This window comes from Exercitatus varius, from assembly GCF_029577735.1.
Taxonomy (GTDB): domain Bacteria; phylum Pseudomonadota; class Gammaproteobacteria; order Enterobacterales; family Pasteurellaceae; genus Exercitatus; species Exercitatus varius.
This window is the reverse complement of the sequence record NZ_JARQTO010000001.1, coordinates 460748-565312: the sequence shown is the minus strand read 5'-3', so window position 1 is coordinate 565312 and position 104565 is coordinate 460748. Positions and strand designations below refer to the sequence as shown.

The 104565-nt window shown below is 45.7% G+C and carries 84 protein-coding genes, 1 other RNA gene, 3 pseudogenes and 1 riboswitch (1 of these 89 running past the window's edge); of the genes and pseudogenes, 47 read left to right on the top strand and 41 right to left on the bottom strand.

The genetic code is table 11. The features are described 5' to 3' along the window. The 4 genes and pseudogenes from P7M01_RS02580 to ggt form a co-directional block, all read left to right on the top strand. Positions 1-2529: YadA family autotransporter adhesin (locus P7M01_RS02580; protein WP_317486321.1), on the top strand; the 2529-nt coding region annotated here is incomplete at its 5' end. Between the two features lie 106 nt (positions 2530-2635). Continuing rightward, positions 2636-3589: a bile acid:sodium symporter family protein gene (locus P7M01_RS02575; protein WP_317482922.1), complete on the top strand. Its 954-nt coding sequence runs from the start codon at positions 2636-2638 to the stop codon at positions 3587-3589. A 149-nt stretch (positions 3590-3738) separates the two neighbouring features. Continuing rightward, positions 3739-5124 carry a DegQ family serine endoprotease gene (locus P7M01_RS02570; protein WP_317482934.1) on the top strand — a complete coding sequence of 462 codons (1386 nt, stop codon included), beginning with the start codon at positions 3739-3741 and terminating at the stop codon, positions 5122-5124. Between the two features lie 181 nt (positions 5125-5305). Further along, positions 5306-7081 (top strand): annotated as a pseudogene (gene ggt, locus P7M01_RS02565) (gamma-glutamyltransferase). Positions 7082-7489: 408 nt separating this feature from the next. Here the strand turns inward: ggt and P7M01_RS02560 are convergent. Both P7M01_RS02560 and P7M01_RS02555 read right to left on the bottom strand, forming a co-directional pair. Beyond that, entirely contained in the window at positions 7490-8845 is a 1356-nt protein-coding gene (locus tag P7M01_RS02560) for a PFL family protein (protein WP_202937719.1), read from the bottom strand. A gap of 9 nt (positions 8846-8854) precedes the next feature. Beyond that, the gene (locus tag P7M01_RS02555; protein ID WP_202937718.1) at positions 8855-9127 is read right to left on the bottom strand and encodes an ACT domain-containing protein; all 273 of its coding nucleotides are present in this window, start codon (positions 9125-9127) and stop codon (positions 8855-8857) included. 228 nt (positions 9128-9355) lie between these two features. Here P7M01_RS02555 and pyk point away from each other — a divergent pair, with 228 nt between their 5' ends. Next, on the top strand, positions 9356-10792 hold the full coding sequence (pyk, locus tag P7M01_RS02550; protein ID WP_317476294.1) for a pyruvate kinase: 1437 nt from the start codon (positions 9356-9358) through the stop codon (positions 10790-10792). Between the two features lie 158 nt (positions 10793-10950). Here the strand turns inward: pyk and P7M01_RS02545 are convergent, their stop codons facing one another. From P7M01_RS02545 to P7M01_RS02535, 3 genes are all read right to left on the bottom strand, one after another. Beyond that, positions 10951-12717 (bottom strand): ABC transporter ATP-binding protein/permease, encoded by a 1767-nt coding sequence (locus tag P7M01_RS02545; RefSeq protein WP_317482921.1) that lies wholly within the window; start codon positions 12715-12717, stop codon positions 10951-10953. Between the two features lie 76 nt (positions 12718-12793). Continuing rightward, entirely contained in the window at positions 12794-14917 is a 2124-nt protein-coding gene (locus tag P7M01_RS02540) for a TonB-dependent siderophore receptor (RefSeq protein ID WP_317482920.1), read from the bottom strand. 283 nt (positions 14918-15200) lie between these two features. After that, a complete protein-coding gene (locus tag P7M01_RS02535; RefSeq protein ID WP_317482919.1) occupies positions 15201-16598 on the bottom strand; it encodes an MATE family efflux transporter in 1398 nt (465 codons plus the stop codon). 40 nt (positions 16599-16638) lie between these two features. Here P7M01_RS02535 and P7M01_RS02530 point away from each other — a divergent pair, with 40 nt between their 5' ends. Continuing rightward, positions 16639-17253 (top strand): riboflavin synthase subunit alpha, encoded by a 615-nt coding sequence (locus P7M01_RS02530; protein WP_317476298.1) that lies wholly within the window; start codon positions 16639-16641, stop codon positions 17251-17253. 149 nt (positions 17254-17402) lie between these two features. Here the strand turns inward: P7M01_RS02530 and dolP are convergent, their stop codons facing one another. After that, a complete protein-coding gene (dolP, locus tag P7M01_RS02525; RefSeq protein WP_202937712.1) occupies positions 17403-17990 on the bottom strand; it encodes a division/outer membrane stress-associated lipid-binding lipoprotein in 588 nt (195 codons plus the stop codon). A 317-nt stretch (positions 17991-18307) separates the two neighbouring features. On the opposite strand from dolP, the gene P7M01_RS02520 reads away from it, so the two are divergent. The 7 genes from P7M01_RS02520 (at position 18308) to recD (ending at position 29097) form a co-directional block, all read left to right on the top strand. After that, the gene (locus P7M01_RS02520) at positions 18308-19372 is read left to right on the top strand and encodes a DNA cytosine methyltransferase (RefSeq protein WP_317482918.1); all 1065 of its coding nucleotides are present in this window, start codon (positions 18308-18310) and stop codon (positions 19370-19372) included. Positions 19373-19387: 15 nt separating this feature from the next. Beyond that, positions 19388-21028: a TIGR02391 family protein gene (locus P7M01_RS02515; protein ID WP_317482917.1), complete on the top strand. Its 1641-nt coding sequence runs from the start codon at positions 19388-19390 to the stop codon at positions 21026-21028. Positions 21029-21037: 9 nt separating this feature from the next. Continuing rightward, positions 21038-21460, top strand: a complete 423-nt coding sequence (locus P7M01_RS02510) for a very short patch repair endonuclease (RefSeq protein WP_317482916.1) — start codon at positions 21038-21040, stop codon at positions 21458-21460. 191 nt (positions 21461-21651) lie between these two features. Next, positions 21652-22962: an NCS2 family permease gene (locus P7M01_RS02505; RefSeq protein ID WP_317482933.1), complete on the top strand. Its 1311-nt coding sequence runs from the start codon at positions 21652-21654 to the stop codon at positions 22960-22962. An 18-nt stretch (positions 22963-22980) separates the two neighbouring features. Further along, positions 22981-23337 carry a DsrE/DsrF/TusD sulfur relay family protein gene (locus P7M01_RS02500; protein ID WP_202937711.1) on the top strand — a complete coding sequence of 119 codons (357 nt, stop codon included), beginning with the start codon at positions 22981-22983 and terminating at the stop codon, positions 23335-23337. A gap of 56 nt (positions 23338-23393) precedes the next feature. After that, positions 23394-27074: an exodeoxyribonuclease V subunit beta gene (gene recB, locus P7M01_RS02495; RefSeq protein ID WP_317482915.1), complete on the top strand. Its 3681-nt coding sequence runs from the start codon at positions 23394-23396 to the stop codon at positions 27072-27074. Beyond that, positions 27067-29097 carry an exodeoxyribonuclease V subunit alpha gene (recD, locus tag P7M01_RS02490; protein ID WP_317482914.1) on the top strand — a complete coding sequence of 677 codons (2031 nt, stop codon included), beginning with the start codon at positions 27067-27069 and terminating at the stop codon, positions 29095-29097. Before recB ends, recD begins: the two co-directional genes overlap by 8 nt. Positions 29098-29150: 53 nt before the next feature. On the opposite strand, the gene P7M01_RS02485 is transcribed toward recD, so the two are convergent. The 3 genes from P7M01_RS02485 to P7M01_RS02475 all read right to left on the bottom strand — a co-directional run bounded on the left by P7M01_RS02485 (position 29151) and on the right by P7M01_RS02475 (position 32615). Further along, positions 29151-30032 (bottom strand): DUF808 domain-containing protein, encoded by an 882-nt coding sequence (locus P7M01_RS02485; RefSeq protein WP_317482913.1) that lies wholly within the window; start codon positions 30030-30032, stop codon positions 29151-29153. A 71-nt stretch (positions 30033-30103) separates the two neighbouring features. Further along, a complete protein-coding gene (gene ycaO / locus P7M01_RS02480) occupies positions 30104-31864 on the bottom strand; it encodes a 30S ribosomal protein S12 methylthiotransferase accessory factor YcaO (protein WP_317482912.1) in 1761 nt (586 codons plus the stop codon). Between the two features lie 55 nt (positions 31865-31919). Then, positions 31920-32615, bottom strand: a complete 696-nt coding sequence (locus tag P7M01_RS02475) for a class I SAM-dependent methyltransferase (protein ID WP_202937707.1) — start codon at positions 32613-32615, stop codon at positions 31920-31922. An 11-nt stretch (positions 32616-32626) separates the two neighbouring features. Here P7M01_RS02475 and gloB point away from each other — a divergent pair, with 11 nt between their 5' ends. Continuing rightward, positions 32627-33328, top strand: coding sequence for a hydroxyacylglutathione hydrolase (gene gloB, locus P7M01_RS02470; RefSeq protein WP_317482911.1), 702 nt, complete (start codon positions 32627-32629; stop codon positions 33326-33328). 41 nt (positions 33329-33369) lie between these two features. Here the strand turns inward: gloB and P7M01_RS02465 are convergent, their stop codons facing one another. Then, entirely contained in the window at positions 33370-34185 is an 816-nt protein-coding gene (locus tag P7M01_RS02465; protein WP_317482096.1) for a DNA ligase, read from the bottom strand. Between the two features lie 326 nt (positions 34186-34511). Between P7M01_RS02465 and P7M01_RS02460 the strand changes: the two genes are divergently transcribed. Then, positions 34512-35660, top strand: coding sequence for a 5-methyltetrahydropteroyltriglutamate--homocysteine S-methyltransferase (locus P7M01_RS02460; protein WP_317482910.1), 1149 nt, complete (start codon positions 34512-34514; stop codon positions 35658-35660). A 115-nt stretch (positions 35661-35775) separates the two neighbouring features. On the opposite strand, the gene P7M01_RS02455 is transcribed toward P7M01_RS02460, so the two are convergent. The 3 genes from P7M01_RS02455 to P7M01_RS02445 form a co-directional block, all read right to left on the bottom strand. Then, the gene (locus P7M01_RS02455; RefSeq protein ID WP_317482909.1) at positions 35776-36405 is read right to left on the bottom strand and encodes an OmpW family outer membrane protein; all 630 of its coding nucleotides are present in this window, start codon (positions 36403-36405) and stop codon (positions 35776-35778) included. A 351-nt stretch (positions 36406-36756) separates the two neighbouring features. Further along, entirely contained in the window at positions 36757-37710 is a 954-nt protein-coding gene (gene trxB / locus P7M01_RS02450; RefSeq protein WP_317482908.1) for a thioredoxin-disulfide reductase, read from the bottom strand. A 100-nt stretch (positions 37711-37810) separates the two neighbouring features. After that, complete coding sequence (locus P7M01_RS02445; protein ID WP_317482932.1) at positions 37811-38659, bottom strand: co-chaperone YbbN; 849 nt, start codon at positions 38657-38659, stop codon at positions 37811-37813. 280 nt (positions 38660-38939) lie between these two features. On the opposite strand from P7M01_RS02445, the gene prlC reads away from it, so the two are divergent. Continuing rightward, positions 38940-40979, top strand: coding sequence for an oligopeptidase A (gene prlC / locus P7M01_RS02440; RefSeq protein ID WP_317482907.1), 2040 nt, complete (start codon positions 38940-38942; stop codon positions 40977-40979). A gap of 72 nt (positions 40980-41051) precedes the next feature. On the opposite strand, the gene P7M01_RS02435 is transcribed toward prlC, so the two are convergent. From P7M01_RS02435 to purE, 3 genes are all read right to left on the bottom strand, one after another. Next, complete coding sequence (locus P7M01_RS02435; protein ID WP_317480894.1) at positions 41052-42242, bottom strand: amino acid aminotransferase; 1191 nt, start codon at positions 42240-42242, stop codon at positions 41052-41054. 133 nt (positions 42243-42375) lie between these two features. Beyond that, the gene (gene purK / locus P7M01_RS02430; RefSeq protein ID WP_317482906.1) at positions 42376-43461 is read right to left on the bottom strand and encodes a 5-(carboxyamino)imidazole ribonucleotide synthase; all 1086 of its coding nucleotides are present in this window, start codon (positions 43459-43461) and stop codon (positions 42376-42378) included. A 102-nt stretch (positions 43462-43563) separates the two neighbouring features. After that, on the bottom strand, positions 43564-44061 hold the full coding sequence (gene purE / locus P7M01_RS02425; protein WP_317482905.1) for a 5-(carboxyamino)imidazole ribonucleotide mutase: 498 nt from the start codon (positions 44059-44061) through the stop codon (positions 43564-43566). Positions 44062-44391: 330 nt separating this feature from the next. Here purE and sppA point away from each other — a divergent pair, with 330 nt between their 5' ends. The 3 genes from sppA (at position 44392) to tyrA (ending at position 48774) form a co-directional block, all read left to right on the top strand. Then, positions 44392-46266, top strand: coding sequence for a signal peptide peptidase SppA (gene sppA, locus P7M01_RS02420; RefSeq protein WP_317482904.1), 1875 nt, complete (start codon positions 44392-44394; stop codon positions 46264-46266). 193 nt (positions 46267-46459) lie between these two features. Beyond that, positions 46460-47509, top strand: a complete 1050-nt coding sequence (locus P7M01_RS02415; RefSeq protein WP_202937683.1) for a 3-deoxy-7-phosphoheptulonate synthase — start codon at positions 46460-46462, stop codon at positions 47507-47509. A 137-nt stretch (positions 47510-47646) separates the two neighbouring features. Further along, positions 47647-48774 (top strand): bifunctional chorismate mutase/prephenate dehydrogenase, encoded by a 1128-nt coding sequence (gene tyrA, locus P7M01_RS02410; RefSeq protein WP_202937682.1) that lies wholly within the window; start codon positions 47647-47649, stop codon positions 48772-48774. Between the two features lie 134 nt (positions 48775-48908). Here the strand turns inward: tyrA and glpK are convergent, their stop codons facing one another. Then, positions 48909-50420: a glycerol kinase GlpK gene (gene glpK / locus P7M01_RS02405; protein ID WP_202937834.1), complete on the bottom strand. Its 1512-nt coding sequence runs from the start codon at positions 50418-50420 to the stop codon at positions 48909-48911. A gap of 385 nt (positions 50421-50805) precedes the next feature. On the opposite strand from glpK, the gene P7M01_RS02400 reads away from it, so the two are divergent. After that, positions 50806-51546, top strand: coding sequence for an MIP/aquaporin family protein (locus P7M01_RS02400; protein ID WP_202937681.1), 741 nt, complete (start codon positions 50806-50808; stop codon positions 51544-51546). Positions 51547-51636: 90 nt separating this feature from the next. Here P7M01_RS02400 and P7M01_RS02395 read toward each other — a convergent pair whose 3' ends face one another. After that, positions 51637-53877 carry a nitric-oxide reductase large subunit gene (locus P7M01_RS02395; RefSeq protein ID WP_317482903.1) on the bottom strand — a complete coding sequence of 747 codons (2241 nt, stop codon included), beginning with the start codon at positions 53875-53877 and terminating at the stop codon, positions 51637-51639. Between the two features lie 214 nt (positions 53878-54091). Then, positions 54092-54327 (bottom strand): annotated as a pseudogene (locus tag P7M01_RS02390) (triose-phosphate isomerase); the annotation flags it as partial. A 22-nt stretch (positions 54328-54349) separates the two neighbouring features. On the opposite strand from P7M01_RS02390, the gene P7M01_RS02385 reads away from it, so the two are divergent. Beyond that, the gene (locus P7M01_RS02385) at positions 54350-54520 is read left to right on the top strand and encodes a hypothetical protein (protein ID WP_317482902.1); all 171 of its coding nucleotides are present in this window, start codon (positions 54350-54352) and stop codon (positions 54518-54520) included. A gap of 256 nt (positions 54521-54776) precedes the next feature. Continuing rightward, on the top strand, positions 54777-55739 hold the full coding sequence (locus tag P7M01_RS02380) for an oxidoreductase (RefSeq protein WP_317482931.1): 963 nt from the start codon (positions 54777-54779) through the stop codon (positions 55737-55739). 51 nt (positions 55740-55790) lie between these two features. Here P7M01_RS02380 and purR read toward each other — a convergent pair whose 3' ends face one another. Continuing rightward, entirely contained in the window at positions 55791-56801 is a 1011-nt protein-coding gene (purR, locus tag P7M01_RS02375; protein WP_317476313.1) for an HTH-type transcriptional repressor PurR, read from the bottom strand. 188 nt (positions 56802-56989) lie between these two features. On the opposite strand from purR, the gene citD reads away from it, so the two are divergent. From citD to citG, 5 genes are all read left to right on the top strand, one after another. Next, positions 56990-57277 (top strand): citrate lyase acyl carrier protein, encoded by a 288-nt coding sequence (citD, locus tag P7M01_RS02370; RefSeq protein ID WP_202937671.1) that lies wholly within the window; start codon positions 56990-56992, stop codon positions 57275-57277. Between the two features lie 14 nt (positions 57278-57291). Continuing rightward, positions 57292-58167: a citrate (pro-3S)-lyase subunit beta gene (citE, locus tag P7M01_RS02365; protein WP_202937833.1), complete on the top strand. Its 876-nt coding sequence runs from the start codon at positions 57292-57294 to the stop codon at positions 58165-58167. A gap of 14 nt (positions 58168-58181) precedes the next feature. Further along, positions 58182-59684, top strand: a complete 1503-nt coding sequence (citF, locus tag P7M01_RS02360; RefSeq protein WP_202937670.1) for a citrate lyase subunit alpha — start codon at positions 58182-58184, stop codon at positions 59682-59684. A gap of 70 nt (positions 59685-59754) precedes the next feature. Beyond that, a complete protein-coding gene (rraA, locus tag P7M01_RS02355) occupies positions 59755-60234 on the top strand; it encodes a ribonuclease E activity regulator RraA (RefSeq protein WP_317484815.1) in 480 nt (159 codons plus the stop codon). A 19-nt stretch (positions 60235-60253) separates the two neighbouring features. Continuing rightward, positions 60254-61642 carry a triphosphoribosyl-dephospho-CoA synthase CitG gene (gene citG, locus P7M01_RS02350; protein WP_317482901.1) on the top strand — a complete coding sequence of 463 codons (1389 nt, stop codon included), beginning with the start codon at positions 60254-60256 and terminating at the stop codon, positions 61640-61642. Positions 61643-61887: 245 nt separating this feature from the next. Here citG and can read toward each other — a convergent pair whose 3' ends face one another. The 4 genes from can to P7M01_RS02330 are packed head-to-tail and all read right to left on the bottom strand — an operon-like array spanning position 61888 to position 65588. Further along, complete coding sequence (gene can, locus P7M01_RS02345; RefSeq protein ID WP_202937667.1) at positions 61888-62577, bottom strand: carbonate dehydratase; 690 nt, start codon at positions 62575-62577, stop codon at positions 61888-61890. Between the two features lie 20 nt (positions 62578-62597). After that, positions 62598-63965, bottom strand: a complete 1368-nt coding sequence (gene ppnN / locus P7M01_RS02340) for a nucleotide 5'-monophosphate nucleosidase PpnN (RefSeq protein WP_317475215.1) — start codon at positions 63963-63965, stop codon at positions 62598-62600. Positions 63966-63967: 2 nt separating this feature from the next. Next, positions 63968-64807: an NADPH-dependent 7-cyano-7-deazaguanine reductase QueF gene (queF, locus tag P7M01_RS02335; RefSeq protein WP_317482900.1), complete on the bottom strand. Its 840-nt coding sequence runs from the start codon at positions 64805-64807 to the stop codon at positions 63968-63970. After that, positions 64797-65588 carry a Zn-ribbon-containing protein gene (locus P7M01_RS02330; protein WP_317482899.1) on the bottom strand — a complete coding sequence of 264 codons (792 nt, stop codon included), beginning with the start codon at positions 65586-65588 and terminating at the stop codon, positions 64797-64799. Before P7M01_RS02330 ends, queF begins: the two co-directional genes overlap by 11 nt. Positions 65589-65647: 59 nt before the next feature. Here P7M01_RS02330 and P7M01_RS02325 point away from each other — a divergent pair, with 59 nt between their 5' ends. Both P7M01_RS02325 and truC read left to right on the top strand, forming a co-directional pair. Then, the gene (locus P7M01_RS02325; RefSeq protein WP_317475542.1) at positions 65648-65962 is read left to right on the top strand and encodes a YqcC family protein; all 315 of its coding nucleotides are present in this window, start codon (positions 65648-65650) and stop codon (positions 65960-65962) included. Continuing rightward, positions 65962-66678: a tRNA pseudouridine(65) synthase TruC gene (truC, locus tag P7M01_RS02320; protein ID WP_317482898.1), complete on the top strand. Its 717-nt coding sequence runs from the start codon at positions 65962-65964 to the stop codon at positions 66676-66678. Before P7M01_RS02325 ends, truC begins: the two co-directional genes overlap by 1 nt. Positions 66679-66776: 98 nt before the next feature. Here truC and P7M01_RS02315 read toward each other — a convergent pair whose 3' ends face one another. After that, on the bottom strand, positions 66777-66920 hold the full coding sequence (locus P7M01_RS02315; RefSeq protein WP_202937662.1) for a hypothetical protein: 144 nt from the start codon (positions 66918-66920) through the stop codon (positions 66777-66779). Positions 66921-67349: 429 nt separating this feature from the next. Between P7M01_RS02315 and P7M01_RS02310 the strand changes: the two genes are divergently transcribed. The 3 genes from P7M01_RS02310 to P7M01_RS02300 are packed head-to-tail and all read left to right on the top strand — an operon-like array spanning position 67350 to position 70980. Next, positions 67350-68561, top strand: a complete 1212-nt coding sequence (locus tag P7M01_RS02310; protein ID WP_317482930.1) for an ATP-binding protein — start codon at positions 67350-67352, stop codon at positions 68559-68561. A gap of 11 nt (positions 68562-68572) precedes the next feature. Next, a complete protein-coding gene (locus tag P7M01_RS02305; RefSeq protein WP_317482897.1) occupies positions 68573-70120 on the top strand; it encodes an AAA family ATPase in 1548 nt (515 codons plus the stop codon). Beyond that, complete coding sequence (locus P7M01_RS02300) at positions 70117-70980, top strand: HNH endonuclease (protein ID WP_317475222.1); 864 nt, start codon at positions 70117-70119, stop codon at positions 70978-70980. The genes P7M01_RS02305 and P7M01_RS02300 overlap by 4 nt, the downstream gene beginning before the upstream one ends. Before the next feature lie 162 nt (positions 70981-71142). Here P7M01_RS02300 and P7M01_RS02295 read toward each other — a convergent pair. From P7M01_RS02295 to P7M01_RS02280, 4 genes and pseudogenes are all read right to left on the bottom strand, one after another. After that, positions 71143-71479, bottom strand: a pseudogene (locus P7M01_RS02295) (aldo/keto reductase); the annotation flags it as partial. Between the two features lie 193 nt (positions 71480-71672). Continuing rightward, positions 71673-72323, bottom strand: a complete 651-nt coding sequence (locus tag P7M01_RS02290) for a bifunctional 4-hydroxy-2-oxoglutarate aldolase/2-dehydro-3-deoxy-phosphogluconate aldolase (RefSeq protein WP_317482896.1) — start codon at positions 72321-72323, stop codon at positions 71673-71675. Positions 72324-72338: 15 nt separating this feature from the next. Then, positions 72339-74132: a phosphogluconate dehydratase gene (gene edd / locus P7M01_RS02285; protein WP_317482895.1), complete on the bottom strand. Its 1794-nt coding sequence runs from the start codon at positions 74130-74132 to the stop codon at positions 72339-72341. A gap of 9 nt (positions 74133-74141) precedes the next feature. Then, positions 74142-74663: a gluconokinase gene (locus P7M01_RS02280; protein ID WP_317482894.1), complete on the bottom strand. Its 522-nt coding sequence runs from the start codon at positions 74661-74663 to the stop codon at positions 74142-74144. Between the two features lie 342 nt (positions 74664-75005). Between P7M01_RS02280 and P7M01_RS02275 the strand changes: the two genes are divergently transcribed. After that, on the top strand, positions 75006-76349 hold the full coding sequence (locus tag P7M01_RS02275; RefSeq protein WP_394853424.1) for a GntP family permease: 1344 nt from the start codon (positions 75006-75008) through the stop codon (positions 76347-76349). A gap of 245 nt (positions 76350-76594) precedes the next feature. Here P7M01_RS02275 and ssrA read toward each other — a convergent pair. From ssrA to fdnG, 7 genes are all read right to left on the bottom strand, one after another. Next, positions 76595-76961, bottom strand: a transfer-messenger RNA (tmRNA) gene (gene ssrA / locus P7M01_RS02270). Positions 76962-77022: 61 nt separating this feature from the next. After that, complete coding sequence (locus P7M01_RS02265) at positions 77023-77346, bottom strand: HI1450 family dsDNA-mimic protein (RefSeq protein ID WP_202937656.1); 324 nt, start codon at positions 77344-77346, stop codon at positions 77023-77025. An 8-nt stretch (positions 77347-77354) separates the two neighbouring features. Further along, positions 77355-78170, bottom strand: a complete 816-nt coding sequence (locus P7M01_RS02260) for a pyridoxal phosphatase (RefSeq protein ID WP_317480110.1) — start codon at positions 78168-78170, stop codon at positions 77355-77357. Between the two features lie 117 nt (positions 78171-78287). Next, positions 78288-79187 carry a formate dehydrogenase accessory protein FdhE gene (gene fdhE / locus P7M01_RS02255; RefSeq protein WP_317482892.1) on the bottom strand — a complete coding sequence of 300 codons (900 nt, stop codon included), beginning with the start codon at positions 79185-79187 and terminating at the stop codon, positions 78288-78290. A 228-nt stretch (positions 79188-79415) separates the two neighbouring features. After that, complete coding sequence (locus tag P7M01_RS02250) at positions 79416-80102, bottom strand: formate dehydrogenase subunit gamma (RefSeq protein WP_317476331.1); 687 nt, start codon at positions 80100-80102, stop codon at positions 79416-79418. Then, a complete protein-coding gene (fdxH, locus tag P7M01_RS02245) occupies positions 80095-81039 on the bottom strand; it encodes a formate dehydrogenase subunit beta (protein ID WP_202937652.1) in 945 nt (314 codons plus the stop codon). The genes P7M01_RS02250 and fdxH overlap by 8 nt, the downstream gene beginning before the upstream one ends. Further along, positions 81039-84101 (bottom strand): formate dehydrogenase-N subunit alpha, encoded by a 3063-nt coding sequence (gene fdnG, locus P7M01_RS02240; RefSeq protein ID WP_317480112.1) that lies wholly within the window; start codon positions 84099-84101, stop codon positions 81039-81041. Before fdnG ends, fdxH begins: the two co-directional genes overlap by 1 nt. Before the next feature lie 364 nt (positions 84102-84465). Here fdnG and fdhD point away from each other — a divergent pair, with 364 nt between their 5' ends. Further along, positions 84466-85224, top strand: a complete 759-nt coding sequence (fdhD, locus tag P7M01_RS02235) for a formate dehydrogenase accessory sulfurtransferase FdhD (protein ID WP_394853423.1) — start codon at positions 84466-84468, stop codon at positions 85222-85224. A gap of 85 nt (positions 85225-85309) precedes the next feature. Here the strand turns inward: fdhD and P7M01_RS02230 are convergent, their stop codons facing one another. Then, positions 85310-86356, bottom strand: a complete 1047-nt coding sequence (locus P7M01_RS02230) for an ABC transporter substrate-binding protein (protein ID WP_317475230.1) — start codon at positions 86354-86356, stop codon at positions 85310-85312. Between the two features lie 53 nt (positions 86357-86409). Beyond that, positions 86410-86502: riboswitch (TPP riboswitch) on the bottom strand. Between the two features lie 115 nt (positions 86503-86617). On the opposite strand from P7M01_RS02230, the gene uvrD reads away from it, so the two are divergent. Beyond that, the gene (gene uvrD / locus P7M01_RS02225) at positions 86618-88813 is read left to right on the top strand and encodes a DNA helicase II (RefSeq protein WP_317482891.1); all 2196 of its coding nucleotides are present in this window, start codon (positions 86618-86620) and stop codon (positions 88811-88813) included. Between the two features lie 64 nt (positions 88814-88877). Here the strand turns inward: uvrD and trpCF are convergent, their stop codons facing one another. The 4 genes from trpCF to trpE all read right to left on the bottom strand — a co-directional run bounded on the left by trpCF (position 88878) and on the right by trpE (position 93645). After that, entirely contained in the window at positions 88878-90338 is a 1461-nt protein-coding gene (gene trpCF / locus P7M01_RS02220; RefSeq protein ID WP_317482890.1) for a bifunctional indole-3-glycerol-phosphate synthase TrpC/phosphoribosylanthranilate isomerase TrpF, read from the bottom strand. 51 nt (positions 90339-90389) lie between these two features. Further along, on the bottom strand, positions 90390-91391 hold the full coding sequence (gene trpD, locus P7M01_RS02215; RefSeq protein ID WP_317482889.1) for an anthranilate phosphoribosyltransferase: 1002 nt from the start codon (positions 91389-91391) through the stop codon (positions 90390-90392). A gap of 114 nt (positions 91392-91505) precedes the next feature. Next, positions 91506-92093 (bottom strand): aminodeoxychorismate/anthranilate synthase component II, encoded by a 588-nt coding sequence (locus P7M01_RS02210; RefSeq protein WP_317482888.1) that lies wholly within the window; start codon positions 92091-92093, stop codon positions 91506-91508. Positions 92094-92103: 10 nt separating this feature from the next. Further along, positions 92104-93645, bottom strand: coding sequence for an anthranilate synthase component I (gene trpE, locus P7M01_RS02205; protein ID WP_317482051.1), 1542 nt, complete (start codon positions 93643-93645; stop codon positions 92104-92106). A gap of 220 nt (positions 93646-93865) precedes the next feature. On the opposite strand from trpE, the gene P7M01_RS02200 reads away from it, so the two are divergent. The 12 genes from P7M01_RS02200 to cas3 all read left to right on the top strand — a co-directional run. Continuing rightward, complete coding sequence (locus P7M01_RS02200; protein ID WP_317476339.1) at positions 93866-94792, top strand: ABC transporter ATP-binding protein; 927 nt, start codon at positions 93866-93868, stop codon at positions 94790-94792. Then, a complete protein-coding gene (locus tag P7M01_RS02195) occupies positions 94789-95556 on the top strand; it encodes an ABC transporter permease (RefSeq protein ID WP_317482887.1) in 768 nt (255 codons plus the stop codon). The genes P7M01_RS02200 and P7M01_RS02195 overlap by 4 nt, the downstream gene beginning before the upstream one ends. A gap of 50 nt (positions 95557-95606) precedes the next feature. Continuing rightward, entirely contained in the window at positions 95607-96647 is a 1041-nt protein-coding gene (sohB, locus tag P7M01_RS02190) for a protease SohB (protein ID WP_317482886.1), read from the top strand. A gap of 179 nt (positions 96648-96826) precedes the next feature. Next, on the top strand, positions 96827-97675 hold the full coding sequence (locus P7M01_RS02185) for an OmpA family protein (protein ID WP_317476342.1): 849 nt from the start codon (positions 96827-96829) through the stop codon (positions 97673-97675). Between the two features lie 241 nt (positions 97676-97916). Further along, positions 97917-99056 (top strand): hydrogenase 2 small subunit, encoded by a 1140-nt coding sequence (gene hybO, locus P7M01_RS02180; RefSeq protein ID WP_202937638.1) that lies wholly within the window; start codon positions 97917-97919, stop codon positions 99054-99056. 19 nt (positions 99057-99075) lie between these two features. Continuing rightward, positions 99076-100068 carry a hydrogenase 2 operon protein HybA gene (gene hybA, locus P7M01_RS02175; RefSeq protein ID WP_317482885.1) on the top strand — a complete coding sequence of 331 codons (993 nt, stop codon included), beginning with the start codon at positions 99076-99078 and terminating at the stop codon, positions 100066-100068. Further along, the gene (gene hybB / locus P7M01_RS02170; RefSeq protein ID WP_202937637.1) at positions 100061-101272 is read left to right on the top strand and encodes a Ni/Fe-hydrogenase cytochrome b subunit; all 1212 of its coding nucleotides are present in this window, start codon (positions 100061-100063) and stop codon (positions 101270-101272) included. The genes hybA and hybB overlap by 8 nt, the downstream gene beginning before the upstream one ends. Before the next feature lie 16 nt (positions 101273-101288). Beyond that, the gene (hybC, locus tag P7M01_RS02165; protein ID WP_317476344.1) at positions 101289-102998 is read left to right on the top strand and encodes a hydrogenase 2 large subunit; all 1710 of its coding nucleotides are present in this window, start codon (positions 101289-101291) and stop codon (positions 102996-102998) included. Continuing rightward, positions 102998-103486 (top strand): HyaD/HybD family hydrogenase maturation endopeptidase, encoded by a 489-nt coding sequence (locus P7M01_RS02160; RefSeq protein WP_317476345.1) that lies wholly within the window; start codon positions 102998-103000, stop codon positions 103484-103486. Before hybC ends, P7M01_RS02160 begins: the two co-directional genes overlap by 1 nt. An 8-nt stretch (positions 103487-103494) precedes the next feature. Next, positions 103495-104001, top strand: a complete 507-nt coding sequence (gene hybE, locus P7M01_RS02155; RefSeq protein ID WP_317476346.1) for a hydrogenase-2 assembly chaperone — start codon at positions 103495-103497, stop codon at positions 103999-104001. A 25-nt stretch (positions 104002-104026) separates the two neighbouring features. After that, complete coding sequence (gene hybG / locus P7M01_RS02150) at positions 104027-104302, top strand: hydrogenase maturation factor HybG (RefSeq protein WP_202937633.1); 276 nt, start codon at positions 104027-104029, stop codon at positions 104300-104302. Between the two features lie 197 nt (positions 104303-104499). Continuing rightward, positions 104500-104565 carry the 5' portion of a CRISPR-associated helicase Cas3' gene (gene cas3 / locus P7M01_RS02145; protein WP_317482884.1) on the top strand. Its footprint extends 2433 nt past the window's final position, so only the first 66 of its 2499 coding nucleotides appear in the window; the start codon lies at positions 104500-104502; its stop codon lies off the right edge, out of view.

Below are 104565 nucleotides of genomic sequence, written 5' to 3'. Positions count from 1 at the left end.
GGTCAAAACGGTACCGATGCGGTGAACGTAGATCAGTTAAATGCTGTAAATGCGACAGCGAATGCCGGTTGGAACTTAACGACAAACGGTCAAAACAGTTCGAACGTAGCGCCGAATGCAACCGTAGATTTAGCGAATACGGATGGCAACATCAATATCGCTCATAATGGCACCAACGTGACCTTTGATCTGAACAGCAACTTAACGGTTGGCGGTAAAGACGGCAAAGACGGTCAAATCGGCGCAATGGGTGCGAACGGTACCGGCGTGGTATTAAACGGAAAAGACGGCACAATCGGCATCAACGGAACAGACGGTACCAACGGCACCGTAACCTTAGCACAAGGACCAGCCGGCGTAGACGGTGTAAACGGAACGGATCGTATCGTATACGAAACGCCGAACGGCACCTCAACGGTGGCAACCTTGGATGACGGTTTAATCTTTACCGGTAACAACGAAGTGTTGAATAAACACAAATTGAATAGCACCGTGAATATTATCGGCGAAGGCGTAGATAAAGATATGTCGGCGAACTTTACGGGCGCAGCGGGCAATATCAACGTGAAAGCGGACGGTAACAGCACGTTAGTGGTTCAATTGGCGCAAGACTTGGTGAACTTAACCAGTGCGACCTTTACCAACGGCACCACCAACACGGTAGTGAATGGTAACGGTGTCACCATTAACGGCGGTACAAACGGTGTAGTCAGCTTGACTGATACCGGCTTAAATAACGGTAACAACACGATTACCAATGTGTCGGCAGGTCAAAACGGTACCGATGCGGTGAACGTAGATCAGTTGAAAGAAGTTAATGCGACAGCGAATGCCGGTTGGAATCTTGCTGCCAACGGTAATAACGTAAGCAATGTTAAGCCTAATGCAACAGTGAGCTTGAATAATATTGATGGCAACATTGTGATTACGAAGTCTACAGACGATAACAACGTTACTTTTGGGTTGAATAGTACATTGAACATCGGTAGCGGTGCCAATACTGTCGTGATTGACGGAACAACCGGTAAAGTTAGTACCGGTAGCGTGTCTATCAGCAAAGATGGTTTAGACAATGGTAACCAAACAATGACCAACGTAGCGAATGGTGTGAATGCAACTGATGCGGTTAACGTAAGTCAATTGAATGCAAGTACTGCTGCTAACGCATGGAAGATCACTGGCAATCATGATGACGCTAATGCGAAAACTGTTGGTCATCAAACCGTAAGCTTCAACAACGGTACAAACACTGTTGCAGTGGTAAGCGACACGAATGTGACTTTCGACTTGGCTGATAACATTAAGCTAACTAAAGATGGTTCTATGACCATCGGAACAACGGTAATTACCAATGGTAATATCAAAGTCGGTAATAATGTCGCTGTAACCGAAACCGGATTCACAGCAGGTAATGTATCTGTGACTACCAGCGGTATTAATGCAGGCGGTAAAACAATTACCAACGTGGCGCGGGGTGTTGCAGATGACGATGCGGTTAACGTTAGCCAATTAAACGAAGTGAAAGAAACGGCAAATGCCGGTTGGGACTTAACGGTTAACGGTACTGACGGTTCAAAAGTTAAACCGAAAGATACCGTTGATTTAGCGAATAAAGATGGCAACATCAATATCACTAAATCCGGCAATAACGTGACCTTTGATTTAAGTGATAAGCTGAACATCGGTAGCGGTGCCAATACTGTGGTGATTGACGGTACAACCGGTAAAGTCAGTGCAGGCAACGTATCGATCGGCAAAGACGGTATCAGTGCGGGCGGCCAAACTATTACCAATGTGGCGCCGGGCGTGAACGGTACGGATGCGGTTAACGTCGACCAATTACGCAATTTCACTTCCTCGGTTGTGGAAAAACCGTTAACTTTTGCGGGCGATACAGGTACGCCTTCAGAAAGAAAACTGGGATCTACCGTAACGGTTAAAGGCGGCGTGTCCGATACTGCGAAATTAACCGATAACAATATCGGCGTGGTGTCTGACGGTCAAGGTTCGTTGAACGTGAAACTGGCTAAAGATTTAACCGGTCTGAACAGCGTAACCATCAGTAACGGTTCGGCTTCAACCAAGTTAACGACGGTAACGAAAAAGAATGTTGAAGGTAAAGAAGCTTCGGCGTTGGATGTCGGCGGTAATCAAATTACCAATGTAGCGCCGGGCGAAGTATCGAAAGATTCTACCGATGCGGTTAACGGCAGCCAGTTACACGCGACCAACCAACAGGTTATTCGTAACGCAAATGCGATTAACCAGGTTGCCGGTCAGGTTCACAGCGTGGATCGTAAGTTGCGCGCAGGGGTTGCGGGTGCATTGGCATCAGGCGGCTTATATCACGCAACGATGCCGGGTAAATCCATGGTTGCGGCCGGTGCGGGGACATACCGCGGCGAAAGCGCGATTGCAGTGGGTTACTCCCGTTTGTCAGACAACGGCAAACTCGGCGTGAAATTCTCTGTGAACAGCAACACCCGCGGCGATACCGGTGCGGCGGCAAGCGTAGGCTACCAATGGTAGTGTGACACTGAAGTCTTAAGTAAAGTGCGGTCAAATTTGACCGCACTTTTTCTATTTACGGTTTTGTGATAATGTACAACTCTTTTTTTCAGCCTAAGGATGAATTATGCAAACCTTACTTAAAATTACTCGTTTCTTCAGCAAAACTTTCGCCTTGTGGGTGCTGGTTTTCGCTTATCTGGCTTTTCAGTTTCCCGATATCTTCAAACCGCTGAAAGACGCCATTCCGTATTTGCTCGGTTTAGTGATGTTCGGCATGGGCATTACGCTGACTTTCAATGATTTCGGCGAAGTGTTCAGACATCCGAAATCCGTGATTATCGGCGTGGTCGGACAGTTTCTGATTATGCCGTCCATTGCATTTTGTCTGGCAAAAGGCTTTAATTTGCCGCCGGATTTAGCCATCGGCGTGATTTTGGTCGGCGCTTGCCCGGGCGGCACGTCCTCGAATGTGATGACCTATCTGGCGAAAGGCAATACGGCGTTATCCGTCGCCTGCACGACCATTTCCACTTTACTGGCACCGCTGCTGACGCCGATTATTTTCTATGTTCTGGCGAGTCAATGGTTGGAAATCGATGCGGCGGCGATGTTCGTTTCCGTGCTGAAAATGGTATTATTCCCGATTTTCCTGGGCTTAATCGTGCGCGCGTTGTTCAAGAAGCAAATCAGCCAAATGAGCCAAACCATGCCGTTGGTTTCCGTGATTTCTATTGTGCTGATTCTGTCGGCTGTCGTGGCGGTGAGTAAAGACAAAATTGTGGAATCCGGCTTGTTGATTTTCGGCGTAGTGGTACTACATAACTGCTTGGGTTATTTGGTGGGATTCGGTGCCGCGAAATTACTCGGTCTGAATGTCGCAGACAGCAAAGCCGTTTCCATTGAAGTCGGTATGCAGAATTCAGGTTTGGGCGCCGCTTTGGCTGCCGCGCATTTCAATCCGGTTGCCGCCGTGCCGAGCGCTGTGTTCAGCTTCTGGCACAACGTATCCGGTCCGATTCTCGCCAATATTTTTTCGAATATGAAAAATAACGACGGTAAAGACGACGAAGCCAAGTAACCCCGCGTAAAAGTGCGGTCAAAAAATTGCTTAAATTTTGCCCGCACTTTCCTTCTTCTCTTGAATTTCCTAGAACATTCCCCCATATTTTTTGTCGAATCAGGTGATTAATTTCTTATTTTTATTTAGGAAGGAACGTAATGAAAAAAATCAAAAGCATGAAATTTACTTTAACGGCATTAGTGTTGGGTTTAACCTCAACTTTCAGCATGGCGGATTTACCGCCGTTGGTGGAAAACGCTGCGCTACCGGCACCGGGTATGACGAACAGCCTGGCGCCGATGCTGGAACGCGTGTTGCCGGCGGTGGTGTCCATTTCGGTGGAAGGAACGCAAAAAGCCAATCGACGTAAATTCGATATTCCGGAAGAATTTCGTTTTTTCTTCGGCGATGACTTTTTTGGCGACGGCCGATCTTCGTCACGCAAATTCAGAGGCATGGGTTCCGGCGTGATTATTAATGCGGAAAAAGGCTATGTGATCACCAATAACCACGTAATAGACGGCGCCGATAAAATCACCGTGGCATTGAATGACGGTCGCGAATTCAAAGCCAAAGTGCTGGGCAAGGATTCCCAATCCGATGTGGCGTTGGTGCAGATTGAAAATCCGAGCAAACTGACCGCTATTAAATTGGCGGATAGCGATAAATTGCGAGTAGGGGATTTTGCCGTGGCGATTGGTAATCCGTTTGGTGTCGGACAAACGGCGACATCGGGCATTATTTCCGCTTTGGGACGTTCCACCGGTTCGGACAGCGGGGCTTATGAAAACTATATTCAAACCGACGCGGCGGTGAATCAGGGAAATTCGGGCGGTCCGTTGGTCAATCTGAACGGGGAATTAATCGGTATCAATACCGCCATTATTTCGCCGAGCGGCAGTAATGCGGGCATCGCCTTTGCCATTCCGTCCAACATGGCGAATAATCTGGTGCAGCAAATTATTGAATTCGGTGAAGTCAGACGCGGTCAGCTTGGCATTAAAGGCGGCGAACTTAATGCGGATTTAGCGAAAGCCTTTAATGTGGATGCGCAACGCGGCGCTTTTGTCAGCGAAGTAATGCCGGGTTCGGCGGCGGAAAAAGCCGGGATTAAAGCGGGCGATGTCATCACCGAATTAAACGGTCAACGCATTTCCAGCTTTGCCGAATTACGCGCTAAAATCGCCACTTCCGGCGCCGGTAAACAGTTGGAATTGACCTTGTTACGCGAAGGCAAAACGGAAAAAGTGAAGGTGACGTTACAGGCGGAAGACGGCAAACTGGCACAAAGTGATGATTCCGAAAACACAGCGATTGCGGCGTTGGAAGGTGCGGAGTTGCACAACGGCAAAGACGGCATAGAAATTAAAGAGGTGAAAGCCAATTCGCCGGCGGCCGCGCGCGGCTTAAAAGCCGGTGACGTGATTATCGGCGTAAACCGTCAATCCGTAACGACCATCGCGGATTTACGCAAAATTCTGGAAGGCGAACCGTCCGCTGTCGCTTTAAATATTGTACGCGGCGACAGCAATTTCTATTTATTGATTCAATAAAAATTCGTTTTGCAACAAGCTGATCGAAATAAAAGTGCGGTAAAAAATGTGAATGTTTTTGACCGCACTTTTTGTATTTTCCGAATATCGCTTTTGATAAAGCGGGCTTGCATTTCACAAATTGATCGCATAATCTCAGGGAGATTGTCAAATTCGGACAATCACACCAGAAGGAAAAATTATGCACAAACACTTCATTAAACCTTTCTTATTAAGTACGTTAGCCGTGGCGGTTTCTCTGGCCTCGTTGCCGGTTTCGGCGCAGACAGTTCAACCGGCGGCGCAACCTGATGCGGCGGTTGCCGCCGGTCAGCGTTATGACAGCGCAAACGATATTTTTCATCCGATTTACGGCAAACACGGCATGGTCGCCTCCGAACAGGAACTTGCCACCCGAGTGGGACTGGATATCCTGAAACAGGGCGGTAATGCGGTGGATGCGGCGGTCGGTGTCGGTTTTGCGCTGGCGGTGGTATTGCCGAATGCGGGCAATATCGGCGGAGGCGGCTTTATGGTGCTGCATGACGCCAAATCCGGACAGGATTTTACCGTGGATTTCCGCGAAATGGCGCCGGTTAAAGCCTCCAAAGATATGTATTTGGACGACAAAGGCAACGTAGTCGACGGCAAATCCCTTTATACCCACTTGGCCGTAGGCGTGCCGGGCACCGTGGCGGGCATGGAATATGCACTGAAAAAATGGGGTTCGCTACCGCTGAAAAAAGTGTTGGCGCCCGCTATAAAATTGGCGGAATAGGGCATTCCCGTCAGTTTGACTTTAGCAAAAACCTTACAGACTGAAAAAGACACTCTCGGCAAATGGGAAAGCAGCAAAAAGATCTTCTTTAAAAACGGTGAACCGCTTGCCGCCGGTGAATTACTGGTGCAAAAGGATCTGGCGAAATCGTTGAAACAGATTGCTCAACAGGGCGCCGAAGCCTTTTATCGCGGGGACATTGCCGCTAAGATCGTCGCGGAAATGGAAAAACACGGCGGCTTAATCAGCCTTGAAGATATGAAAAATTATCAAGCGGTGGAACGTCAACCGATTGTGGGAACCTATCGCGGTTATAAAGTCGTCACCATGCCGCCGCCAAGTTCGGGCGGCGTGCACTTGGTGCAGATTCTGAACATGCTGGAAAATTATCCGTTGTCGGAATACGGCGTCAACAGCGCGAAAGCGATTCATACCTTAGCGGAAACCATGAAACTGGCTTATGCCGATCGCTCGGAATATTTGGGCGATCCGGATTTCGTCAAGGTGCCGGTGAAAGGATTGGTGTCGAAAGATTATGCCAAATCCTTAATCGGCGGTATTAAAGATAATGTCGCCAAACCGGCTTCCGACATCAAACCGGGTAAACCGCAGCCTTATGAAAGCGATCAGACCACTCATTATTCCGTGATGGACGAGAAAGGCAACGCCGTGGCGGTAACTTACACGCTGAACACCAATTTCGGCACCGGCATTGTGGCGGAAGGCACGGGAATTTTACTGAATAACGAAATGGACGATTTTTCCTCTAAACCGGGCGTTGCCAACGCGTACGGCTTAATCGGCGGCGAATCTAATGCGATTGCCGCGAAAAAACGTCCGTTATCTTCGATGACGCCGACTATTGTGGTGAAAGACGCTAAACCTTGGCTGGTCACCGGCAGTCCGGGCGGTGCGCGCATTATTACTACCGTATTGCAAAGTATCTTGAATACGGTGGATCACGGCATGAATCCGGCGGAAGCCATCGTCACGCCTCGTGTGCATCATCAATGGTTGCCGGACGAACTGCGGGTAGAGGAAGGGCTAAGTCCGGATACTTTAACTTTGCTGAAAGGCATGGGTTATAGCATTAAAGAAAAAGCGCCGATGGGGCGAATTCAGATTATTCAGGCGGATGCCGACGGCTTTTACGGCTATTCCGATCCCCGTAATCCGGACGGCAAAACCTTAGGGTATTAACTTATCATTATAAAAGTGTGGTTAAAAACACTCACATTTTTGACCGCACTTATTTCAAGATAGCGCACGTCTCCCGACGAGTGCCTTTTCTTTTATTTAAGCACGCGTCAGGAGACGCGCACTATCAAGGGGAGCGGTTAAAAATTCGGATGTTTTTATTAGATTGGCGGAAATCCCCGTCTAAGACGCCTGAGTGACTTGAAATTTTTAGGAAAATAAGTTTGTTTGAGCGAAGCGAGTTTACTTATTTTCCGTGGAGAAAATTTCAACCAAACGAAGAAAAGCGTCGAAGTCGGGGTGTGTTTCTTTTGGTTCGTTTTCTTTGCACAAGCAAAGAAAATGAACGGAGCAAAAATGCGGTCAAAAAACTCAATGATTTTCGACCGCACTTTTGTGGGTTAACGACAATCAGTTTTTCATAGATTGTACCGGCGCGGGAATGCGTCCGCCGCGGTTGACAAACACTTCGCAGGAGCCTTCCTTCACGGGCATAATCGGTGCGTAACCGAGCAAACCGCCGAATTCTACGCTTTCCCCCACATCTTTCCCAGTGACCGGAATAATACGTACGGCGGTGGTTTTGCCGTTGATCATGCCGATTGCCGCCTCATCGGCGATAATGCCGGAAATTGTGTGGGCCGGCGTGCTGCCCGGCACGGCAATCATGTCCAGACCGACGGAACAAACCGCCGTCATGGCTTCCAGTTTGTCCAGCGTGAGGATGCCGCTTTCCGCCGCGGCGATCATGCCTTCGTCTTCGGAAACCGGAATAAACGCACCGCTTAAACCGCCGACGGCACTGGATGCCATCATGCCGCCTTTTTTCACGGCGTCATTTAACAGCGCAAGGGCGGCTGTGGTGCCGTGGGTACCGCAAACGGTTAAGCCCATGGTTTCTAAAATGCGCGCCACGGAATCGCCGATAGCCGGCGTAGGGGCGAGTGATAAATCCAGGATGCCGAACGGAATATTCAGCATTTTAGCCGCTTCCTGACCGATTAATTCGCCCACGCGGGTAATTTTAAAAGCGGTTTTTTTGACCACTTCCGCCACTTCCGTTAATGTGGTGGCGCGGGAATTTGCCAACGCTTCTTTTACCACGCCCGGGCCCGAGACTCCCACGTTAATCACCGCATCCGCTTCGCCGGAACCGTGGAAAGCGCCCGCCATAAAAGGATTGTCTTCTACGGCATTACAGAACACCACGATTTTGGCACAGCCGAAGCCTTCCGGCGTGATGTTTGCCGTGCGTTTGATGGTTTCGCCCGCCAGTTTCACCGCATCCATGTTAATTCCTGCGCGGGTGGAACCGATATTGATGGAGCTGCAGACGATATCCGTGGTTTTCATGGCTTCCGGAATGGAGCGAATCAGCACTTCGTCCGAAGGCGACATCCCTTTTTGCACCAGAGCGGAAAAGCCGCCGATAAAAGATACGCCGATGGTTTTTGCCGCGCGATCTAAAGTTTGCGCAACGGATACGTAAGAATCCGATTTGGTCGCCGCCGCAATTTGGGCGATAGGCGTGACGGAAATTCGCTGGTTTACAATAGGTACGCCGTATTTGGCGGAAAGAATTTGAGCGGTTTTAACCAGATCTTTGCCGACGCTGGTGATTTTTTGATAAATATTTCGGTTTAATTGGTCCATATCGCGGCTGATACAGTCATGCAAATCGATACCGATAGTAATGGTCCTTACATCGAAATTTTGATCCGCCACCATGCGGATGGTTTCGAGAATTTCATTGGATTGAATGCTCATTTTTCACCTCTAAATCCGGTGCATGGCTTTGAAGATTTCTTCGTTTTGCAAACGAATGTCAAGGGCGAGATTGCAACTTTCTCGGGCAAAGGTTTCCGCCAGTTCGGGAAAGGATTTCGGACATTTTGTGGTATCCACCAGAATAATCATGGTGAAATAATCGTCCATTAGCTGCTGGCTGATATTCATGATGTTGATTTGGTTGTCCGCCAGAATTTTAGCGACATCGTAAACGATCCCGATGCGATCTTTGCCGATAACCGTAATCACTGAATTTGACATGATAATATCCTTATTGAGTAACTGAATTCGGGAAGAGAGTATAGCAAATTTTCGTTTTTATAAGAAAGCCGGACGGACGCGAAAGTGCGGTAAAAATTTTGTATGTTTTCGATCTCGATTTTACCCGCGATTCGGCGTATAATATGCGCCAGTTTTTCCGCGGCGAAAAAGCTGTATGTCCGGAATCAAATCGAGAATAATCACTGAAAATAACTGACGGAGTAATCAATGTCTAGAAGATTAAGAAGAACCAAAATCGTATGTACGATGGGTCCTGCGACCGATAAAGGCAATAACCTTGAAAAAATTATTGCCGCGGGTGCGAACGTTGTACGTATGAATTTCTCCCACGGCACACCGGAAGATCATATCGGTCGTGCTAATAAAGTTCGTGAAATTGCGAAAAAATTAGGCAAACATGTTGCGATTTTAGGCGACTTGCAAGGTCCTAAAATTCGCGTTTCCACGTTTAAAGAAGGCAAAATTTTCTTAAGCATTGGTGATAAATTTATTTTAGACGCTGATTTACCGAAAGGCGAAGGTAATCAGGAAGCGGTCGGTTTAGACTACAAAACCTTACCGCAAGATGTGGTGCCGGGCGATATTCTGTTATTGGACGACGGTCGCGTTCAGTTAAAAGTGTTGTCTACCGAAGGGGCGAAAGTGTTCACTGAAGTGACGGTGGGCGGTCCTTTATCAAATAACAAAGGTATCAACAAATTGGGCGGCGGTTTGTCGGCGGACGCATTAACCGAAAAAGATAAAGCGGACATCATTACCGCGGCACGTATCGGCGTCGATTACCTGGCGGTGTCATTCCCGCGTTCAAGTGCGGATTTAAACTATGCCCGCGAATTGGCGGAAGCGGCCGGTTTGAAAGCGAAAATCGTGGCGAAAGTGGAACGTGCGGAAACCGTTGCCAGCGACGAAGCGATGGATGATATTATCCTGGCTTCGGACGTGATTATGGTTGCCCGCGGTGACTTGGGCGTGGAAATCGGCGATCCCGAATTGGTCGGCGTTCAGAAAAAATTGATCCGTCGTTCGCGTCAGTTAAATCGCGTGGTTATCACCGCGACCCAAATGATGGAATCGATGATTAGCAACCCAATGCCGACCCGTGCGGAAGTAATGGACGTAGCGAATGCCGTGTTGGACGGTACTGATGCCGTAATGCTTTCGGCGGAAACCGCAGCGGGACAATATCCTTCCGAAACGGTGGCGGCCATGGCGAAAGTGGCGCTGGGTGCGGAAAAAATGCCAAGTATCAACGTGTCTAAACACCGTATGGATGTTCAATTTTCCACTATCGAGGAATCGGTGGCGATGTCCGCTATGTATGCGGCAAACCACATGAAAGGCGTTGCGGCGATTATTACGTTGACCAACAGCGGTCGCACGGCGCGTTTAATGTCACGTATCAGTTCCGGTTTACCGATTTTTGCGTTGTCACGTCACGAATCGACCCTGAATTTATGCGCACTGTACCGTGGTGTCACGCCGATTCTGTTCGAACACGAATCCCGCACCGTACACAGCGCGAAGGAAGCGGTTAACCTGTTGAAAGAGAAAGGTTTCTTGGTTTCAGGCGATTTGGTGTTGTTAACTCAAGGTGACGCATTAGGCACGTCAACCAACGTATGCCGTACTTTAATTGTTGAATAATTGAGCAATAAAATATGCAAAGGGAGCGGATTAAACCGGCTCCCTTTTTCTTTGGTCAAATAAAGATCACCGGCGAAAAAATCGTGAAAAAATTGCCCGCACTTTTCCCAAATAGAAGCTTAACAGTTAAAAGTGCGGTCGATTTTTTCATTGTTTTTTTACGCCGTCCGACAAGCGGAAAGATGAAATTCCCGATTGTGGAACTGATGTAAGGTGCCGCGATGCCCGATGCTCAGCACAATCATATTCGGCAGTTTTTTACGGATTTTATCATACAAAATGAATTCCGTCGGTTCGTCCAATGCCGAAGTGGTTTCATCCAGGAAAACAATATCGGGCTTAGTCAGAAAAATCCGGATAAAGGCGACCCGTTGCAATTCGCCCGGAGACAGAATCGCCTGCCAGTCGTTTTCCTGATCAAGCGCCGTAATATAATGCTCTAAACGGCATTTTTGCATGTAGCGTTCCAGCTCGGGGTGATGCGGATCGATATTGGGATAGCAAATGGCCTCCCGCAACGAGCCTTGCGGCATATAAGGACGTTGCGGTAAAAACAGAATATTGGCGTTGCACGGACGTTCGCAATGACCGAAAGTGGCAAACGGATAAATTCCCGCAATTGCTTTCAGCAGGGTTGTTTTGCCGGCGCCGGACGGGCCTTGAATCAGTAAGGCGTCGCCCGCTTTTAAGCTGAGATTAATGTGTTGTAACAAGGGTTCGCCCCGCTGATCGCACAAACCGAAATCCGTTAAACGAATACCCGAACCGCATTCGACGGGGGAAAAAATTTGGTTGTCGTCGAGATAATCCAACTTGCTCATAAACCCGTGCAGACGGTTTAGCCGCGCCTGATACAGGGTGAATTCTTCGTAAAACAGACGGAAAAATGACAGCGAACGCATCAGCCGATTAAACGCCTGCACGGTTTGATGCATGTCGCCCAAGGTGACTTTATTGGCGAAAAAACGCGGTGCCTGCAACATTAACGGTAAAATCATCGCAATTTGAGTAACGCCGGTGTTAAATCCGTCCAATCCCAGCATTTGCCGCACAATCGCCCAACGGTTTTGAATAACGGCGCGAAATTTTTCCTGAAGGTGCGCGTGTTCTTTATTTTCACCGTCGTAAAACGCAATACTTTCCGCGTTATCGCGTACTCGAATTAGCGAGTATCGGTAATCGCCGTTGAATTTTTCTTTATTAAAATTGAGCTTGATTAGCGGATGGCCGATCCATACGGAAAGAGCGGTGGCTAAAAGGATAAATCCGTAAATGAAGAATACCGCCGCTTTCGGAATTTCGAGGCCGAGCAATGTCAGCATGCCCGACAGCCCCCACAGAATAACGGTGAATTCGATAATGGACAGAACGGCGCCCACCACGCCGTCCATTAAATCCACGGTGCCGGTAATGAATTCCCGCGCGTCTTGTTCGATACGCTGATCGATATTATCGGGCAGATCTTTTTCGTATTTCATGCGGTAGTAATTTTTATTCTGCAGCCAGCGGTTCAGCATTTGTTCGTTCAGTTTTTCCAGCCAACGGATTTCAAACACCTGACGGACAAAGTAATGCAAAATGGCATGAATGATTTTGAAGCCGACCAGTAAGGCGTTGATCATTGCGAAAAACCAAAAAGCGTCCGCCGCTTTGTTTTGCATGGAACTGTACAATCCGTTGTAAAAAAAGGTGTTTAACACGCTGATTCGCACTTCAAGCAGAATAAACACCAGCAGTAAAAGGATTAAACCCAGGCTTTTCCAACGGTTTTGGGGAGTTAAGCATGGTCGGGTGATTAGCCAAAACTTATGTCCGAATTCGGTTCGACGCAGCAAAAGTGCGGTCAAAATTAGGCCTGAAATTAACCAAAATAGCGATTTCAAAAGCCAAGGAAAACTGTTGTGTAATTCGGTTTGCCAGTTCATAAAAAGATTTCCAAAAACGACAAAAGAGCGGAGAACCGCTCTTAAGGTAGGGTGGGCTTGCCAGCCCACCAAATGATTAGAATGAATATTCCACATTCGCCCAGTAAGTGCGCGGCATACCCACTACGGCGAAGCTACGATCATAGCGTCCGCGCTGCACTTGCCAGTAGGCCTTGTCGAATAGATTTTCAACGCCTACACGGAAGGTTAAGGTTTGTTTAGCGTCCAGTTGCGCCACATATTTCGCGCCTAAATCCACCGTGGTATAAGACGGAAATTCATAGTTCTCCGCGTAATCCTGATAGGATTTGCCGTAATATTGAAGCGCTGCGTTTAAGGTTAAATTGTCGATAAACGGCGTGTCCCATTCCACCGCCGCTTTAGCGATCCAGCGCGGGCTGGATACTTGAGATCCGTTGATAATCGCGCCGTCCGAATATCTTGAGTAATCGATCAATTCTCCGCGGTTATAAGTCACGCCTAAGCTTGGGCGTAATGTTTTGTTGAACAGGTTAGCGTAGATATTGAATTCAACGCCGCGATTACGTTCTTTTCCCTGCTCTTCGCCCGTGATGCGATGAATGCCCGGACGAGACAACTGATATACGCTTGTGGTGGTGGTAAGTAAATCATTCCAGTTTTTACGCACACCCAGTTCAATTTGTCTGCTTACAATAGGTTTAGCCATTACGCCGGTATCTTCGTCCACCGCACCGGGTTCTAAATCTTCCAAATAGTTACCGTAGAAAACTAAGTCGGGATTCGGTACATAGGCAAGTGTCACCATTGGACTGAAGCGATTTTCATGCGCTTTAATGTCGGTGCTGTAATCATGCTGTTTAATCCATTGGAAGCGACCGCCGAGAGTAAGTCGAACGGTATTATTCGCAAAGCCTGCCGTATCTGCGAGAGCCAGGCTGTAACTGCCTAATTTTTCGTTGGTACTTTGTACTAACGCACCGTAAGTCGGTTGGCCTCGACTGAATACAGGATTATAGATATTGGCGGTAAAGTTTTTAGCGGTCGGACTTTGATCGAAGTCTCGTTGACGTTTTACGGCGTCGAACGCTAAACTCCAGTTGTGATAAACGGAACCGGTTTCGAATTCGCCCTGTAATTTTAAGTTACCGCTGGTTGTACGAGTGTGATAATCCATAGCGCGCATAGAGCGAACGGAATAATCTCCGTCGGTATTTGTCATGCGGATTTGCCCGAAGGAACCGTAATAACGGGAATCCATATAACCCAAACCGCCGGATAACATCATGTTGTAAGGCAAATCATATTCAAACGTTCCCATAATAGTTTGATCTTCGGTGGTTTGCCCGCTCCAATACGGAATTAAGTTAGTCTCTCCATCCGGCGCATCCGGTAAACGGAATGTCAGATCCTGAATATCCTGTACCCGCGCTCGTCCGCCGTGGGTAGCTCGTTTGCTGTACATATAATCGATACCGGCCCGGAATTTATCACCGCGGTAATCGGCACCCAAGGCAAATTCTTTATTGCGCTCGTCATAGTTATTGCGCGCCGTATCACCGTCCCGGTATTTACCGTTTAAACGGACACCCCATTCTTTATTTGCACCGAAACGACGACCAAAATCAAAGGTCTCCTGTAAGCGGTTATTGCTGAACCAGCCGAATCCGATTTTATTAATGTCTTCATCGGTGGCGCGTTTGGTTTCGATATTCATAGACGAGCCCGCCGCGCCTTCGGGATCCATTCCGCCGATGGCGGTAGAAGCGCCTTTGATTAATTGCGCGGAGCTGACGGCGGCCGTCGGGGAATTATAGGTGGAATAAAGACCGGGTAAGCCGTTTACCATGATTTGGCGGGCGTCTAATTGTAAACCACGTACATATACACCGGAAATCGTATTAGTTTCACCGCCGAAATTCATAACGGAAGAATCCACTTTGGAAATCGCGTCGACAACATTGCGTTGTTGAGAATTCTCAAAGGCTTTTTCATCATAATTTACTACGGAAATAGGTGAGGTAAAGGCAGTTTGACGGCCGAGTAAACTGAGATTAACGATATCTTTTTGTTTGTCTCCCGCGGCTTTGGCTTTTTCCAATTCCGTGACAACATTGATTTGGTCCAAATCATCGTTAGCAGTCTGGCTCGTTTCAGCTACGGCGGCAAAAGAGACACCGGCAAAAAGTGCGGTAGAAATCAGGCTTAATTTAAATTTCATGAAAGCGTTCCTAAAGTAAGAAGGGAAGGATTGCCCGGACAGTAAAATTGCCGCCCGAGCGGGTCACAATGAAAATTTTTGGCGAGTATAGCGAAAAGAATTGAGTTAATCAATCTCTAATAGGAATTATTTTCATTTGAGTGAATGATAAAAAATTTCGCTTTTTTATTTGCAATCCTTAAAAAGAATTGCTCCCTCAAGGCGCCGTTGGCAAAGCCAATGTTCAAAAAACTTCGCGTTTTTTGACCGCACTTTTATTTTTATTCGCGGCGGCAAAGCGCAATTATTTCAGTTTATCCAGCTGCGCCAGCAATATTTCGTCGGAACGGGCCTGAATTTTCCGCATTCGGATACTTAAACAAATTGCGGCGATTGTGAGGCTGACCACAAAACCGATCCAGAATCCTTTCGCGCCCAAATGAGGCAGGAAAAAATCGGTCATTGCCAACGTATAACCCACCGGCATACCGATAACCCAATAACAGAAAACGGTAATGTACAAAATGGCTTTGGTGTCTTTGTAACCGCGCAGGGCGCCGCCGATAACCACTTGCACGGTATCGGAAAACTGATAAAGCGCTGCGATCAGCAATAACGAACTTGCCATGCCGATGACTTTGCCGTCGTTGACGAAAATGGAAGCGATTTGTTCACGGAAGACAACGGTGACGAATGCCGTCAGAACGGTGATATTTAGCCCTACCATTAAAGCGGCGTAAGACACTTTCTTCGCATTTTGCGGCGATCCTTCGCCAAGACGTTGGCCCACTAAAATGGTGGTCGCCATGCCCAGCGACATCGGCAGCATAAAAATGAACGAACTGGTATTCAGCGTGATCTGATGACTTGCCACCATATCCGTTCCGAGCGGCGATAAAAACAGGGAAGTCAGCGCAAATAACGCTACTTCGCACCACAATGCCACGGCAATAGGAAAACCAAGGCGTAGTAACTTACCGAGCGTGGCGAAATTCGGTTTTTCGATGATGTGTTCGAACACTTTGAGATCCCGTTGATTTTTAGCCCGCTTGTTGTAGAGAATCATCATAATGCACATCGCCCAGTTCACCAGCGAAGTGGCGATACCGCAGCCTACCGCCCCGAACGCCGGAATGCCGAGTTTGCCGTAAATAAAAATATAATTAAGCGGAATATTCAACAGCAATCCGCAAAAGGTAATCACCATTGCCGGTTTGGTTTTGGCGATGCCGTCGTTCAAACAGCGAAAATTGATCAGCAGCAAATACCCCGGCAAGCCCCAGACCATGGCGTGCAGATAACCTATTGTAATCTCAGCGAGTTTGGGTTCCATCTTCATGTTTTGAATAATAAAGTCGCTGTGATAAATCAAAGCGGCGATGGGAACGGCGGCGAGTAAAACGATCCATAATCCCTGACGCACATGATGGGCAATACGATCGCGCTTGCCCGAACCGTTTAAATAGGAAATGGTCGGCGGCAGAGCAAGCAATAAGCCTTGTCCGAATAACACCAACGGAAACCAAATGGATGCGCCTACGGAAATTGCCGCCATATCCGCCGCGCTGACACGTCCCGCCATGATGGTATCCACCAACGCCATGGAATTCTGTGCGATTTGCGCCAAAAGAATCGGAAAAGCAAGCAGAACCAAGCGTTTGGCTTGTTCCTGATAGGCGGCAATATTTAGAAATTTTTTCATATCAAGTATAATGTGGGAAATTTTTTTGTGGAGATTTCTTATGTTTACAGGCATCGTGCAAGGCACGGCACAAATTCAATCTATTGTTGAGAAAGCGAATTTTAGAACACATACCGTTAAAATGCCACAGGAATTGCTGGCGGATCTGGAAATTGGCGCCTCCGTAGCCAATAACGGCGTTTGTTTAACCGTAACCAAAATCGACGGTGATTCGGTCAGTTTCGATTTAATGACCGAAACCTTGCGCATTACCAATCTCGGCGGCTTGAAGCCGGGCGATTGGGTGAATATCGAACGGGCGATGAAGTTCGGCGCGGAAGTGGGCGGACATATTTTATCCGGACACGTTTATTGCACTGCGAAAGTGGCGCAGCGCATTCCGTCGGAAAATAATCTGCAGATTTGGTTCGAACTGCCGACGCCGGAAGTGATGAAATACATTCTCACCAAAGGCTTCATCGCTGTCGACGGCATTAGTTTGACGGTCGGCGAAGTGAAAGACAATCGGTTTAGCGTGAACCTGATTCCGGAAACCGTTCAGCGCACGCTGATTGCAAAACGGGAAGTCGGCGATTTAGTGAATATTGAGATCGATCCGCAAACTCAGGCTATTGTGGATACGGTTGAGCGTTATTTGACGAATCGTTCGGCCTGATTGAATTCCGGCATAAACAAAAAAGTGCGGTCAAAAAAACGTTAATTTTTTATGTTCGCCTCTTCGGCGCCGTTGGCTGACCAACGTTTAAAAAACTTCGTATTTTTTGACCGCACTTTTGCTTTTATTTATGCGCGGAATTCGTTCGTTTAATCAAGATATTTGAACACTTTTACCACCCGCGTCACACCTGAAATGTTCCGGGCAATTTCGGCTGCGGTGTTACCCTGTTGCTGAGTAACATTCCCCATCAGGAACACCTGGTTGTTTTCCGTGATGACTTTAACATCGGTGGTTTTCACGGCAGAATCCACTAACATTTTGGATTTCACCTGGCTGGTAATCCAGCTGTCTTTTGAACGTTGAGTCAAATCGATGACCGGGCCGACGCTCATTTCATTGAAAATGGTTTCCGCGTTAACGCCTTCCACGCCTTTGGCTAAATTGGTGGCGGTTTCTTTGGCAATATCCGTCGGAACTTGACCGATTAATAATAAGCGGTTGCTGTAAGATACGACCACGACACGGCCTTCCGCTTTAATTTGTTCGTCTTTGGTAATCGCGTCGTAGACTTTGAATTCCAGGGTTTCATCGTCTATCTGCGTGCCGGTGGAACGGGGATCCGTCGCCACTTTCGTACCTACAGCCGCGCCGCCTAGCAATGCGGCGGTACAACCTTGAAGCATTAATGCCGAAAGTCCGATAAAAGCAAATTTTTTAAGTTGTTTCATAGTCATAAATGATCATCTCCGATAAAACATTGGTTGCTAGTTTGCTGCCAAAGGGAAAACTTGTCAACTTTTTACTGTGTTGTCGGAGGAACAAACATACGTTAAATTTTGCTATCAGTACCATTCTATCGTGAAAAATGTCATAATTTTAATCGCGTTTTGGAATTTTTGGGGTATCAGTCAGAATAATCTGAAAGGTCTTGAACTCATCTCATAAAGATTCATTTAACGTATACGAAATTTTTTAAATTCTATGCTAGAATTTGACCTACAAGATTTCTATTAAATAGCGTTTTATTCGTTTAGTGTATTTGAGTAACGGAATGAAAAATAAGCAATTAAAAGCGATTGATTTTTTCTGCGGCGGCGGCGGAATGAGTTACGGCTTGCAACAAGCCGGCATCCGAATCCTCGCAGGGATCGATTATGAAATCAGTTGCAAAGAAACCTATGAAGCGAATATCGAAAACGCAAAATTTATTCACGCTAATGTTTTCGAATTGGGTGAAAAAGAATTGGAAAGTACGCTTAATCTTTCCCGAAACGACGACGATTTGATTTTAGTCGGTTGCAGTCCCTGCCAATATTGGAGTGTGATTCGAACCAGCAAAGAGAAATCCGAAAAATCCAAAAGCCTCTTATCCGAATTTCAACGCTTCGTCGAATATTTTGTTCCCGGTTATGTCGTCGTAGAAAACGTGCCGGGAATTTTTAGCCGCCAAAAAGAAAGCGGGCTGGACATTTTTGTGGATAAATTGGAATTTTTGGGTTATACCGTTCATTTCGGCATACATAATACGCAGCACTATAACGTCCCGCAAAGCCGTAAACGTTTTACTTTAATCGCTAATCGAGTAAGTGAAGACAAGCTGGAACCCTTAAAATCAGAAGACAGAATTTTAACGGTTAGAGACGTATTGGGCGAAAACAACGACTTTCCGAAAATTACGGCGGGACATCAGGACGATACCGATTATATGCACAGTTGTGCGGGTCTCTCCGAAATCAATTTGCAACGGTTGAAGCTGATACCGAAAGACGGCGGAGACCGTTTTGCTTTCTCCGATCGTCCGAATTTGCAACTGAAATGTTTCGTCGGCAAAGACGATAGTTTCAGAGACACTTTCGGACGATTATGGTGGGATAAGCCTTCGCCGACCATTACGACAAAGTTTTTTAGCGTTTCCAACGGGCGTTTCGTCCATCCTGAAGAAGATCGTGCCTTATCCTTACGAGAAGGTGCGACACTGCAATCGTTCCCGAAAACTTATATTTTCAAAGCAAATAGTAGGGAAAAAATCGCTCGTTTAATCGGCAACGCAGTACCGCCTAAGTACGCCGAACAAATCGGGAAAGCGATTATTAACAACGGTTTAAAAAGACAATAAAAAACGGAGATTAAAATGTCTGATCCAGAATTGAAAATGAGTTTTCAACCGACGGTAATCGAGCATCTAGGTGTAAAAATGTATAAGAATACCGTCCCTGCTATTGCGGAATTGGTGGCGAATGCTTACGATGCGGGTGCAACGGTAGCGGAAGTTTTTCTTTACGATAAACCCGAACATAAAATTGTGATACGGGATAACGGAATAGGGATGAGTTTCGATGAAATTAACGATTTTTATTTGAGAATCGGTCGTAACCGTCGTAAAGAAGGGCAGCCTTCCATTAATAATAGGAAACCGACCGGAAAGAAAGGGTTGGGTAAGTTAGCTTTGTTCGGTTTAGGAAATAAAATCGAAATATCTACAGTAAAAAACGGTGAAAAGGTTATCTTTGCTTTAAATTATAAAGAAATCTTGAATAGCGAAGGCGATTATCGTCCTCAATTTAATACTTCCGTTGACTCGTCCGCTCCCGATGGAACGACGATAACGCTTACGGAATTAACCAAGAAACAAGGCTATCCTTTGGATAATTATGTCGAACATCTTGCAAGATTGTTCAATTTTCCCGACCCTAATTTCAGTATTCAGATGAGTTTAAATGGCGGCGAAGTAAAAGTTATCGACAGCCATCTGAAATATAAATCCGTTACGCCGCAATTTGAATGGAACTATGAAGAATTGATTCAAACGGACGCATTAGCGGAGAAAGCTGAAAAATATACCTCTTCCGGATTAATCAACGGTAAATTCATCACTACGGAAAAACCGTTAAAGAATAATATGAAAGGTATTACGCTTTTTGCTAACGGTCGCATGGTTAATGCACCGGAGTTCTTCCGAAGCAGCGAGTCCAGCTATTTTTATTCTTATCTAACGGGATGGCTTAATGTTGATTTTATTGACGACGATAACGAAGATTTAATTTCTACTGATAGAACTTCTTTAGATTGGAAGCAGCCGGTTACTACGATGTTAAGGAACTTCTTAGAAGAAGTCGTTGCCGTTATAGCTTCCGATTGGAGGAAAAAAAGAAAAGAAGAAAAAGAGAAGAAAATAAAAAATGAACATAATATTGATCTTAGCGATTGGCAAAACAAATTACCGAGTGACGTAAAAAAGCCTGTTCAAGAAATTCTGAAAGGTGTTGACGACTCGGAATTAACCGAATCCGAGCAAGCGAAAGTTATTAAGGCATTGCATATTTTAATTCCTGAATATCCTTATTATCATTGGCGCCACTTACATCCAGACCTTCATGCCGCTTGCAACGATTATTACAATAATCGCAAAGATTATTTAAGTGCCGCTATTGAGGCGGTAAAGATTTTCGAAGATAAAGTACAAGATAAAACCGGGATTCGTAATTCAGACGGATATAAACTCTTAGAAAAGGCTTTTGGTAGTAATAATTCAATTCTTTTATTAACTGACAACAGCAATCAATCAGAAAAAAATTTAGAAGACGGCTTAGAGAAAATGGCGTGTGGTGTATGGACAGGCTTTAGAAATCCGGTACAACATGATTTAAGAAACAAACTATACCCTGATGTTTTTAATGATAAAGACGCTTTGGATCTATTAAGCTTAATTTCTTATTTACTACGCAAAGTAGAACAAACGCATAAACGTTCTAAAAAATCGGATAATTCTTGAAACCAACTCATGACTGACATCTTTCCCCCGAAAAAACGTTCTGAAATTATGTCGAAGGTTAAAAGTAAAAATACCAAACCTGAGATATTGGTCGGGACGTTTTTGTTTTCAAAGGGGTTTCGCTATCGAAAAAACGATAAACGATATGTCGGAATTCCCGATATTGTCTTGCCTAAATACAAAACCGTCGTCTTTATACACGGCTGCTTCTGGCACGGACACGTCTGTCCTAAAGGATCGCTTCCAAGTAGTAATTTTGAGTTCTGGAAAGAAAAAATAACGAAAAATAAAGAACGGGATATAAAAAACCGTAAAACGCTTGAAGATTTAGGGTTTAAAGTTATCGTTATTTGGGAATGCGAGTTAAAAAATAAGACCTTACGAGAAGACCGTTTGTTACGTTTAGTAGAAGAAATAAAACAAGGTATTTAGTTTTAAAACATCGAGACTTTTGCTCAAAATTATATATTCGAGTTTTGGTAACCCAATCTTCCCATGGTTATTACCAAGCTTCAAAATACTTCACTTTTCCCGACCGCACTTTTTAGAAAAATACATCGCAGTTTAGCTGGGAATTTGTTAGAATTTTGGCCTGATTTTTTTATTTTAAAAGTGAACCAATGATGCAAAATCAATCTTTTATTTCCCGTTTTTTTCAATTTAATAAAAAACGCACGACCACCAAAACGGAAATTGTGGCGGGTATCACCACTTTTTTCACCATGGTGTATATTGTCTTTGTCAATCCGTCCATTTTGGGCGATGCCGGCATGGATAAACAGGTGGTATTCGTCACCACTTGCCTGATTGCCGGTTTCGGTACTTTGGCCATGGGCTTATTCAGTAATTTGCCGATTGCGTTGGCGCCCGCCATGGGGCTGAATGCGTTCTTTGCTTATGTGGTGGTGGCGAAATTGGGTTATTCCTGGGAAATCGGCATGGGAGCGATTTTCTGGGGATCTGTCGGGTTGTTTTTGTTAACTTTATTTCAGATTCGTTATTGGCTGATGGCGTCCATTCCGCTGGGGTTGCGTGTGGGAATCGGCGCGGGAATCGGATTTTTTATCGCTTTAATCGGGTTCAAAAATATGGGGCTGGTTGTGGCCAATCCGGCAACTTTGGTCGCATTGGGCGAACTGCATGATCCGAAAGTGTTGCTGGGCATTTTGGGCTTTTTCATCATTACCGTGTTAGCGGCGCGGAATATCTATTCCGGCGTATTGATTTCTATTGTAGTGGTGACCGGATTGGCGTTATTTTTAGATCCGGACGTACAGTTCCACGGTGTGGTATCTATGCCGCCGAGTTTGGATGCCGTGGTGGGCAAAGTAGATGTTGCCGGCGCTCTGGACAGCGCGTTGCTCGGCATTATTTTTTCATTTCTGTTGGTGAATTTATTTGACTCGTCCGGTACTTTGCTGGGGGTCACCGATAAAGCGGGGATCAGCGACGAAAAAGGTCGCTTCCCGAAAATGCGTCAGGCGTTGTTTGTGGACAGTTTAAGCGGCGTCGTAGGATCTTATGTGGGCACTTCCGCCATCAGTACTTACGTGGAAAGCGGCGCGGGCGTATCCGTGGGCGGCAGAACGGGCTTGACCGCGGTCGTCGTGGGGTTATTATTTCTGTTAACCATTTTCTTCTCACCGCTGGCGGGGTTGGTGCCGGCTTATGCTACTGCCGGGGCATTGGTTTATGTGGGTATTTTAATGGCGTCCAGTCTGATTAAAGTGCAGTGGGAAGATTTAACCGAAGCCACGCCGGCGTTTATTACCGCCGCTATGATGCCTTTTACTTATTCTATAACGGAAGGAATTGCATTCGGCTTTATCAGCTATTGTGCGATGAAAACCTGCACGGGACGTATTCGCGAAGTGAATGCACCGGTTTGGGTGGTGGCGATTCTGTTTTTAATCAAATTTATTTGGGTAGGATAATTCTTTCGGGAGGAGCATATGCAAAAGTTATTGTTCATTATTCATGCCGCCCCTTACGGTAATGAAAGTTTTTTCAGCGGGTTGCGTTTGGCGTTACAAATTCAGGAACAATATAAAAGTGCGGTCGAATTGAAGCTATTTTTAATGTCTGATGCGGTTGCGGGCGGATTGGCGAAACAAAATCCGGCGGAAGGTTATCATATTCAACAAATGCTGGAAATTCTGACCGCGCAGGGTGCCGCCGTTAAACTGTGCAAAACCTGTACCAATGCGCGCGGTATGACCGATCTCCCGCTGGCCGAAGGCGTGCAAATCGGTACGTTGGCGGAACTTGCCGATTGGTCGATAGAAGCGGACAAAGTTTTTAATTTTTAACTGACGAATTAAATAAAAGGGGAATAAAATCCCCTTTATTTGTATAAGTAAAATTTATGGCGATTCAACACTTAAATCCTATCAGTACGCCGTTGCAAACGACGACTTTGATTGAAGCTTCCGCCGGCACCGGTAAAACCTTCACCATGGCGTCTTTGTATCTGCGTTTGCTGTTGCAAGCGGGAGACAACGCTTTTTCTGCGCCGTTGACAGTGGAACAAATTCTGGTGGTAACCTTTACTGATGCGTCAACGCAAGAATTGAAAGAGCGTATTCGTTCCCGTATTCATCTGGCGAAAGCGCAGTTCTCCGCTTATCGGGAAAATCAGGATTTAAGTCTGTTTCTGAATACGGAGAATGAATTTCTGGTGAAGGAAAACGGGGAATTGACCGCTCGTTTTCTGGAAAGACTGGATCCGAATGAGGCCCTCCGCCGGCTGACTTTTGCCGAACAGAATATGGATCTTGCCGCGATTTACACCATCCACGGTTTTTGTCGCCGCATGCTGATGCAATATGCGGTGAATTCCGGTATTCATTTTAATTTGGAACTGGTGACGGACGAAACGGAATTGCTGAATCAGCTGGCAAATGATTTCTGGCGGCAACAGTTTTACGGACAATCCTTTGCCGTGAGCGAATTTATTCACCGAAAATTAGTTTCGCCGCAAAACGTGTTAAAAAAGATTCGCGCTTATTTAAAAGGCGAAACCTTAAAAGTGTCGATAAATCGCCCGCACTTACTGACCATTCCCACCGATGAATTTCTGCAACGGGAATTGGCGTCTCATTTAGCCGCGACGACGGATAAAGTCGATGAATTAAAATCCGCCTGGATAAAGCATTTTGCCGAGATTTCCGCCTTATTCGAAGCGAATTATGCCGGTACTTCGGTGTTTAACGGCAACAAGTTCAAACAGGATTATTTTATCGCCCGCACGGCAAAAATTCAGGATTGGGTGAACAGCGAACGCCGCGACATTCCCAACGAGCTTTGGTATTTCACGCAGAATTATCTGAACGGCGCGGTATTAAAAGGTAAAACGGCGTTTACTCATCGGTTTTTCCATTATTTGGACGAACAAAAAGCACAAATTGAAGCGGCGCAAAGTCAGTTGGATTTAGACGAAAAGATCCTGCTTTTCCATTATCTGCGGGTGCTGAATAGCCAGTTAGTGGCTTACAAACAGCATCATCCGGAAAAAAGCTTCGACGATTTATTGCGCTTGTTAAAAAATGCGTTGCAATCGGAACGGGGCGAACAGCTGGCAACCTTTATTCGCCATCAATATCCTTTCGCCATGATTGATGAGTTTCAGGATACGGATGAACAACAATATCAAATTTTTTCAAGTATTTACGTAAATCAGCCGGATTGCGGATTCATGATGATAGGCGATCCGAAGCAGGCGATTTATCAATTCCGTGGCGCCGATATTTTCACTTATCTGAAAGCGGCGGAAGACGCCGGGCGGGATCGTTTTACGCTAAGTAAAAATTATCGTTCCGACAGCCGTTTGATTCGAGCGGTGAACGGTTTGTTCGATTTTCCCGCCGCCTTTATATACGACAACATTCGGTTTGAACCGGTAAAACCGGGCAAAAATCAACCGCACTTTGTCTGGCGGGGCAAACAACAGGCGCCGATGGCATTTTATTCGGGCACGCGCGAACAGGCGGCGGAATATTGCGCCGACAATATTCGGCAATGGCTCACAAGTGCGGGCGAAAATCAGGCAGAATTTATCGCCGATACGCCGCAAGACGGCATGCGAAACGCTCGGTTGCGTCCCGAAAATATCGCGGTGTTGGTACGCAAAAGCAGCGACGCGGACAAAATCAAATCCGCCCTGCAACGACGCGGCATTGCGTCCGTCTATTTGTCGGATCGCACCAATGTGTTTGATTGCACGGAAGCGAGGGAATTGGCGTTCATTCTGGCGGCCTGTCTGAATCCCTTCAGCGAACGCCATATTATGAATGCGCTGGCGACGGGCATTTTTGCCTTTTCCGTGGTGCAATTACAGCAAATTAAACGGCAGGCCGAATTGCTGGACGGCTGGATGACGCGTTTTGAAAACTATCAGCGCATCTGGCACCGACAAGGCGTGTTGCCGATGTTGCACCGGATTTTTCTGGATAAAGGCGAAGGCGATGAAGTCAATATTATCGAGCGCATTTCCGCTCGACCGAATGCGGAACGCCGTTTAACGGATTTATTGCATTTAGCCGAATTGCTGCAGGAAGCTGCCGCGTTGAACGAAAGCGAATCCGCTTTATTGAGCTGGTTTGAACGTCAAATTCAGGGCAACGATCGTCAGGCCGAACAACAAGTGCGGTTGGAAAGCGAACAGAATTTGGTGAAAATCGTCACCGTTCATAAATCCAAAGGATTGGAATATGATTTGGTCTGGCTGCCGTTTTTAGCCTTTGACGATGTGAAAAGCCGGGACGAAATCGCTATTTTTCATGATAAAAACGCCGAACCGCAATGGGATATGAATGCGCTTCATCAGGATAAATCGATGCAAGAAAAACTGGCGGAGGAAATGCGCCTGCTGTATGTGGCGCTGACGCGAGCAAAATATCAGGTTGCCATGGCGTTGCCGACGGAATTCGGCGGCAAACGGGAAGCCTGCTGGAATCCGGTTTGGTATGCGTTAAGCCGCGGTGAAATCGGCGATGATATAAAAATTACCGGCAAACCGGAAAAACAAGCGGCGGCTTTATTATCTGCCTGTTTGAACGCTGAAAATTATACTTTGGAAACCATGCCGGAAACCGTTTCCGACGAAAAATGGCAACCGCCGACGAACGCCGAGGCGCCTCTTGCGGCGGCAACCTTTACGGGCAAGATCGAACAAAACTGGGGCGTCACCAGTTTTACCGCGTTAGCCCAAATGCACGAGAGAAATCAACGTTTTCACGGAGAAGAAAGTGCGGTCAAATTTTCCGAGATTTTTGATGACGCCCTGGATTATGACGAACAACCGGACGAGTTTTTGTCGCTCAATGAAGAAACCGCCGTTTTGTGGCGGGATTTTCCGCAGGAATACAGTCCGTTGGCATTAAAAGGCGGCACAAAATTTGGCGTAATTTTGCACCGTTTTTTTGAAAAACATAACTTCGACCAACCTATTGAGGACGCGGAGCTTCTTGCGCTTTGCCAAGGGTTACAGCTGGACGAATCCTGGCTGCCGCCGTTAAGAATGTGGCTTGAGGCGGTGTTACGCACGCCGTTATCCGCCGGTGTGAAATTAACGGAGATAAACCCGAAAAATTGCCTGAAAGAAATGCAATTCTACCTGAATTTGAACCGCACTTTTGATGTGAAAGCCTTTAATCGGCTGTTGCGACAATATCATCCGCCGTATCAACAGCCTTATTTATTGGATCAGATCCAGGGCATGCTGCGCGGGTTTATCGATTTGGTTTATCGCCATGAAGACAAATATTATTTGCTGGATTATAAAACCAATTTGCTGTCCGCTTATAACGAGGAAAGCATTCGGGCGAATATGCGACAGCATCATTATGATTTACAGTATTTGTTGTACAGCCTGGCGTTACATTGTTTTCTGCAACGGCGTTTACCCGCTTACGATTACGAAACTCATTTCGGCGGCGTCACTTACGCTTATGTACGCGGAATGAACGGCACGGGCGGGACGGGCGTTTTTACCACTCGCCCCGATGTACGCTTGATTCGCGGCTTGGAGGAATTAGTGCATGCTTAATTTATTAGCCCGCTTGAAGGCGCTTAATGTGCTGACGGACGCCGATTTTTATTTCGCCAAACTGATTGACGAAAAACAGCAGGGCATGGCGTACGACGCTGCGCAACAGGCGCTGGCGGTGCTGTTGGCGGCGTTGGTTCATACCGCGCATTTACAGGGCAATACCTGTCTGTTTTTGGATCAGGATTTGGAACGTAATCCCTTCGGTTTAGCTTATGGAACCGTTGCGGAGGAAAGGGATTATCTGCTTGAAATCAAACAAAAAATCAATTTCTTACCGGTGGAGAAATGGCAATCGGCATTGGCGGAACATATAGCATTCACCGGCACACCGCAGCAACAAGCTCGTCCTTTCGTTTTTCAGCATAACGCGTTGTATTTATATCGAGTGTGGCAGGATGAGCAAACCGTAGCGGATTATCTGAAAAGTGCGGTCAAAAAAAACGATGTTTTTTTAGCTCGCGGTGCCGAAGGTGAGAACAATCGCCGGCAGACGATGGAGAGCCGAAATCCGCCGTTTTTTGTTCCGGTGGAAAAAGCGCGCAATCTGTTGTCCCGTTTTTTTGCGGAAAAAAAACCGGAAACGGATTGGCAGAAAATTGCCGTTGCTACGGCCTTAATTCAGCCCTTTACCTTGATTTCCGGCGGGCCGGGTACCGGGAAAACCTATTCCGTAGCGCGTTTAGTAGCGACGATTCAAACGCTGCAATACGAACAACATTTACCGCCGTTGCGTATTCGTTTGGCGGCGCCGACGGGGAAAGCGGCGGCGCGTCTGAAAGAAAGCCTGGAAGCCAGTTTAGTGCGGTTGGATTTGCCGCCGGCGGTGCGGGAAACCATTTCCACGGAAAGTGACACTTTGCACCGTTTGCTAGGCGTGCGACCGTTCGAAGACAGCGTAAGATTTCATGCGTATAACCCACTGCCGCTGGATATGCTGATTGTGGACGAAGCCTCGATGATTGATTTATCGATGATGGCGAAATTGCTGCGCGCTTTGCCGTCTCATGCGCGCCTGATTCTGTTGGGCGATAAGGATCAGCTGGCTTCGGTAGAAGCAGGAGCGATTCTGGGCGAAATCGGGCAATTCTTGCGTTACGATTATTCGCCGGAATTTGCCGCGGTGTTGCACGAATTAACCGGAGAACGGATTAACGGATCGTCAAATTACCATAATCTTCGCCACCATTTGGCTTTTTTAACCCGTAGTACGCGTTTTAATTTGGATTCTTCCGTGGGTAAACTGGCGGCGGCCATTAATAATATGCAGGCGAAGGAAAGTTGGCGGTTATTGAAAGACAGCACGGACATTCCGCTGGCGGAATTCGTGGCGCCGTCGAATGAGGTTAACGTCCGACAGGCTTATCGTCATCGTTATTTGCGTCAATTATTGCAAAGTGCGGTAGAAAATTATCAAGATTATTTGAAGCTGATTCCGAAAAACAATATGCCTACCGCTGCGCAATTGCGGCAGATTTTCCGTGCGTTTAATTCGGTACGAATTCTGACCGCACTCCGTGCCGGCGAATTCGGCGTGGAAAACCTTAATCGACAGATTGCCGAAGCGTTGCGTCAGAAAGAATTAGTCCGGTTCAAGCATAGTCGTGATTGGTTCGTCGGCAAACCGATTATGGTGACGCAAAATGATAACAACGTGAAATTATTCAACGGCGATATTGGTTTGTATTTAGGCGATAATCGGGTGTATTTCGAGACGGGCGACGGTTATAAAAGCGTGTCGGTGAACCGTATTCCGGCGCATGAAACCGCCTTTGCCATGACGATCCATAAATCTCAGGGATCGGAGTTTGAACATACCATCGTCGTACTGCCGCCGGATTATTCCCCGATTTTGTCGAAGGAGTTACTCTATACCGCCGTCACCAGAGCCAAACCGCGACTTTCAGTGTTCGCTTCTGAAGAAATCTGGCTAACCGCAGTCAAAAAAACAATCAAACGGCAAAGCGGGTTGGGAATATTATTGGGCAAAGTTGATGAGCAAATTGAGAACACAAGTAATTAATAGGCGATAAAAGCGGAATTATTTCCGCTTTTATTACGAGATGAACAACAAAATTAATGTGTCTGTTCTTTCTCAAAGAGTTTCATTATCGGTAATAATACGGCGCATAAAACAAAGCCTGTTGTTAGACCGACAACGAAATTGGCAAGGAAGCTGAGGTCGCTGTGAATATTTAATCCTTCAATAAAATGATGAATAGCCGGTAAATAATGCACGAAAATGCTGCCGCCCACTAAGAACATTGCGATGGTACCGATGATGGACAGGGATTTCATAAACCACGGCATGATGAACAGCAGAAATTGCCCGATTTTCTGGGAAACAACACTTTTCTTTTGCAGCATCCATAAACCGATATCGTCCAGCTTGACGATCAATCCCACCAAGCCGTACACGAAAAGCGTAATTCCAATGCCCAGCGCGCACAATGATAATACTTTGGTCAGGGTGTCCGTTTCCTGCAACGCGCCCAAGGCGATAATAATGATTTCGGCGGACAGAATAAAATCGGTGCGAATGGCGCCTTTGATTTTGTCTTTTTCCGATTCCGTTAACGGAGCCACCGCTTCCGCCGGTAAGTGCGGTCGATTTTTATGCAGAAATTTATGCAATAATTTTTCCGCACCTTCAAAACATAAATAGCCGCCGCCGATCAGTAATAACCAGTTGATGGCGGAAGGTAAATAGATAGACAGCAATAAGGCCAGGGGAATCAGAATGACTTTGTTAATAAATGATCCTTTTGCTACCGCCCATACGATCGGTAATTCGCGTTGCGGCGTGATGTCTTTACCGCTGACCTGATTGGCGTTTAATGCTAAATCATCACTGAGTACGCCGACGGTTTTTTTAGCCGCCACTTTGGTCATGACCGAGACATCGTCCAGTACGGAGGCAATGTCGTCTAATAATGTAAATAAAGAGCTAAAAGCCATATTTTTCCTTAAAAATCAAATGAATATATTTTACAAAAAAACGCATGGCGTTGTGCGTTTTCGATTATAGCTTAGTGCCAATTTTCACGTTTCGCTTTTTGCAGTTTTGCATAAGCGGCCAGTAATTTTTGGTGTGCTTCAAATTTTTGCAAACGTTCGTCATCAGCAATCAGATCGTAGAACGGATTGTCCCCCTGAATCGCTCGCCAGGCAAAATCCACTGCCGATGTGCCGTACATTTTTTCGAATACGGCGCGGTATTGCTGCGGATCGCGATTGTCGTCCAGGAATAATTCCATGGAGCTAATTAGACAACGGTAATAGTTAGCGCGTTCGGCGGTAAATACGGAACCATTCATATTATAAGTCCAATTCGCCCAGTCAAGCGCCGCGTCTAGGTCGCCCAGCGCCAAATACAGCATGGATTTCAATTCGCCCACGCGTAAGGTACTCCAACCGGATTTCGGCGGCGGCACAATGCCGATAAATTCGCGTACGCGAGTAGCGTCGTCAATGCCATCCTCGTCAAATTGGTCGAGCAATTCCCGATAAGTGTCTTTATCATGATGAAAATGAGGGAGATCCAGCAGGATTTCGCGCCAATCCATGCCCATGTTATTGTTGGCGTAAATCAAGTCGTCCGCAGGATAAATATCCGACATGGACGGTACGATAATGCGGCAGGCGTATACGTCCAGATGGTTGTAATCCATAATGTACACCTCTTTGCCTTCCGCAGCGAAAATATCCATTAAATTATCGTATTCTTCATGGGTATTTCCTGAAAAATCCCAGTGCACGAAGTCATAATCGGCGTTTTCTTTGAATAAATCCCAGGAAATCAAACCGCTGGAATCGATGAAATGGGTTTCCAGATTAGCATGTTCCGCCACATCGTCGTTATTAAATGACGGCGGCGTAAAGACATCCAGATCTTTCAGACTGCGACCTTGCAATAATTCCGTCACCGTACGTTCGAACGCCACTTGGAAATTCGGGTGTGCACCGAACGAAGCGAAACAGGTTCCATTGTTCGGATTGAGCAAAATCACACAAATTACCGGATATTTGCCGCCTAATGAAGCATCGTAAGACAAAATCGGAAAGCCTTCCTGTTCCAGTTTTTGAATGGATGCCCGAATACTCGGATATTGGGCGATGACCTGGTCTGGAATACGCGGCAGGCTGATGGCTTCGGCGATAATTTTGTTTTTCACGTAACGTTCGAATACTTCGGACAAACCCTGCACGCGCGCTTCGTATTGGGTGTTGCCGGCGGACATGCCGTTGGAAACGTACAAATTGGCGATGATGCTTTGCGGAATGTAAACCGTTTTTTGATCGGATTGCCGTACGTAAGGCATGGCCACGATTCCTCGCTCATCATTACCGGATTGCAAATCCACCAATAATTCCGGCGTAAGTTCGCCTTCGGGATCGAAATAAGCCAACAAAAAGTCGTCTAAAATACCTTCCGGTAAGTTGTCTTCATCTTCAATGGGAAACCATTTTTCCGACGGATAATGCACGAAATCGCCGTTGGCGATATCCTGCCCCAAATAGTAATCGGCGAAGAAATAATTGGTGGAAAGTCGTTCGAAATATTCCCCTAACGCAGAAGCGAGCGCCGCTTTTTTACTGCCGCCTTTGCCGTTGGCAAAACATTGCGGGCAATCTTTGTCGCGCACGTGAACCGACCACACGTTCGGCACGGGATTCAGCCACGAAGCCTCTTCAATATTAAAACCAAGTGCGGTCAGTTTTTGCTGAAATTTTGCGATACTGTCTTCCAGCGCCGCGTCTTTGCCGGGAATAAATGTCTGTTCTGTCATGCCGTTTCCTTTGCTCAAAAAATTGTGCGCATAATAGGGGAAAAAGGCTGTTTTCTCAAGTATTTATTTTTTCCTTGAAAGCACTGACGGGATTTAAAATCTCTTGATTTTCGTACCGCACTTTTTGCGGCTGCAGGGTGAGCGGTAGCGTTCGTTTTTGTGCGACGATAAGACACAACGAACCGAATATTTTTGGTTCATGCCCGAAAGAAACGGTTTGCTGCAGCAGAATTTCAAAGTTCAGTAATTCCAGCCAATCGATTACCCGAAACGGGAAGAAAAGACGAAAGTTGAACTTGCCCAGTTTGCGTTTGAACAGTAATTTACTACAGGGATTGAACAGCGAGATCAGCACGTAGCCATCATCGCTCAGAATACGTTCCGTTTCTCGTAAAAGCTGATGAGGATCCTGGGTGAAATTCAGGGTATTGGCGAGCAGGCAAGCATCGACGGTGTCTTCACCGAAGGGCAGTTCCTGCAAGCTGCCTTCGATAAAAATCGTTTGCCGGCGTTGGCAAAGTGCGGTCAAATTTTCGCAAGTTTTATCATTCAGCACGACTTGCTGGAGCTGCTCGTGACAAGGCACTTCCGCACTCAGACCGCTGATTTTTAACAGTCGGCGCCCTTGTATGCGGGCGAACCATTTTTCAAAATGGGCACCGATTAAGGTAGAATAAGCATCACCGAAAGGCAGTTGCGACCAACTTGTCGGCGGCGTTAAACTGTAAGGCGATTTTGCTTTCCACTTCATAGGACTGACTTATGTTAAAACCGATTCCTGCATTAAAGGATAACTACATTTGGGTTTACGGACGGGAAAATTGTCCCGTTATTGTGGTTGATATTACCGAAATTGACCGGCTATTGCCATTTTTACGGGAAAATAAATTTGGCGTAGAGGCCGTGTTGTTAACCCATAAACATGATGATCATGTAGGCGGTGTTGCGGCGTTTAAACGATATTTTCCCGACGTGCCGGTTTACGGTCCGCAAGAATGCGCGGACAAAGGCGCGACTCATATTATAAATGAGGGTGAAATTGTGACGCCGCATTATCGTATTCGGGTTATACCGACCGGCGGACACACGCCGCAACACGTCAGTTATGTGACAGACGGGCATTTGTTCTGCGGCGATACCTTATTTTCCGCCGGCTGCGGGCGAGTGTTTACGGGGAATTATGCGCAAATGTACGATTCCGTCCAACGGCTGAAAAATCTGCCCGATGATACGTTGGTTTGTCCCGCTCACGAATATACGTTGAGTAATTTGGCCTTTGCCGAAAGCGTGCTGGGCGACAAAAGTGCGGTCAAAAATCAGCAAGTTTTTGTGGCTCGATTTCGGGCGCAAAATCGTCCGAGTTTACCTACAACTTTGGCCTTGGAAAAACAAATTAATCCGTTTTTAATCGCTGAAAATTTGGCGCAATTTGAAGCATGGCGTAAAGCAAAAGATCAATTCTGATTTTTCTGTTCGGGCAGTAAAGTTCACGCCGGACGCGCCGTCTATTTTTTCTCGCGCCAGTACGTGGCAAAGCGCGGTTTTCCCGCGTTGGTCAGGCCGCGGTATTTATAGGTGATGACCGAGCCTACCGGCGGCGGATTAATGCGTTCCTGCAGATTAAAACCCGAGCCGATTTTGAACCGCCCGCGGTGGTTTTCACAGGTCAAGGAGCCGAGCGCGTTCTCAAATTGCCCCTTACCTTTATGATGTTCGATCACCGTACATTCTTCGTCCTGTGCGGTTTTAAATTTCAGAATTTGCGTACTGCGTTTGCCGAATTCGTAAGGTGCGTCGGGATTGCGAATGACGACGCCTTCACCGTTCAATTTTTCGATTTCATGCAGAAAATCAATAACATGCTGACGGTTTCGCACAGGAATCTGAGGAATAATTTTAATATGAGGCGAAGGGTGATCTTTCAGATAATTTTCCAGCACGGTCAAACGTTCGAATAAATTTCCCGATGCGTTGGGCACGTCGAACACATGCAGCGACAGGTTTTCCCAACCTTTATCCTTTTGCGAACGGACGACGGCGGAAATTTTGTCGAACTGATTGCGTTGGGAAAACAGTTCGCCGTCGATGGCAAAAGGCGGAAAATCTCGCAGGAAATAGGCGGGCGGCGTGAGAATCTGATTCTGCCGGGTATAAAGTTGTTTGCCGTCCCAGTAACCGCGCACGCCGTCCAGTTTTTCGCTCATCACCCAACCGCTGACATCCTGCTTGTCATAACTTTGCAATAACATTAAATCCGGCGGATTTCCGACCGCACTTTGTGCGCTAAATAGCAATAATAAAGTCACAAATATTTTTTTCATGATGATTTCTCCGTCGCAATTTTCCGGTATTTTGAATATCGCCGTTTACTTGGCAAGCAATCGATTACGTTTTTTGAATAAGGATCACAAATTTTGTAAAAGTGCGGGCGAAAATTCAGATGTTTTTTTATGTAACGAAACGGGTTAATACCTTAGAAACCTTCTTATCAAAGGAACCGATAAAATTGGCGCTATTCGGGAAGGCTTTTCTATCGCTTCGATATGAATCGATTTCATATTCGGGCAAAATATTTTTCATTCAATTCCGCAGTTAATTTTTGCTAGAATCGTTTCAACATTAAGCCTGTTCATTGAAGGAAAAAATAATGACAACATTATTCCCAAACGCAACACCCCGCACTTCGGCGCCTTACCGATTTGACATCGTGGGCAGTTTTTTACGTTCCGACGCGATTAAATCGGCCCGTTCCGCCTGTTCTTGCGGTGATATTTCCTGTGCGGATTTAACTCGCGTGGAAGATGAGGAAATCGCCAAGTTAGTGGCGCGGCAAAAAGCGGTGGGGCTGCACGCGGTCACGGACGGTGAATTCCGACGTACTTTCTGGCATTTGGATTTTTTAGCCGGTTTGGACGGCGTAGAAGAAGTGGATGCGGAAAAATTTTCGGTGCAATTCAAGCATCATAACGTTCGCCCGAAAACCTTGAAAATTGTGGATAAAATCGATTTTTCCGAAAATCATCCGTTTGTCGAACATTTCCGCTTGGTGCAGAAAATTGCCGACGGCACGGAAGTGAAATTTACCGTTCCGTCGCCTTCCATGCTGCATTTAATCACCAATGTGCGCGCTACGGATTATCAACCGATTCCGCGTTACGAAAACAACAATCGGTTATTGTTGGATGACATTGCCGACGCTTATATTAAAGCGATGAATATTTTTTATAAATTGGGTTGCCGGAATTTGCAATTAGACGATACCAGCTGGGGCGAATTCTGTGCGGAAGATAAACGCAAAGCCTATCAGGAACGCGGTTTCGATTTAGACCAAATCGCCAAAGATTATGTGTATATGCTGAATAAAATCGTGGATGCCAAACCGGCCGATGACATTGCCGTTACCATGCACATTTGCCGCGGTAATTTCCGTTCAACCTGGTTTTCCGCCGGCGGTTATGAACCGGTAGCGGAAACTTTATTCGGCACTTGTCGTGTGGACGGCTTCTTTTGGGAATACGATTCCGATCGCGCCGGCGATTTCAAACCGTTGCGTTTCATCAAAGATCAGCAAGTGGTGTTAGGTTTGGTGACCTCAAAAGACGGCACGTTGGAAAAGCGCGAAGACATCATCAATCGGATCAAAGAAGCCGCACAATATGTGGATATCAACCAACTTTGCTTAAGCCCGCAATGCGGTTTTGCTTCAACGGAAGAAGGCAATATTCTGACGGAAAAACAACAATGGGCAAAACTCAATTTTATTCGTGAAATTGCGGAAGAAGTTTGGGGAAAATAGTCTTTAACTAAAAAGCAACCTGCACCTGAAAATCGGCTAAACCGCCGACGGCCTGAGGTGCAGGTTTTTTTATGTTTAAAGAGGATCGAAATTTCAGACCAAACGCATGTTTAAATTAAAAACGATAACCGATGCCCATGAAAAAGACTAACGGATCTAAACGAACGTCTTGTGATAATTGGGTACCCGCCACTTTGAAATCCGCTTTGGTTTTGATTTTAGCGTAATAAACGGCCGTGTTAAAAAGCAGATTATCGGTCAGATTAATATCTAAACCGCCGTTTAGCACCAATCCCCATGAATCGTGAAGTTTAAGATCGGTCACACCGGTCATTTTTTCGGTTTCATTAAAGAAATTGGTGTAATTGATCCCCGCACCGAGATATGGACGCGCTTTAGCCTCTTTGTTTAAGAAATAATATTGAGCATACAGGCTAGGTGGCAGGTGTTTAGTTTTACCTACCAATTGACTGCCTAAAGTAATTTCATGGCTGAATGGCGAAGCCGCTAATAATTCGACGCCGATATTGTCGGTAATCATGTACGTGCCCGTTAAGCCTAATTGCGTGTTTGCATTCACATCTAAACCCAATGCCGGCGCAGCGGTATTTGAGGTATTTTCTACATGGGTCGGCATCACATGCGCCGCACCGGCGCGCACAATCCAGCTGCCCGCTTCATGTGCGCTTGCCGCCGAACTTATTAACGTTGCGGCGATTCCTAATGCTAACATTGATTTTTTCATAATCGGCTCCCTAAGTTTGTTTTTTGAGTGAATAAAACCTTATAAAAAATATGCGTTTAACGCGGACGTAAATATACCTACATTGAGTGATTAAATCTGTGATCAAGATCATATTTTTGAAAATTGATGATATATTCGTTTTTATTTTTTCGCATTTTTCTCGTGTTTGCTAAATATGGTGAATTTGATTTATATCAAATTTAAGGTTTTGGGATTATCGTAAATAAAGCGGAAATCATGCGGTTTATAATTTGGAATCAGTGCGCAAGAAGTTGGAAAAAAGAAAAGTGCGGTAAAAAACTTTAAGATTTTTTACCGCACTTTTGTTATTTATGGGGAAGATTTGTCCGGTTATTCCTGCGCATCCAGAAAACGTTCGGCGTCTAATGCCGCCATGCAGCCGGTTCCGGCGGAGGTGATGGCTTGACGGTAATTGTGATCCATCACATCGCCGGCGGCGAAAACGCCTTCCACGGAAGTGGCGGTGGCATTGCCTTCCAAGCCGGATTTCACCACGATGTAACCGTTGTTCAATTCAAGCTGACCTTGGAAAATTTCGGTGTTCGGCGCATGTCCGATGGCGATGAATACGCCGTCCAGTTTCAATTCTTCCGTGGCGTCGGATTGCGTGTCTTTCAAGCGCACGCCGGTTACGCCCATGTTATCGCCTAAAACTTCGTGCAAGGTGCGGTTGGTGTGCAGAATGATTTTGCCTTCTTCCACTTTTTTCTGTAAGCGTCCGAGCAGAATTTTTTCCGCGCGGAAGCCGTCCCGGCGGTGGATTAAATGCACTTCGCCGGCGATATTTGCCAAATATAAGGCTTCTTCCACGGCGGTGTTGCCGCCGCCGACGACGGCAACGGGTTTATTGCGATAAAAGAAACCGTCACAGGTGGCACAGGCGGACACGCCGCGGCCTTTGAAGTTATCTTCCGATTCCAGTCCGAGGTAGCGAGCGGAAGCGCCGGTGGCGATAATTAATGCGTCGCAGCTGAAAGTTTGTACGTCGCCGTAAAGTTTGAACGGACGTGAAGATAAATCCACGCGGTTGATGTGATCGAACACGATTTCCGTATCAAATTTTTCCGCGTGTTGTAACATGCGTTGCATCAGTTCGGGGCCGGTGGTATCGCCGAAATCACCGGGCCAGTTTTCGATTTCCGTGGTGGTGGTTAATTGACCGCCTTGTTGCAAGCCGGTAACCAAAACGGGTTTTAAGTTGGCGCGGGCGGCGTAAATGGCGGCGGTGTAACCCGCAGGTCCCGAGCCTAAAATAAGAAGTTTGCTGTGTTTGATGTCTGACATAATGAATCCTTTTATCTAAAAGTGCGGTCACAAAAAGCGACGTTTTTTGATCAATTTCCGTTAATGATTTTTAGCTTAACTGATTATAAAGAAAACCCGTTTAATAGAGTAGCGAATAAAGCAATCGGCGATACTTATTAGTTAAAGGATCGTTTCCCAATGCGGATAAAATAGACAAAAACTGCTGTTTCACTTCACCGTTTTGCACGGCTAAATCCTGTTTTAACAGACCAAACAGCAAATTTAACGCTTCTTCGTTACGGTTTGCCTGATGAAGTTGAACCGCCAGTTTTAAGGCGATTTCAGGGCTCGGATTTTTGTCGTAATCCGCCTGCAGCTGCTGAATTTCCGGAGTGTCCGCCGCTTTAATCAACAATTCGATTTGCGCCTGTAAACCGTGCCAGCGGCTATCGCGATCCTGCAACGGAATTTTCGCCAGAATATCGGCGGCGGGTTCGGTTTTTTTCAAGGCAATGTAAGTTTCGGCGTAAAGCAGCGCAATATCGCTGTTTTTCTTATCCGACAATTCCCAGGCTTCTTTCAGCAACGGCAGTGCGGCGTTGTAATCGTTCGCCTGTAAATAATCCAGCGCCAGATTAAATTTGATTTCTTCTTCCTTCGGCAGAATCAGGCTTAACCGTTGTTTCAGCTGATCTTCCGGCAAATCGCCCTGAAAGGCGTCCACCGCTTGCGCGTCTTTGAACAAATAGGTGCTCGGTAACGCCTGAATGCGGAATTGCATGGCAATATTTTGTTCCGTTTCACAGTTCACTTTAGCCAACAGGAATTGTCCTTGATATTGTTCGGCGTAACGCTCCAAAAGTGCGGTAAATTTTACCGACGTTTCGTGGCTTGGCGCGTAAAATACGATGGCCAGCGGCGTTTGTTGCGATTGTTGCAGGATTTCCGTAAGATTTTGTTCGTTAAGTTCAATCACGAATTTTGACATGGTTTTTCTCATTTTATTAAAAGGAATAAACAGAATATGCGGATAAACTCATAAAAATTCAACCGCACTTTATTAATTAATCGCGGCACAATGGGCACAAAGTTTGAGCTTTAAGCGTGCGACATCGTACATAAGCGGAAAAGAACGGCGGTTTTGCGCTTTTTTCAGCGATTATGCGCTAGCTGTCTTTCAGGTTCAATCAATAAATTTTTGTATTCGTCTTGATTTTGTTAGAATTCCGCACCATCTAAAAGAAGATTTTGTTAACAAAGGAAGAGTTATGTCAAATCCATTACTTGAAAATTCGGTGTTGCCGCAATTTTCTAAAATTAAGCCGGAACACGTTCGGCCGGCGATTGAAAAGTTAATCAATGATTGTCGAAATGTGACGGAACAAGTGCTGAAACAATCGCATTTTACCTGGGATAGTTTTTACCAGCCGCTTGCCGAGGTCAATGATCGTTTAAGCAAAGCCTGGTCGCCGGTGGCGCATTTGAATTCGGTGAAAAACAGCCCCGAATTACGCGAAGCTTATCAGGCTTGTTTGCCGATGTTGTCCGAATACGGCACTTGGGTCGGTCAGCATCAAGGTTTATATAATGCTTATGTGGCGCTGAAAAACGGTGCGGAATATGAAAATTACGACGTGGCGCAAAAGAAAGCCATTGAAAACAGTTTGCGCGATTTCAAACTTTCGGGCATTTCGTTACCGCCGGAACAGCAAAAACGTTATGGTGAAATCGCTTCTCGTTTGTCCGAATTGAGTTCGCAATTCAGCAATAATGTGTTGGATGCCACCATGGGTTGGGAAAAAATCATCACCGATGAAACGCAGCTTCAGGGGTTGCCGGAAAGCGCTTTGCAAGCGGCGCGGCAATCTGCGCAGAGTAAAGGTGTGGACGGTTATCGCTTCACGCTTGAATTTCCAAGCTATCTGCCGGTGATGACTTACTGTGAAAATCGCGAATTGCGTGAAGAAATGTATCGCGCATTCGTTACGCGCGCTTCGGAACAAGGCCCGAATGCGGGCAAATGGGATAATACGCCGATTATGGAAGAAATTCTGACTTTGCGCGTGGAATTGGCGAAATTGCTGGGCTTCGAACGCTATACGGATCGTTCCCTTGCCACCAAAATGGCGGAAAATCCGCGGCAGGTGTTGGATTTTCTGGAAAATCTGGCCGCGCGTTCTAAATCTCAAGGGGAAAAAGAATTAGCGGAGTTACAGGAATTCTGTAAAACTCACGAAAATCTGACCGCACTTGAGCCCTGGGATATTTCGTTTTACAGCGAAAAACAAAAACAGGCGCTGTATGCCATCAACGACGAAGAATTACGTCCGTATTTTCCCGAAAACCGCGTTCTTTCAGGCTTGTTCGAACTGGTTAAACGGATTTTCAATATTCGCGCGGTAGAACGTTTCGGCGTGGATACTTATCACAAAGACGTGCGATTCTTTGATTTAATCGATGAAACCGATGAAGTGCGCGGCAGTTTTTATTTGGATTTATACGCCCGCGAAAACAAACGCGGCGGCGCCTGGATGGACGATTGCGTCGGCCGTAGACGCAAAGCGGACGGCAACATTCAGAAACCGGTGGCTTACTTAACCTGCAACTTTAACGCGCCGGTGGGCGATAAACCCGCGTTATTTACGCACGATGAAGTGACAACCTTGTTCCACGAATTCGGACACGGTATTCATCACATGCTCACGAAAATTGATGTGGGTGATGTGTCGGGCATTAACGGTGTACCTTGGGATGCGGTGGAGTTACCGAGCCAGTTCATGGAAAACTGGTGTTGGGAAGAGGCGGCGCTTGCCTTTATTTCCGGGCATTTTGAAACGGGCGAACCATTGCCGAAAGAAAAACTGACACAGCTAATTAAAGCGAAAAATTTCCAGGCCGCGATGTTTGTGTTGCGCCAATTGGAATTTGGTTTGTTCGATTTTCGTTTACACCACAATTATGAAGCCGGCAAGCCGAATCAAATTTTGGATACCTTGCAGGCGGTGAAAAAACAAGTCGCCGTAATCAAAGGTGTGGATTGGGCGAGAACGCCGCACAGCTTCAGTCATATTTTTGCCGGCGGTTATGCAGCGGGCTATTATAGTTATCTGTGGGCGGAAGTGCTTTCGGCGGACGCGTTTTCACGTTTTGAAGAAGAAGGCATTTTCAATCCGGTAACCGGCAAATCCTATTTGGATGAAATCCTCACTCGCGGCGGTTCGGAAGAGCCTATGGCGCTATTCGAACGCTTCCGCGGACGCAAACCGACCTTAGATGCGTTGTTGCGTCATAAGGGGATTGCGGGCTAGTTGATAGCGCGAAACGACATAAAAAAACCGACCGCATTAAAAAGTGCGGTCGATTTTTTATACATTTTTTTATTAAAGTACTTTAATAATACTTTCGCACAGATAACGGATGTTATCTTCCGTGATGCCGGCGACATTGATTCTGCCGGAACGCACGGCGTAAATGGCGAATTCGTTTTTGAGGCGATCAACTTGTTCCGGCGTTAAGCCGCTGAAGGAGAACATGCCGTTTTGTTCGGTGATGAAGCTGAAATCCTGTTGCGCACCGAATTCTTTCAATAACGCCGCCAGTTTATTGCGCATTTGTTTGATGCGGTTGCGCATTTCGGTGAGTTCGGCATTCCATTGTTCGCGTAAGGCGGGATCCGCTAAAACCGTTGCCACCGTTGAAGCGCCGTGGGACGCCGGGTTGGAGTAAATGGTGCGGATGATGGATTTTACTTGAGTCAGCGCCGTGCCGGCGATGTCCGAATTTTCCGCGACTAATGTAAAGGCGCCGACCCGTTCGCTGTACAAGCCGAAGTTTTTGGAATAGGAGCTGCAAATCAGAAGTTCTTTATGATATTTGGCAAAAGTGCGTAAGCCGACGGCATCTTCGTCCAGACCGTTGCCTAAACCTTGATAGGCAAAATCGAACAGCGGCAGCCAGCCCTTTTTCACGGATAATTCCGCCAAATGTTGCCATTGTTCCGGTGTCGGGTCGATACCGGTAGGATTGTGGCAACAACCGTGCAATAACACCACATCGCCCGAATCGGCATTGGCCAAATCCGCCAGTAAATTATCCCAATCTAAAGCTTTTTTCTCGGCGTCGTACCAACGATAATCGCGAATGGTCATGCCGACGGCGTTGAAAATCGCGTTATGGTTTGGCCAGGTTGGCGTTGAAATCCAGACGTTTTGCGCTTTAGTTTGACGTTTGACGAATTCCGCCGCAATGCGTAACGCGCCGGTACCGCCCAAACTCTGTACTGTTCTGGCCCGTTTGTCGGCGATAATGTCGGAATCCGCGCCGAATAACAATGCTTGAGTGAGGGCGTTGAATTCCTGTACGCCGTCGATAGACAGATAATTTTTGCTGTTTTCCTTTTCCAGCAAACGGGTTTCCGCCGCTTTTACGGCTTTCATGATCGGCGTGAAACCTTGTGCGTCTTTATAAACGCCGATGCCTAAATTGATTTTTTGCGGACGGGTTTCCGCTTTAAACGCTTCGCCTAAGCCGAGAATGGGATCGGCGGGAGCCGCTTTAATATTTTCGAACATAATGAAATCCTTGTTATGCCTGGTTAATCTGAATAATGTCTTTTATACTGAGATTAAGGATTTTTAGCAATACTTATTTAAATAAAAAAGCAATCTATTGACTAATTATTAATAGATTGCGTTTAAAATTAAATTATTTCAATTTTTCAATCGCCCAGTCCAAGCCGGATTGATAATCTGCGGGCAACTCGTTTCTGAGCTTATTGAGTTGGGCAATTAATACGCTTTTATCCGCGTGAGTTATATTGATGTGTCCCACTTTGCGTCCCGGGCGCACTTCTTTACCGTACCAATGCAACTGACTGAACGGCGTGTTTAACCATTGCGGATTGTGCTCGGTGCCGATTAAATTCACCATAACGCTCGGTGCGAAAACCTGCAGTTCCGGTGTCGGCAAGTCAAGCAGTGCGCGTAAATGCAGTTCAAACTGGCTGACGGAACAGCCCAACTGCGTCCAGTGTCCGCTATTGTGTACCCGCGGCGCCAATTCGTTCACTAACAATTTGCCGTCTACCACAAAACATTCCATCGCCATTACGCCCACATAATCCAAATGACGCATCACTTTTCCCAGCATTGCTTCCGCCTGCGCCTGCGCCTGTAAATGAGCGGCAGAGCCGTCGGCGACGCTGTAACGCAAAATACCGTTTTGCTGCAAATTGCGGGTGACCGGATAAAAACGGGCGGAACCGTCGCGGAAACGCGCGCCCACAATGGAAACTTCGCCGTCGAAGGGAATGAATTTTTCCGCAATCACTTCGCCGAACAGATCTTCCGTAATAACCGATTGATTTTCCGACGTCACAATCCATTGACCGCGGCCGTCATAACCGCCGGTGCGGCGTTTTACCACCACTTTTTCGCCGATTTCACGAAAAGTGCGGGCAAAATCCGACGAGTTTTTTATTAATGTCCAGGGCGAAGTCGGTAAATTCAACTGATCCAAAATGGATTTCTGGGTGAAACGATCCGCCGTTTGGGCGAACACGTCTTTATTCACAAATTTATGGTGATTGCCCAATAAGGTCGTTAACGGCGTTTCTTCCCAGCGTTCGATTTCCGCGGTGATAATGGCGTCTTTCGGCAATTCAAACACGGAAGCATTAAACGCCAGCGGCACCACATTAATATCCAACGGCGCGCCGGCGTAACGCAGCATGCGTCCGAGCTGACCGTTGCCGAGCACATAAACGGTGGGGTATAAAGCGCTTTTTTGCATGGTGAAAAATCTCTTAAAAAATGACCGCACTTTATTGTAAAAATCGGTACGGTCGCGGTACAACTATAAATTTCGAGCTAATCGCAGAAACGCATCTAACGATTAATCGCGCGGATCCGGATTATCCAGCACCGCGTCGGTTTGTTTTTGGCGGAAGGCTTGCAAACGGGCTAATAATTCGCTGTCCCATGCGGCTAAAATTTGGGCCGCCAGCAATCCCGCATTGGCCGCGCCGGCAGGGCCGATAGCCAAGGTGCCGACGGGAATGCCTTTGGGCATTTGTACGATGGAATACAAGCTGTCCACGCCGCTTAGCATCGAACTTTTCACCGGTACGCCCAGCACCGGTACCAAGGTTTTGGCGGCAATCATGCCCGGCAAATGCGCCGCGCCGCCGGCACCGGCGATAATCACTTTGTAACCGTTTCGTTGCGCGTTTTCGGCAAAGTCGAATAATTTATCCGGCGTACGATGCGCCGAAACGATTTCAACGTGATACGCCACCTGAAGATCGTCTAAAACGGCGGTGGCTTCCTGCATGGTCGTCCAGTCACTTTTGGAACCCATTACGACGGCGACTTGTGGTTTTGCATTTGACATAAAATTGTATTCCCGAAATAAGAAAAATCGGCGTAAGAATAGCACATCGGGCAAACGATTGCGATAGGCGAGTGACAGGATTGTCTGTTGAAAAGTAAAAAGTGTCGAAAGCCGGCAAAAGTGCGGTCACAAAATACTCTAATATTTTGAACGTTGCCTCTGCCAACGGCTCCGAAGGAGCGGGCAATCGCTTACAGGCGATTAAGAGTAAAAAATCGACAGAATTTTGGCTTCTCTGCGAAAAGCCGGTTAAGGCTGCATCATGAAAGCACTGATATTCCGTTGTTTTTCTGTTATAGTACGTGCGATTTTGACTGAACGCGAGGTGTTATGAAATTTCTTTTTAATCTGGTGAAATATGCATGGCGGGCGCTGAATTTTATCCGCGATGTGGTGATGAACCTGTTTTTTCTGGTGTTCATTTTACTGACTTTAACCCTATTTAGCCTGTTTTTTTCTCATAAAGCGAGCGTTACCGAGCTGGTGGGTGATCAAGGTGCATTACGATTGAATCTGGACGGTTATTTGACGGATAATCGCGACGAAAACGTAACCTGGCAGAAAGCGTTGCAGGAAGTAAACAGCGAAAACGTACCTATGCAGATTTCGACTTTCGATGTAGTTTATGCCATTGAAAATGCCAAAGATGACGAGCGCATTAAAGGCTTAGTGCTGGATTTGAATTTCTTTGAAGGCGCGGATTTGCCGGCGTTGGATTACGTGGGCAACGCCCTTCGGCATTTTAAAACGTCGGGCAAACCGGTGATTGTACACGCGGATAATTACACGCAGGCGCAATATTATCTGGCCAGTTTTGCCGATGAAATTTATCTGAACCCGGTAGGTGCCGTGGACATTAAAGGGATGACGGCGAAAAATCTTTATTTCAAATCCATGCTGGACAAATTGGAAATTACGCCTCATATATTCCGCGTCGGTACTTATAAATCCGCCGTCGAGCCGTTTTTACGCGATGATATGTCGCCGGAAGCCAAAGCCAACGCCGCTTTATGGATGAACGGCATGTGGGATAATTATAAACAGCAAGTGGCTCAAAACCGCAAAATTCAGACTTCGCAAGTATTGCCCGACGCCAACCGTTATTTGCAGGAATTGAAAACACTGAACGGGAATGATACCCGCTATGCGGTGCAGCGTCAGTTAGTCACGACGCTGGCGACGCCTTCGGAAATGAATGAAAAACTGACCGCACTTTTTGGTAAAGATGAAGACGGTTTAGCGAAACAAGTGGATTTTGATATTTATCTTGCCGCCTTGCCGGATCGGATTACCGGCACGGAAAAAGAGTTCAACATCGCCGTGGTGAATGTGGAAGGAACCATTATTGACGGCGAAAGCGATAATCAGGATGTCGGCGGCGATACCATCGTACAATTGCTTCATCAGGCGCAAACGGACGAGCGGATCAAAGCCTTGGTGCTGCGGGTGAACAGCCCGGGCGGCAGCGCATTCGCTTCGGAAAAAATTCGCCAGGAATTGACCGCACTTCAGAAAAAAGGCAAACCGGTCGTGGTTTCCATGGGCGGCATGGCGGCTTCCGGCGGCTATTGGATTTCCAGCACGGCGGATTATATTGTAGCGGATAAAAACACCTTAACGGGCTCAATCGGCATTTTCGCCATGTTCCCGACTTTTGAGAAAACCGCCAAAAACATAGGCGTGGCGGCGGACGGCGTCAGCACCTCGCCGTTGGCGGACATTTCTCCGCTGGAGTCTTTATCGAAAGAAGTAAAAGATATTTATCAGCTGGAAATCGAACATGGCTACGATGAATTTTTACGTGTAGTGAGCGAGGGGCGCCATATGACGAAAGAACAAGTCGACCAAGTGGCGCAAGGACAGGTTTGGTTAGGGCAGGATGCGGTGAAACATCGTCTGGTGGATGAACTGGGTAATTTTGATGTCGCCGTGCTTAAAGCGTTTGAATTGGCGACAAAAGATTTGCCGGAAGATAAAAAACCGGATTATTCCGTGTCATGGCTGATAGACGAGCCGCAAGGCATTCGCGCCTGGTTGAAAGAGCTGAGAAGCGAAGCCGGCGCGTTGATTCAAACTTCCCTGCTGGATGCCGTCGGCGTGCCGAAAAACGTCAAAACCGTGCAGCAACAGCTTGGCGTATTGAGCCGTTTTAATGATCCGAAAGGACAGTATTTATATTGCCTGAACTGCGGCAGCGTAAAATAATGTATAAAATTTGACCGCACTTTTCTGTCTTTCTAACGATGGACGTAAAGTGCGGTCATTTTTTTTAATGTTTTTTATTATCCGTTGTAATTAGCCGTTGCAATCGGAAAATTTATAGTGTAATGTAAGCGTTACATTAAATGTACACAAAAATTTACATTTTAAATAACGAAGAATGAACCAAGGAATAAAAATGAAAGACAGCATTCACAATATTCATATCGTTGACGAAAAAGTTTTGATTACTCCCGCCGAACTGAAAAAGAAATTGCCGTTACCCGCCCATTTGCGCACGCAGGTGGAAACGCACCGTCGTGAAATCGCCGATATTATTCATAAAAAAGATCCTCGTTTGTTGGTGGTTATCGGTCCTTGTTCCGTGCATGATCCCGTTGCGGCGCTGGATTATGCAAGACGGTTGAAAGCGTTGTCGGAGCAATTGAAGGATCAGCTTTATATTGTGATGCGGGTTTATTTTGAAAAACCGCGTACGACCGTGGGTTGGAAAGGATTAATTAATGATCCGAAAATCGACGGCTCTTTTGATGTGGAAAGCGGTTTGCATATTGCCCGTAAATTGTTGCTGGATCTGGCGGATATGGGATTGCCGCTGGCGACGGAAGCGTTAGATCCGATGACTCCGCAATATTTGGCGGATTTATTCAGTTGGTCGGCTATCGGCGCACGTACCACCGAATCGCAAACTCACCGCGAACTGGCATCCGGTTTATCCATGGCGGTAGGATTCAAAAACGGCACGGACGGCAGCCTGGGCACCGCTATCAACGCCATGAAAGCCGCGTCTATGGGACACAGTTTCATCGGCATTAATCAACAAGGCCAGGTGAATTTACTGCATACCGAAGGCAATCCGGACGGCCATGTGATTTTACGCGGCGGGAAAGCGCCGAATTATGCGGCGGAATTCGTGAAAAAATGCGAAGAAGAACTGGAAAAAGCCGGTTTGGAATCCGCGATTATGATCGATTGCAGCCACGGTAACTCCAATAAAGATTACCGCCGTCAGCCGCTGGTGGCGGAGGATGCGCTGCAACAATTAATGCAAGGGGGCAAATCCATTATCGGTCTGATGATTGAAAGTAACATTAATGCCGGCAACCAATCGGCGGATCAACCGGTCAGTGAAATGAAATACGGCGTGTCCATCACCGACGCCTGCATTGATTGGGAAACCACGGACAGCCTGTTGCGTAAAATTGCGGGCGAATTGAAAAATCGCTAAAATAGCCCGAAATCAACGGTGGTCGCCGCTATGGCGAAGGGTTAAAAAACTCGCGTTTTTTTGACCGCACTTTATGCATTAACCGCTTTTAAGGACGCGGATTTCGCGTCCTTTTCCCGTATTTAGAGAAAATCGGAATGGAAGCACTGAAAAAAATCAGAAAAGAAATTGATGTCCTGGATAAGGAACTGATCGAGCTGTTTGCCAAACGTTTGGCATTAGTGAAAAAAGTGGGCGAAGTGAAACATAAACACGGATTGCCTATTTACGTACCGGAACGCGAAGCGGATATGCTGGCGGCACGCCGTCAGGAAGCGGAAAAAGCGGGCGTACCGGCCGATTTAATCGAAGACGTTTTACGCCGTTTAATGCGGGAATCTTATGCCAGCGAAAATGATTACGGATTTAAAACCGTGAATCCCGCCGTCAAGAAAATTGTGATTGTAGGCGGAAACGGCAAGTTAGGCGGTTTGTTCGCCCGTTTTCTGCGTGCTTCGGGTTATCATGTAGACGCCATGGGCAGCCGAGATTGGGAAAATGCGGGCAAAATTTTAGCCGGTGCCGATGTGGTGATAGTGTGTGTGCCTATCGCCAAAACGCTGGAAACCATTGAGCGGCTGAAACCTTATCTTACGGAAAATATGCTTTTGACGGATTTAACTTCCGTGAAGCGTCGTCCTCTGGAAAAAATGCTGGAAGTGCACAGCGGCGCAGTGGTGGGATTACATCCGATGTTCGGGCCGGATATTGCCAGTATGGCGAAACAAATTGTGGTGCGCTGCGACGGACGTTACCCCGAACGTTACGAATGGTTGCTGGAACAAATCGGGATTTGGGGTGCAAAAGTCTATCAAGTGGACGCCGCCGAGCATGATCACAGCATGACTTATATTCAGGCGCTACGTCATTTTTCGACTTTTGCCAACGGTTATCACCTTTCCCGTCAGCCTATCAAACTGGCGAATATTCTGGCGTTATCCTCACCGATTTATCGTCTGGAATTGGCGATGATCGGGCGCTTATTCGCACAAGACGGCGAACTTTACGCCGACATTATTATGGATAAACCGGAAAACCTGGCGGTGATCGAGAGTTTGAAACAAAGTTATGAAGAAAGTCTGAAATTTTTTGAAAACGGTGATAAAGCCGGCTTTATCAAAGCGTTTAATCAGGTACGCGAATGGTTCGGCGAATATTCCGAACAATTTATGAAAGAAAGCCGTCAGTTGCTGCAACAGGCGAACGACTATCGCCATCATAACTAATCCGGTACTTAGTTAAAGCCACCTTATAAAAGGTGGTTTTTTTAGGTTAATAAAAAAGTGCGGCGAAAAAACTTCACTTTTTTCGACCGCACTTTGGTTTAGAGCCATTATTTTATTCGAGCGTTTTGAGAGCCTTATTCCGCGTCTTCTTTCGCCCATTCAAGCGCACGGCGAACCGCTTTTTTCCAGCCTTTGTAACGACGTTCGCGTTTTTCGTTGTCGTTATCCGGCGTGAAGGTGCGTTCTACGCGGGCTTTGTCTTGTAATTCGCTTAAATCTTTCCAGAATCCGACGGCAAGACCGGCAAGATAGGCCGCGCCTAACGCAGTCACTTCTTTGACGACCGGACGTTCAACATTGACATCCAGAATATCCGCCTGGAATTGCATTAAGAAATTATTGGCGGTGGCGCCACCGTCCACACGGAGATATTTCAGTTTTTCACCGGAGTCGGATTGCATTGCTTCCAGCACGTCTCGGGTTTGGTAAGCGATAGATTCCAAGGTAGCGCGCACAATATGATTGCGATTGGCGCCACGGGATAAACCTAAGATTGCCCCGCGCGCGTACGGATCCCAATACGGCGCACCTAAACCGGTAAACGCCGGCACCACATAAACGCCGTTCGTGCTTGGTACTTTGGTAGCGAAGTATTCACTGTCGTAACTGTCGTGCACAATTTTGAGTTCGTCGCGCAACCATTGGATGGAGGCGCCGGCAATGAAAACGGAACCTTCAAGCGCATATTCCGGTTCACCTTTGGCGTTACAGGCGATAGTGGTTAACAAACCGTTTTTAGACGTAATGGCTTTGTCGCCGGTGTGAAGCAACATAAAGCAGCCGGTACCGTAGGTGTTTTTGGCTTGACCGGCGGTCACGCATAAATGACCGTAAAGGGCAGCTTGTTGGTCACCGGCCATACCGGCAACCGGAATACGCACGCCGCCTTTACCACCGATATTGGTCTGGCCGTAAATTTCGGAAGAATTTCTCACTTCAGGCAACATTGAACGCGGAATATTCAGGATTTCCAGCATTTTGTCATCCCATTGTTTGGTATGAATGTTGAATAACATGGTGCGGGAAGCGTTGGTGTAGTCCGTTACATGCACGCGACCTTGGGTTAATTTCCATACCAGCCAGGTATCTACCGTACCGAATAACAGCTCGCCGCGTTCCGCTTTCGCCCGCGCGCCTTCTACGTTATCCAGAATCCATTTGACTTTAGTACCTGAGAAATAAGGGTCCACCACTAAACCTGTGGTTTGACGGATATAATCTTCATAACCGTCCGCTTTTAATTTATCGGTAATATCGGAAGTGCGACGGCATTGCCATACAATAGCGTTATAAACCGGCGTACCGGTTTCTTTTTCCCATACGATGGTGGTTTCACGTTGGTTGGTAATGCCGATTGCGGCAATTTGATCAGAAGTAATACCGGCTTTTGCCACCACTTCGTTTAAGGTTGAACTTTGGGTCGCCCAGATTTCCATCGGATTATGTTCAACCCAACCGGCTTGCGGATAAATTTGTGTAAATTCGCGTTGGGCGATTTCTACGATGTTTGCATCGTGGTCGAGTAAGACGGCACGAGAGCTGGTCGTTCCTTGATCCAATGCAATAATGTATTTTTTGTCCATAATAAATTTCCTTCGGATGTTTATCGGATTAAATCGTTTATTTTCTATGCACATAGAAAGCCAGTTAACATTCTTTGAGCGTAAACGAACAAATTGCAGTCATACGTTAATCGAATATGCGCATAAATTAAATGGTTATTTTTCAAATTTTTGAACTTCGTCACAAAAATTTATCAACATTAAACATTTTTCGAAAAATAATGTGATCCAGTTAACATTTTAGAAAAAAAGAGATAAGGCGTTATTGCTTTATTGCAAGATAAAGCCAGATAATAACGCTCAGTCACATAAGTCTCTAAAATATTGCTTGATTGAAAACGAACGAAATTGCCGATTTATGTTTTTGAAAAAGAACATTATAGTTCATCAATAATATGGAGATTTTCTTATGAACGCTTATTTAGCCGAATTTTTAGGCACGGCACTATTAGTCTTAATGGGTAACGGCGTAGTTGCCAATGTGTGCTTAAACAAAACAAAAGGTAACGGTTCCGGTTGGATTGTGATTACAACCGCGTGGGCATTTGCCGTATATGTTGCGGTCGTGGCGACGGGGGAATATAGCGGTGCACATTTAAATCCGGCAGTCACGATCGGCGTTGCCGTGAAAGGTTCATTTGATTGGGCAATGGTTCCCGGTTATATTGCCGCGCAAATTGCCGGCGGTGTGCTTGGCGGATTCATCGTCTATTTATTCTACCGCGATCACTTCCTCGCTACAGACGATGCGGCTTCAAAACGCGCTTGTTTCTCAACGGAACCGGCAATTCGTAACTATGCAAATAACTTGTTCTGCGAAATCATTGGAACCGTTGTTTTAGTTTCTATCATCTTCTTTATTTCATCCGGCCATGTCATGTTGCCCGGTTCAGACACACCGGCACCGATAGGTTTAGGTTCAATCGGCGCTTTACCGGTCGCAATTCTGGTTTGGGCAATCGGTTTAAGTTTGGGCGGTACAACCGGTTACGCCATTAATCCTGCTCGAGACCTGGGACCGCGTATCGCATTAGCGTGCTTAGGTAAAAAACTCAACACACCGGCGGACTGGGCTTATGCATGGGTGCCCGTTGTGGGTCCAATGATTGGCGGTATTATTGCGGCAGTCGCTTATAATGCGATTATGTAACGGAATATTTCGGTCAAATTAAAAAGCCGTCTTTGTGAAAAGATGGCTTTTTTTACCTTATATTGGCATATTCTGAATATTTTATTGTGGTTATTTTTTATGACTGAACGTTAATCGCGTTACTTCATAGGCAAATAATACGGCGCCAAAGATCAGGATTAAATCACCGATCGTGCGTAACCAGCGCAATGTCTGGAGAAAATCCTGTTGTAGAAAACCCTCGCTACGGGCATACCATAACCCTTCGCTGATACTGGCGGAAACCTGGTATAAGCCGATTGGCAGTAAGCTGATGGCAATCATCAGTACTAAACCTGCATTCATTGACCAGAAACCTGTTTTCATGAGTTTCTCATTGAATTGGAAATCAGGTTTTAAGTAACGCGCTACAAGTAATACGAAACCTAATGCCAGGAACCCGTACACGCCGAATAGAGCGGCATGCGCGTGGACGGCGGTAGTATTTAAACCTTGCAGGTAAAATAATGAAATCGGTGGGTTAATCAGGAAGCCGAATACACCGGCACCCAACATATTCCAGAACGCTACAGCAACGAAGCACATTAAAGGCCAACGTAATTTTTGCATCCATGTGGTTCTATGTTGATATGACCAATGTTCATAGGCCTCATTTCCCAAAAGCACCAACGGCACGACTTCCAATGCGGAAAATACTGCACCGGCGGCTAATGCCGGTGTTGTTGTACCTGAAAAATAGAAATGATGTGCAGTTCCAGGAATACCGCCTACAAGGAACAGGCTTCCCGCCATCAATGAGGCGATGGTTGCACTATGATAGCTGACTAATCCCAGATTGTAGAAAATAAATGCTAATGCACAGGTCGCAAATACTTCAAAGAAGCCTTCCACCCATAAGTGCACGACCCACCAACGCCAATATTCCATTATCGTGATAGTGGAATGTTCACCATAGAATAACCCCGGTCCGTAGAAGAGTCCGACACCGATAATTGAAGCGATAAAAATGGCAAGTAAGTTTTTGTCACCGTTCTGTTTGAAAGAATGACGCGTGCATCGTAGCATCAACCATAACCAAACCAGGAAACCTACAAATAACAGTAATTGCCAGAAACGTCCTAAGTCTAAGTATTCATAGCCTTGATGACCGAACCAGAAGTTTAGTTCCGTAGGAATCCGGTGGCTCAATGCAAAGAAGTTACCGCTGTAAGAACCGATTACCACGAGCAATAATGCAAAGAACAGGAAATTTACCCCGAACTTCTGATATTTCGGATCTTTTCCGCCGTTGATAACCGGAGCCAGAAATAGGCCGGCAGTTAAAAAACCTGTTGCAATCCAGAACAAAGCGGATTGAATATGCCAGGTTCGGATTAAGGAATAAGGGAGCAGTTGAGAAATATCCAAGCCGTAGAATTTTTGACCTTCAACCGTGTAATGCGCCAATACACCGCCTAACCCGACTTGGACTACAAATAATGCCAAAGTCAGAAAGACATATTTCCCTAACGCTTTTTGTGACGGCGTTAAATTTAATTTTAACAGAGGATCGGTTGTCGGCGCTTCAGGCACTTTCTCATTATGATTGCGAAAGAAAGAATAGCCCCAGATCAGGAATCCGATACCGGCAATTAAGCAGACGATAGAAATCAGTGACCACATAATGTTTTCCGTCGTCGGTACATTATTAATCAAGGGTTCGTGTGGCCAATTGTTAGTGTAAGTGACTTCCGCATTCGGCCGGCTAGTGGATGCCGCCCAGGCTGTCCAGAAGAAAAAATCCGATAATTTCTGACGAGCTTCGGAACTCGGCAGTGTATTGTTTTTCATTGCAAAGGATTCACGGGTTGGAATCATTGATGGATCATCGCCATATAATTTATCGTAATAATCAGCGGTTTGACGAATTGCCTGTAAACGGGTATTGGATAATACGACATTGCCGTCTTCATTCACGCGGCTATGATGGCGATATTCTTCGCGTAAGGCAGCCTGTAACGCGGCTTGAGCGGTCGGATCTAATTCGGCATATGTTTTTTGAAACATGGTTTGTGCCGTAATATCCAGCCATTCGGTTAATTCGCGATGAAGCCAATCGGCCGTCCAGTCCGGCGCTTGGTATGCACCGTGCCCCAAAAGAGATCCCACTTCCATACCACCGGTTGTCTGCCAAGCGGTTTGACCGGCGAGAATATCGCTTTCCGTTATCACCGTTTCGCCGGTTTCAGACACATAAGCTTTGGGAATCGGTGGTGCCTGACGATAAACTTCAACGCCCATATAACCGAGTATCGTAAAGGTTACAGTGAGTACGATGACTAGGATCGCCCACAGTTTTTTATATTTTCCCATGGTTTACTCCTTAGAATAAGGTTAGTTAAAATTCTGTTGTATTCGGAAATGATTAATAAAATATTTTAATCAATCAAATACCTGACTAATTATATCAGGTATAAGGTGGCTAGAAACACCTAGAAATAAGTAAATAAAAAGTGCGGTTGAAATTTTAATTGTTTTTTTGACCGCACTTTAGTATTTCGCCGCAGTAATTTAAATAAATTCCAATTTATTCAGTCAATAAACCGGACATTAATGTATAAAATTTCTCTGCGTCCCAGGCGCTGCGTCCGATAAACAAGCCGTCGATATGCGGTTGGACGAATAATTCGGGCGCGTTTTCCGGGTTAACGCTGCCGCCGTAAAAGACCGGGATTTTATTCCCTTCTTTGCCGAACAATTCGATTAAACATTTAAACATTGTTTGATGACCGCCTGTTTAGCGTCGGCATAGTCGGCGGACGCCGACCCGACGTTTGCTCCGCATGTGCCGCTTGCTACCGCGCAATGCGCGACGGCTTCCATCATTACTTTATTCCTTTGCCCGTTTGTGGTGGCGTTCTTTGACCGTCAAATGCGCAAAAACAAATTGGGTATTTATTCGCCGGAAGGTTGGGCGGGTAAAGAAATGGCGGCCAAAGAAGGTTCCGCAGCCTAAGTTGCGGGCTTTCTTAAGATAAACATGAATTCGCGGACTGATTTCTGTCATGAGCGGAAATCAGTTCTTTCATTTGGTATTGATAACGTAAAAAAACTCTCGAATTTTTTACCGCACTTTTAGGGCAAACCGTTAGCATCGCCACAAGAGATAAAGTCGGTTTATGTTTTTTAATGAATCAGGCTTAAGGGTTATTTTCTTTTTGAGTTAAAAATCAGTAGAATACGCCCACGATTTTATGACTGAGAGACAAAAAATGAATGCATTGAACATCGCTATTGCCGCAGAGTTTGAGCTATGTGAGAAATTAACCGAATTTTTAGCGCAAAGCGTACTGGACATCGGCCGGGTTTCCGTTGTGGAAATCGTGCCGTTTAATGAAGAGCAGGGCGTGCGTTTTAACCAACGCGCGGTGGAACAGATTTCTCCGGATGAAGCGGATTGGTCGAAATTCGATTATTTGTTATTTGCCGGCAACGCCGGTCATGCGCCGCATATGGCAAATGCTGCGGAAGCGGGCTGTGTGGTGATTGATATGAAAGGCGTCAGCGCGGCGATTTCCGGTGTGCCGGTGGTCGTTCCCTCCGTGAATGACGGTGACCTGACGGAATTGCGGGCGCGCAATATTGTGGCTATGCCGGATCCGCAGGTGAGTCAGTTGGTGTTAAGCATGGCGCGTTTTATCGAAGAAAACCGGCTCAATCATGTTTTAGTCACCAGTTTGCTGCCGGCGTCTTATACGGACGGCGAAACCGTCGGTCGGCTGGCGGGGCAAACCGCGCGTTTGCTGAACGGCGTTCCGTTGGATGAAAACGAACAACGCCTGGCGTTTGATGTGTTCCCGAAAAGTGCGGGCAATTTAACGGCACAATTTCAGAAAATTTTTCCGGCGCTGAATGTGACATTCCACAGTATTCAAACGCCGGTATTTTACGGGATGGCGCAAAAAGTGACGGCGCTTTCGGATTATGAACTGGAAACGTCGCAATTATTGAATCAATGGCAACATAACGACTTCATTCAAGTGGAAGAACGGGTGATAACGCCGGTGCTCAACGGCGAAACGGAAAGCGATGAAGAAACGGTAAAATTGCATTTGGGTAACTTAAGTGCGGTGGAAAACGGCATCGAATTTTGGTCGGTGGCGGATGAGCAGCGGTTTAATCTGGCGTTTCTAACGGTGAAATTACTGGAAAAAATTGCGCGTCAGTTACATTGATTGGCATCGTCATGCAGCAAAAGAAAACCTATCCGGCGGATAGGTTTTTTGTTAGTTTTGGTTTAAATTTTTCACTGATTTGCGAATGACCAATTCGGGATGAATTTCAATGGTTTCGCGTTTGGAGGATTTATCCTGAATGCGCTCGAACAATAATTGTAACGCCCGTTCGCCCAAGCGGGCTTTGGATTGATGAATCGTGGTTAACGGCGGGGCGCTGAAACGGGAAATATGCACGTTATCATAACCGATAATAGAAAAATCTTCGGGCACGCGGAAACCTTTTTCCGTAATGGCGGAAATGGCGCCTAACGCCATTACGTCGTTACAGCAGAAAATCGCGCTAGGGCGGTGCGTTTGCGCCAGCAAGCGGTTCATACATTCGTAACCGTCTTCAGGTTCGAAAGATCCTTCCAGCAACCAATCGGGATTCATTTCCAGTCCGGCTTCATGCAATGCTTTTAAAAAGCCTTCGTAACGCTTCCGCGCCGTGGTTTTTTTCAGTTCTGCGCTGAGATAAGCGATCTCTTTGTGCCCGTTATCCACTAAATGTTTACCGGCTAAATAACCGCCTTCAAAACTGTTATCTAAAATCCGATCGGTGTTCGGATTCACCGGACCCCAGTCCATTACTACCATCGGCAAATCACTGAACGATTTCATTAAATCCAGGCTGTCCGCCGTGTATTCGGAGCACATCACTAAAATGCCGTCCACGCGTTTTTTTACCAACATTTCCAGGTGATTTTTAATTTTTTCGGGATTGTTTTGGGTATTGCACAAAAACAGAGAATATCCTTGGCGATAGCAGTGATCTTCTACTGCGTGAATGATTTCCGCAAAATACGGGGCTTCGCTGGTGGTGACGATCATACCGATGGATTTTGTCGTGTTCACTTTCAAACTGCGCGCCACGGCACTTGGCGAATAATGTAACTGTTCGATTGCGTTTAAGACGATTTTTTTGGTTTCTTCCGCCACATGGCGTGTGTCGTTAATGACGTGAGACACGGTTGTGGTGGATACGCCGGCTAATTTTGCGACGTCCTTAATAGTTGCCATAATGTTCTCCTTTGAGCTTTCGGCTATTATAAAAGCCGTTGTTAAATTTGTAAAAATAAAAGCCGAAATAATGATTCATTTATTTATTGATTTACATCAAACATAACGCTTTTTGATTACCCAAAATAATTTTACCTGATTATAATGATTGAAGTCATTTAAACATGTATACAAGTAAGGAATGTATTATGCAAATAACCAAGACAGCAGTAGCCGGCACACTGGAATCCAGTGATGCGCAAGTGCGTGTTGCACCTGCAAGTACAATTGAAATTGAGCTGAATAGTTCTGTAGGCAAACAATTCGGCGATGATATTATTGCGACATTGAAAGATGTGCTGAAACAGCTTGATGTGACTGCCGCACAAATTGTCGTTGAAGACAAAGGTGCGTTAGACTGCGTATTGCGCGCGCGTTTGAAAGCGGCGTTGTTACGCGCAACCGATGAACCGATTAACTGGGAGAAAGTGCTATGAGTCAACCAATTAAAATGAAATTGAGAAGAAGTATGCTGTTTGTTCCCGGTTCAAATGCGGCAATGATCAGTAATACCTTTATTTATCGTCCTGACTCAATCATGTTTGACTTAGAAGATGCCGTGGCATTAAAAGAAAAAGATTCGGCCCGTATGTTAGTTGCCCATGCGTTACGTCATCCGCTTTATCAGGATATCGAATGCGTGGTGCGCGTAAATCCGTTGGATTCCGAATTCGGTTTAGCCGATTTAAATGCTGTTGTCCGCGCCGGTGTTGATGTGGTGCGTATGCCGAAAACCGAAACCGCTAAAGACGTTGCGGATATGGACGCGGCAATTACCGAAATTGAAAAAGCATGCGGTCGTGAAGTGGGTTCAACCAAAATGTTAGCGGCAATCGAATCTCCGTTAGGTATTACTCAGGCAAACCAAATCGCTACGGCGTCAAAACGTTTAATCGGTATTGCATTAGGTGCGGAAGACTATGTTCGTAATTTAAAAACCGAACGTTCACCGGAAGGTATCGAATTGTTATTTGCTCGTTGTTCAATTCTTCAGGCCGCGCGCGCAGCCGGTATCCAGGCGTTCGATACGGTTTATTCTAACGCCAACAACGAAGAAGGTTTCTTAGCGGAAGCGGCGTTAATCAAGCAATTAGGTTTTGACGGTAAATCTTTAGTGAATCCTCGCCAAATCGAATTACTTCACAATTTATTTGCACCGACACAAAAAGATGTAGAGCAAGCGCAAAAAATTATTGATGCGGCGGAAGAGGCGAAACGTAACGGTTTAGGCGTCGTTTCATTGAACGGTAAAATGATCGATGCGCCGATTATTGATCGCGCGGAATTAGTGCTTGAACGTGCTAAACATGGTATTCGTGAAGAGTAAGGGAGATAATCACTATGACAACCAGAGAACAACGTATCGAAAAATTTAACGGCGGTAAACCTGTTTATCGGGCCGTGCCAAAATCAGAATCTCTCGCTCGTACCGAAAAAGATCGTAAAATCTGCGATTCCCTGGAAGACGCAATCCGTCGTTCGGGTCTAAAAGACGGCATGACCGTTTCATTCCATCATGCATTCCGTGCCGGTGATTTTGTGGTAAACATGGTGATGGATAAAATCGCCGAAATGGGCTTTAAAAATTTAACCTTGGCATCAAGCTCATTAATCGACAGCCATTTTCCGATTATCGAACACATTAAAAACGGCGTGGTCACCAAAATCTATTCGTCCGGTATTCGCGGTAAATTGGCGGATGAAATTTCTAAAGGGATCTTAAAAGAACCCGTTAATATTCACTCTCACGGCGGTCGCGTACATCTGGTGAAATCCGGCGAATTACATATTGACGTAGCCTTCCTTGGCGTACCGATGTGCGATAAATTCGGTAATGCGAACGGCTTCACCGGTAAAAGTATCTGCGGTTCATTGGGGTATGCCCGTACCGACGCGGAATACGCGGATAAAGTGGTATTATTAACCGAAGAATTCGGCGAATATCCGTTAAATCCAATCAGTATCGGTCAGGATAAAGTCGACCTGATCGTTCAGGTTGATGCGGTGGGCGATCCGAAAAAAATCGGTGGCGGTGCAACCCGTATGACGACTAACCCTCGCGAATTATTAATTGCCCGCAAATGTGCGGAAGTGATCTTCAATTCCGGCTACTTCAAAGACGGCTTCTCGTTACAAACCGGTACCGGCGGCGCATCACTGGCGGTAACCCGTTTCCTGGAAGATAAAATGCGTCGTGAAAATATCACCGCCAGCTTTGCTCTGGGCGGTATTACTTCCAGCATGGTGGCGTTACACGAAGCCGGATTAATCAAAAAATTAATCGATGTACAATCCTTTGATAAAGACGCGGCGGAATCTTTAGCCCGTAACCCGAATCATATTGAAGTTTCTGCGAATCAATACGCCAATTTCAGTTCTAAAGGCGCGTCCGTCGAACGTTTAGACGTGGTAATTCTTTCCGCATTGGAAATCGATACCAAATTCAACGTAAACGTATTAACCGGTTCCGACGGCGTGATTCGCGGCGCGTCGGGCGGTCACTGCGATACGGCGGCTTCCGCGCAAGTGGCAATCATTGTTGCGCCGTTGGTTCGCGGCCGTATTCCGACAGTGGTTGAAAATGTACTGACCTGCGTGACACCGGGTGAAAATATCGATATTTTGGTTACGGATCACGGTACGGCGGTTAACCCGAAACGCCCGGATTTAATCGAAGCGTTAACGGCGGCAGGCATCAAACTGTTCACCATTGAAGAACTTTGCGCCCGCGCTTACAGCATCACGGGTAAACCGAAAGATATCGAATTTACCGATAAACCTGTTGCGATTGTACGTTATCGCGACGGTTCGGTGATTGATACCGTATATCAGGTGAAAGAATAATTTTTGCATGATGTTGTGATGGCACAAGATGATCTTGTGTCATCCTTTTTTATTTAGTCGCGGAGGTATGATGAAAGATTTTCAAACGGCGGATCTTTGTGATGCTTATCCCGATGTCGCATCCTGCACCGTCGATTTCAAACAATACGGATTATGCAAAAAATTCTACGGCAGAATTCGTACCGTTTCCTGTTATTTAGACAACGTTTTATTACGCCGACTGGTGAGTCAGCCGGGAAACGGCGAAGTGCTTGTGGTAGACGGCAAAGGCGCGAAAGATTGCGCGCTGATGGGCGATAACATTGCCAGAATCGCCATGGAAAACGGCTGGGCGGGCGTGATTATTTTCGGTATGATTCGAGATTCGGTCGCCATCAATAACATGAATTTCGGTATAAAAGCCTTAGGTTCTAACCCTAAAAAATCCGCTAAAAAGGGGACCGGAAACGTGGATGTGACGGTGACTTTCGGAAACCTGAGCTTTACGCCTTCACATTTTGTTTACAGCGATGAAGACGGTATTATCGTCTCGGAAACCGCGCTTATTTGATTTATCGTATTCTTATAAAATGTTCAGCAGATTTTTCAAAACATTTTCATTGCAAGGGCAAGAAATTGCCCTTGATCAGCTTTTAGCCGCCCGAGAAGCGCGTGCATCGTTGCAACAACAATGTCTGGAAAAATATCGCCGGACCGTGCTTTCTTTAACCTTGCTCGCCGTCGGCGGCGTGAAGAAAAACGAATTGCTGGATTACGCCTTTGAAAAAGCGTTGCAAAATTTGACCGCACTTTTTACCGAATTAAACGTTCGGCCCACCGAATCCTTTATCCGACCGTTGCCAACCGGTCACGAAGCGTTATTTGTGTTACCGGTGGACGCGCCCTTATTGAAACGGGCGACAGTGCGACTGGAAGACGGCTCGCCTTTGGCCCGTTTATGGGATATTGATGTGATTGCCGCCGACGGACGCTTGCTCAGCCGCACAGAGTTCGATTTTCCGCCGCGCCCTTGTTTGATTTGCAGCGACGACGCCAAGGCCTGCGCCCGTTCCCGTAAGCACGGTTTCGAGGAAATTTACGCGGAAATGCAACGGCGTGTGCAGACCGCTTATTTTGCCGAACAAATTGCCGACGGTGTTTATCGCGCATTGGTGCGCGAAGCCCGTCTTTCGCCCAAACCCGGCTTGGTGGACAGCCTAACCAACGGCGCTCACAAAGATATGAATTTGCACACTTTTGAACAAAGTGCGACGGCTTTACGTCCTTTTTTTGCCCGATTTGTGCTGGCCGGAATGGCGAGCGCCAAGTTGCCCGAATCCGAGGTTTTGACGGGTATTCGTCCTTTAGGGCTGGAAGCGGAAAAAGCGATGTTCCGGGCGACAGCCGGCGTGAATACTCACAAAGGCGCGATTTTTGCTTTTGGCCTGGTTTGTACGGCAATCGGCAGAATATACGCCAATCATGACGAAGCCTCGGTAGAACGCATTTGTCGTTTGGTGTCCGCTTTCACCCAAGGTCTGACGGCGGAACTGGCGCATTATCCCGCTCATTTGGCGGAAACCGCCGGCGTGAAACTGTATCGCGAATTCGGTTTAACCGGCGCGCGCGGCGAAGCGGAGAGCGGCTTTGCAATCGTTCGGCGAAATTTTACTGTGTTGACATCCAATCAAACGGAATCCTTTGACAATCAATTATTAATCATGCTGTTAACTTTGATGGCGGAAAATCAGGATACCAACGTGGTGCATCGGGGCGGAATAGCGGGATTAACTTTCGTTCAACAGCGTGCCCGCGCGCTGCTGGAAGCGCAAAAAACTCATCAAAATCCGACCGCACTTTATGACGCGCTGACGGCATTTGACTCCGATTGCATCGAACGAAACTTAAGCCCGGGCGGAAGCGCGGATTTACTGGCGTTAACCATTTTCTTTCATTCTTTACAGCCGGCCCGAGATTAAGTTTTTTCTGCGAATTTGCCGTTTGCTGCAAAATAGAGTAGGCAAATGTGTTGCTTGCTGTTAGAATGCCGAAACTTATGGCAATTTTAGGAGCGTAACATGAGCGATTTAGGCTACGGCATTATGATGTCGATTCTTGCATTGGCGATTGTTGTGGGTTTGGCAGTCGCCATTTTCTAAAAAACAACGAAAAAAACGCCCGCACTTGAGGTAAAAGTGCGGGCGTTTTTTTGACGATTTTCTCATTATTCGGGAGCGTTGACATCCCGTTTTAAAATTTCCTCTTCCGGCATAGTTTGCAGGCGGGCAATGGCGTTGCGGTATGAAATTTCAAGGCTTTCCCGGCTGGTCGCCAATACGCCTTGGTCAATCAGATAACCGTCTTTTACATCGTAAACCCAACCGTGTAAGGACAGTTTTTTCCCGCGTTTCCAGGCATCCTGAATAATGGAGGCGCGCCCCAGGTTGTAAACCTGTTCGGCAACGTTCAATTTTGTCATCATATCCGCCCGTTTTTCCGGCGATAAATTTCCCAGTAAACTGCTGTGTTTGAACCAAATATCGCGAATGTGCAACAACCAGTTGTTGATTAAGCCCAGATCTTTGTTGGTCATGGCGGCATGAATCCCGCCGCAGTTGGTGTGACCGCAAATGATGATGTGTTCAATATCCAGCACGTCGACGGCATATTGCACCACGGACAGGCAGTTCAAATCCGTATGAATCACCTGGTTGGCCACATTGCGGTGTACGAACAATTCGCCCGGTTCCAGATTGGTGAGTTTTTCCGCCGGTACGCGGCTGTCGGAACAGCCAATCCACAAATAATGCGGCGTTTGATGTTCGGCGAGTTCGCGGAAATAATCGGAATTCTCTTCTTTCATGCGCAACGCCCAGCTGTGGTTGTTGGCAAAAAGTTGTTCAATTTTTTTCATGCATACTTCCTTTTTTCTTTTTATTTTTGATGAATTTCATAACATGGCACGTAAGCGTCGCCGGTCGGCAATTTCATTCGGTGTTGCTTAACGAAACTTTCCAGTAGTTTATCCATTTTTTTCATCAATTCGGGTGCGCCGTGCAGTTGAAATTTTCCGAATTTTTCAATTTGATCCTGCGTATCGGCTTTAATATTGCCCGCCACAATGCCGGAAAAGGCGCAACGTAAATTGGCCGCCAAATCTACCGCACTTTGGTTTAAATGAAGATTTAAATTCGCCATATTTTCATGAGTCGGTACAAAAGGCTGCTGGAAAGCGTAATCGATTTTCAACGACCAATTGAAGCAATAGCTGTCGTTATCCGCGTACCGCTGATGACGGACATCGCGCATGGCTTTTTGCATATGGCGTGCCACGGTGACGGGATCGTCAATAATCACGGTATACAGTTTTTGCGCTTCTTCGCCTAAGGTTTCCGCCACGAACTGATCGATGGCGGCAAAATAGTCGGCAGTTTCCTTCGGACCGGTCAGAATCAGCGGGAGCTGCTGCGCTTTATTGGCGGGATTTAGTTTAATACCGAGAATAAACATAAATTCTTCAAAAGTGCCGGGACCGCCTGCAAAAATGACAATACCGTGTCCCATACGCACAAAGGCTTCGAGACGTTTTTCGATATCGGGCATAATAATTAATTCGTTTACAATCGGATTCGGCGGTTCGGAAGCGATAATTGAAGGTTCCGTTACGCCGATAAAACGACTGTTTTTGACGCGTTGGTTGGCATGACCGATTGCCGCGCCTTTCATCGGCGCTTCCATCACGCCCGTGCCGCAACCGGTAATAATGTTAAGTTCGCGCAAACCGAGTTCCAATCCCACTGCGCGGCTGTATTGGTATTCCACTTCGCTGATGGAATGGCCGCCCCAGCAAACCACAAGATTCGGTTCTTTGTCGATATTTAAGGCGTTGGCGTTGCGCAAAATGCTGAACACTTGATTGGTGATGCTTTCGCTGTCTTGATATTTGTGCAACCCGAAACGTTGCATCATCGCATTGACAAACAAAATATCGCGCAAAACCGCAAACAGATTGTATTGGATATTGCGAATCATCGTGTCGTCGACGAAAGCGGTTTCCGGCGGATTATGCAGTTCCAGACTGACACCGCGTTCTTTAGCGACAAGATGAATATCAAAATTCTGGTATTTGTTTAATAAAGCGCGGCTGTCGTCGGTGGCGGCGCCGGAATTGAGTACCGCCAGCGAACAGTTGCGATAAAGTTGATAAAGGGAAGATTCAGCCTGACGCGTCAACTGACGCACTTCCAGATGGGAAAGCTGATCCATACTGCCTTTCGGATTAATATAGTAAATGTTGCTCATAATTATTGTCTCGCCAGACGAAAATTGTCCGGCACGGGTTCAAAATTGGATCGGAACGGATTGATGTCTAATCCGCCGCGACGGGTATAGCGCGCATATACGGTTAATTTTTCGGGCTTGGCATAGCGCATAATGTCACAGAAAATACGTTCAACGCATTGCTCGTGAAATTCATTGTGCTGACGGAATGACACAATATAACGCAGCAGTTTTTCGCGATCAATTTGTTTGCCGATATAATGAATCCGCACGCTTCCCCAATCGGGCTGACCGGTAATCAGACAGTTGGATTTCAGCAAATGACTGACGAGAGTTTCTTCCGCTTGCACGTTATTGGTGCAATCCGCTAACAAATCGGCGTTAAAGCCGTAATCCGAAATTTCAATGTCCTGATTGTCAATCACTTCGCCCGCGAGTTCGTGAATCGGCTGATTGGCGTAAAACGTTAAAAAATTTAACCGCACTTTTACTTCGCCTCGGGCGCAATCCTGCAAATCCCGCTGCATAACGTTCTGAACTTCAGCCATAGACGCGAATTTCGTTTGGTTAAAGCTGTTTAAATACAATTTAAAACTTTTCGATTCCACCAAATTTTCCGAACGAAAATCAATTTCCACATCCGCAATGGCAACCTGCGGCAAGCCTTTCGGATTCAGCCAGGAAATTTCGTAGGCGGTCCAAATATCCGCTCCCTGATTAAAAGGCTGCCGCGCGCTGATGCCCAAGCCGTCCCGATTTAGACGGCGCGGCACCGGTTGCAGTAAAGTGCGGTCGTATTTTGCTTTATATTCCGTTTTTTGCCCGAGCTTTAAGCCGCTCAGACTGTGGTCATCATAATTCATTTTGCCAATTCCAGGAGAAATTCGAAACAAGGCGACAATCATCGCATTTAAATGCAAAAAGGTCAAAAAGCGGCGCGGTTAACCGCCAGTTCCCGCCGCAAAGCGGGCAACGGCGGGCAAGCTCGGCGGCTGCGCTTTCGCCGCCGACGCGATAAAGATAATAAAACGTCGGAATGCCGGTGTGCCGTTCGATTTCCTGCGCTAAATAATAACCGTGTTTAAACAGATTGCCGCCGGTTTCGGAAATTTCCGCCAGCGCCTGCTGTTCCAATACGGCGCCGTTCATTTGCAGCTGATCGCAGGCCTGCCAGTTTTCCTGCCATTTGATCACATCCATGCTCAGATGCGGGAGTGCTTTCAGCTGTTTATACAACGGAATCGGCGCCAGCCGATCGCCGCTATGTAAAGGCGAACAGACCTGCAGATAAGTGGTGTAGAGCACTTGCCATTGCGGCTTGTCCGATGTAAAAGTGATATCGGAATTCAGATCTTCGCCGATAATCTGAAAACTGTCTAAAAACAGACCGCACTTTTCCGCCTGCGCCAAAGCGTTATTCACTTCAACGTTATTGTTTTCCGGCAATAAACTGGATTGTTCGGGGCAAATCACGCGCGCCGCCAAGCCGGTTTGGGTGTCCTGTTCCGCCGGAAAGACGGGAATTTCGCGACCGATAATCTGTCCGTTATAACGCCATTGGTCGATTACTTTATTCATCAAAGGCACTTTAGTCAGAGAATCGTCAGATGAACGATGTCGGAAAAAAACTTCAATAAGATACATTTTTTTGGCTATTTTCGTTAAAATGCCGTCATCTTAACCCATTGGAAAAATTTATGCCAATTCGACAAAAAACACGTCAAAATTTGACCGCACTTCAGGCGATTATGCATGAACTGGCGCTGTGGAAAAGCGTACCGCCCGGCGAAGAAGCCTTTCTCAGCGAGCAGCCGTTCGCCATCGATACCATGTCGGCGACGGAATGGCTGCAATGGATTTTCATTCCGCGCATGCACGCATTGCTGGACAGCAATCATCCTTTGCCGACGCAGATTGCGATTTCGCCTTATATCGAAGAAGCGTTGAAGGAACAGGAACGGTTGTCGGAGTTATTGCGACCGATCATTGAAATCGAACAATTACTGAAAAATCAATAATGCTGGAAATTTTATATCGCGACCAATATATCGTCGCCGTCAACAAACCCGCCGGCATGTTGGTGCACCGCAGTTGGCTGGACAGCCGCGAAACCCGCTTCGTAATGCAGACTTTGCGGGATCAAATCGGGCAACATGTTTTTCCCGTTCACCGTCTGGATCGTCCCACTTCCGGCGTATTATTGTTCGCGCTGAATAGCGAAATTGCCAATTTACTTTGTCTTCAATTTGAAGGAAAAACCGTGCAAAAAAGCTATTTAGCGGTGGTTCGTGGGTATCTGAACGGTGCCGATCGGATCGATTATCCGTTAAAAATTCAACGGGATAAAATCGCCGATAAATTCAGCCGGGAAGAAAAAGAAGCGCAAACCGCGGTGACGGATTACATCGGTCTGAATACCGTAGAAATGCCTTGGGCGGCGGGAAAATATCAGACTTCTCGCTATTCCCTGGTGCGATTAATTCCGCATACTGGCCGCAAGCACCAGCTTCGCCGTCATATGAAACATATTTTTCACCCGATTCTGGGTGATACTCAGTACGGAGATTTACACCAAAACCGTGCATTCGTCGATAAAACGCAGGTTTCCCGTTTAATGTTACATGCGGAAAAACTGGCGTTTCATCACCCGATAACGCAAATCCGCTTAGAAATACAGGCGGGATTTGATGAACCATGGCAACGGTTACTGCATCGGTTTGGTTGGGGAATATAAAAGTCTTAATTTTGAAAAGTCCAGTGGCTTTCGCAAAGGCTTGTTCCGTCGTATAACAGGTATCGGCGGTTGAGCCTGCGATCATCAATAACGGTTGATCAATCAATTCCGCTTGGTCGGTTGCGTCCCAAGTCATTAAGTCCAATAAACTGCTGGCGTTGAATTTGGATGGAAATGGGTTTTTCCATAATATTCGGCACCATCACGATACGATCCAGCTGGCATTTTTGCAATTTGCTCATCGCCTTTGCTTTCTAAAGTGCGAGCTTGTGCCGCTTGTTTTAAACGCTCTTGAAGTCGTTACCGCAGTTTTGCTTTTAGATGACCTAAAAATCTTTTTCGCTTGAAAAAGTGTGGTTGATATTTGGTTTTTCGTTGATAAAAATGTCGTAATGACTTGAAAATCCCCGAAGTAACGTACGGAGTTACGCATAGTATTGTTGCTCCGTAACGGTTTATTTCACCCGCAGTTATAAATAGCGAAAAAGACACCAAAGATAATCTTCAAATTAAGCAATCCGGCTTATTTTTTAATCATTTCACTCAATTTACTGTTTGTGATTAAATTACTTTATAATTGGAATTTTGGAAGTGTTCTGTGATAATTTTAAATATAATTGAAACTTTTTAGATTTAAGGGTGGAGTGTCAAGCATAAATGAAGGGAGTAATATGAAGAAAGATTTAGTTTATCGCCGGAAATACCTTGAAACGGTGCGTCCGTTTATCGGTAAAAGTTTGATTAAAGTGTTTACAGGGCAACGCCGTGTGGGCAAAAGTTATCTGTTGTTTCAGATTATGCAAGAGATCAAAGCTGCAGATAAAAATGCCCACATTATTTATATCAACAAAGAAGACTTGGCATTTAGCCACATTGCGACCGCTGAAAACCTGAATGATTTTGTACAAGAGCAGAAAAAGTGCGGTCAAAAAAATTACATTTTTATTGATGAAATTCAAGAAATTACAGGTTTTGAGCAAGCGTTGCGTTCGCTTTTATTAGATGACGAATTGGATTTGTATTGCACGGGCAACAATGCTCATTTGCTTTCACGGGATATTGCAGGTAGCCTGAGCGGGCGAGCCATTGAAATTAATGTCCATTCCCTTTCTTATTTTGAATTTCTTGAGTTTATGGAACTGGACGATAGCGATAAGTCAATGTCGCTGTTTTTGAAATATGGCGGTTTGCCTTATTTGAAAGACCTGCCCCTGCAAGACAATATTGTGTTTGAGTATCTGCGGAATATCTATTCCACCATTGCGATTCGTGACATTGTAAACCGTTATTCATTGCGAAATGTGCAATTTTTAGAGCAACTTACGCAATTTTTGGCGAGCAATATCGGCAATTTGTTTTCTGCTAAAAAAATCGCTGATTTTTTAAAATCGCAGAAAATTACCACTTCAAGCACACAGGTGCAAAATTATGCGGAATACCTTGCCAATGCCTTTTTGATCCACAAAGTGCCGCGCTATGATATTGAAGGAAAACGCATTTTTGAGATTGGCGAAAAATACTATTTTGAAGATTTAGGCTTACGAAACGCCCTGATTGGCTATCGGGTACAAGACCGTGGCAAACTACTCGAAAACTGCATTTTCAATCATCTTCAAATCGCAGGTTATGATGTCAAAATCGGCGGTTTAAATAGCCAAGAAATTGACTTCGTGGCAGAGAAAAACGGCGAGCGTATTTATGTGCAAGCCACGCTCACGATCAACGAAGAAAAAACGCTCGAGAGAGAATTCGGCAACCTGCTCAAAATTCAAGACAACTACCCGAAATATGTGGTCACGATGGACGAATTTGACGGCAATACTTTTGAGGGAGTGCAGTGTTTGAGTTTGAGGGAATTTTTGAAAATTATTTTGGATAGTTAAGGAAAATTTTTATGCAATTTAAATTATTTGAAAGAAGGGATAAATTTCCTAACAATGCTAAAAATTTAGTGTGTTTAACGGTAGATGGATGGAATGACTATTCCTTTGTCACTATGTTTTTTATGAATGTCTTTGATCATAATGGGGAAATGCATCGCATAGGAAATATTAAAATTGGCTTTAAAGGACAAAAAGAATCAATAGCGACTTATAAGAAAATTCAAGAAAACTTTCCTAATAACGTATTTGAATTACTACCTGATGATTTTTTCTCCCTTGGTCAAGATGTTGATTTTTATGTAGAACTAATGAAGTTACCTGATGGAATAGGAAAACAAATTCTAGATAAACTCAATGATATTGCTTTTAAACTTGAGATTTTTTCTAGTATCCAGAATGAATCTGTTCTTAATACTTCATTGATGAGAGGTATTAGAGAACAAACTATAACCGAGCAATTTAGTCGAGTTATAAATGGTAATGCACCATTAAGCGATTTTGAATTCTATTTCATTAGAGATGAAAAAGAAAAAATGGGAAATATCAGCCTAGAGTTTAAAGTTAAAGCTAATTCACAACCTAGTACAAATATACATGCAATTATAGGTAGAAATGGTGTTGGAAAAACAACGTTATTAAATGGAATGATTAAGTCATTTATTGATATGAAAGATGATTCTGAAGGTGCATTTCATAAGAGAGATCCATTTGGATTTTTTACTGGCGAAGAATTTAAAAAAATTGGTAATGATTATTTTAGTAATTTGGTTGCTGTTTCTTTTAGTGTGTTTGATCCGTTTATTCCTAATAATGATAAATCTAGTCATTATCACTATATTGGATTGAAAGAATCTAATGAAAAGTTAAAAGAGCCAGAAGCATATTTTGAACGTGATTTTTGGGAATCATTCTCTCTATGTAAGTCTTTTTTTGCGAAACGAGAACGATGGTTAAGTGCGATTCAAAATCTTGAATCAGATAATAATTTTGAAGAAATGAATTTAAGCGAACTCATGGACGACTCTTTCACTAAAGACCAGATACTGACAGTTGTTAAACGAATGAGCTCTGGCCACGCATCCGTATTGTTGATTATGACTCAATTAGTTGCAACAGTAGAAGAAAAAACTCTTGTTCTCCTTGATGAACCTGAAAGCCATTTACACCCACCACTATTATCTGCTTTTATCAGAGCACTATCTAATTTATTGGATAATAGAAATGGTGTTGCAATCATTGCTACTCATTCGCCTGTAGTTTTACAAGAAATCCCTAAATCATGCGTATGGAAAATTGAACGAACAAGAAAAAGAACGGATCCTTTCAGACCTCAGATTGAAACATTTGGAGAAAATGTCGGCGTTTTAACTAGAGAGGTTTTTGGTTTAGAAGTAATTAAATCTGGATTTCATAATTTATTAATCAAACAGGTAGAAACAGGAAAAAGTTATGACGAAATTCTTTTTGAATTTAATGAGCAACTTGGTACAGAAGCGAGGATTTTATTAAAAACACTAATTAGAATTCGAGATAGTAAAACTAATGAGGTGGCTAAATGATTCATTTAGATTTACCAAAAGAAATGCCTAGTTTCTCAGAAGTCATTGATTTATGTTGTACAAAAGACGTTGCGTACAAGCAAAGCGTCTTAAACGGAAAAAGTTTTTTACTGCAAGAAGCTGAAATTTATAAAAACTTAGCTATGAACAATGATTTATTCTTATTTGATACTACATTACCCAAGAATGAGATTATATTTGGAGATTTAAGAAATGAGCATATGGTTAGACTATATAAATATTGCTTAAGAAAGTGTCGATGTGGGGACATCTACGACACAATTATAAATCTTGCACAATCTGTAAAATGTCCGTTCTGCGGAGGAATAGGCAGGCCAACCCAAATAGATCATTTTCTACCTCAAGGTAGATATGGACATTTTTCTGTTTTTCCTGAAAATTTAATTCCAATTTGTAAAGATTGCAATACTGAATATAAAAAAGAGTTTTTCCCGACTCAAAAAGATAAGCAATTAATTCATCCCTATTTAGACGATCATGCCATTTTTGAAGAGCAATGGTTATACGCCGAATATATAGATGATGATTCGAATATTGGTAGTGTGAAATATTACGTTTCTCCGCCAGAAAAGTGGACTAATGAGAGAAAAGAAAAAGTTAAATTTCATTTTGAAACTTTCTATTTGTCTGCTCGATTTTCTGAGGTTGCAACAGGCAGCTTATCAGATTTACTAACCCAAATGCAGACTTATAAGAATGAAGGAAAAATAACAATAGAAGATTTTGAAATTAGTAGCATTGATTCAGTGATAAATAGAGAAAAAAGAGCTAATTCTTGGAAAAAAGCATTATTTTTAGCGGTAAAAGAAAAACTTCCAATTATATGGAGAAAAATTTGATCAAAAATGCCGTCTGAAACCCATTTTTAGACGGCATTCCTTTTTCACAAGCGGTCAAATTCTCCCAAAAACTTACCACAAACGCTTGAGTTTGAACGTTGGCTTTGCCTAAGGCTCCGAAGGAGCGAGCGAAGCGAGTAAAATCCAACCGCACTTCAAATATTACCCATGATACTCCGCCAACCATTTCACCATATTTGGATCACGGTGATTGAAGATAATTTCATCACGGTTGAGTGTGGCAATTTGGGCTAAATCTTCGTTGTCTAAGGTAAAATCAAAAATCTCACGGTTTTCGATCATTCGTTCTACTTTGACTGATTTTGGAATAATCGCTACGCCACGTTGGTTCAATCAACGCAACACCACTTGAGCCACAGATTTGCCGTGTTTTTGCGCAATTTGGGTTAAAATCGGGTTGCTGAAAATTTCAAACTTGCCTTCCGCAAGTGGTCCCCCATGCTTGTTGAAGGATGTCTAATTCCTTGTGGAAGGCCACTTATTCTTCGCGTTGAATCCATAATCTTGTGGATTGCCGTGCGAGTTTTTCACCGTTGTTTAAGGCGTTGGTGGAATGTTTGAAGTGAATTTAAGCGAGGTATCTAATTTGTTGGATGCAATCGTTTTCAGTCGAACTGTATAGGAATAACAATCCGCATGTTTCATATGCGGATTGTTATTTAGTTGTTCATTTATTTTTGACGCAATTCTTGAATTAATTTGACCGCACTTTGGCTTAATTCTGTGATTTTGGACCAATTTTTTTCTGCAATTGCCTCCGCCGGCAGCATCCATGAACCGCCCACAGTGGCAACGCAATTTAAAGCTAGGTATTCCGCTACGTTTTTAGCCGAAATTCCTCCGGTTGGGCAAAATGTCAATTGAGGCAGCGGTGCGGAGATAGCGCCAAGCGCTTTCGCCCCGCCATTGGCTTCCGCCGGGAAAAATTTGAGATGATCATAACCTAATTCCAATGCTTGCATCATTTCCGACGGTGTGGCTGTTCCCGGAATTAAACAAGTCGAATGAGATTTGGCATGTTGTAATAATTTGGGGGTTGCACCCGGGGAAATAACAAATTTTGCTCCATTTTTGACTACTTCGTCGTATTGTTCCGTTGAAATGACCGTACCGGCACCGACTAAGGCTTGCGGAAAAGTTTCGCTGATCAATTTGATGGCTTCAACGGCAATCTGGCTGCGTAATGTAATTTCAAAAACAGAAATTCCTCCCTCCAATAAAGCATTCGCCATGGGAATAGCATCTTCCAATTTTTTGATAACCATAACCGGTACAACGGGAGAAGCGGCAAAGACCGCTTGGGGTGATAAATTCCACTGCATAATTTTTTCCTCAAATTAAAATAAAACGGTTGCGCCTTCTTGGGCAGAAGAAACGTTTTTTCTAAATAACGCAAAAAGTTCCCGTCCACTATGATAATAGGCGGCGGATAAATCGGGTTGATAAGCTGAACGTTGTGATAAATCGGCTAGGCAATGAATAGTGCCTTTTTCAACATCAATTTCAACCATATCACCGGTTTGAATAAACGCTAACGGTCCGCCTTTCACTGATTCCGGACTCATATGGATAATCGACGGCACTTTTCCCGAGGCGCCGGATAAACGTCCATCGGTTACCAGCATTACTCGATAACCTTCTTCCATCACATTACCTAAAATTGGCATAAGTTTATGCAATTCCGGCATTCCGCGTGCCGCCGGGCCGCTATTCCGCACGACAATTACCGCATCTTGTTTTAACTGCCCGTTTTGGTAGGCACGAACAACCTCGTCTTGATCTTCAAATACCAAAGCAAGTGCGGTCAATTTTTGATGTGTTTTTTCTACTGCGCTGACTTTAATTACGCCACTGCCTAAATTACCGGAAACCATTTTCAGTCCGCCTTGCGGGCTGAAATATTGTCCGCGAGGTGCAATGACATCAGGATTTAAGCTGTCTTCAATGGAGTGATAAACAATTTCATTGTTTTTCAATGTCGGAATTTTGCAATAATCCTGCATGCTGCCATAAATCGGCGTAGCATCCAAATGAATTAATCCGCGATCGGCAAGTAATTTCATCAATAACGGAACGCCACCGGCTTGATGAAAATCATTAATATCGGCCGGTCCGTTTGGATAAATTCGGGTTAAAAGCGGAACGGCTTCCGATAATTGTGAGAAATCTTGCCAAGTTAAAATAAAACCGGCGGCGCGAGCGACCGCAATTAAATGAATAGTGTGGTTGGTACTTCCTCCCGATGCGAGAAGCGCGACAATTCCATTGACCAAACTTTTTTCATCCACCACTTTCGCTAACGGACGGAAATCATTGCCTGACGATTGGATTTTGAGCATCTGTTTGGCACAAAGTGCGGTCAATTTTTCGCGTAATTTGCTGTTTACCGGGACAAAAGCCGAACCCGGTAACATTAATCCCATCGCTTCAAATACCAATTGATTAGTATTTGCCGTACCGTAGAAAGTACAGGTGCCGACACTATGATAAGAATCATTTTCCATCGCTTGCAATTCATCCTTACCGATTAAACCGGCCGCATATTGTTGGCGCACCTGTACTTTATATTTATTGGATATTTTTGTTCCCATCGGGCCGCTAGGCACAAATGCGGTAGGCAAATGTCCGAATGATAAAGCGCCCATCAGTTGCCCCGGCGCGATTTTATCGCATATGCCGAGTAGTAAAGTGGCATCAAAGGTATTGTGGCTTAACCCAATAGCGGTGGCTTGTGCAATGAGATCTCGAGAAAACAAAGACAAATCCATGCCGGCTTGCCCTTGTGTAATACCGTCACACATAGCGGGAACGGCTCCCGCCACTTGAGCGCTATGTCCTAATTGTAGAAGTACAGATTTAATTTGATCCGGATAATCTTTATAAGGTTGATGTGCACTTACCATATCATTATAGGCGCTGATAATCGCCACATTCATCTTGGTAAAATTCAGAATATTTTGCTTTTCTTGACCACAACAGGTGGCGACAGTATGGGCTAAATTCCCACAACTTAGTCTGGCGCGTTGTTTTCCTTGTGCCAATTGCTGTTCAATTCGTTGTAGATATTGGGCTCTAAGCGATTGACTGCGAGCCAATATGTTATCGGTAACCTGCTTAATACGCGCATCCATATTCCCTCCTTAACCAAGTAACGGTTTGATAACTTGAACACAACGTTCTACAACTTCCTCAAAAGTAGCGTCGATATCAATCGGATATACATCGGTTTCATCTGCCTGAGGCACTTCTAACGTATCAAATTGACTACGCAACATTTCCGCTTTCATATAATGACCTTCACGTTGTTGCATACGTTTAAGCACCAAGTCAAAGTCTCCGCGCAAGAAAATAAATTTCACATCATTACTATCGCGGATTAAATCGCGATATTGTTTTTTTAGCGCCGAACAAACAATAATTCCCCGCTCGGATTTTTGTTCCAAACTAAAAGCCGCATCGCGAATACGTTCCAACCAAGGGGCGCGATCTTGATCATTTAACGGTTGACCGGAGCCCATTTTTATAATGTTGGCTCTTGGATGAAGATCGTCGCCATCAATCAGTTTCATGCCTAAACGACGGGCGACTTCCGTACCAATACTGGTTTTGCCGGTACTGGATACGCCCATTAAGATAAAACTCTTTCCTTTATTGTTACTCATACATATTTCTCCAAACAGTAAAACTAAGGCTATTTTAGATTGTTACCGGTAACAGTAAAAGGTTTTATTTCTATTTCATCGTGATTTTATGATCAAGATCACATTTTTTCTCAAAACAAGGGAATTTTATTGTGGTAAATAAAATAAATAGATTAAAAATCACCCAAAAAAGCACAAGGGTAGTTTTAAAATTTAGAAATTAAGTGATCTATGTCACAAATTTGATCAATTTATTCATTAATCAATTGCGAATATTTTTGTTATCGGTAACATTTGCGTTGTCGATAATTACTTTTCATATTAAATTACGGAGGAAAAAGTATGAGTGACGCAGCTTCGCTGATGTTGATTGCACTAAGTGCGGTCATTATTTTGCTTGTTTTGATCATGAAATTTAGAGTTCATGCCTTTGTCGCCTTAACGTTAGTCAGCTTGCTGACAGCTTTAGTTACCGGTATCGAAGTGAATAAAATTTTACCTACTTTATTAGGTGGCTTTGGTAGCACACTGGCATCCGTCGCCTTGTTGGTGGGTTTAGGCGCTATGATTGGTCGTTTGTTGGAAATTACCGGTGGTGCGAAAGTATTAGCCGACACGTTGATCAATAAATTTGGCGAGAAAAGAGCACCTTTTGCGTTAGGGATTGCCTCATTATTATTCGGTTTCCCTATTTTCTTTGATGCCGGTTTAGTGGTGATGTTGCCGATTATTTTTAGTGTGGCAAAACAATTCGGTGGTTCCGTATTGCGTTATGCGTTTCCTTCCGCCGGTGCTTTTGCGGTAATGCATGCTTTTTTACCTCCGCATCCGGGTCCGGTTGCATCCGGTGATTTACTCGGTGTTAATATGGGGTTACTCGTGCTTGTCGGCTTAATTTGTGCGATTCCGACATGGTATATTGCAGCTTATTTGTTCAGTCAATATTCCGGTAAAAAAATTCATGTTGAATTACCAAAAGCATTTTTAAATACCGGTCCGATTAATGAAACGGCGAACATGAACCCGCCAAGTTTCGGTAAAGTGTTATTCATTTTATTATTACCATTGTGCTTAATTTTATTGGATACCGGATTAAATACTTTAAGCGTGACCAAAGTGATTGACGGTTCGCAAACTTGGGTTGAGGCGCTGCGTTTACTTGGAAAAACACCGGTTGCACTTTTGATTACTTTGCTAGTTTCTATTGTGTTATTAAAAGAGCAACGCAGTTATGAACAAATTGAAAAAATCTGTGATAATGCGTTAGGTCCGATTTGTGCAATCGTATTGGTGACCGGTGCGGGCGGTATGTTTGGCGGCGTGTTACGTGCCAGCGGAATTGGTGAGGCATTGTCCGGCATGTTAGCAGACACCGGAATGCCGGTTATTGTCGCGGCTTTCTTTATCTCTCTCGCTTTGCGAGTAGCGCAAGGTTCCGCAACGGTGGCGCTTACCACAACTGCCGCTTTAATTGCGCCGACAGTTGCTGCGACAACAGGATTAAGCCAATTTGACCTTTGTTTTATCGTGATTGCCATCGCTTCAGGTGCAACCGCCTTATCTCATGTGAACGATTCCGGTTTCTGGTTAGTTAGCCGTTTCTTGGAAATGGATACGAAAACCACTCTAAAAACTTGGACAGTGATGGAAACGTTAATCGGGCTAGTTGGCTTTGCTATCGCTTTAATTGGTAGTATTATTCTATAAATTTTTATCAAAAAATGAAACGTTAAAATGGTGGCAATAAAGCCACCATTTAGACAGCTGATAAACCTACTTTTACAAGATAACCTGATAAAAGCGGGTTTATCAGCGGTCTGAGTACTCTAAAATTAGAGTGTTTTGTGGAATGAGATTGTTTTCAATCAAACTGTACAGGAACAAAAAAGCCTTGAAAGCGTTTATTTTCAAGGCTTTTTTCGTATTTGATAGGACGCTATCAAACTCATATTTGGTGGAGCTGGCGGGAGTTGAACCCGCGTCCGAAATTACTCTACCTTCAGCACTACACGTTTAGTCTGATCTTTAGTTTCATTTATCCCCTGCGGACAGACACGCGAAGAATAAACTAGCTTGATTCAATTTAGTGTTTCGATCTCCAAGCCGAAGCGTCCACACGATCTCGTTTAGGTTTGACTCCGCTTGATCCCCGTCTTACGAGCGGAAGCTAGGGAGCGAAGGCTAAATGCAGGTTATTAAGCTGCTAAAGCGTATTGTTCGTCGTTTGCGACTATTTTTTTGCGGTTTATTTACGAGGCCTACCGCACCTCGACGTGCACCTTGGGCTTCGCCAATCCCGTCGAATCCAGAATCAGCCCCAAAAAGTGCGGTCAGTTTAGCAAATATTTTTCAGGAAACCAAGTAAATTAATTGGTTTTGGCTATTCTTTCCACACAATATGATATTCGCGATCTTCTTCTTGATGGGAAATTAAAAATTTTGCAAAAATGTCGTCCATTTCATCGTTTTCATTGACTAATCCGATCCAAACTTCGGCATATTCTTCCGGGTCAATCAATACGCCGATTTCTTCATCCCAATTATCCGCCGTTTCCACAAATTCCACGGCGCCGCGATCTTCAAATTGCATATTAAACAGGAGAATATCCGCGGGATCTAAATTTTCAGGCGCCATTTCAAGAAAAATATCATAGGCGATATCAATGGCGGCGTCCGGATCAAGTTTTTTGATTTGTTTAGTCATGAGCGTTCCTAGATAATTGTGCGGATAAATTGAGCAATGCTGTCATCGTTATTGGAACCGATAACGCGTTTTGCTTGAGATTTGACCGCATCGTCCGCATTGCCCATAGCAACGCCCAATCCGACGGATTTCAGCATGCTGGTGTCGTTGTGGTTATCGCCGAAGGCAATAACGTTTTGCGGATCGACATTCCATTGTTTCAACAATTCGAGCAGGCGTCCGCCTTTGCTGTTGCCGTTGTTGGCGACATCGACGCGATCAATCCACGACCATTCGCAGCTGAATTCGGAAACCGGCAATTCTTCGACCGCACTTTCCATTGCCTGGCGATCCGGCGAACTGATTACGAACTTCCAGATATTTTCGGCAGGATTATCAATCAGTGCGTTAAAACTATCAATTTTCCGTACGTTCGGTCGCACCGCTTCCGGGCAACTCATTACCCATTGCTGGAATTTCTCCATATGCGGATTTAAACGGGTGTAATTCATGGCGTCACGGCTGTACATAAGCAAATGGGTTTGATATTTATCGGCAATTGCTATCACTTTATGGCATTGTTCCATAGAAAGCGGATTGGCTGATTTGACTTCATCGGTTTGCGGATAATAAATATAGGTGCCGTTACAGCAAATAATCGGAGTATCAAGCGCCATTTGGTGATAATAAGGTTTAACGGCGGTGTGATGTCGTCCGGTGACAAGAACGATTTTAAGACCTTTTTCACGCGCCTGCTGAATCGCTTTTCGGCTGCTTTCCAGAATTTCTCCCTGACCGTTTAATAATGTGCCGTCAAGATCAAAGGCGATGACTTGATATGTCATAATGTTTCCTTAATAAGAATGCTAAGTTGCCGTTCGTTTTGCGGCAATGATGGATTTCGCTTCGTAGTATAGGATGAAGTCCGAAAAAAAAGCAAGGCGAAATGCCTTGCCTGCGAATTATTCGGTGGGGAACATAAACGGATTCAAGCCGCTGCGACTAAAGTCTTTTTCTTCCATTTCAATATCGAGGAAGAGGCTGGCTAAGTCATCGGCGACGGGCTCGACGTAAGGATCTTTTTCCTGATAAACAGTTTTTAGATAACTGTGGCAATCGCCGCAGGCTTCGGCTTTAACCGCTTCTTTGTCGCTGTCGATGCCCCAGTATTCCAGTTTTTCGGATTGATCACAAATGGTGCATTTTGCTCGTACCACATTCCATTCGCTTTCGCACAACGCGCAATGCAAATAGCGCAACCCCTGATTGGAGCCGAAATGAATCACGCTGGCGACGGGCGCCGAATTGCAAACGGGACAGGTATGTAAATCTTCGCCGCTTTCCAACGTGGCGTGATGCGGAATGAATTGGGTCAGCTGTACCCAGTAAAGAGATAAGGCCGCCCAGATAAACACCGCTTTATCGCTGGCAACCTGAGAATATTCCTGCGCCAGAATCTTATCGGCTAATTGCTCCAGTTCTTCGGACGAGGCTTTTTCCAGCCAATCGATAGTGCCGAGCATTTGCTCATTGGCATTCGGTTTGATTTCAGCCAAAAGTGCGGTCAAATATTCGCGCCATTTTGCCTGGCGTTGCCAATGTTCTACGCCTAAAGGACGAATCTGATTAAAGGCGAATTCCGTTTTTTCCAACGGATTTTCCGCTAAGATAAGATTTTGCGCATCGACCACCTTCGCGGCGAATAACAGATAATCTCTGAACGGATGATTTTCCGCCAACTGACGCAAACGCTGAGCGCGGCGCGCATAAAGATTTTTAGGAGAAGAAAACAGCAACGGCGGGTTCTGGAATGAACTTGCCGCCTGTTTAATTTCATTTTCGGGAAGAATTCGAATGGCCATATTGTTTCCGTATGAATAAAAGTGCGGTCAAAAAAATGATAATTTTTTCCGCGGAATAAATGGACGCCGAAGCGCAACAAGGCATTCGGCATTTATGCAAAAAATTTTAGCGTATTTTGCCCGATTCTGCAGTACGCAATTATTACTAGGCTTTCGATAACGCAAAAGTGCGGTCAAAATTTGAAAGATTTTTTGACCGCACTTTAGGTTACGAATGAACAACCCGGATTAAGCCTGGGTATTTTTCTTGATTTCCTTTTCCAGTTCCGGCAGCACTTCTTCGCGATACCATTTCGGATGGTGTTTTTTCGCCCAGCGCACCGTTACCCAGCCTTCCACCATGGCGCGGATTGAGCCTTTCACCCAAAACGCCATGTACATGTGTACCAGAATCCCGGTGAACAGGGCAAAGGCGCTGGCCGCATGGAGCAGAATAGCGATGCGCAGCGTGGTGACGGAGAAGTAACCGGAGAAATATTTCCGCCACATGATTAAGCCGGTCACCAGTAAAGTGACCATCGCCAGAATCAGCGTCCAGAACAACATTTTCTGACCGAGATTGTATTTGCCGTTGTAAGCCACGTCGTGCTCGTTGCCTTTCAGCACTTCCACGATGCCTTTCGCCCAGCGGATGTCATTTTTCTCCGGAATATTATGATGAGCGTAAATAAACGCCATAATAATAAACGCGATGAACATAATGATGCCCGTAAACGGATGAACGGCACGCGCCAGTTGCGGTGTTCCCAGAATTTCGTGTAACCAGGAAAAATCCGGGAAGAAGAACGCCACCCCGGTGAACATAGTCATGAAAAAGGCAATCACCAAAAACCAGTGCGCGACCCGCGCCGGGAATTTATGCCGCAGGATTTTTGTATCCGGCGTGATTTCGGTCAGTTTTTCCTGCTTACTCATGATGTCCTCCTTTGCGCGTTTTCGCTTTCTTCTCGGCCTCTTCCAACGCTTCGAATTTGGTATGATGGTCGTCCACATCTTCTTCGTTGTTCGGACCGATACCGACATAATGCGCGATTTCGGCCAGCGCTAAACCGCCCATAGCGACCGCCGCCACCGGTTTTAAGATGTCTTTCCACAGTTTGATGGTGACATCAATTTCCGGATCTTTCGGTAAGCCGGAATAGAGTTCCGGTTTGTCGGCATGATGCAATACGTACATTACATGCGTGCCGCCCACGCCTTGCGGATTGTAAATGCCGGCATTGTCGTAACCGCGGGATTTTAAATCGGCGACCCGGGTTTCGGCGTAATGCAGCATTTCTTCTTTGGAGCCGAAATGAATGGCACCGGTCGGACAGGTTTTGACGCAGGCCGGTTCTTGTCCCACATTCACGCGATCCACACACAGCGTACATTTGTATACGCGGTTGTCTTCATCGTTCATTTTCGGCACATTGAACGGGCAGCCGGCGATACAGTAACCGCAGCCGATACATTTTTCCGATTGGAAATCCACAATACCGTTGGCGTACTGAATAATGGCGCCCGGCGCCGGACAGGCTTTTAAACAGCCCGGCTCGGCACAGTGCATGCAACCGTCTTTGCGAATGAGCCATTGCAATCGATCGTTTTCTTCCACTTCGCTGAACTTCATTACCGTCCATTGTTGGGCGTTCATATCGCGCGGATTGTCATATACGCCCACGCATTCTTCCTGCGGCGCGCGCAAATCGTTCCATTCGGAACAGGCGACCTGACAGGCTTTACAGCCGATGCAGGTGGTAACATCGATAAGCTTGGCGACTTCCACCACGTCTTTGCGGACTTGCGGCGGCGGAGTGACGCCGGAAGTAGCGGAGCGCTTGATAATGTTTTGTTCTTGTACCGTTGACATTACAGGGCCTCCGTGGTTTTTTCAATATTCACTAAGAATGTTTTAAACTCAGGGGTCTGCGTGTTTGCATCACCCACACGACTGGTCAATGTATTCGGTAAGAAAGCCTTACGACCGTCCGCAATGAAACCGCCGTGGAGCGGAATACCTATGGTGTGGACTTTTTTGCCGTCAACATCAAGGGATTTAATCCGTTTAGTTACAACGGCTTTAGCTTTAATGTAACCGCGTTTTGATGTTACTTTCACCACGTCGCCCTGAGCGATACCTTTTTCGTTAGCCAGATCTTCACTAATTTCAACGAATGGTTGCGGTTGGGCAATCATGTTGAGATCGGCGTTTTTGGTCCACCAGTGGAAGTGTTCGGTTAAGCGGTAGGTTGTGCCCACATAAGGGAACTCGCTCGCATCGCCGAAGCTTGCTTTGTCGTTATCCAAAATACGCGCCACAGGGTTTGAAATTACATTCGGATGAAGCGGATTCGTACCGATTGGGCTTTCAATAGGTTCGTAATGTTCCGGGAACGGACCGTCCACCATTTTATCCAGTGCGAATAAACGGCTTACCCCTTCGTTGTTCATGATAAACGGTGTCACATTACTATTTGGCGGAGCGGTACCGAAATCCGCGATATCAATATAGTTCCAGTTTTTACCGTTCCACTTGATTAACGGGCGCTTCGGATCCCACGGTTTACCCGATAAATCCGCCGATGCACGGTTATAAAGTACCCGACGGTTCGCCGGCCATGCAAATGCCCATCCCAGGGTATTACCTAAACCTGACGGATCCGAATTATCGCGGTTTTCCATTTGGTTGCCTTTCGGTGTCCATTGTCCGCAGTAAATCCAGTTTGCCGAAGACGTAGTACCGTCATCGCGTAATTGGGCGAAGCCTGAAAGCAAGTCGCCTTTCTTCGCGATCAGATTACCGTTCGTATCATAAAGATCTTCCAGCGCATAACCGTTATTTTCTTTCGCAGCTTCGTGCGGTCTTGGTTCTAACGGATTTCGATAATTCCATGTCATAGCTTTAATGGTATCCACGGAAGGGCCGCCTTCTTTTTCATACATTTCAAGCATGACTTCACGGATTTCAGAAAGAATATCCACATCCGGTTTCGCTTCTTTTGGCGGTTCCGCCGCTTTCCAGTGCCATTGCAGCCAACGACCGGAATTGGCAATGGAGCCGTCTTCTTCCGCAAAACAGACCGTCGGTAAACGGAATACTTCGGTTTGAATTTCGGCAGGGTTAACGTCGTTATATTCGCCGTGTTTTTGCCAGAATTCGGAAGTATCGGTTTTTAACGGATCCATTACAACCAGGAATTTCAATTTCCGCAATGCGGATGAAATTTTATTTTTATCCGGATAAGAAGCTAACGGGTTATAACCTTGGCAGAGATAACCGTTGATTTTGCCTTGATCCATTAAATCAATGTATTGCAGATGATCCATTTTCTTCTTGTATTGTTTCGGAAGATTATGGAAGCCGAATTCGTTTTCTTTGGTTGCGTTCTCACCATAGAAGGCTTTCAGCATACTCACCACAAATTTCGGCGTATTTTGCCAATAGTTAGTCTGACCTTCGGCCGCTGTTTTAGGTGTAATGCGGTTTAAGAAACTTTCTAATGAAGTATCGGTTTCGATCGGTAACGGAATATAACCCGGCAACATAGACGGGAATAAGCCCATATCCGTCGTACCCTGAACGTTGGAGTGCCCGCGCAATGCGTTAATACCGCCGCCGGCCATACCGATATTACCTAAAAGTAATTGGATAATTGCCATAGTACGGATATTTTGCGCACCGACAGTATGATGGGTCCAACCTAGGGCGTACAAAATCGTCATGGTACGGTTAACTGCCGCCGTTGAAGCAATGGTTTCGGCAAATTCCAGGAATGCTTTTTGTTTCGTACCGCAAACCCGTTCAACCATTTCCGGGGTATAACGTTCGACGTGTTTTTTCAGTAAATTGATGACGCACCGCGGATCTTGCAAGGTTAAATCGCGTTTCGGCTGGCCGTTTTCATCTAACTGATATGACCAAGTAGATTTATTGTAACTACGTGTTGCTTCATCGTAGCCGGTGAATAAACCTTCTTCAAAACCAAAACCTTCATTAATCAGGAAGCTTGCGTTGGTATAGTGTTTGACGTATTCATGCTGAATAGCGTCATGATCGAGCAAATATTTGATTACGCCTAATAAAAGCGTAATGTCCGTACCCGAGCGAATCGGCGAATAAAAATCTGCGACAGCAGCCGTGCGGTTAAAGCGCGGGTCAACTACCATTAATTTCGCACCGTTTTGTTTTTTCGCTTCGATTGCCCAGCGGAAGCCGACAGGATGCGCCTCAGCTGCGTTACCGCCCATTACAACGACAACGTTCGCATTTTTGATATCAACCCAGTGGTTGGTCATGGCACCGCGACCAAATGATGGAGCAAGACTTGCTACCGTTGGTCCGTGTCAGGTACTCGCTTGATTGTCAAGAACCAGTAAACCGAATGCCCGCGCCCATTTTTGGGAGATTAACGCGGTTTCGTTACTTGCGGCGGATGCCGTTAAGAAACCTGTCGTCAGCCAACGGTTAACCGGCGTTCCTTCCGCATTGACGGATTCCCAGTTGGCATCGCGGTCGTCTTTCAATAATTTAGCGATTCTGTGAATAGCGTCGTGCCAGGAAATGCGTTCCCATTTGTCGGAACCCGGTGCGCGATATTCGGGATATTGAATTCGGTTCGGGCTGTTGACGAAATCCAAAACGCCTGCGCCTTTCGGGCACAACGCGCCGCGACTGACCGGATGATCCGGGTCGCCTTCCACATGGATTAATTTACTGCGGGCATTCATTGCGCCGTCGCCCATGCTGTACATCAGCATACCGCAACCGACTGCGCAATATGTGCAGGATTGACGAGTTTCTTTTGTACGTAAAAGTTTATACTCGCGCGGCGCGGCCAGTGCAGCGGTCGGCATTAAGCCTAATGCTGCGACAGATGTTCCCGCCATGCCTCCTGCACAGACCTTAAAGAACTTACGTCTTGTGATCTGCATAGATAGTCCTTACTCCGGGATGAGGAGATGGGTTGTAAAATTCGTTATGGAAATGTTAATCAAAAGTAAAAAATACTTGGATTAATGGGCGTAAGAATACCTAGTTTTTCTCAGTAAATCTATAACTAATCTTGCGCATATCCGTTATTTTCTGTGATATAGGTCAAAATTTTAACAAAAACCTGTAAAAATTCGGTGAATAACGATGTTTGTCGTTCAATCGTTCCTCCGCTAAGTTTCGGGTTGTAGAATAACATAATACATTCTAGAATAATTAAAAAACATAACAAAAAAGGACCGCACTTTGCTCTCATCAACCATTACTCCCGTCGCTTTTTTCCAAAAATCCGGTGAAAAAAACGTTCTGCAATCCCAAAATGATGTTTTGGCGTCGGAAGTGCCGGTGGCTTTAGTGTACAACGGCATTTCGCATGCGGTGATGATGTGCACGCCGGCGGATTTAGCGGATTTTGCCGTGGGATTTTCCTTAACGGAAGGCATTATTGATAAACCCGCCGATATTTACGGCATCGACATAGCGGAAAATTGCAACGGAATTGAAGTACAAATTGAATTGGCAACCCGTTGTTTTGTGCGGTTGAAAGAAGTGCGCCGCAATTTAACCGGACGAACCGGCTGCGGTATTTGCGGAACGGAGCAGCTGGAACAAGTCAGCAAAAAATTGCCGAAAACCGCCCGCACTTTACGTTTTGATCTGAATTTATTGGACGCCTGTTTGGCTAAATTACAACAGGCGCAAATATTGGGTAAACAAACCGGCTCGACGCATGCGGCCGCCTTTTTTTCGCCGCAAGGTGAATTGTTGGCGATTCGGGAGGATGTCGGACGCCATGTGGCGTTGGATAAATTACTCGGCTGGCATGCTAAAAACGGTCGACCGCAAGGTTTTGTCTTCGCCACCAGCCGCGCCAGCTATGAAATGGTGCAGAAAACCGTAAGCTGCGGAATCGAAATGTTAGCCGCTATTTCTGCTGCGACGGAATTAGCGGTTCGCATGGCGCGGGAGACGGATTTGACCTTAATCGGCTTTGCCCGCGAGGGGCGCGCTACAATTTATACGGGAACAGAGCGTTTACAGATACGGGACGTCGAAAACGAGTAAAAGTGCGGTCAAATTTTGACGAGTTTTTTGCGATAACGGCATTCGATATCAACCGAATGCCGCTATTTATTTCATAAAATAAAAATTATTGATTTAACGTAGTATCCGTCCAGCGCTGAATCAAACGTTTGCTTTCTTGAGCCGAACCGAAACGAATCACATCAAGCTCAATGAAGTTGGCGATTGGCGGGAAATGGGTCTTGGGATAAAGCTTGGCGTGAACGTTTGCCGGCAGTTGATAGGAATTGGCTTCTCGCCAGTGCAGTTCCTGCGCTTCCGCCGTGAGCGCCCAATCGGTAAATAATTTGGCGTTATCTAAATTTCTGGCGCCTTTGATAATGCTGGTTGCGCCTAAAGTATAGCCAATGCCTTCGCAGGGTAGAATGCCTTCAACCGGTGCGCCTTTTTCCTGTTCGTGAAGATAAGCGTTCATAAAGCTGATATCCACCGTGACTTCGCCGGTTGCCAGATTGTTGGTCGCTAATCCGCTTTTGGAAAATTGCGCCACGTTTTTGTTTAATTCGGCTAAATAATCAAAGGCTTTATCTTCGCCCCACAATGCGACCAAAGTGGTGATAAACGAATAACCCGTGCCGGATACGCGCGGATCTGCGTACTGAATTTGGTTTTTGAAGCGGGGTTCCAATAAATCCTTGAAGCATTTAGGCGGCTCGATATTTAACGCTTTCAATTTTTTAGTATTGATACCGATGGCTAATTCCATTACGTAGATCACGGAAGTGTAATCGCCCCGCAGATCCATTAATTTTTTGAATTTAGGCATAATGTCTTTTTGGTTCGGGGAACGGTATTTTTCCAATAACCCGAGATCCGCCGCTTGCAGATGAGGTTCCAGAGTGCCGCCGTACCAGACATCCGCCTGCGGATTGTCTTTTTCGGTTTTGATTTTACCCAGCACGGTGCCGGTGCTGTTGCGGACGAATTGCGTTTTTACGTTGTATTTCTCACCAAAGGCCTGACTGATTTTCTCGCAAGCGGTATTTTGTACGCTGCAATAAATGTTCAGTTTGCCTTCGGCCTGAGCCGTTATTGGTAAGGATAAGCCGGAAAGCAGGCAAAGTGCGGTCGATTTTAGAAGAGTTTTTTTGTGGTTTGGATGTAAACGAATCATTGATTTGCTCCCGTACAGATAAAAACAGAACAAGTCAACAGCTAAACGGAAAAGCAAAATAAAAATTAGTTTCCTACGCCAGTGCTAACTGTATCAGGTTCCCGGGTATTTTCTCAGCCGATTTTTCGGCACCCCGACTAACGGAAAGTACTATAAATTGTTTGGCATTATTTGTAAATACGGGCGGATTACCGCATTGACAATTTATCCGCACTCTCTATAATCTAATGTAAATTTAAACAGATAACGAATAATAAGTTCATGGATATTTCAGAATTACTCGATGGATTGAACGATAAACAGCGTGAAGCGGTGGCGGCGCCTTTAGGCAATTATTTAGTTCTTGCCGGCGCCGGTTCGGGCAAAACACGGGTGCTTACCCATCGGATCGCCTGGCTGATTGCGGTGGAAGGTATTTCCGAAGGCGGCATTATGGCGGTAACCTTCACCAATAAAGCGGCGGCGGAAATGCGTCAGCGGATTGAATCCACGCTAGCCTTACATTCTTCCCGCCGGTTATTTGGTATGTGGGTGGGAACTTTTCACAGCATTGCTCACCGGGTGTTGCGCGCCCATTATGCCGATGCCGGCTTGCCACAGGATTTTCAGATTTTAGACAGCGAAGATCAGCTGCGTTTGCTGAAACGCTTGCTGAAACTGCACAATTACGATGAAAAAATGTATCCGGCGAAACAAGCCTGTTGGTACATTAATAATAAAAAAGACGAAGGATTACGGCCTCATCAGATTGACGATATGAACGATCGTCAGGAGCAGGAATGGATTAAAATTTATCGTCTTTATCAAGATACCTGCGACAGAGCCGGTTTGGTGGATTTCGCCGAAATTTTGCTTCGGGCCTACGAGCTGTTTTTGAATAAACCGTTGATTTTGCAAAATTATCAGCGCCGCTTCGGACAAATTCTGGTGGATGAGTTTCAGGATACCAATAAAATTCAGTACGAGTGGATTCGTTTGCTGGCGGGAAAAACGGGAAATGTTATGATCGTAGGCGATGATGACCAGTCAATCTACGGATGGCGCGGCGCACAGGTTGAAAATATTCAAAAATTTCTGGATGATTTTGAACGGGCGAAAACTATCCGATTAGAGCAAAACTATCGGTCAACCGGCAATATTTTACAGGCCGCCAATCAATTGATTTCCCATAATAGCAACCGTTTGGGCAAAGATCTTTGGACGGAAGACGATAAAGGCGAGCCCGTCGGTATTTATGCCGCCTTTAATGAACTGGACGAAGCCTTATTCGTTTCTTCGCAAATTAAAAGCTGGTTAGAAGACGGCGGTAAATTAGATGAATGTGCGGTGTTGTATCGCAGCAACAGCCAATCTCGCGTGTTAGAAGAGGCTTTAATCCGCGCGCAGATTCCATACCGAATTTACGGCGGCATGCGATTCTTCGAACGTCAGGAAATTAAAGATGCGTTGGCCTATTTACGGCTGGTTAACAATCGTTATGACGATGCGGCGTTCGAGCGTGTGATCAACACGCCGACCCGCGGAATTGGCGATCGGACGCTGGAAACTTTGCGCCAACTGACAAGAGAACGTCAGATTACTTTATGGCAGGCCACTCAGGTCACCATTCAGGAAAATAAACTGACGGGACGCGCCGCCACCGCATTAATGCGTTTTGTAGAGTTAATCAATTCTCTGGTTCAGGAAACGGAAGAAATGCCGTTGTTTGCACAAACGGATTTTGTGATTAAGCATTCCGGTTTGTATCAAATGTATGAACAGGAAAAAGGCGAGAAGGGCGAAGTGCGGATAGAAAATCTGGAAGAATTGGTGTCCGCCGCCCGCGAATTCATCAAGCCGGATGAAGCGGACGAGATGTCCGATTTAACCGCATTTCTGACTCACGCTTCGCTGGAAGCCGGCGAGGAACAGGCGGGCCCGCACCAATCTTGCGTTCAAATGATGACGTTGCATTCGGCTAAAGGTTTGGAATTTCCGCGCGTGTTTATGGTGGGAGTGGAAGAGGGCATTTTCCCGAGTTTTATGTCTGTGGAAGAACCCGGTCGCCTGGAAGAGGAACGCCGTTTGGCTTACGTCGGCATAACCCGCGCGAAGAAAAAGCTGACCGTTTGCTATGCGGAAAGCCGTCGTTTGTATGGTAAAGAAGAACGTCATATTCCGTCACGTTTTATCAATGAATTACCGGAGGAATGCGTTCAGGCGGTGCGGTTACGCGGTACCGTAACCCGTGCCTATAACCGGTTCGCGGCAGGACAAAGTGCGGTCAATTCCGGACGAGTTTTTACCGCCGATGATAATGAATGGAAAACCGGGCAAAAAGTGCGTCATGCCAAATTCGGGCAAGGGACGATTATTAACGTGGAAGGCTCGGACAATAATACGCGCTTGCAAATCGCTTTTCAGGGGCAAGGGATTAAATGGCTGATTGCCCATCTGGCAAAATTGGAAAGGGTTTAAATTGCGAGAAAAGCATATAAAAAAAGAAGAGGATAACCTCTTCTTTTTCGTTCGTTTAGCCGGCTTAGCATTGCAAAATATGGCGAAAAATCCCGGCGATTTTTTGCGGATCTTTCACGCCTTTGCTGCTTTCCACGCCGGAATTTAAGTCTAATCCGAGACATTGCTGCGCCAGTGCGGATTCAATATTATCCAAAGAAATACCGCCTGCCAGCATAATTTTATGTTTTAACCGTTCAGGAATTTTACGCCAATTGAAAGGTTTACCGGTGCCACCTTGCTGATTTCCGATTTTACTGTCCAAAACGTAACGATCCACATGCGGAATTTCGGTAAAAGCTTCGCTGCCTGAAAAAACATCGTCATTTTTGACCGCACTTTTAGTGGCATTTTCGGTTTCCGTCTCAATCGAAACCGCTTTCCAGATTTGAATGGACGGCGGCAATACGGCACGCAGCTCCGCAATAAATGCGTTATTTTCCGAACCGTGCAGCTGTATCGCGTATGCCTTCAATTGAGAGGCGATTTTCACAATAAAATCAATGGCTTGATTTTGAAAAACCGCCACGAAACGTAACGGCGCCGCGGTTGTCAGTTCCTGCGCCTGACGCAATGAAAGCTGCCGCGGCGAACCTTCGGCAAAAATCAATCCGCCGTATAAAGCGCCGTTGGCATAGGCGGTTTGTACATCCTGCGGGCGGGTTAAACCGCACACCTTGTTTTCGCCGAAAATCACGGCCCGCACCGCATTATTCAAATCGTCACTGCCCATTAAGCTGCTGCCGATAAGAAATCCGTGGGCGCAATTTGCCAGCATTTTAACCTGTTGATGGCTGTAAATACCGGATTCGCTGATAATTCGCACATCGGCGGGAATTTGGGCGGCATATTTTGCCGTCAGATTTTTTACTCGATTCAAATCGACGGTCAAATCGTGTAGATTGCGGTTGTTCACCCCGATAATTTGGGCGTTTAATGCCAGCGCACGTTCAAATTCCGCTTCATTCGCGGCTTCCGTCAACACGCCCATGCCGAGTTGATGAGCAAGTGCGGTTAATTTTTGATAAGTTTCGTCATCAACCACGGAAAGCATCAGCAAAATCGCGTCAGCCTGGCTGTAACGGGCAAGGTAAACTTGATATTCGTCAATGATAAAATCTTTGCATAACACCGGTTGAGTGACGATGTCACGGACAATTTTGAGATAACGGAAATCGCCCTGAAAATATTTTTCATCCGTTAACACGGACACCGCCGTCGCATAATGTTTATAAACATTGGCAATCTCTTCCGGCTTAAACTCGTTGCGAATCAATCCCTTAGACGGCGACGCTTTTTTGCATTCAAGAATAAACGCCGGTTGACGATGAGAACCTCGGCGCAAAGCGTCGTAAAAACTGCGGTCGGATTTTTCAATGTTTTGTTGAAAACTTTCCAGCGGAAATTCCGCCTTCTTATTTTTCACCCATTCGATTTTATCGAGCACGATTTTTTGTAGGATGGTCGGCGCGGTGTTTAATTTCATTCTTTTTCCTGCTGTTTTCTTACGATTTAATCATTTTGTCTATTCTGCAAATTAATAGGCGGCAAGTTTTTCCAAAGTTTCAAAAGCGAGCCCGCCGGCGAGTTGCGCCAGAACCTGTTCGGCGTTTTGTTTAATGTTCTCATAGCCGAACAGTTTCATCAATAATGCGGTATTCATGGCAACGGCCTGATTTTGTTCATCGGTGCCGCGACCTTGTAAAAGTGCGGTGATAATTTGAGCGTTTTCCTGCGGTTCGCCGCCGCGCAGGCTTTCCAGCGGTTTGGCGGTGAAACCGAAATCTTGCGGAGACAGCTCATAATATTCGATTTTGCCGTCGCGCAATTCCGCTACTTGGGTTTTACCGTGAATAGCGACTTCGTCCAGGCCGCTGCCGTGCACAATAATGCTGTGTTCGTGATTTAAACGTGCGTTGGTTTCCGCGTAAGGTTGCAGTAATTCCGGGCTGTATACGCCCAATAGTTGACGTTTGGCGTGAGCAGGATTAATCAACGGGCCGAGAATATTAAAAATTGTGCGGGTTTTTAATGCCTGACGTACGGGAACGGCGTGTTTAAAGCCGGTGTGATATTTTTGTGCGAACACAAAGGCCAAACCGATTTCGTCCAGCGCCCGGCGAGCTTTTTCGGCGCTCATGTTGATGTCTACGCCCAGGCAGGAAAGTAAATCGCTGGCGCCTGTTTTACTGGAGACACTGCGGTTGCCGTGTTTGGCGATTTTTAAACCGAGGCTGGCGGCGACAACGGCGGAAGCGGTGGAAATATTAATGGTGTTGGCGCCGTCGCCGCCGGTACCTACAATATCGGCGAAAGGATAATCCGGGCTTGGAAAAGGTTGAGCGGCGGCTAACAGCGCGGTGACGGCGCCGGTGATTTCGTCGATGGTTTCGCCGCGTAATTTTAAGGCAATCAGCGCCGCGGATAATTGTTCGGGCGCCACTTCGCCGTTTACCACGGCGCGGAAAAATTCGGCGGATTGTTCCTGTGTCAGCGATTGGTTGTTAAACAGCGTCGCAAGAATTTGGTCGAGTTGCATAATATTTTCCTTTTTATCGAAAAGTGCGGTCAAAAAAAGCAACGTTTTTTTGACAGTCAGCCATGTCAAACGGGGCTGAGTCCGAGAAATCCTATAAGTGATTCCGGGTTAAAATTAATGTGTTTGTCGAGCTAATAACCAATCGATACTTTGTTCCAGTAGTTTTGAACCTTGTACCGTCAGCAGGCTTTCCGGATGAAACTGGAAAGCGCAAATCGGTAAATCGCGGTGACGAATCGCCATGACAATGCCGTTGTAGTTCGCATTAACAATCAATTCTTCCGGCAAGTCGCTGCCCATTAAGGAATGATAACGGGCGACCGGCATCGGATTTTGCAGCCCGGCAAACATGGCTTGATTATCATGCTGAATTTTGGAAACTTTGCCGTGCAATACTTCGCCCGCATGCACCACTTTGCCGCCAAAAGCTTCAATTAACGCCTGATGACCTAAGCAAATACCGATAATGGGGACCGAATTTTTCACCCGTCGGATTAACGGCAGCATGTTGCCCGCTTCGGCAGGCGTGCCCGGGCCGGGCGACAGAGCCAGGATGGTGTCGGGTTCGCGGCACATTTTCTCCAGTAAATCCAAATCGCAGTCGTTGCGGTAGATTTTTACCTGATGTCCGAGCGTGCGGAATTGATCCACCAGATTGTAGGTGAAGGAGTCAAAATTATCTAAAAATACGATGGTGGCCATTTTCATTTCCTTATGCCTGACGATTGGTTTGGATAATGGTGTTTAACACGGCGCGCGCTTTGTGTCGGGTTTCGTCTGCTTCCATTTGCGGATCGGAATCCAACACCTCGCCGCAACCGGCTTGCACATGGGCGATTCCGTTTTGTACAAAAGCGGAACGAATAACGATGCAGGTGTCGAAATTGCCGTCGGAGGACAGGTAACCGACCGCCCCGCCGTAACTGTGTCGTTTTTGTTTTTCTGATTGATAAATCAGCTGCATAGCTTTAATTTTAGGCGCGCCGGTAAGGGTTCCCATGTTCATGCAGGCTTGATAAGCGTGTAGGGCGTCCAGTTCGGGGCGAAGCGTGCCCACTACGCGGGAAACCAAATGCATGATGTGAGAATAACGATCCACTTGCATCAGATCTTTTACCTGACGAGTGCCACTTTGGCAGACCCGTGCTATGTCGTTACGAGCAAGATCCACCAGCATGAGATGTTCCGCCAATTCTTTGTGATCCAAACGCATTTCCAGCTCTAAACGGGCATCCAGTTCAGGATCGATATTGCCTTGAGCGTCAAAACCGCGCGGACGGGAACCGGCAATCGGGTAAATTTGCAGTTCGCGGTTGTCCGCACTGAATTTCAAAGCGCTTTCCGGCGACGCGCCAAATAGCACGAATTCATCGTCCTGCATGTAAAACATATAAGGGCTCGGATTATTCCGTTTCAGATTACGATAGGTGGCCAAGCTGTTCGGACAAGGCAGAGAAAAGCGACGAGACGGCACAATTTGGAACACATCCCCGATATAAATATGATGTTTAAGAGCGCGGATAATATCTTTGAATTTTTCGTCTTCGATATTGGTTTTGACATCCGTATCCGCCGCAATAACGGCGGGAACCGGTTGCAAATTGCACATTTTGCGGGAAATTTCCACCGCACTTTGTTGCAACGCAACACATTCTTTCGAACTGAAACAGAAGGTTTGCAAGGTCGCCTGTTGAATCGGGTGGTTAAAACAGAGTAAATTTTCCGCCAGATAGAACACGTAATCCGGGCAACTGAGCCCGTCGTCCTGCAATTCAATACCGTTCATAGGAATGAAATTCGCCACTAAATCATAGGCGAATAATCCGCCGAGAAAAATCGGTGTTTGGCTGTGAGCGTACAAATTATTGACCAGCCGCAAACCGTCAAATACGGTCGCCGCCTGCAATTTAGTGTCTTCGTCCAGATTTTGATCCAAGGGCGCAAAGGAAGCGGTTAATTCGTGATCATTGATGTGCGTTAATTTGGCGAGTTTTTTTAGTTTATCCTGTAAATGAATCAATACCGCCGCGCCGTTATCGGTTAATGCTTTGAAGTTAACGGTTTGTCCGGAGCAGGAAATTTTCACGGCAGCGTTCACCAACAGCAGGCTTTTTAAGCTGTTTTTGCTGGAAATTTCGGCGCTTTCGAGTAACAAATTGTTGGTTTTATCGCCGCATAAAGTCGTAAATACCGCGGCTAAATCGTTATGGTAATCCACGGATTGAGTGAAAACCTGAATATAGGGTTGAAACATGCGAATTTGTCCTTCTGAATTATTTTGCACTATTAAACTAGTACATGAATTATTTGTCAAGCATTGAAAACATTTTTTGAAATTAAATAGCGAAAAGTGCGGGCAAAATTTCGCATGTTTTTTTATATTATGTCGGCGGAATAAATCCGAGCCGGAATTTTTGCCTACTTCGGCAAAAAAGAGTATTATGCGTGCCTATTTTTAAAGGACGACATCCACTATGAAAGCATTAGAAATTGCCGCATTGACCAAGTGTTACAAAAATGGTGTGCAGGCGTTGCACGGCATCGATCTTAGCGTAGAAGAAGGAGATTTTTATGCCTTGCTTGGTCATAACGGCGCGGGCAAATCTACGACTATCGGCATTATCAGTTCGTTGGTAAATAAAACCGGCGGAACGGTTAAGGTTTTCGGTTATGATTTAGATAAAGATCCGGTTCAATTGAAGCAGAAGATTGGTTTAGTGCCGCAGGAATTCAATTTTAATCAGTTCGAAAAAGTGCGGGATATTATGATCAATCAGGCGGGTTATTACGGCATTCCCCGCAAAGCGGCGTTAATTCAGGCGGAAAAATGGCTGAAAAAGCTGGATTTATGGGATAAGCGCGAACAGCAGGCTATGCGCCTTTCCGGCGGAATGAAGCGACGTTTAATGATTGCCCGCGCTTTAATGCACAATCCGAAATTGCTGATTCTGGACGAACCGACCGCCGGCGTGGATATTGAACTGCGCCGTACCATGTGGCGATTTTTGCGTGAGTTGAATGAACAAGGTACCACCATTATTCTCACCACCCATTATTTAGAGGAAGCGGAAATGCTGTGTCGCCATATCGGTATTATTCAGCAGGGCAGATTGGTTGTGAATATGCCGATGAAAGACTTACTGGCGAAACTGGAAACCGAAACCTTTATTTTGGATTTTGCCGATAACGGGACGTTGTCACAAATCGAAGGTTATCCTGTGCGCCGGCTGGATGAAAAATCTATTGAAGTGGATGTACATCGGGAAAAAGGCCTGAACGATTTGTTTGCGCAATTAACCGCGCAGGATAAACAGGTTGTCAGCATGCGTAATAAATCTAACCGGTTGGAACAATTATTCATTAGCATGGCGTTAAACAAACCGAACGGAGGCGAACAATGAGATTGGGCTGGATCGCATTTTGTACCATTCTACGCAAGGAAATTCGTCGTTTTATGCGGATTTGGGTGCAAACCATCGTACCGCCGGTGATTACCATGACGCTCTACTTTGTGATTTTCGGACAGCTAATCGGCAGCCGTATCGGCGAAATGGGTGGGTTTAGCTACATGCAATTTATTGTGCCCGGGCTGATTATGATGTCTTCGTTGACAAACGCTTTTACCAATGTGGCGTCGTCGTTTTACAGTACAAAATTTGCCCGCAATGTGGAAGAGCTGCTGATTTCACCTACATCGCCCCATGTGATTATTTTAGGTTATATGATGGGCGGAATGGTGCGCGGCATTTGCATCGGCGTGCTGGTAACGATTGTGTCGTTATTATTCGTTTCCTTTGAAATTCATGCCTGGAGCGTCATTTTTGTGACGTTGTTACTTACCACGGCAACCTTTGCCTTAGGCGGCTTAATCAATGCGGTTTTCGCGCATTCTTTTGACGACATCAGCATTGTGCCCACTTTCGTGCTGACGCCGTTAACCTATTTGGGCGGAGTGTTTTATTCCATTGCTTTGCTGCCGCCGTTCTGGCAGGCGGTGTCAAAACTCAACCCGATTGTGTACATGATTAACGGATTCCGCTATGGATTTCTCGGCATCAGCGATGTGCCGCTGGTTTATACGTTTGCCGTGTTGTCGGTATTTATTTTGGCATTATACGGTTTCGCCTATTATCTGATTAACCGCGGTATCGGGCTACGCAGTTAAAAGTGCGGGCGATTTTTTTCATGTTTTTTTATTTATAGCGAGGAGATGTTATGTGGTCTGATATTGCCGTGGGCTATGGCATTTTTATTCTGGAAATTTTAACGATTTTATTAGTGGTGGCGGGCATTATCGCCATGATTTTTGCATTCAAACAACGCCAACCCGCTTCCTACGGCGAGCTGAAAATAACGGATTTGTCGAAAGAATATGCCGATATATCGAAAAAATTGCAGCAATTCCATTTGACCGAAGAGGAATTGAAACAAGCGGAAAAAGAGGAGAAGAAAGCGGAAAAAGCGAAACGTAAAAAAGGCGAAACGGTTAAGCGCGAACACAAACCTACTTTATACGTATTGAACTTTAAGGGCGATATTCAGGCTTCGGTGACGGCGGCGTTGAGGGAAGAAATTACCGCCGTTTTATCCGTAGCGAATCCTGAAACCGATGAAGTTCTGCTGCGGCTGGAAAGTCCCGGCGGCGTGGTGCACGGTTACGGCCTGGCGGCTTCCCAATTAGCGCGTTTGAAACAAGCGGGAATTAAATTAACTGCGGCGGTGGATAAAGTAGCGGCGAGCGGCGGTTATATGATGGCCTGTGTGGCCGATAAAATTGTGGCGGCGCCCTTTGCGATTATCGGTTCCGTCGGTGTGGTGGCGCAGGTGCCGAATATTCACCGTTTACTGAAAAAACACGATGTGGATGTGGATGTTATGACGGCCGGTGAATTTAAACGCACCGTGACGATATTCGGTGAAAATACGGAAAAAGGTAAACAAAAATTCCAGCAGGAACTGGAAGAAACCCATGATTTGTTTAAACAATTTGTTGCTCAAAATCGCCCGCACTTGGACGTGGAAAAAATTGCGACGGGCGAACATTGGTTCGGTCAGTCGGCATTGGCGCTGGGGTTAATTGATGAAATAGCGACCAGTGACGATGTTATTTTGCAGGCAATAAAAGAGAAAAGTGTGCTGGAACTGCAATTTAAACAGAAAAAATCCTTAATTCAGAAATTGGGTAAGCAGGTGGAAGAAAGTTCGGAAAACCTGTTACTAAAATGGATGTCGGAATCGAAACGGATGTTTTTTTAATTTTATCGACAATTATTTATATTAATTGACGTTAAATGTAAAAAAATAAAGATTTTGTATATTTTATTAAGTAAAACAATATTTTTGAGTTTACTTTGTAAAGCGTTATGGCTAGTATTAACCGGCAAATTTTATTTGAAGCGTTAAATGTTAATGTTTTTAACTTAAGGGGTAATTAAATGAAACTATCACGTTTATTTTTATCAACAACGGCGGCAATGGTTTTAGCCGCATGCGGAAACTTAAGCGACATCACGGAAGACGGTCAACCGGCCGGTGATACGCCGGAACAGGCAATGGCTAATTTAGTGTGGCCGAAAATTGATAAAGCCCGTTTTAATCATGACGGTTCGCAGTTCGGTTCTTGGCCGAATTGGGATAATGTGCGAATGGTTGAACGCGGCATGAATAAAGATCAAATCGCCAACTTGTTGGGGCGTCCGCATTTTTCCGAAGGATTATACGGCGTTCGCGAATGGGATTATGCTTTTAATTACCGCGAAAACGGCGTACATAAAATTTGTCAGTATAAAGTCTTGTTCGATAAAAATATGAATGCGCAAAGTTTCTTTTGGTATCCGAACGGCTGTAACGGTAATTCGTCATTTAATCTGAGTGCCGATTTCTTGTTTAATTTTGATCAGGAAACGTTAACGGAAGAAGGCAAAAAAGTGGTGGACAATGTAGCCGAACAATTGAAATCCTCCAAGGCAAAAGAGGTTTCCGTTGCCGGTTATACCGACCGTTTAGGCGCTAAAGCTTATAATCTGAATTTATCGCAACGCCGCGCGGAACGTGTTAAAAACCGTTTAATTGAACAAGGCGTGACGGCGCAGATTGATGCGAAAGGTTATGGTGAGGCGAATCAGGTGAAAGCTTGTAAGGATGAGCGCGGACAAGCGTTAAAAGATTGTTTGCATCCGAATCGTCGCGTTGAAATTAAATCTTCAGGTACGGTGTTGAAACAGGCGGTCGGCGGCCAAATGAACGGCGGTTTAACGGGACCTACACCGCTTTATAATAAATAGTTTAATCATTAAATTAAGTCTGCATTTTATAATCGGTTAAACCGAATTGTAACATGCAGATTTTTTATTTTTTGTCTCTTAAATAGGAATAATTCCCATTTATAATTATAAGTTATAAAATTTGCGATATTTATGTAAAAAAGTTGTTATATCTTGACTTAAATCAACGTATTTTCTTATTAAAAGCGTAGCATACGCTTCTATTAACCACGTCTTTTATGCGTGAATAGGAGTGATATATATGCAACGACATGACGGATTCGTATCTGCGTTAAATTCGGTATCCCGCCGAGATTTTATGAAATTATGTACCGCACTTGCGGCAACAATGGGGTTAAGTTCAAAAGCGAGTGCCGAAATGACTAATGCACTCACAAATCCGCAACGTCCGCCTGTCATTTGGATTGGCGCACAAGAATGTACCGGCTGTACCGAATCTCTTCTCCGCGCCACCCATCCGACTATCGAAAATCTTGTTCTTGACCTTATTTCACTGGAATACCATGAAGTGCTGTCCGCTGCATTCGGAGAGCAGGCGGAAGAAAATAAACACCGTGCCTTAGAACAATACAAAGGGAAATATATTCTGGTTGTGGACGGTTCCATTCCGGTCAAAGACGGCGGCATTTATTGTATGGTTGCCGGCAAACCTATTATTGAACATATTAAAGACGCAGCGAAACATGCTGCGGCGGTGATTGCTATAGGGTCCTGTTCCGCTTGGGGCGGCGTGCCTTCAAGCGGCGGTAATCCGACGGGCGCGACCAGTTTGTCCGGTGTATTGCCGGGTGTGCCGGTGATTAATATTCCGGGCTGTCCGCCGAATCCGCACAATTTCCTGGCAACCGTGGCATATATCATGACTTATAAAAAATTGCCTGAAACGGATAAATTAAATCGCCCGTTATTTGCTTACGATCGTCTTATTCATGAAAACTGTTATCGCAGACCGCACTTCGATGCGGGCCGTTTTGCCAAAGAATACGGTGATTACGGACATCGTCACGGTTGGTGTTTATATCACCTTGGTTGTAAAGGGCCTGAAACCTATGGTAACTGTTCAAGTCTGGATTTTTGCGATGTCGGGGGAAATAACTGGCCGGTAGGCATCGGTCACCCTTGTTACGGTTGTAATGAAAAGGGTGTCGGTTTTACCAAGGGTATTTTTGAATTATCTTCAGTAGAAAATCCAACGCCTAGGGTGAATAAACCGGATGTCGGTAATCAGGAGGGGAATGTCGCTTCAATGACGGCAGTGGCCTTATTAGGTGGTGCCGCGGCCATTTTAGCGGGTGTAAGCGTGGTGACGTTAAAAGAGTTAAGCAATCAACGTAAAGCTCGCGAGCTTGAAGAAGAACGAAAAAACGCTAATCATGAATAAAAACCAAGCGGGTGAAAAAATGAATAGACGTAAATTTATTAAAAACAGCTTGCTTGGCGGAATAGGCGCTACTATTCCGGTTGTTAATTTGCAGGCGGCTGAAGTTCCGGAAAGCAAGGTTATTCCCAATGCATTGGGAATGCTTTACGATGCGACGCTTTGTGTCGGTTGCCAGGCTTGTGTGGCGGAATGTCAAAATATTAACGGTACGGCCGTCAATCCTGACGGCGAACAGCAATGGTCAAACAATGACAAATTATCGCCGTTTACCCGCAATATAATCCAGATTTGGTCTGATGGAGACGGTTCGCAGAAAGATAAAAAGGAAAACGGTTATTCCTACATTAAAAAGCAATGTATGCATTGTGTGGAACCGAACTGTGTCAGTGTTTGTCCGGTTCAGGCGTTAACTAAAAATCCGGTTACCGGTATTGTCCAATACGATCCCGACATTTGCACCGGTTGTCGTTACTGCATGGTGGCTTGTCCGTTTACCGTGCCACAATACGATTACAACAATCCGTTGGGACAGATCAGCAAATGTGAATTATGTAACCAAAAAGGTGTGGAACGTATTGATCAGGGAAAATTGCCGGGTTGTTGTCATGTTTGTCCGACCGGTGCGGTGATTTTCGGTTCTCGTGAGGATTTACTGGCGGAAGCCAAACGACGTCTTTCTTTAAAAGTCGGGGAAAAATACGGCTATCCGCGTCAGCATATTCATAGCCAGGATAAAAACACCGCAACGGTAGCGGAATATGTTCAGCATGTGTATGGTGAATTTGAGGGTGGCGGCACACAGGTTTTAGTGATCAGCGGTGTTCCGCAGGAAAATTTAGGACTGCCTGCATTGGATAACGAAGCGACGGGCGCTCGCGCCGCACATTTACAACATACCCTTTATCGGGGCATGGTATTGCCGTTAGCGGCATTAGCCGGATTGACCTTCATCACTTATCGCAATATGAAAGGTGATCACGAAGAACAATATAAGGAGAACAGCCATGAATAACGTTCGTCCTGTCGGTGGGAAATTGATTACGGCATCGATTCTCTTTTTTGCCCCGTTGGCATTGATTTGTTTAATTCTTATTGTGAAACGGATGTTCCTCGGTATCGGTTCGGTAACGGCATTAAACGGCGGTTATCCTTGGGGATTGTGGATCGCCTTCGATTTACTCGTGGGTACCGGCTTTGCCTGCGGCGGCTGGGCGTTAGCCTGGGCGGTGTATATTTTTAATAAAGGAAAATATCACGCACTTGTTCGTCCCGCATTGCTTGCCAGCTTGTTCGGTTATAGTCTGGGCGGTTTATCCATTACTATTGATATGGGGCGCTACTGGCATTTGCCGTATTTTTACCTGCCGGGGCAATTCAATACCAATTCTGTTTTGTTCGAAACCGCCGTTTGTATGACGATCTATATTTTGGTGGTGACACTGGAATTCGCCCCCGTATGGCTAGGTTTCTTCGGGTTTAAAAAATTATTCAACAAATTGAATAAAATCATGTTTTTCGTGATTGCTCTGGGGGCGCTGTTACCGATGATGCACCAATCGTCCATGGGCTCATTGATGATTGTTGCCGGTCATAAAGTTCATCCCGCTTGGCAAAGTTATGAAATGTTACCGGTATTTTCCTTGCTGACGGCATTCATCATGGGATTTTCTATTGTGATTTTTGAAGGTTCGCTGGTGCGTGCGGGGTTAGCAGGTAAAACACCGGATGAACGCCACTTGTTCACCAAGTTAACGCGCGTAAGTGCGGTCTTAATTGCGGTATTTTTACTCTGCCGTTTCGGTGAACTGATTTATCACCACAAATTGAATTATGTTATCGGATTATTTAAATTCGAAGCCTGGATGTTTTGGGCGGAAGTCTGGTTAATGACCTTGCCGTTACTGACCCTGTTCCTCGGGGAAAAACGTTCCGACGGGCGCTGGTTATTTATCTCCGCCTTAAGTATGTTGCTGGGCGCCGCTTTATGGCGTATGGATTATTCCTTAATCATGTACGATCCGGGTAACGGTTATAAATATTTCCCGTCCGCACAGGAATTGTTAATTTCAATCGGTTTCGTGTCTATTGAAATCTGTGCGTATATTTTAATTATTCGGTTATTCCCGGTTCTTCCGGTGTTAAAAGAAGCACAAAAAGAAAAATCGGAACAAGCTATTGCACAAAAAATCGCACGCAGCGAACAATTAAGCCGCTAATAAGAGAACATAAAAAATGAGTGAGAAAAAACGTATTACTATTGACCCTATTACCCGTATCGAAGGGCATTTACGCATTGATTGCGAAATTGAAAACGGTGTCGTGACCAATGCCTGGTCAACAGGAACCATGTGGCGCGGGATGGAAAATATCGTAAAAGGCGCGGATCCTCGCGATGCCTGGATGATCATGCAGCGAATCTGCGGCGTTTGCACCACGGTCCATGCCATTTTAAGCGTGCGGGCGGTAGAAGACGCTATCGGCGCCAAGGTTCCGGTGAATGCACAATATATCCGCAATATGATTCTGGCGGCGCACAGCATTCACGACCATATCGTGCATTTTTATCAGCTTTCCGCAATGGACTGGGTGGACATTACCTCCGCGCTTAAAGCGGATCCGGCTAAAGCCTATGAAATATTGAAAGGCATATCAACCTGGTCCTTAAACAGTGAAAACGAATTCCGTAACGTACAGCAAAAAATCCAAAAATTGGTAGACAGCGGGCAATTAGGCATTTTTGCTAACGGTTATTTCGGTCATCCGGCAATGAAACTGCCGCCGGAAATCAATCTGATTGCCGTTGCGCATTATTTGCAGGCATTGGAATGTCAGCGCGATGCAAACCGGGTAGTGGCTTTATTAGGCGGTAAAACGCCGCATATCCAAAATCTGGCGATTGGCGGGGTAGCCAACCCGATTAATCTGGATTCTGCGGCGGTATTGAATATGGAACGTTTAATGTATGTGAAATCCTGCATTGATCGCCTCAGCGATTTTATCAACCAAGTGTATAAAGTAGATACCGCAGTGATTGCCGCTTACTATCCTGATTGGCTGAATTACGGCGAAACTTCTCGTAATTATTTAGCCGTGCCGGAATTTCCGATTGACGCCGATAATTCTAAATTCCTGCTTAGCGGCGGTTATATCGAAGACGGTGATATGAGCACCTTCCAACGCATAGACGAACAAAAAAGCGATTTCGTGATAAAAGGCATTAAAGAAAGCGGCAAACACGCCTGGTATGAAGACGACGAACCGCTCGAACCTTGGGAAGGTTTAACCCGTCCGAAATACACCGGTTGGGATGAAAACGGCAAATATTCCTGGGTGAAAGCGCCGTCGTTCTACGATAAAGTGGTGGAAGTGGGGCCGTTGGCCTATTTACTGACTAACCTGGCGGCGAAAAACGAATTAACTACCGCGCATTTCAGCCAGTTAAAAGGGTTGTATGACACCGTAACCGGCAACAATTTAAGCGTGGAACAGCTGCATTCAACGTTGGGACGCATTATCGGTCGTACCGTGCATTGCGCCGTGTTAAACGACATTTTGGTCCAACAATGGCAATTGCTGATTGATAATATCGGCAAAGGCGACAACGTGGCCTATTTAAAATGCGCCATTCCGGAAAGCGGCGAATTTAAAGGCGTAGGTTTCGGTGAAGTGCCGCGCGGTATGCTGTCGCACTGGGTGGTGATTAAAGACGGCAAAATCGAAAATTACCAGGCGGTCGTTCCGTCCACCTGGAATTCAGGCCCGCGCAATCACAACGACGAGCCGGGACCTTACGAACAATCGCTCATCGGCACGCCGGTTGCGGATCCGTCCAAACCGTTGGAAGTGGTGCGCACCATTCATTCCTTCGACCCTTGCATGTCTTGCGCCGTGCATGTGGTGAACACGGAAAACGGCGAAACCACAGAAGTGAAGGTGCTGTAGTGAAACCGTTGATTCTGGGCATCGGCAATATTCTGCTGTCCGATGAAGGCGTCGGCGTGCGAGCGGTTCAGGCGTTGGAAAAACGTGCGGAAATTTCACCGCACTTTTCCGCCCGATACGATATTGTCGACGGCGGCACCTGCGGCATGGAATTGCTGGATACACTGGCGAATCGCGAGTATGTCGTCGTCATCGACGCCGTACTGGCGGGGAAAAAGCCGGGCGAAATCCTAGTGCTGAAAGACGAACAGGTTCCCGTCTTTTTTTCACGAAAAATATCGCCGCATCAACTGGGGTTGTGCGATGTGCTGTCCGCCTTAAAGCTCACGGACGAATATCCGAAAAATCTTTGCTTAATCGGCGTTCAACCGGATTCTCTGGAACCGAACATCGGTCTCACCGAAACCGTGGAACACGCCATGCCGGCCGTTTTTGTTCGGCTTAACCGCATTTTAACCGAATACGGCTTGCCGACGTTGGATCATTAAAACTCACTATGTATCAACACGAAAAAACATCGCAAAATTTGACCGCACTTTCAGGCGCAACCGGGTTTCGGGAGAATCCTGTCGCGCTTTTCCAAAGAGAAATGGAACGTGCGCGCCCGAATATGAATTCGCTTCCGTTCTTCCGCGAAGAGATTCCATGTTATTGCCCGCCTTTTGTTTTGCTGGATAACCAATGGATTGGCACGGCGCTCACGCCGTGGATGCTAAGTTTAGTCATTCTGCCAGGTCCGAACCAAGAGTGGGAATCGAGAAGCGTAGGGGACAAACTCGGCGTAGCGTTGCCGTACAAAACGCTGATGTTTACCGTCAGCCAATTGCAACAAATCCCTTATTATCTCAGCCATTCGCTGGCTTCGCCGTTAGATCGGAATTTGACGGCGCAACAGGCTGTTCAACTTGCCGACGATTGCCTGAAAATGGCGTTATCTTTCCCGCTGAATCGAACGCCGCCTGATTTAAATCGTCGAAATATTTTGCGGGCGATGATAAAATGACGCCGTTACGATTGAGGATGAATTTATGTGTTTAGGTGTACCGGGGCAAATCGTCGCCATCGGAGACGACGCTTTCCAGCTTGCCACCGTTGATGTGTGCGGCGTTAAGCGTGATGTCAATATCTCGCTTATCTGCGACGAAAGCCCGCAACAACTGCTCGGCAAATGGGTGCTGGTTCATGTGGGATTTGCCATGAGCGTTATTGACGAAGACGAGGCAAAACAAACTCAGGAAGCGTTAATCGCCATGAGCCAATTAGAACATGAAGTCGGCGATTTCCTGGGATTAAATCAAAAATAGCATTACCAAGTGCGGTCAAAAATCCGATTGATTTTTACCGCACTTTTTTGCGTTTTGGGTGTTCAATAAATCATCAGATTCTTACTAAAATTGATCTAAATTAATAAATATTTCGTTTGTTCAGTATACATAAATTTACATTATAATTATATTTCATTACATAAATTTACAATTTACTTGTATACAGAGGTAACTGAATGAATGAACCTTTCGTTGCTCATATTCGAGAAGTTGATAAGTATCAACAAGCTGTCCAAACCCAC

Bases quoted from the DNA above. Each gene is read 5' to 3' on its own strand.
- trpCF (WP_317482890.1), bottom strand. From the start codon at position 90,338: ATGAAATTAAACACCGCGCCGACCATCCTACAAAAAATCGTGCTCGAT.
- uvrD (WP_317482891.1), top strand. From the start codon at position 86,618: ATGGATATTTCAGAATTACTCGATGGATTGAACGATAAACAGCGTGAA.
- P7M01_RS02200 (WP_317476339.1), top strand. From the start codon at position 93,866: ATGAAAGCATTAGAAATTGCCGCATTGACCAAGTGTTACAAAAATGGT.
- P7M01_RS02250 (WP_317476331.1), bottom strand. From the start codon at position 80,102: ATGAGTAAGCAGGAAAAACTGACCGAAATCACGCCGGATACAAAAATC.
- P7M01_RS02300 (WP_317475222.1), top strand. From the start codon at position 70,117: ATGATTCATTTAGATTTACCAAAAGAAATGCCTAGTTTCTCAGAAGTC.
- fdxH (WP_202937652.1), bottom strand. From the start codon at position 81,039: ATGTCAACGGTACAAGAACAAAACATTATCAAGCGCTCCGCTACTTCC.
- P7M01_RS02210 (WP_317482888.1), bottom strand. From the start codon at position 92,093: ATGGCCACCATCGTATTTTTAGATAATTTTGACTCCTTCACCTACAAT.
- P7M01_RS02560 (WP_202937719.1), bottom strand. From the start codon at position 8,845: ATGAGCATTCAATCCAATGAAATTCTCGAAACCATCCGCATGGTGGCG.
- pyk (WP_317476294.1), top strand. From the start codon at position 9,356: ATGTCTAGAAGATTAAGAAGAACCAAAATCGTATGTACGATGGGTCCT.
- P7M01_RS02575 (WP_317482922.1), top strand. From the start codon at position 2,636: ATGCAAACCTTACTTAAAATTACTCGTTTCTTCAGCAAAACTTTCGCC.
- P7M01_RS02380 (WP_317482931.1), top strand. From the start codon at position 54,777: ATGAATGCATTGAACATCGCTATTGCCGCAGAGTTTGAGCTATGTGAG.
- hybO (WP_202937638.1), top strand. From the start codon at position 97,917: ATGCAACGACATGACGGATTCGTATCTGCGTTAAATTCGGTATCCCGC.
- hybG (WP_202937633.1), top strand. From the start codon at position 104,027: ATGTGTTTAGGTGTACCGGGGCAAATCGTCGCCATCGGAGACGACGCT.
- P7M01_RS02435 (WP_317480894.1), bottom strand. From the start codon at position 42,242: ATGTTCGAAAATATTAAAGCGGCTCCCGCCGATCCCATTCTCGGCTTA.
- P7M01_RS02475 (WP_202937707.1), bottom strand. From the start codon at position 32,615: ATGAAGTGGAAAGCAAAATCGCCTTACAGTTTAACGCCGCCGACAAGT.
- truC (WP_317482898.1), top strand. From the start codon at position 65,962: ATGCTGGAAATTTTATATCGCGACCAATATATCGTCGCCGTCAACAAA.
- trpE (WP_317482051.1), bottom strand. From the start codon at position 93,645: ATGTTTCAACCCTATATTCAGGTTTTCACTCAATCCGTGGATTACCAT.
- citF (WP_202937670.1), top strand. From the start codon at position 58,182: ATGACAACCAGAGAACAACGTATCGAAAAATTTAACGGCGGTAAACCT.
- P7M01_RS02520 (WP_317482918.1), top strand. From the start codon at position 18,308: ATGAAAAATAAGCAATTAAAAGCGATTGATTTTTTCTGCGGCGGCGGC.
- P7M01_RS02330 (WP_317482899.1), bottom strand. From the start codon at position 65,588: ATGTATCTTATTGAAGTTTTTTTCCGACATCGTTCATCTGACGATTCT.
- P7M01_RS02500 (WP_202937711.1), top strand. From the start codon at position 22,981: ATGCAAAAGTTATTGTTCATTATTCATGCCGCCCCTTACGGTAATGAA.
- P7M01_RS02230 (WP_317475230.1), bottom strand. From the start codon at position 86,356: ATGATTCGTTTACATCCAAACCACAAAAAAACTCTTCTAAAATCGACC.
- purR (WP_317476313.1), bottom strand. From the start codon at position 56,801: ATGGCAACTATTAAGGACGTCGCAAAATTAGCCGGCGTATCCACCACA.
- P7M01_RS02465 (WP_317482096.1), bottom strand. From the start codon at position 34,185: ATGAAAAAAATATTTGTGACTTTATTATTGCTATTTAGCGCACAAAGT.
- ycaO (WP_317482912.1), bottom strand. From the start codon at position 31,864: ATGACAGAACAGACATTTATTCCCGGCAAAGACGCGGCGCTGGAAGAC.
- P7M01_RS02260 (WP_317480110.1), bottom strand. From the start codon at position 78,170: ATGACATATCAAGTCATCGCCTTTGATCTTGACGGCACATTATTAAAC.
- hybB (WP_202937637.1), top strand. From the start codon at position 100,061: ATGAATAACGTTCGTCCTGTCGGTGGGAAATTGATTACGGCATCGATT.
- fdhE (WP_317482892.1), bottom strand. From the start codon at position 79,187: ATGGCCATTCGAATTCTTCCCGAAAATGAAATTAAACAGGCGGCAAGT.
- P7M01_RS02455 (WP_317482909.1), bottom strand. From the start codon at position 36,405: ATGAAAAAATCAATGTTAGCATTAGGAATCGCCGCAACGTTAATAAGT.
- hybA (WP_317482885.1), top strand. From the start codon at position 99,076: ATGAATAGACGTAAATTTATTAAAAACAGCTTGCTTGGCGGAATAGGC.
- P7M01_RS02280 (WP_317482894.1), bottom strand. From the start codon at position 74,663: ATGAGTAACAATAAAGGAAAGAGTTTTATCTTAATGGGCGTATCCAGT.
- P7M01_RS02400 (WP_202937681.1), top strand. From the start codon at position 50,806: ATGAACGCTTATTTAGCCGAATTTTTAGGCACGGCACTATTAGTCTTA.
- purE (WP_317482905.1), bottom strand. From the start codon at position 44,061: ATGTCAAATGCAAAACCACAAGTCGCCGTCGTAATGGGTTCCAAAAGT.
- citD (WP_202937671.1), top strand. From the start codon at position 56,990: ATGCAAATAACCAAGACAGCAGTAGCCGGCACACTGGAATCCAGTGAT.
- P7M01_RS02315 (WP_202937662.1), bottom strand. From the start codon at position 66,920: ATGAGCAAATTGCAAAAATGCCAGCTGGATCGTATCGTGATGGTGCCG.
- prlC (WP_317482907.1), top strand. From the start codon at position 38,940: ATGTCAAATCCATTACTTGAAAATTCGGTGTTGCCGCAATTTTCTAAA.
- sohB (WP_317482886.1), top strand. From the start codon at position 95,607: ATGTGGTCTGATATTGCCGTGGGCTATGGCATTTTTATTCTGGAAATT.
- dolP (WP_202937712.1), bottom strand. From the start codon at position 17,990: ATGACTATGAAACAACTTAAAAAATTTGCTTTTATCGGACTTTCGGCA.
- P7M01_RS02395 (WP_317482903.1), bottom strand. From the start codon at position 53,877: ATGGGAAAATATAAAAAACTGTGGGCGATCCTAGTCATCGTACTCACT.
- citG (WP_317482901.1), top strand. From the start codon at position 60,254: ATGTTCAGCAGATTTTTCAAAACATTTTCATTGCAAGGGCAAGAAATT.
- P7M01_RS02460 (WP_317482910.1), top strand. From the start codon at position 34,512: ATGACAACATTATTCCCAAACGCAACACCCCGCACTTCGGCGCCTTAC.
- P7M01_RS02485 (WP_317482913.1), bottom strand. From the start codon at position 30,032: ATGGCTTTTAGCTCTTTATTTACATTATTAGACGACATTGCCTCCGTA.
- gloB (WP_317482911.1), top strand. From the start codon at position 32,627: ATGTTAAAACCGATTCCTGCATTAAAGGATAACTACATTTGGGTTTAC.
- P7M01_RS02445 (WP_317482932.1), bottom strand. From the start codon at position 38,659: ATGTCAAAATTCGTGATTGAACTTAACGAACAAAATCTTACGGAAATC.
- sppA (WP_317482904.1), top strand. From the start codon at position 44,392: ATGAAATTTCTTTTTAATCTGGTGAAATATGCATGGCGGGCGCTGAAT.
- can (WP_202937667.1), bottom strand. From the start codon at position 62,577: ATGAAAAAAATTGAACAACTTTTTGCCAACAACCACAGCTGGGCGTTG.
- edd (WP_317482895.1), bottom strand. From the start codon at position 74,132: ATGGATGCGCGTATTAAGCAGGTTACCGATAACATATTGGCTCGCAGT.
- P7M01_RS02515 (WP_317482917.1), top strand. From the start codon at position 19,388: ATGTCTGATCCAGAATTGAAAATGAGTTTTCAACCGACGGTAATCGAG.
- P7M01_RS02555 (WP_202937718.1), bottom strand. From the start codon at position 9,127: ATGTCAAATTCAGTGATTACGGTTATCGGCAAAGATCGCATCGGGATC.
- P7M01_RS02510 (WP_317482916.1), top strand. From the start codon at position 21,038: ATGACTGACATCTTTCCCCCGAAAAAACGTTCTGAAATTATGTCGAAG.
- P7M01_RS02505 (WP_317482933.1), top strand. From the start codon at position 21,652: ATGCAAAATCAATCTTTTATTTCCCGTTTTTTTCAATTTAATAAAAAA.
- P7M01_RS02545 (WP_317482921.1), bottom strand. From the start codon at position 12,717: ATGAACTGGCAAACCGAATTACACAACAGTTTTCCTTGGCTTTTGAAA.
- recB (WP_317482915.1), top strand. From the start codon at position 23,394: ATGGCGATTCAACACTTAAATCCTATCAGTACGCCGTTGCAAACGACG.
- hybE (WP_317476346.1), top strand. From the start codon at position 103,495: ATGTATCAACACGAAAAAACATCGCAAAATTTGACCGCACTTTCAGGC.
- P7M01_RS02530 (WP_317476298.1), top strand. From the start codon at position 16,639: ATGTTTACAGGCATCGTGCAAGGCACGGCACAAATTCAATCTATTGTT.
- tyrA (WP_202937682.1), top strand. From the start codon at position 47,647: ATGGAAGCACTGAAAAAAATCAGAAAAGAAATTGATGTCCTGGATAAG.
- citE (WP_202937833.1), top strand. From the start codon at position 57,292: ATGAAATTGAGAAGAAGTATGCTGTTTGTTCCCGGTTCAAATGCGGCA.
- P7M01_RS02415 (WP_202937683.1), top strand. From the start codon at position 46,460: ATGAAAGACAGCATTCACAATATTCATATCGTTGACGAAAAAGTTTTG.
- rraA (WP_317484815.1), top strand. From the start codon at position 59,755: ATGAAAGATTTTCAAACGGCGGATCTTTGTGATGCTTATCCCGATGTC.
- P7M01_RS02290 (WP_317482896.1), bottom strand. From the start codon at position 72,323: ATGCAGTGGAATTTATCACCCCAAGCGGTCTTTGCCGCTTCTCCCGTT.
- queF (WP_317482900.1), bottom strand. From the start codon at position 64,807: ATGAATTATGATGACCACAGTCTGAGCGGCTTAAAGCTCGGGCAAAAA.
- P7M01_RS02540 (WP_317482920.1), bottom strand. From the start codon at position 14,917: ATGAAATTTAAATTAAGCCTGATTTCTACCGCACTTTTTGCCGGTGTC.
- purK (WP_317482906.1), bottom strand. From the start codon at position 43,461: ATGCAAAAAAGCGCTTTATACCCCACCGTTTATGTGCTCGGCAACGGT.
- recD (WP_317482914.1), top strand. From the start codon at position 27,067: ATGCTTAATTTATTAGCCCGCTTGAAGGCGCTTAATGTGCTGACGGAC.
- P7M01_RS02275 (WP_394853424.1), top strand. From the start codon at position 75,006: ATGTTGATTGCACTAAGTGCGGTCATTATTTTGCTTGTTTTGATCATG.
- ppnN (WP_317475215.1), bottom strand. From the start codon at position 63,965: ATGAGCAACATTTACTATATTAATCCGAAAGGCAGTATGGATCAGCTT.
- trxB (WP_317482908.1), bottom strand. From the start codon at position 37,710: ATGTCAGACATCAAACACAGCAAACTTCTTATTTTAGGCTCGGGACCT.
- P7M01_RS02305 (WP_317482897.1), top strand. From the start codon at position 68,573: ATGCAATTTAAATTATTTGAAAGAAGGGATAAATTTCCTAACAATGCT.
- trpD (WP_317482889.1), bottom strand. From the start codon at position 91,391: ATGCAACTCGACCAAATTCTTGCGACGCTGTTTAACAACCAATCGCTG.
- P7M01_RS02265 (WP_202937656.1), bottom strand. From the start codon at position 77,346: ATGACTAAACAAATCAAAAAACTTGATCCGGACGCCGCCATTGATATC.
- hybC (WP_317476344.1), top strand. From the start codon at position 101,289: ATGAGTGAGAAAAAACGTATTACTATTGACCCTATTACCCGTATCGAA.
- P7M01_RS02310 (WP_317482930.1), top strand. From the start codon at position 67,350: ATGAAGAAAGATTTAGTTTATCGCCGGAAATACCTTGAAACGGTGCGT.
- P7M01_RS02535 (WP_317482919.1), bottom strand. From the start codon at position 16,598: ATGAAAAAATTTCTAAATATTGCCGCCTATCAGGAACAAGCCAAACGC.
- P7M01_RS02195 (WP_317482887.1), top strand. From the start codon at position 94,789: ATGAGATTGGGCTGGATCGCATTTTGTACCATTCTACGCAAGGAAATT.
- P7M01_RS02185 (WP_317476342.1), top strand. From the start codon at position 96,827: ATGAAACTATCACGTTTATTTTTATCAACAACGGCGGCAATGGTTTTA.